Annotated in this window: 104 protein-coding genes, 2 tRNA genes and 20 pseudogenes (2 of these 126 running past the window's edge); 68 read left to right on the top strand and 58 right to left on the bottom strand. The window is 50.3% G+C overall.

Annotated features, from left to right (window positions below):
* The 7 genes and pseudogenes from cheA to otsB form a co-directional block, all read right to left on the bottom strand.
* Positions 1–85: the 5' portion of a chemotaxis protein CheA gene (gene cheA / locus GTU79_RS16620; protein ID WP_214513153.1), read on the bottom strand. 2,072 nt of this gene lie to the left of the window's left edge; only the first 85 of its 2,157 coding nucleotides appear in the window; its start codon is at positions 83–85; its stop codon lies off the left edge, out of view.
* A gap of 205 nt (positions 86–290) precedes the next feature.
* Complete coding sequence (motB, locus tag GTU79_RS16625) at positions 291–1,628, bottom strand: flagellar motor protein MotB (RefSeq protein WP_214513154.1); 1,338 nt, start codon at positions 1,626–1,628, stop codon at positions 291–293.
* Entirely contained in the window at positions 1,625–2,512 is an 888-nt protein-coding gene (gene motA / locus GTU79_RS16630; RefSeq protein WP_214513155.1) for a flagellar motor stator protein MotA, read from the bottom strand. The genes motB and motA overlap by 4 nt, the downstream gene beginning before the upstream one ends.
* Before the next feature lie 129 nt (positions 2,513–2,641).
* Entirely contained in the window at positions 2,642–3,223 is a 582-nt protein-coding gene (gene flhC, locus GTU79_RS16635) for a flagellar transcriptional regulator FlhC (protein WP_132921204.1), read from the bottom strand.
* 10 nt (positions 3,224–3,233) lie between these two features.
* Positions 3,234–3,575, bottom strand: a pseudogene (gene flhD / locus GTU79_RS16640) (flagellar transcriptional regulator FlhD); the annotation flags it as partial.
* Between the two features lie 1,144 nt (positions 3,576–4,719).
* Positions 4,720–6,141: an alpha,alpha-trehalose-phosphate synthase gene (gene otsA / locus GTU79_RS16645; RefSeq protein WP_214513156.1), complete on the bottom strand. Its 1,422-nt coding sequence runs from the start codon at positions 6,139–6,141 to the stop codon at positions 4,720–4,722.
* On the bottom strand, positions 6,138–6,926 hold the full coding sequence (gene otsB, locus GTU79_RS16650) for a trehalose-phosphatase (protein ID WP_132921201.1): 789 nt from the start codon (positions 6,924–6,926) through the stop codon (positions 6,138–6,140). The genes otsA and otsB overlap by 4 nt, the downstream gene beginning before the upstream one ends.
* 1,011 nt (positions 6,927–7,937) lie before the next feature.
* Between otsB and rcsA the strand changes: the two are divergent.
* A pseudogene (gene rcsA, locus GTU79_RS16655) lies at positions 7,938–8,564 on the top strand (transcriptional regulator RcsA).
* Between the two features lie 123 nt (positions 8,565–8,687).
* Here the strand turns inward: rcsA and dsrB are convergent.
* A complete protein-coding gene (dsrB, locus tag GTU79_RS16660) occupies positions 8,688–8,885 on the bottom strand; it encodes a protein DsrB (RefSeq protein WP_132921199.1) in 198 nt (65 codons plus the stop codon).
* A 203-nt stretch (positions 8,886–9,088) separates the two neighbouring features.
* On the opposite strand from dsrB, the gene GTU79_RS16665 reads away from it, so the two are divergent.
* From GTU79_RS16665 to GTU79_RS16680, 4 genes and pseudogenes are all read left to right on the top strand, one after another.
* Complete coding sequence (locus GTU79_RS16665) at positions 9,089–9,322, top strand: DUF2525 domain-containing protein (RefSeq protein WP_132921198.1); 234 nt, start codon at positions 9,089–9,091, stop codon at positions 9,320–9,322.
* Positions 9,323–9,827: 505 nt separating this feature from the next.
* Positions 9,828–10,655 (top strand): mannosyl-3-phosphoglycerate phosphatase-related protein, encoded by an 828-nt coding sequence (locus GTU79_RS16670; RefSeq protein ID WP_214513157.1) that lies wholly within the window; start codon positions 9,828–9,830, stop codon positions 10,653–10,655.
* 45 nt (positions 10,656–10,700) lie between these two features.
* Entirely contained in the window at positions 10,701–11,921 is a 1,221-nt protein-coding gene (locus tag GTU79_RS16675) for a glycosyltransferase family protein (RefSeq protein WP_203521145.1), read from the top strand.
* A 201-nt stretch (positions 11,922–12,122) separates the two neighbouring features.
* Positions 12,123–12,499 (top strand): annotated as a pseudogene (locus GTU79_RS16680) (helix-turn-helix domain-containing protein).
* 910 nt (positions 12,500–13,409) lie between these two features.
* On the opposite strand, the gene copM reads toward GTU79_RS16680, so the two are convergent.
* From copM to GTU79_RS16710, 7 genes and pseudogenes are all read right to left on the bottom strand, one after another.
* Positions 13,410–13,763 carry a CopM family metallochaperone gene (gene copM, locus GTU79_RS16685; protein ID WP_413726959.1) on the bottom strand — a complete coding sequence of 118 codons (354 nt, stop codon included), beginning with the start codon at positions 13,761–13,763 and terminating at the stop codon, positions 13,410–13,412.
* A 178-nt stretch (positions 13,764–13,941) separates the two neighbouring features.
* Positions 13,942–15,003 carry an FAD:protein FMN transferase ApbE gene (gene apbE / locus GTU79_RS16690; protein WP_214513158.1) on the bottom strand — a complete coding sequence of 354 codons (1,062 nt, stop codon included), beginning with the start codon at positions 15,001–15,003 and terminating at the stop codon, positions 13,942–13,944.
* 272 nt (positions 15,004–15,275) lie between these two features.
* Entirely contained in the window at positions 15,276–15,578 is a 303-nt protein-coding gene (locus GTU79_RS16695) for a hypothetical protein (RefSeq protein ID WP_132921192.1), read from the bottom strand.
* Between the two features lie 832 nt (positions 15,579–16,410).
* On the bottom strand, positions 16,411–16,692 hold the full coding sequence (locus tag GTU79_RS16700) for a DUF6515 family protein (protein ID WP_338091410.1): 282 nt from the start codon (positions 16,690–16,692) through the stop codon (positions 16,411–16,413).
* A gap of 747 nt (positions 16,693–17,439) precedes the next feature.
* Positions 17,440–17,679, bottom strand: a complete 240-nt coding sequence (locus GTU79_RS31150; RefSeq protein WP_338091498.1) for a cation transporter dimerization domain-containing protein — start codon at positions 17,677–17,679, stop codon at positions 17,440–17,442.
* Positions 17,631–18,140 (bottom strand): annotated as a pseudogene (locus tag GTU79_RS16705) (cation diffusion facilitator family transporter); the annotation flags it as partial. The gene GTU79_RS31150 and the pseudogene GTU79_RS16705, both read right to left, overlap by 49 nt.
* A gap of 334 nt (positions 18,141–18,474) precedes the next feature.
* Positions 18,475–18,855, bottom strand: a complete 381-nt coding sequence (locus GTU79_RS16710; protein ID WP_203521142.1) for a HumD family translesion DNA polymerase — start codon at positions 18,853–18,855, stop codon at positions 18,475–18,477.
* A gap of 303 nt (positions 18,856–19,158) precedes the next feature.
* On the opposite strand from GTU79_RS16710, the gene GTU79_RS31015 reads away from it, so the two are divergent.
* A complete protein-coding gene (locus GTU79_RS31015) occupies positions 19,159–19,284 on the top strand; it encodes a hypothetical protein (protein ID WP_275956900.1) in 126 nt (41 codons plus the stop codon).
* Between the two features lie 332 nt (positions 19,285–19,616).
* Here GTU79_RS31015 and GTU79_RS16715 read toward each other — a convergent pair.
* Positions 19,617–19,703, bottom strand: a tRNA-Ser gene (locus GTU79_RS16715).
* A 93-nt stretch (positions 19,704–19,796) separates the two neighbouring features.
* Between GTU79_RS16715 and mtfA the strand changes: the two are divergent.
* The 3 genes and pseudogenes from mtfA to GTU79_RS16730 all read left to right on the top strand — a co-directional run bounded on the left by mtfA (position 19,797) and on the right by GTU79_RS16730 (position 22,252).
* A pseudogene (mtfA, locus tag GTU79_RS16720) lies at positions 19,797–20,605 on the top strand (DgsA anti-repressor MtfA).
* A gap of 145 nt (positions 20,606–20,750) precedes the next feature.
* Positions 20,751–20,826: transfer RNA gene (locus GTU79_RS16725), tRNA-Asn, on the top strand.
* Positions 20,827–20,986: 160 nt separating this feature from the next.
* Positions 20,987–22,252 carry a tyrosine-type recombinase/integrase gene (locus tag GTU79_RS16730; RefSeq protein WP_203521139.1) on the top strand — a complete coding sequence of 422 codons (1,266 nt, stop codon included), beginning with the start codon at positions 20,987–20,989 and terminating at the stop codon, positions 22,250–22,252.
* A 214-nt stretch (positions 22,253–22,466) separates the two neighbouring features.
* Here the strand turns inward: GTU79_RS16730 and GTU79_RS30485 are convergent, their stop codons facing one another.
* Positions 22,467–23,024, bottom strand: coding sequence for a LysR family substrate-binding domain-containing protein (locus GTU79_RS30485; RefSeq protein WP_253073667.1), 558 nt, complete (start codon positions 23,022–23,024; stop codon positions 22,467–22,469).
* A 2-nt stretch (positions 23,025–23,026) separates the two neighbouring features.
* Entirely contained in the window at positions 23,027–23,389 is a 363-nt protein-coding gene (locus GTU79_RS30490; RefSeq protein WP_253073318.1) for a LysR family transcriptional regulator, read from the bottom strand.
* 142 nt (positions 23,390–23,531) lie between these two features.
* On the opposite strand from GTU79_RS30490, the gene GTU79_RS16740 reads away from it, so the two are divergent.
* The 25 genes and pseudogenes from GTU79_RS16740 (at position 23,532) to GTU79_RS16865 (ending at position 47,342) form a co-directional block, all read left to right on the top strand.
* A complete protein-coding gene (locus GTU79_RS16740) occupies positions 23,532–24,941 on the top strand; it encodes an MFS transporter (RefSeq protein WP_203521137.1) in 1,410 nt (469 codons plus the stop codon).
* Positions 24,942–25,224: 283 nt separating this feature from the next.
* Entirely contained in the window at positions 25,225–25,941 is a 717-nt protein-coding gene (locus GTU79_RS16745) for a sterol desaturase family protein (protein ID WP_253073319.1), read from the top strand.
* An 86-nt stretch (positions 25,942–26,027) separates the two neighbouring features.
* Positions 26,028–27,347, top strand: coding sequence for a phenylacetate--CoA ligase family protein (locus tag GTU79_RS16750; RefSeq protein ID WP_214513161.1), 1,320 nt, complete (start codon positions 26,028–26,030; stop codon positions 27,345–27,347).
* Positions 27,344–28,777, top strand: a complete 1,434-nt coding sequence (locus tag GTU79_RS16755; RefSeq protein WP_214513162.1) for a prenyltransferase/squalene oxidase repeat-containing protein — start codon at positions 27,344–27,346, stop codon at positions 28,775–28,777. The genes GTU79_RS16750 and GTU79_RS16755 overlap by 4 nt, the downstream gene beginning before the upstream one ends.
* A 758-nt stretch (positions 28,778–29,535) precedes the next feature.
* Positions 29,536–29,829, top strand: coding sequence for an acyl carrier protein (locus GTU79_RS16760; protein ID WP_203521131.1), 294 nt, complete (start codon positions 29,536–29,538; stop codon positions 29,827–29,829).
* Positions 29,822–30,760: an acyl-CoA synthetase family protein gene (locus GTU79_RS16765; protein ID WP_214513163.1), complete on the top strand. Its 939-nt coding sequence runs from the start codon at positions 29,822–29,824 to the stop codon at positions 30,758–30,760. The genes GTU79_RS16760 and GTU79_RS16765 overlap by 8 nt, the downstream gene beginning before the upstream one ends.
* A 101-nt stretch (positions 30,761–30,861) precedes the next feature.
* On the top strand, positions 30,862–31,200 hold the full coding sequence (locus GTU79_RS16770; protein WP_214513164.1) for a hypothetical protein: 339 nt from the start codon (positions 30,862–30,864) through the stop codon (positions 31,198–31,200).
* A gap of 32 nt (positions 31,201–31,232) precedes the next feature.
* Positions 31,233–32,795 carry an AMP-binding protein gene (locus tag GTU79_RS16775; RefSeq protein WP_253073320.1) on the top strand — a complete coding sequence of 521 codons (1,563 nt, stop codon included), beginning with the start codon at positions 31,233–31,235 and terminating at the stop codon, positions 32,793–32,795.
* Between the two features lie 604 nt (positions 32,796–33,399).
* Positions 33,400–34,021, top strand: a pseudogene (locus tag GTU79_RS31455) (SDR family oxidoreductase).
* A 218-nt stretch (positions 34,022–34,239) separates the two neighbouring features.
* Entirely contained in the window at positions 34,240–34,446 is a 207-nt protein-coding gene (locus tag GTU79_RS16795; RefSeq protein ID WP_214513167.1) for a hypothetical protein, read from the top strand.
* Positions 34,447–34,543: 97 nt separating this feature from the next.
* Positions 34,544–35,872, top strand: a complete 1,329-nt coding sequence (locus GTU79_RS16800) for a 3-deoxy-7-phosphoheptulonate synthase (RefSeq protein ID WP_214513168.1) — start codon at positions 34,544–34,546, stop codon at positions 35,870–35,872.
* A 112-nt stretch (positions 35,873–35,984) separates the two neighbouring features.
* On the top strand, positions 35,985–36,506 hold the full coding sequence (locus GTU79_RS16805; protein ID WP_253073668.1) for an SDR family NAD(P)-dependent oxidoreductase: 522 nt from the start codon (positions 35,985–35,987) through the stop codon (positions 36,504–36,506).
* 62 nt (positions 36,507–36,568) lie between these two features.
* A pseudogene (locus tag GTU79_RS30495) lies at positions 36,569–36,664 on the top strand (SDR family oxidoreductase); the annotation flags it as partial.
* Positions 36,665–37,475: 811 nt separating this feature from the next.
* Positions 37,476–38,349 (top strand): annotated as a pseudogene (locus tag GTU79_RS16810) (hypothetical protein).
* A 142-nt stretch (positions 38,350–38,491) separates the two neighbouring features.
* Positions 38,492–38,677, top strand: a complete 186-nt coding sequence (locus tag GTU79_RS16815) for an AlpA family transcriptional regulator (RefSeq protein ID WP_203521122.1) — start codon at positions 38,492–38,494, stop codon at positions 38,675–38,677.
* Positions 38,678–38,921: 244 nt separating this feature from the next.
* On the top strand, positions 38,922–39,506 hold the full coding sequence (locus GTU79_RS16820) for a DUF2857 domain-containing protein (protein ID WP_203521120.1): 585 nt from the start codon (positions 38,922–38,924) through the stop codon (positions 39,504–39,506).
* Positions 39,496–39,705 carry a TraR/DksA family transcriptional regulator gene (locus GTU79_RS16825; protein ID WP_203521119.1) on the top strand — a complete coding sequence of 70 codons (210 nt, stop codon included), beginning with the start codon at positions 39,496–39,498 and terminating at the stop codon, positions 39,703–39,705. Before GTU79_RS16820 ends, GTU79_RS16825 begins: the two co-directional genes overlap by 11 nt.
* A 113-nt stretch (positions 39,706–39,818) precedes the next feature.
* Positions 39,819–40,851: pseudogene (locus GTU79_RS16830) on the top strand (IS630 family transposase).
* 444 nt (positions 40,852–41,295) lie between these two features.
* Positions 41,296–41,516 (top strand): annotated as a pseudogene (locus GTU79_RS16835) (hypothetical protein).
* A 104-nt stretch (positions 41,517–41,620) separates the two neighbouring features.
* Positions 41,621–42,286 (top strand): lytic transglycosylase domain-containing protein, encoded by a 666-nt coding sequence (locus tag GTU79_RS16840; RefSeq protein ID WP_203521116.1) that lies wholly within the window; start codon positions 41,621–41,623, stop codon positions 42,284–42,286.
* Positions 42,283–42,564: a TrbC/VirB2 family protein gene (locus tag GTU79_RS16845; protein WP_136157281.1), complete on the top strand. Its 282-nt coding sequence runs from the start codon at positions 42,283–42,285 to the stop codon at positions 42,562–42,564. The genes GTU79_RS16840 and GTU79_RS16845 overlap by 4 nt, the downstream gene beginning before the upstream one ends.
* A 9-nt stretch (positions 42,565–42,573) precedes the next feature.
* The gene (locus tag GTU79_RS16850) at positions 42,574–45,318 is read left to right on the top strand and encodes a VirB4 family type IV secretion/conjugal transfer ATPase (protein WP_214513169.1); all 2,745 of its coding nucleotides are present in this window, start codon (positions 42,574–42,576) and stop codon (positions 45,316–45,318) included.
* A 23-nt stretch (positions 45,319–45,341) separates the two neighbouring features.
* The gene (locus GTU79_RS16855; RefSeq protein WP_203521114.1) at positions 45,342–46,058 is read left to right on the top strand and encodes a TrbJ/VirB5 family protein; all 717 of its coding nucleotides are present in this window, start codon (positions 45,342–45,344) and stop codon (positions 46,056–46,058) included.
* Positions 46,059–46,068: 10 nt separating this feature from the next.
* Positions 46,069–46,293, top strand: coding sequence for an EexN family lipoprotein (locus tag GTU79_RS16860; RefSeq protein ID WP_203521113.1), 225 nt, complete (start codon positions 46,069–46,071; stop codon positions 46,291–46,293).
* 10 nt (positions 46,294–46,303) lie between these two features.
* A pseudogene (locus tag GTU79_RS16865) lies at positions 46,304–47,342 on the top strand (TrbL/VirB6 family protein).
* Between the two features lie 145 nt (positions 47,343–47,487).
* On the opposite strand, the gene GTU79_RS16870 reads toward GTU79_RS16865, so the two are convergent.
* The 8 genes from GTU79_RS16870 to GTU79_RS16895 all read right to left on the bottom strand — a co-directional run bounded on the left by GTU79_RS16870 (position 47,488) and on the right by GTU79_RS16895 (position 50,919).
* Entirely contained in the window at positions 47,488–47,790 is a 303-nt protein-coding gene (locus GTU79_RS16870) for a hypothetical protein (RefSeq protein ID WP_214513170.1), read from the bottom strand.
* 47 nt (positions 47,791–47,837) lie between these two features.
* Complete coding sequence (locus GTU79_RS31460) at positions 47,838–48,182, bottom strand: hypothetical protein (protein ID WP_214514162.1); 345 nt, start codon at positions 48,180–48,182, stop codon at positions 47,838–47,840.
* Positions 48,167–48,496: a hypothetical protein gene (locus tag GTU79_RS16880; RefSeq protein ID WP_214513171.1), complete on the bottom strand. Its 330-nt coding sequence runs from the start codon at positions 48,494–48,496 to the stop codon at positions 48,167–48,169. Before GTU79_RS16880 ends, GTU79_RS31460 begins: the two co-directional genes overlap by 16 nt.
* A 340-nt stretch (positions 48,497–48,836) precedes the next feature.
* Positions 48,837–49,031, bottom strand: coding sequence for a RipA family octameric membrane protein (locus GTU79_RS31840; protein WP_476749671.1), 195 nt, complete (start codon positions 49,029–49,031; stop codon positions 48,837–48,839).
* A 14-nt stretch (positions 49,032–49,045) separates the two neighbouring features.
* The gene (locus GTU79_RS31845; protein ID WP_476749672.1) at positions 49,046–49,174 is read right to left on the bottom strand and encodes a hypothetical protein; all 129 of its coding nucleotides are present in this window, start codon (positions 49,172–49,174) and stop codon (positions 49,046–49,048) included.
* 535 nt (positions 49,175–49,709) lie between these two features.
* Positions 49,710–50,048, bottom strand: a complete 339-nt coding sequence (locus GTU79_RS16890) for a hypothetical protein (RefSeq protein ID WP_214513173.1) — start codon at positions 50,046–50,048, stop codon at positions 49,710–49,712.
* 4 nt (positions 50,049–50,052) lie between these two features.
* Positions 50,053–50,313: a nucleotidyltransferase-like protein gene (locus GTU79_RS31850; RefSeq protein ID WP_476749673.1), complete on the bottom strand. Its 261-nt coding sequence runs from the start codon at positions 50,311–50,313 to the stop codon at positions 50,053–50,055.
* A gap of 27 nt (positions 50,314–50,340) precedes the next feature.
* Complete coding sequence (locus tag GTU79_RS16895; RefSeq protein ID WP_203521107.1) at positions 50,341–50,919, bottom strand: nucleotidyltransferase domain-containing protein; 579 nt, start codon at positions 50,917–50,919, stop codon at positions 50,341–50,343.
* Positions 50,920–51,531: 612 nt separating this feature from the next.
* Here GTU79_RS16895 and GTU79_RS16900 point away from each other — a divergent pair.
* The 12 genes and pseudogenes from GTU79_RS16900 (at position 51,532) to ccdB (ending at position 60,639) form a co-directional block, all read left to right on the top strand.
* Entirely contained in the window at positions 51,532–51,672 is a 141-nt protein-coding gene (locus GTU79_RS16900) for a hypothetical protein (protein ID WP_203521106.1), read from the top strand.
* Entirely contained in the window at positions 51,665–52,348 is a 684-nt protein-coding gene (locus GTU79_RS16905; RefSeq protein ID WP_203521105.1) for a VirB8 family type IV secretion system protein, read from the top strand. Before GTU79_RS16900 ends, GTU79_RS16905 begins: the two co-directional genes overlap by 8 nt.
* Positions 52,345–53,238, top strand: a complete 894-nt coding sequence (gene virB9, locus GTU79_RS16910; RefSeq protein WP_203521104.1) for a P-type conjugative transfer protein VirB9 — start codon at positions 52,345–52,347, stop codon at positions 53,236–53,238. Before GTU79_RS16905 ends, virB9 begins: the two co-directional genes overlap by 4 nt.
* Positions 53,235–54,479 carry a VirB10/TraB/TrbI family type IV secretion system protein gene (gene virB10 / locus GTU79_RS16915; protein WP_203521103.1) on the top strand — a complete coding sequence of 415 codons (1,245 nt, stop codon included), beginning with the start codon at positions 53,235–53,237 and terminating at the stop codon, positions 54,477–54,479. Before virB9 ends, virB10 begins: the two co-directional genes overlap by 4 nt.
* Positions 54,469–55,497 (top strand): P-type DNA transfer ATPase VirB11, encoded by a 1,029-nt coding sequence (gene virB11, locus GTU79_RS16920; protein ID WP_214513174.1) that lies wholly within the window; start codon positions 54,469–54,471, stop codon positions 55,495–55,497. Before virB10 ends, virB11 begins: the two co-directional genes overlap by 11 nt.
* A gap of 174 nt (positions 55,498–55,671) precedes the next feature.
* Positions 55,672–55,884 (top strand): cag pathogenicity island Cag12 family protein, encoded by a 213-nt coding sequence (locus GTU79_RS30500; protein WP_253073669.1) that lies wholly within the window; start codon positions 55,672–55,674, stop codon positions 55,882–55,884.
* A 77-nt stretch (positions 55,885–55,961) separates the two neighbouring features.
* Positions 55,962–56,260, top strand: a pseudogene (locus tag GTU79_RS16930) (TrbM/KikA/MpfK family conjugal transfer protein); the annotation flags it as partial.
* 21 nt (positions 56,261–56,281) lie between these two features.
* Entirely contained in the window at positions 56,282–56,533 is a 252-nt protein-coding gene (locus tag GTU79_RS16935) for a hypothetical protein (protein WP_214514163.1), read from the top strand.
* 844 nt (positions 56,534–57,377) lie between these two features.
* A pseudogene (locus GTU79_RS16940) lies at positions 57,378–59,243 on the top strand (type IV secretion system DNA-binding domain-containing protein).
* Positions 59,244–59,251: 8 nt separating this feature from the next.
* Positions 59,252–59,997 (top strand): annotated as a pseudogene (mobC, locus tag GTU79_RS16945) (MobC family replication-relaxation protein).
* 115 nt (positions 59,998–60,112) lie between these two features.
* Positions 60,113–60,331, top strand: coding sequence for a type II toxin-antitoxin system antitoxin CcdA (ccdA, locus tag GTU79_RS16950; RefSeq protein ID WP_214513175.1), 219 nt, complete (start codon positions 60,113–60,115; stop codon positions 60,329–60,331).
* Positions 60,332–60,333: 2 nt separating this feature from the next.
* The gene (gene ccdB, locus GTU79_RS16955; protein WP_214513176.1) at positions 60,334–60,639 is read left to right on the top strand and encodes a type II toxin-antitoxin system toxin CcdB; all 306 of its coding nucleotides are present in this window, start codon (positions 60,334–60,336) and stop codon (positions 60,637–60,639) included.
* Positions 60,640–60,769: 130 nt separating this feature from the next.
* Here the strand turns inward: ccdB and GTU79_RS16960 are convergent.
* A pseudogene (locus GTU79_RS16960) lies at positions 60,770–61,713 on the bottom strand (ArdC family protein).
* A gap of 869 nt (positions 61,714–62,582) precedes the next feature.
* Here GTU79_RS16960 and GTU79_RS31465 point away from each other — a divergent pair.
* The 15 genes and pseudogenes from GTU79_RS31465 to GTU79_RS31865 all read left to right on the top strand — a co-directional run bounded on the left by GTU79_RS31465 (position 62,583) and on the right by GTU79_RS31865 (position 75,640).
* Positions 62,583–62,945, top strand: coding sequence for an RES family NAD+ phosphorylase (locus tag GTU79_RS31465; protein ID WP_214513177.1), 363 nt, complete (start codon positions 62,583–62,585; stop codon positions 62,943–62,945).
* Between the two features lie 887 nt (positions 62,946–63,832).
* Positions 63,833–65,011, top strand: a complete 1,179-nt coding sequence (istA, locus tag GTU79_RS16970; protein WP_214513178.1) for an IS21 family transposase — start codon at positions 63,833–63,835, stop codon at positions 65,009–65,011.
* A pseudogene (locus GTU79_RS16975) lies at positions 65,011–65,572 on the top strand (ATP-binding protein); the annotation flags it as partial. The gene istA (GTU79_RS16970) and the pseudogene GTU79_RS16975, both read left to right, overlap by 1 nt.
* Positions 65,573–65,648: 76 nt before the next feature.
* A pseudogene (gene istA / locus GTU79_RS16980) lies at positions 65,649–66,670 on the top strand (IS21 family transposase).
* Positions 66,667–67,454, top strand: a pseudogene (gene istB, locus GTU79_RS16985) (IS21-like element helper ATPase IstB). Before istA (GTU79_RS16980) ends, istB begins: the two co-directional pseudogenes overlap by 4 nt.
* 63 nt (positions 67,455–67,517) lie before the next feature.
* Positions 67,518–67,751, top strand: a pseudogene (locus GTU79_RS16990) (ATP-binding protein); the annotation flags it as partial.
* Between the two features lie 475 nt (positions 67,752–68,226).
* Positions 68,227–69,453, top strand: a complete 1,227-nt coding sequence (locus tag GTU79_RS16995) for an ABC-three component system protein (RefSeq protein ID WP_214513179.1) — start codon at positions 68,227–68,229, stop codon at positions 69,451–69,453.
* Positions 69,450–69,938: a three component ABC system middle component gene (locus GTU79_RS17000; RefSeq protein ID WP_214513180.1), complete on the top strand. Its 489-nt coding sequence runs from the start codon at positions 69,450–69,452 to the stop codon at positions 69,936–69,938. The genes GTU79_RS16995 and GTU79_RS17000 overlap by 4 nt, the downstream gene beginning before the upstream one ends.
* Complete coding sequence (locus GTU79_RS30505) at positions 69,935–70,567, top strand: hypothetical protein (protein ID WP_253073321.1); 633 nt, start codon at positions 69,935–69,937, stop codon at positions 70,565–70,567. The genes GTU79_RS17000 and GTU79_RS30505 overlap by 4 nt, the downstream gene beginning before the upstream one ends.
* A gap of 134 nt (positions 70,568–70,701) precedes the next feature.
* Positions 70,702–71,898, top strand: a complete 1,197-nt coding sequence (locus tag GTU79_RS30510; RefSeq protein ID WP_253073322.1) for a DUF3732 domain-containing protein — start codon at positions 70,702–70,704, stop codon at positions 71,896–71,898.
* A 297-nt stretch (positions 71,899–72,195) separates the two neighbouring features.
* On the top strand, positions 72,196–72,381 hold the full coding sequence (locus GTU79_RS30515; RefSeq protein ID WP_253073323.1) for a hypothetical protein: 186 nt from the start codon (positions 72,196–72,198) through the stop codon (positions 72,379–72,381).
* Positions 72,382–72,448: 67 nt separating this feature from the next.
* Complete coding sequence (locus GTU79_RS30520; RefSeq protein ID WP_253073324.1) at positions 72,449–72,661, top strand: hypothetical protein; 213 nt, start codon at positions 72,449–72,451, stop codon at positions 72,659–72,661.
* A gap of 911 nt (positions 72,662–73,572) precedes the next feature.
* Entirely contained in the window at positions 73,573–73,866 is a 294-nt protein-coding gene (locus tag GTU79_RS31855) for a hypothetical protein (RefSeq protein ID WP_476749674.1), read from the top strand.
* A 240-nt stretch (positions 73,867–74,106) separates the two neighbouring features.
* Positions 74,107–74,475 (top strand): helicase HerA domain-containing protein, encoded by a 369-nt coding sequence (locus GTU79_RS31860; RefSeq protein ID WP_476749675.1) that lies wholly within the window; start codon positions 74,107–74,109, stop codon positions 74,473–74,475.
* Positions 74,476–74,737: 262 nt separating this feature from the next.
* Positions 74,738–75,640, top strand: coding sequence for an ATP-binding protein (locus GTU79_RS31865; RefSeq protein WP_476749676.1), 903 nt, complete (start codon positions 74,738–74,740; stop codon positions 75,638–75,640).
* Positions 75,641–76,304: 664 nt separating this feature from the next.
* On the opposite strand, the gene GTU79_RS17020 is transcribed toward GTU79_RS31865, so the two are convergent.
* Positions 76,305–76,568 (bottom strand): PIN domain-containing protein, encoded by a 264-nt coding sequence (locus tag GTU79_RS17020; protein WP_214513181.1) that lies wholly within the window; start codon positions 76,566–76,568, stop codon positions 76,305–76,307.
* 522 nt (positions 76,569–77,090) lie between these two features.
* Here GTU79_RS17020 and GTU79_RS30525 point away from each other — a divergent pair.
* Together GTU79_RS30525 and GTU79_RS30530 are read left to right on the top strand one after the other, a co-directional pair.
* Entirely contained in the window at positions 77,091–77,762 is a 672-nt protein-coding gene (locus tag GTU79_RS30525) for a DUF4365 domain-containing protein (RefSeq protein WP_253073325.1), read from the top strand.
* A gap of 151 nt (positions 77,763–77,913) precedes the next feature.
* Positions 77,914–79,035 (top strand): tetratricopeptide repeat protein, encoded by a 1,122-nt coding sequence (locus GTU79_RS30530; RefSeq protein ID WP_253073326.1) that lies wholly within the window; start codon positions 77,914–77,916, stop codon positions 79,033–79,035.
* Between the two features lie 1,728 nt (positions 79,036–80,763).
* On the opposite strand, the gene GTU79_RS30535 is transcribed toward GTU79_RS30530, so the two are convergent.
* The 5 genes from GTU79_RS30535 to GTU79_RS17040 form a co-directional block, all read right to left on the bottom strand.
* Entirely contained in the window at positions 80,764–81,180 is a 417-nt protein-coding gene (locus GTU79_RS30535; protein ID WP_253073327.1) for a hypothetical protein, read from the bottom strand.
* A 5-nt stretch (positions 81,181–81,185) separates the two neighbouring features.
* On the bottom strand, positions 81,186–81,419 hold the full coding sequence (locus GTU79_RS30540; protein ID WP_253073328.1) for a hypothetical protein: 234 nt from the start codon (positions 81,417–81,419) through the stop codon (positions 81,186–81,188).
* Positions 81,416–81,754 (bottom strand): DUF262 domain-containing protein, encoded by a 339-nt coding sequence (locus tag GTU79_RS30545; RefSeq protein WP_253073329.1) that lies wholly within the window; start codon positions 81,752–81,754, stop codon positions 81,416–81,418. The genes GTU79_RS30540 and GTU79_RS30545 overlap by 4 nt, the downstream gene beginning before the upstream one ends.
* Positions 81,755–82,277: 523 nt before the next feature.
* The gene (locus GTU79_RS17035) at positions 82,278–82,811 is read right to left on the bottom strand and encodes an RES family NAD+ phosphorylase (RefSeq protein ID WP_203523185.1); all 534 of its coding nucleotides are present in this window, start codon (positions 82,809–82,811) and stop codon (positions 82,278–82,280) included.
* Positions 82,808–83,179 carry an antitoxin Xre/MbcA/ParS toxin-binding domain-containing protein gene (locus GTU79_RS17040; protein WP_203523186.1) on the bottom strand — a complete coding sequence of 124 codons (372 nt, stop codon included), beginning with the start codon at positions 83,177–83,179 and terminating at the stop codon, positions 82,808–82,810. The genes GTU79_RS17035 and GTU79_RS17040 overlap by 4 nt, the downstream gene beginning before the upstream one ends.
* A gap of 439 nt (positions 83,180–83,618) precedes the next feature.
* Here GTU79_RS17040 and GTU79_RS17045 point away from each other — a divergent pair, with 439 nt between their 5' ends.
* Positions 83,619–83,900 (top strand): Arm DNA-binding domain-containing protein, encoded by a 282-nt coding sequence (locus GTU79_RS17045; RefSeq protein WP_203523187.1) that lies wholly within the window; start codon positions 83,619–83,621, stop codon positions 83,898–83,900.
* A gap of 66 nt (positions 83,901–83,966) precedes the next feature.
* Here the strand turns inward: GTU79_RS17045 and GTU79_RS17050 are convergent, their stop codons facing one another.
* Positions 83,967–84,518: a TetR/AcrR family transcriptional regulator gene (locus tag GTU79_RS17050; RefSeq protein ID WP_203523188.1), complete on the bottom strand. Its 552-nt coding sequence runs from the start codon at positions 84,516–84,518 to the stop codon at positions 83,967–83,969.
* Positions 84,519–84,600: 82 nt separating this feature from the next.
* Between GTU79_RS17050 and GTU79_RS17055 the strand changes: the two genes are divergently transcribed.
* Positions 84,601–85,641 (top strand): aldo/keto reductase, encoded by a 1,041-nt coding sequence (locus tag GTU79_RS17055; RefSeq protein WP_203523189.1) that lies wholly within the window; start codon positions 84,601–84,603, stop codon positions 85,639–85,641.
* Between the two features lie 267 nt (positions 85,642–85,908).
* Here GTU79_RS17055 and ada read toward each other — a convergent pair whose 3' ends face one another.
* From ada to GTU79_RS17080, 5 genes are all read right to left on the bottom strand, one after another.
* Entirely contained in the window at positions 85,909–87,000 is a 1,092-nt protein-coding gene (ada, locus tag GTU79_RS17060) for a bifunctional DNA-binding transcriptional regulator/O6-methylguanine-DNA methyltransferase Ada (protein WP_253073330.1), read from the bottom strand.
* Positions 87,001–87,196: 196 nt separating this feature from the next.
* Positions 87,197–87,748 carry a methylated-DNA--[protein]-cysteine S-methyltransferase gene (locus GTU79_RS17065; RefSeq protein ID WP_203523191.1) on the bottom strand — a complete coding sequence of 184 codons (552 nt, stop codon included), beginning with the start codon at positions 87,746–87,748 and terminating at the stop codon, positions 87,197–87,199.
* A gap of 65 nt (positions 87,749–87,813) precedes the next feature.
* On the bottom strand, positions 87,814–88,008 hold the full coding sequence (locus GTU79_RS17070) for an alpha-ketoglutarate-dependent dioxygenase AlkB (RefSeq protein WP_253073331.1): 195 nt from the start codon (positions 88,006–88,008) through the stop codon (positions 87,814–87,816).
* A 90-nt stretch (positions 88,009–88,098) separates the two neighbouring features.
* Positions 88,099–88,824: a 2OG-Fe(II) oxygenase gene (locus GTU79_RS17075; protein WP_253073332.1), complete on the bottom strand. Its 726-nt coding sequence runs from the start codon at positions 88,822–88,824 to the stop codon at positions 88,099–88,101.
* Positions 88,821–89,393, bottom strand: a complete 573-nt coding sequence (locus GTU79_RS17080; RefSeq protein ID WP_203523192.1) for a methylated-DNA--[protein]-cysteine S-methyltransferase — start codon at positions 89,391–89,393, stop codon at positions 88,821–88,823. Before GTU79_RS17080 ends, GTU79_RS17075 begins: the two co-directional genes overlap by 4 nt.
* Positions 89,394–89,669: 276 nt before the next feature.
* Between GTU79_RS17080 and GTU79_RS17085 the strand changes: the two genes are divergently transcribed.
* On the top strand, positions 89,670–90,053 hold the full coding sequence (locus GTU79_RS17085) for an ester cyclase (RefSeq protein WP_203523193.1): 384 nt from the start codon (positions 89,670–89,672) through the stop codon (positions 90,051–90,053).
* Between the two features lie 226 nt (positions 90,054–90,279).
* Here the strand turns inward: GTU79_RS17085 and GTU79_RS31020 are convergent, their stop codons facing one another.
* The 10 genes from GTU79_RS31020 to ssuD form a co-directional block, all read right to left on the bottom strand.
* Complete coding sequence (locus tag GTU79_RS31020; RefSeq protein WP_275956901.1) at positions 90,280–90,411, bottom strand: hypothetical protein; 132 nt, start codon at positions 90,409–90,411, stop codon at positions 90,280–90,282.
* Between the two features lie 47 nt (positions 90,412–90,458).
* A complete protein-coding gene (locus GTU79_RS17090) occupies positions 90,459–91,265 on the bottom strand; it encodes an ABC transporter ATP-binding protein (RefSeq protein WP_203523194.1) in 807 nt (268 codons plus the stop codon).
* Positions 91,266–91,288: 23 nt separating this feature from the next.
* Entirely contained in the window at positions 91,289–92,125 is an 837-nt protein-coding gene (locus GTU79_RS17095) for an ABC transporter permease (protein WP_203523195.1), read from the bottom strand.
* A gap of 8 nt (positions 92,126–92,133) precedes the next feature.
* Positions 92,134–93,084 (bottom strand): aliphatic sulfonate ABC transporter substrate-binding protein, encoded by a 951-nt coding sequence (locus GTU79_RS17100; protein ID WP_214513182.1) that lies wholly within the window; start codon positions 93,082–93,084, stop codon positions 92,134–92,136.
* Positions 93,085–93,326: 242 nt separating this feature from the next.
* Positions 93,327–94,163 (bottom strand): epoxyqueuosine reductase, encoded by an 837-nt coding sequence (locus tag GTU79_RS17105; protein WP_203523197.1) that lies wholly within the window; start codon positions 94,161–94,163, stop codon positions 93,327–93,329.
* A gap of 500 nt (positions 94,164–94,663) precedes the next feature.
* Positions 94,664–95,902 carry an acyl-CoA dehydrogenase family protein gene (locus tag GTU79_RS17110; protein WP_203523198.1) on the bottom strand — a complete coding sequence of 413 codons (1,239 nt, stop codon included), beginning with the start codon at positions 95,900–95,902 and terminating at the stop codon, positions 94,664–94,666.
* Entirely contained in the window at positions 95,899–97,359 is a 1,461-nt protein-coding gene (locus GTU79_RS17115; protein WP_203523199.1) for an MFS transporter, read from the bottom strand. Before GTU79_RS17115 ends, GTU79_RS17110 begins: the two co-directional genes overlap by 4 nt.
* A 270-nt stretch (positions 97,360–97,629) precedes the next feature.
* The gene (locus tag GTU79_RS17120; RefSeq protein WP_253073333.1) at positions 97,630–99,060 is read right to left on the bottom strand and encodes an LLM class flavin-dependent oxidoreductase; all 1,431 of its coding nucleotides are present in this window, start codon (positions 99,058–99,060) and stop codon (positions 97,630–97,632) included.
* A gap of 103 nt (positions 99,061–99,163) precedes the next feature.
* Positions 99,164–100,594 (bottom strand): FAD/NAD(P)-binding protein, encoded by a 1,431-nt coding sequence (locus tag GTU79_RS17125; RefSeq protein WP_203523775.1) that lies wholly within the window; start codon positions 100,592–100,594, stop codon positions 99,164–99,166.
* Complete coding sequence (gene ssuD, locus GTU79_RS17130; protein WP_214513183.1) at positions 100,594–101,766, bottom strand: FMNH2-dependent alkanesulfonate monooxygenase; 1,173 nt, start codon at positions 101,764–101,766, stop codon at positions 100,594–100,596. Before ssuD ends, GTU79_RS17125 begins: the two co-directional genes overlap by 1 nt.
* Positions 101,767–102,077: 311 nt before the next feature.
* On the opposite strand from ssuD, the gene GTU79_RS17135 reads away from it, so the two are divergent.
* Positions 102,078–103,997: a sigma-54-dependent Fis family transcriptional regulator gene (locus GTU79_RS17135; protein WP_203523201.1), complete on the top strand. Its 1,920-nt coding sequence runs from the start codon at positions 102,078–102,080 to the stop codon at positions 103,995–103,997.
* Between the two features lie 213 nt (positions 103,998–104,210).
* On the opposite strand, the gene GTU79_RS17140 is transcribed toward GTU79_RS17135, so the two are convergent.
* From GTU79_RS17140 to nifH, 9 genes and pseudogenes are all read right to left on the bottom strand, one after another.
* Positions 104,211–105,194, bottom strand: coding sequence for a sulfonate ABC transporter substrate-binding protein (locus GTU79_RS17140; protein WP_203523202.1), 984 nt, complete (start codon positions 105,192–105,194; stop codon positions 104,211–104,213).
* Positions 105,195–105,515: 321 nt separating this feature from the next.
* Positions 105,516–106,502, bottom strand: coding sequence for an ABC transporter permease (locus tag GTU79_RS17145; protein ID WP_253073334.1), 987 nt, complete (start codon positions 106,500–106,502; stop codon positions 105,516–105,518).
* Positions 106,495–107,526 carry an ABC transporter permease gene (locus GTU79_RS17150; RefSeq protein ID WP_203523203.1) on the bottom strand — a complete coding sequence of 344 codons (1,032 nt, stop codon included), beginning with the start codon at positions 107,524–107,526 and terminating at the stop codon, positions 106,495–106,497. The genes GTU79_RS17145 and GTU79_RS17150 overlap by 8 nt, the downstream gene beginning before the upstream one ends.
* On the bottom strand, positions 107,523–107,846 hold the full coding sequence (locus tag GTU79_RS30550; protein WP_253073335.1) for a sugar ABC transporter ATP-binding protein: 324 nt from the start codon (positions 107,844–107,846) through the stop codon (positions 107,523–107,525). Before GTU79_RS30550 ends, GTU79_RS17150 begins: the two co-directional genes overlap by 4 nt.
* On the bottom strand, positions 107,830–109,074 hold the full coding sequence (locus GTU79_RS17155) for a sugar ABC transporter ATP-binding protein (protein WP_253073336.1): 1,245 nt from the start codon (positions 109,072–109,074) through the stop codon (positions 107,830–107,832). Before GTU79_RS17155 ends, GTU79_RS30550 begins: the two co-directional genes overlap by 17 nt.
* Complete coding sequence (locus GTU79_RS17160) at positions 109,064–110,089, bottom strand: sugar ABC transporter substrate-binding protein (RefSeq protein WP_214513184.1); 1,026 nt, start codon at positions 110,087–110,089, stop codon at positions 109,064–109,066. The genes GTU79_RS17155 and GTU79_RS17160 overlap by 11 nt, the downstream gene beginning before the upstream one ends.
* A gap of 158 nt (positions 110,090–110,247) precedes the next feature.
* Complete coding sequence (locus GTU79_RS17165) at positions 110,248–111,465, bottom strand: nitrogenase component 1 (RefSeq protein ID WP_214514164.1); 1,218 nt, start codon at positions 111,463–111,465, stop codon at positions 110,248–110,250.
* A 163-nt stretch (positions 111,466–111,628) separates the two neighbouring features.
* Positions 111,629–113,140 (bottom strand): nitrogenase component 1, encoded by a 1,512-nt coding sequence (locus tag GTU79_RS17170; protein ID WP_214513185.1) that lies wholly within the window; start codon positions 113,138–113,140, stop codon positions 111,629–111,631.
* Positions 113,141–113,229: 89 nt separating this feature from the next.
* Positions 113,230–114,079, bottom strand: a pseudogene (nifH, locus tag GTU79_RS17175) (nitrogenase iron protein).
* Between the two features lie 427 nt (positions 114,080–114,506).
* On the opposite strand from nifH, the gene GTU79_RS17180 reads away from it, so the two are divergent.
* On the top strand, positions 114,507–115,343 hold the 5' portion of the coding sequence (locus GTU79_RS17180) for an O-acetylhomoserine aminocarboxypropyltransferase/cysteine synthase family protein (protein WP_203523209.1). It continues 462 nt past the right edge of the window; only the first 837 of its 1,299 coding nucleotides appear in the window; its start codon is at positions 114,507–114,509; its stop codon lies beyond the right edge, outside the window.

A 115,343-nucleotide genomic window follows, 5' to 3' on the forward strand; every position in this document is an offset into this window, starting at 1 on the left:
TCAGCAGGTGCTGCTCCATATCCGCCAGCAGCTCGGCGGCCTCATCAAAAAATGTTTGGTAAAATGCGCTAATATCCATGCTCATGACATTACCCCTGCTGAATCACGTCCCTTAGGCCACAAGGCCGTCGGCGACGCTGTTATATCCTCGTTAGGCAGATGAACCCTGACTCCGTAGAGGGTACCTGACAATCTGTTGACCCGGGCACCTGAAGCGGAGGGCACCGGAGCGCTTTGGCGTTTGGCCGGCGCCGCCGGAAAAGCATTCGGTGCCGGGGGAATGTCCGTGGTTATCCTGGCGCGGGCCGCGGCCCGCGGATTCGCTGCCGGAACCGTCGGCTGGACCTGCGGCGCCGGCGGATTCGCTGCCGGAACCGTCGGCTGGACCTGCGGCGCCGGCGGATTCGCTGCCGGTGCCGGCGGCTGGGCCTGCGGCGCCGGCGGATTCGCTGCCGGTGCCGGCGGCTGGGCCTGCGGCGCCGGCGGATTCGCTGCCGGAACCGACGGCTGGGCCTGCGGCACCGGCGAATTCGCTGCCGGAACCAACGGCTGGGCCTGCGGCGCCGGCGAATTCGCTGCCGGAACCAACGGCTGGGCCTGCGGCGCCGGCGAATTCGCTGCCGGTGCCGATGGCTGGGTCTGCGGCGCCGGTGCATTGGCTGCCGGCGCCGGCGGCGGACCTGCGGTGCCGGTACATTGGCTTGCGTTGCCGGCGACGCGCCTCTGCGGGCATCGGCCGCTTCCTTGAGGGCCGGCTGCGCCGAGAGCTCTTTAGATCCGTTTACCTCTACCGCCGGGTTTTGCACATTTTCATGTTCGATCATCTCTTCCGTTTGCTTATTCAACACCACCAGGCTGATACGGCGATTTATCGCGGCATAAGGCTGTTTCGGCGCAATGCTCATGGTGGAAGACATCCCCACCACCCGCAGAATTTTCCCCTCGGCCAACCCGCCGGAAATCAGTTCACGCCTTGAAGCGTTAGCGCGGTCGGCAGACAATTCCCAGTTGCTGTAACCCCGCTCGCCGTTAGCGTAAGGGGCGGCATCGGTATGGCCGGAAATGCTGATTTTATTAGGAATATCATTAAGAATGGGGGCAATGCCGCGCAATACATCGCGCATATAGGGCTCTACCAATGCGCTGCCGGTTTCAAACATCGGCCGGTTCTGACTGTCCAGAATCTGTATCTGCAATCCCTCTTGCACCATGTTAATCAGCAATTGAGGCCGCAACACCCGCAGGCGCGGATCGGATTCGATAAGTTGATCAAGCCGTTCACGCAGGTGATTGAGCCGCTTCTTTTCCAATTTTTCCATCAGATTATCGAGACTCTTGTGCACATCCCCCTGCTGGCGGGTCGGATCGTCGCCACCGCCCGGAATCGGGCTGCTGTCCGTACTGCTTCGCGGGCCGCCGGTCAAGGCCACATTAAGCGGCGTACGAAAATACTCGGCTATGGTGGTCAATTCCTGCGGACTGGCGATGGACAACAGCCACATCACCAGGAAAAACGCCATCATGGCGGTCATAAAATCGGCGTAGGCAATCTTCCAGGCCCCGCCATGCTGCGCTTGGCCAGGGGACGACCGGCGTTTGCGTATCACCACTACCGGCTGGTTCTTCATGCATCTTCTTCCGCCGCAGCCTTCACCGGCTCTCTGGCATGCCTGACGTGTTCCTCAAGTTCGGTAAACGAAGGACGTTCCGCGGAATAAAGCGTTTTGCGTCCGAACTCCACCGCAATCTGCGGCGCATAGCCATGTATACTGGAGAGCAAGGTAATCTTGATGCATTGCATCATTTTGGTGGTTTCAGCGCGTTTTTGCCGTAATAACGACGCCAGGGGCGAAATAAAACCATAAGACAGCAAAATGCCCAAAAACGTCCCCACCATCGCCTGGGCGATTAACGCACCCAGTTCAATGGCCGAACGATCGGCCGAGGCCAGCGCATGCACCACGCCCAGCACGGCGGCAACGATACCGAACGCCGGTAGCGAATCCCCCATCTGTCCGAGGCTCCCGGCCGGAATCTCGCACTCATGCTCATAGGTCTCGATTTCCTCATCCATCAGCGATTCGATTTCAAAGGCGTTCATATTGCCGCCAATCATCAGCCGCAAATAATCAGTAAGGAAATCAACCAGTAGATTATCCATCAGAATACGCGGATAGCGCTTGAATATTTCACTGTTCTGCGGACTGTCGATATCGAATTCCAACGCCAACATTCCTTGCTGACGCGATTTCGCCATCAATCGGAACAGCAGCGCCATGAGATCCATGTAAAGAGATTTATTGTATTTTGAGCCGCGGAAAAGGAGCGGAAGGGCATGAAACGTTGATTTGATCGCTTTCCCATTGTTACCGACGATAAACGAGCCGATTCCCGAGCCTGCGATAATCAAACATTCGGAAGGTTGATATAGCGCGCCCAAATGACCGCCAACCAAGGCATAACCGCCAAACACCGCGGCAATGACGACTAAGTATCCCAATATCACTAACACGCCTGATCCCCCGGTAAAAAGATGTCGGCTAACACGTAGTCAAATCGGCCGGAACCGAAAGACGTTAACCATGGCGACCTCCTTCCGAGGCGACGCCATGAGTGTTGTCATCCAGGGAAAACGACCCGTTCAGACCGCGCGTATTGCCGGTTCATCCAGCAGCTTGGGGTTAATATCGGCCGTGCTCGGCAAAAGTTTACGTCTTTTTACTGCTCGTGAAGGGGGCTGGCATAAACTGCAGACAAACCCGTATTCTGGTTGGTGGGCATAGGTGATGAAATGGCCATGGCAATGACTGCATGGCGTCAACTGCAGCATTCCGCTATCGACAAATCTTACCAGCGTCCAGGCACGGGTCAGCGCCAGCAGCGGCACTTCACCGTCCGCTTGCGGACATTGTTCCAAATACAGGCGGTAGGCGCCAATGACAGCTTCGACGCCGAGTGACTGACCATTCTGCACCAGAACCTGATAGATATTATAAAACATGGAAGAATGGATATTTTGCTCCCATGTCATGAACCAATCCGTTGAAAACGGTAACATTCCCTTGGGCGGCGGGCTCCCGCGCAGTTCTTTATACAATTTGATTAACCGACCGCGACTCAGCTGCGTCTCGCTTTCCAGCATTTGCAATCTTGCCCCCAGCGTTATCAACTCCATTGCAAGCTGGATATCTTTCGCCTCTTGCACAATACTTTTTCCGACCATCGCTAAGCCCTTTTTTCGGCATTTGACTTTCTTTCGAGGCCAGCCGTTCTTGTAATTGGCTCGATAATAAAATACCGGTATGTATTTGCTGCAATTCGTCCACTCGCGAATCTTGCGTGAGCTGTGTTATGGTTTGATGATCGTTAAAGCGGAACAGGCATAATAACTGATTCGTTTCAGCCAATTTGACCATTTGCGGCAAAGTCAATTGCAGTAATACATCCGCCATTCTTTCATCTATACCCAAACGGAACATAGCTGATGCTTTTTCTTGATTGATTAGTCGTTGCGCTAATAAAAGATACGATAAATTAATATCGTAAACATGCTTGCGTATTTCACTCGTATTCATTTTCCCATCCTCTAGACTATGTTTAAAAACATAACTTGGGTGATAAAATATCGCCCGGTATCCGGGGATCTTTCCCTGGGTGGCTAATGAAAATCAGCGGTACCAGACGATGATTTAATTATCCGGCAAGCCCAACGGCCAATTTTTAAAGCCAAACCGTTAATAGTCTTCCGAATAAGTTTGCCCACAATCGTCCTGGTTCATTAGGGTTTCTTCCTGAAACATATTTACAATTTAGTGAGATTATTCCTAATAGCGCCGCAACTCTAACGCTGAATCCGTCGTTCATACAATCTACCCCCAGGCAAATTTTAGATAAAGTGTGATCTACATCACAGAAAATGAGTTCACTTGATCAGAATTGCTACTGGTCAGACATGATGGGTGATTAAAAATAAGCACACGACCGGTTTAAATGATAATAATTATCATTTACAATGATTTCCTCAGCGCTTTATGCCAAATTGACGCAAAATGACAGAATATCATTCCTTTATTCAAATTCTCGGCCTAAAATATGTTGTTAAAATGAATTCCCAGCAGATATGCTGTTTATGGCTGATTTCTACTTTGAATGCATCAATAACATTCATGAAACATATGCTTACGGGCGACAGGAATTGCCCACTGAGAGTTGTACATTTTTTAACCGAATTACCAAAAAACGTTAAGACTGTTCATATTCAATCATTATGGTGAAATCAATGGTAAATCAGTGTGTGGAGATAGCGGAGGCGTAATGAATACCACGGCAGAAATTAGCTGTGTCACTCTATCATCGGCGTTGATAACCAAAACTTGAGTCAAAAATTGATCAATATTTTAGCAGCGGACAGACAGAAAATTTAATTTAGCTTAATTCTTATACCAAAGACGGAATAAAAGAAGGCCTATCGATTGAAATGCGTCAATAGGAGCAAATCCTTGTCATTACTCAACAACCGGATATGGATTTATTGGCTAAAGCTTCCCGGAAGCCGGTATGAACGGTATTACAGCGCCTGGAAATGAACACGTAGGCTATGCAGTGAGGGGAATCATTTTACCTTGCCACAGGCGCCCGGCGGATACGGCGCATACCGCCGTCCTGTAGCCACAGGACGGACGGCACACGGCGAGAAAGCCTCTTTATATAGAAGACACTTTATGCAGGTTTAGGCAGCGACCCTTCTTTCAGCGGCTGCTGTCCGGGCTCAAGCTGGTGCGGTACGGCTTTCAAATCATTCAGGAAGGATTTACGCCAATGGACGATATCATTCTTGGTAATGACGTCCATCATCGCCTTATAGCGTTCGATTCTTTCCGCCTGCGGCATACGGAGCGCTTTATCAAGGGCGGAGGCGACACCGTCGCGATCGTAAGGGTTGACCAGCAAGGCCGACGTCAATTCGTTGGCCGCGCCGGCGAAGCGGGATAAAATCAATACCCCGGGATCGGCGGGGTTCTGGGAGGCCACATACTCTTTCGCCACCAGATTCATGCCGTCGCGTAAAGGCGTCACCAGTCCGACATCGCAATGCCGAAAAATTTTCATCAGCAGGCTGCGCTCATAATGCTGATTCAGGTAAAACAGGGGGGTCCACTCCAGGGTGGAGAAATGACCGTTAATGCGCCCTGCTTCCATCTCCAGCTCGTGGCGGATATCCTGATAGGCTTGAACGTCGCCCCGGGAAGTCGGCGCAATTTGGAAGTAGCGTATGTTGCCTCGATGCTGAGGATAATTTTCCAGCAGGGTTTCGTAAGCCTGGAATCGCTCCGGCAGGCCCTTCGAGTAGTCAAGCCTGTCGACGCTGATAATCAGCTGCCCGTTGAGCTTATCCCGCAAATGGGCCAGTTTGGGCGGCAGCCGCCCTTCCGCCAGTTCGCGAATACTGTCCGGCTCGACGCCGATGGGATAAACGCGGACAGTAACAAATTTCCCGTATGCGGAAAATTGATCTTCCCCAAGTTCTTCCACGTCGGTCACTAACGATAAATTTTCAATAAATGCCAAACGATCGGTTTCGGCCTGGAAACCAATCAGGTCATATTCGCATAACATTTCGAGTAATTCTTTACGCGGCGGCAGCGCATTGAATATTTCCGAGGTTGGAAAAGGGATGTGCAGGAAAAAGCCGATACGATTGGTCATGCCTAATTTGCGGCACGCGGCGGCAAAGGGTAATAAATGATAATCATGGATCCATAAGATATCATCTTTTTTAACCAAAGGTTTTAAACGTCTTGCCAATTTTTCATTAACATGGCAATAACCATCGTAATCCTCCCGCTGATATTGCACCAGATCGAGACGGTAATGGAAAGCAGGCCAAATCACCGTATTGGAGAAATTCAAATAATACTGATCGTATTCACTCTGCTTGAGACTAAAAGCGGCAAACGAGATATTATCCTGTTGATGATGTTCCAGCGGGAGTTCCTCCTCGCTGATATTCCCATCCCAGCCGAACCACAAACCGCCGGCGTCCTTTAATGAATCCATAATGCCAACAGCAAGTCCGCCCGCACTTTCTTTTTTGCCTTCCATGGCGGCAATGCGATTTGAAACGACCACTAAGCGACTCATAAATCCTCCCCAACCGAGATGATGGTTTTAATAGATTGACTCTCTTGTTGTTTTGCCAATGACAACAGCCATTGATGGACTTGGCCAACATCATCCAAATGATATCGCGCGGTGGTTTCTCCTGGCCCTACCTTGATGGAAACGCCGCCAAGGGCGTTAACCTGCGAAAAACCGGCTTCGTCAGTGAGATCGTCGCCGATAAAAAGCGGTGTTCGGCCGGCAAAAGGCGCTTCGTGCATAAAAGCGTGAATGGCGGCGCCTTTATCAACACCGCGGGGTTTAAGTTCGACCACGCATTTTCCCGGCTGCAAGGCGAGTTCCGGGTAGCGTTGGGTAAAGGTTTCAGCCAGAGCCAGTATCTCATCGGCATAAGCCTCAGCCTGCCGATAGTGCAACGCATATGCCATGCCTTTTCCTTCCACATGGCACCCGGGATAGGCGGCAATGGCCACGTTAAGTTCCGTACCGAGCGTTGCCATTAACGCCGGCGATAATTCGGTCCGATGGATATGCCCCCGTGCATCCCGCCGTTCAGCGCCGTGCACTCCCGCGGCGGGACACTTCAGCGGCGCGCACAGCGCATCCAGCTCTTCCAAGGCGCGGCCGGAGACCAGCGCTACGGCCCCGCCCGTTAAAGAGAGAAGTTCCATCAATGCCTGCTTGATATCGTTGGGAATGGACACCCACTCAGGCCGTTTTTCGATACCGGCGAGCGTGCCGTCCAAATCAAAAAATAGCGCAAATGATTTCAGGGGGATCGGGGGTAATGGTTCACTGTCAGTCATACCTTTTATCCTCGTTTAAAACCGCAAGCGAACAGCGTGCCAAACGCCTCGCGAACAAGCGGACAGCGCTGGTGCACCTCGCTGGATAAGCGCGCAGCGCTATAGGCGCTTCGCAGATTAATTATTGGCGCGCTATCGTTTTATGCAAACAGCCCGACGGAGATAGGTGAAAAGGTAAGCGGGTAACAAAGGAGTACACATGATAAGGGAGTGAATTCTGATAATCGTCATTCTCCTTGAAACAGCGCCGTCATGACGCGAAGCCAGCTTTGAAACCGCTTTCTATCCCGCCTATCCCTCGGACGGCTAAAGACATTAGTTAGTATAGACAATAATGTAGGGTATGTCATAAATCCCCGCCCTTCACCTTTTAAGCCATCCGGATACTTCAATAATTCCGATAAGTCCACACAGTTTGTGCCACTTAGCACAGATGATTTGTATGCTATCCACGCTTTAAAAGGAAAAAGATGTTTAAAATTTTGTCATTTTATTTACATATCTGCGTAATAATTAGCCTATGTGGATGTTTATTGAGCAATGGTAAATGATTATCAATACCGTTTGATATGCATTCTTCATTAATAAATTGATAAATTTAAAAAACATCCTGTCAAAAGCGTTACAAGCGATTTCCGTTGGACAGATATGTAAAGAAAAGCCCATCTAAAAAGATGAATTTTTCTTATGTTTAGTTAGATAATTTTATAATATGATTGCATATAAAATCTGCTTGCCTTTACATGAAAAGCGCACGGCTTGATAATTTTCTCGACCCCCTGCCGTCATGAAGAGGTAGCAAAGGGTAAGTTTCTAAAAGCGCCCACTTCAGACTTAAGTCAAATTTATAGATCTTCTTTTGGGAGACTGATCCCAAAAATGTCGTTGAACTCGCTTATAGATTGTTGATAAAACATTGGCTAACTGTGACGCTTTATGAAATTTTCAGGCCAGAGAGAAGCATTTTATCGTTGATTAAAACAGATAAACGAATTTAAATGAGGGTGCGCTATGCCAACGATCATCATGGATTCATGCAGCTATACCCGCCTCGGTCTAACGGGTTTTCTAACCGATACCGGCGTAAAAAGCGAAATATCAACACGGTAAACGACTTCAGCCAGTTGCAAAGCAAATGTGCTCGTATCAAGCCCGATGTGGTTTTGTTAACGAAGAGTGTTTTATTAACGAGCCTGACGCCACGGAAAGATCAAAGGGTCATCACCCAGCATCCCGACACGCTGTTTTTCATCTTTATGGCCATGACCAATATTCATTTTGAAGATTTTCTTTTGTGCGCAAGAACTTGATTATCACCTCCAAGTCCATCAAACCCGAGACGCTGAACTCGCTGATCCTGGGCTGCAGCAAGAACAAAGCGGCGGACAATTCCCATAAATCCCGCTGGATCTCAACCCGGTCCGTTTAAGTCAAACCGAGTCAAATATGTTGCGGATGTGGATGTCCGGCCACGATACCATCCAGATTTCCGACAGTATGCAAATCAAAGCCAAAACGGTCTCTTCCCATAAAGGCAATATCAAACGGAAAATCAAGACGCATAACAAACAGGTCATCTATCACGTGGTCAGGTTAACCGATACCGTCACCAGCGGCATCTATGTCAATGTACGATAGAGTGCGCCATGACTACCGCTGGCCGATGGGAACTGAAAAAAAACCGGTATCCTGTTTAACATGATACCGGCCCGTTGTCTTTCCACCTCTTTGCCCTGGTGATCAGGGCGCAGGGGAATCCGTTCAGGCATCTCCTGCCAGCTGCTCCACAAAAATGCCATCTGGATGGCTGGTTTCATTGAAAAACCAGATCCCGGTGGGATAATCATCCAACGCCACAAGATACATGGTCCCCTCGCTGAACTCTTCAATGGCCAGGATGGTTCCTTTTCTGCGCGGTCCGCCGTCGGTTTTGACCGACACCCGATCATGTAATTTCATGACTTACCTCATAATATGCCAAGTTAATAGTTTAGTACAAAAGGCCCCGAGCGGTCAGCCGGTGATGGCTTTATACCTGTAAATTCCCGCTTTTTGGCAAAACGGAGATCTCACGCGCAGCGGTCATGCGCCTGCGAGCCTAGGCGCTATACTTAATAAAGGGAACAATAGGCAAAAATGACAGCTAAGATGAGGAAAATACCATGCCTTTCGCGAAAGAGTATAACCAACATTTGCAGCGGGAAATCAGCATTGATGTGGATTCATTGCTTAAAGCGGTAAGAGAGGCCGCCGGCCATGATGTGCATGAGCACCAAAGCAACGATCACGCCCATATGGTGACGGCTGAAGGTAAACGTTATAACAACTATGGCGCATTGGCCGAAGCCTACCATCTGGACATCCGCAACTATACCGTCACGGAAGTTAACCGTTAGCGGTCACCTATGCCCGCTTGCGCCAGGCAACCATGCCCTGGGCAAAAAAATCCCCGGCAAAAAGCTCCGGGGAAACTGCCCGCCGTGCGGGATGATTTTAAAGTTCGTTACACAAGGAAATCAGATTGCTTTTAATAATAATCAGCCAAGAGGGATTGGCAAGTTTGATTACGCCAGCTACTGAATCGTTTAAGGCTACCACTGGAGCGGCAAACGGGAATCAACCTGGCGGAAAGAAAATAAAATACATGTATATCAATGTATAACATTCCCACCATTCTGATTTTTTTCGGTTATCATCCTGAATAATCATACCGCTCAGGCAATTTATAATTAGGATTTTTCCCAATATTGATTAGATAAAATACAGTATTTCCCAAGCGTCAGGCAAGAAACGTGACCGGCCCGGCATAATCTCCCATAGTATAGCGAAGCATCGTATATACTCATGAGTAATAGAGGTGACAGAAAGATTGTCACTATTGACGGACAAGGCGGACTCAAAATGCCCAGCTTACAAGATCCCTTATTAGTCGTGACCGATTTGGATGGTTCGTTGCTTGACCATCATACCTATAGCTGGCAAGCCGCCGAGGGCTGGCTGGAAAAACTCAAGGCCCACCACATCCCGGTGGTTATCTGCTCAAGCAAGACCTCGGCGGAAATAAAAACGCTGCAAACAGGCATGGGCCTGGAAGGCGCGCCTTTTATCGCTGAAAACGGCGCTCTGCTGCATGCCGGCGCCTTAGGACAAGGGCAACAGCCCGACGAACCGGTAACCACCATATTGGGGCAAGATTATGCCGCCATCAGGGAGGCGCTGGAAACGCTGCGCCGATCCCATGGATTTAAATTTTTTGGCTTCGGCGACGTTAATGAACAATTGATTGGAGAATGGACCGGTCTGGCTCCCCACGATGCGCTCCTGGCTCAGCAGCGCCAGGCCTCGGAAGCATTGATCTGGCGCGATAGTGACGAAAGGATGACCGAATTCGTCCAGGAGCTTGAAGCCCGGTCCCTGGCGCTGATTCAAGGCGGACGCTTTTACCATGTGTTGTCAAAAGGCAGCAACAAAGGCGCCGCGGTACGCTGGCTATTGAGTCTGTTTCGCCGGAATGACGGACGCCCATGGCAATCATTGGGTTTGGGAGACGGCCCTAATGACGTCTTGATGCTGCAGGCGGTGGACTATGCGGTTATTATCCGCGGTTACAGCAAAACCCCGCTGGATCTTGGCCCATCACAAAAAAATGTCTACAGAACCGCTGCCTATGGCCCCGAAGGCTGGAGCGAAGGATTGGAACATTTTATCACTTCAGACGGATTGGGGTGATTGACAATAATTCAAAAGAAATTTTTATGATTGGGGAGAATATTTATGAGTGATTTTCATCAAAATGGGATCATTGCAAATTTTCATAATCTATCGGATCGCAACGTCACCGAGTTGGAAACCGAACTGATTGGATTTTCCAAAAAACGCAAAATGGGATTGATACTCCCCTCGCTGTTTTCAGAGCTGGAAGGTCCGGCCTTGGCCAACATTATCGATGAGATCGCAAAAGTACCCTATCTGGAAGAAATAGTTATCGGGCTTGATCGCGCCGACCGCGATCAGTTCCTCTATGCCCGTGATTTTTTTTCCCGGTTGCCTCAGCATCATCGTATCCTGTGGAATGACGGCCCGCGTTTAAAAGCCATTGACGCCGAGCTTGAAAAAGAGGGCCTTTCTCCCACCGAACCGGGAAAAGGCAGGAACGTCTGGTTTTGCACCGGCTACACTCTGGCCTCGGATCGTACCCTGGCGGTGGCATTGCACGATTGCGATATAGTCACCTACGAACGAGGCATGCTGGCCCGTTTGCTTTATCCGGTCGTGCATCCCAAATTCAGCTATGAATTCTGCAAAGGATTCTATGCCCGGGTGGCCAACGGCAAAATGAACGGCAGGGTGGTAAGGCTACTGGTGGGTCCGTTATTGCGTTCCCTGGAGAATGTCTACGGCCAGTCGCCCTATCTCGATTATCTCAATAGTTTTCGTTATCCCTTGTCAGGTGAGTTTGCCATGCGTACCCGGGTTATGCATGACATGAAAATTCCCGGCGACTGGGGATTGGAAATCGGCCTGCTGTCGGAGATCTATCGCAACTATTCACCGAACCATATTTGCCAGGTTGAAATCGCCGATAACTACGACCATAAACACCAGCCCCTGGCGGAAGAGGATGGCTCGGGCGGGTTGAAACGCATGAGCAACGATATTATCCAGTCGCTGTACCGTAAGCTGGCCACCATGGGAGTCAATCTCACCAGCGATTCATTCCGGGTGCTAAAAGCCACCTATTACCGCAATGCTCTCGATATTCTGGAATTCTATCACCATGATGCCATTATGAACGGGCTCAAGTTTGATCAGCACAGCGAGGAAGCGGCGGTGGAATTATTCATGCAATGTATTCTGGATGCGGGACAGGCGTTTATCGAACGGCCCAACGATAAGCCCTTTATTCCCAGTTGGAGCCGGGTGCAATCCGCCTTTCCCGATATTATGCAACGCATCTACGACGCAGTGGAAGAAGACAACAAAGGGGATGTCTGACCCCGGAAGGCACAGGCGCGACATTATAGGGCTGGCGGCTGCGCCGCTGTCGTAAATCACTCCCCTGCCGGGCGGGGGATATTCCCCACGGTGAGTTCGTGATGCCATTGAAAAAGACGATGTTTTAACTTGCTCCTGACGGGATGACCTTTAGAATGAACGTCTCTCTCTTCAGTAGCCGCTATAGCGGAAAGTGCCGATATGCGCGAACTTAAACCCAATGAACCTCTGGCGGCGGCCCTCGCCGGCTGGATAGAGGATCATCTGGACCGCGATATAGCCCTGCCGGAATTGGCGGAACGGTCCGGCTATTCGGTCTGGCATATGCAAAGCGTGTTCCGTGCCACCACCGGTATCGCCGTTGGCCGCTATATACGGGAACGTAAACTGACCGAGGCCGTGCTGCGTTTGCGCAATACCGATCACCGTATAATTGACATAGCGCTGGATTATGGATTTAATTCACAATCTCAATTTACTACCTTGTTCAAAAATATTTTGGCGTGACGCCTCAAATGTGCCGTAATGATCCTTCATTACCCCTTAACTTAACTCCCCGCTTCGTTTCAATGATCTAAAAGTAAATAACTTATGTTATTTACTTTAGTTATATAGTTTTTGACTGATCCTCTTTAGCTTTTACGGCAATCATATTATAAATCAATATAATCAATCAGCTAACCACCATTGTTCAGTTTTGTGTTTTGATCAAGCAAGAAATTATTAAAATTAATGATATAAAACAGCACAAACCTCACGAGGTCCTATAGTAATTCTGAAAATTTGGCGTAGTATACCCTGATATCTCCAATTTCCTGGTGTAACTTAAGCAATTATTCGCCCGCGTTTTTAGCGGGCCTTTTGTGTTGCCTAGATATGATCGGCTACCCAAGGTCAAGAGCGCTTTTATCTGGTGATATTAATGTCTCCGGTGGGCAAACGTTAAATCTTGCAGCCTTCACAATCCTCTTCTTCTGCCGGCGGTTCCGGTATTGCCTGCGCTTTTTCTGGCGTTTTCTTCCGCTACGGCCAATTCGGCATCAATATCAAATTCAAATACGTCGTCATTCATGGCTTCAAGTCTCCTTTTCAACTGTCGGTACAGTATAACGACTTTATGGGTAAAGAGACACAATCATGGCCTTTGGCGGAGCAAGAAAGGCGCCGCGATCGAGGGTCTTGAGTTGAGTGAAAGCGCCGCGTTCAGTACGACGGCGGCCCGTCGGGCCAAAAAAACCCCGCATGGCGGGGTTTGGGCAGCAAAAAAATCAGACTATATTTCAAGCCCCTTTTTGCTCTTTTTATCTGCCCGTTTTTCCTTCAGTGTTTTCTCCGGCTTCTTCTTGGCTGACTTATCCTTACCTCTACTCATAAACGCCTCGCTTATTTGTCAGATTAGGTGGTTAGTCCAAAAGGCTCCCCGATAACACCTGGGTACTCTAGAGTTACCAAACCTGGGGACGAATTGCAAGCCGGCTGTACGTCTCGTCAGTCCGCCGCCTTTGGATGTGCCGCCAGCCAGTCCCGCATGGTCTTGATCTCCCCTTTCTGCGCTTTAATCACATTCTCCGCCAACTGCCGCATATGAGGATCTTTACCGTATTGCAATTCGGTTTGCGCCATTTCAATAGCGCCCTGATGATGAGGAATCATGCCCTGGGCGAAGGCAACGTCCGGATCGCTTGCTTTCACCCCCTCAGCCATCTTAGCGTGCATGTCTTTCATTGAATTCATATAAGACTGGCTGGCGGGACTTAATCCCTGCGCGTTATCCATCTTCATGCCGGCCATGTTATCGTCGGCCACGGCGACCTGCGCCACCAGGGGGAACAAGATAGCCATTAACGATCCGACCATGCTTTTTCTCATGATTTTCTCCTGTTTATTGTCTAATACCGCATGCTCCGAACACCAAGGCGTCCGCTATGGCGGCATCCCGCATCACAACATCCGCTTGATTTCGCCTTAAGAACCATAGCCTAACGCAACGCCGGCCGGGTAACGTCGATCCGGCGACAATTCAACGCTTCTCCGGCTGCGTATCCGTTGCCTGAATAATAAATGGCCTGAATTGCGGCGACATCCAGGTCTCAAATCCCGTCTCGGTTTTAGTGATGAGATACACCGCCAATCCCTGCTGTTCCGCCAGTGCCTTTGCCTTTTCAGTGCCAAGCACCATCAGGCCTGTATCCCAGCCATCGGCCTCCATCGCGGTGGTGGCGATAACGGTCGCGGACACCAATTTATGATCAATGGGCCTCCCGGTGGCGGGATCGATAATATGGGACAACCGTTTACCCTGTAATTCATAGTAATTACGATAACTGCCTGAGGTGCTGATGCCGTGCCCCTGTAAATCCACAACGGCCTGTGCATCCACCTCGCGATCGGTGGGCTTTTGAATGGCCACCCGCCAGGGTTTATCCTGTGGCGACAGCCCCCGGGAAATTACCGCCCCGCCCACCGAGACCAGATAGCGGGTGATGCCCCGGCGTTCCATCACAGCCGCGAGATGATCGGTGGCATATCCCTCACCCAGCGTTGAAAGGTCAACGTACAGGTCCGGCAAATCTTTTTGCAGCCATTGTCCGCTTACCTCTTCGGTCAGACGGAGATGATGCAGCCCCACCCGCGCCCGCGCGCTGTCGATCTGGGCCTGGGTCGGCATCAACACCGGCTGTTTATCCGGCCCGAACCCCCAAAGATTAACCAAGGGACCCACGGTGATATCCATTGCCCCGCCGGTTTTGGCGCCAATGCGCAGCGCGGTGGCTATCAGGTCGGCCATAGCGGCGGAAATCGGCTGCGGCGCGGTACCATTATAGTGATTAAATCGCGACAACACCGAATCCTGTCGGTAAGTAGACAATTCATGATTGTCCTGTTCCAACACCTGGCTTATCTGCTCCTTCAATCCCACCAGCGCGTCCGCCGGCGGCGAAGCCAACGTAACCCGATAAAACGTACCCATGGTTTTCCCTTCCGCCATCCAGGCCTGATTGTCCGCCGAGGGCGGCGAGGGTTTATCGCAGCCGGCCAATAACATCACCGCGCCGGTTATAATCACCGCATACTTGTTCATTGTTCTTCCCTATTGTAAAAATCCACATCAGGCCATGCAGCCAGCACCCTATTATTACCTATTATGGGCTTTGCAAAAATCAGACCGATCCGCCTAAAGGCACAGCGGAGTCGCAGCGAGCGGAACGAAGAAGGGATGCGCGGAGCAAAAGCGGCAGGCTGACGGGGAAATAACGGGGTCACCGGACTTGCCAGGCACGGTGAAGGCAAAGGAGTATGCTTGAGATAAGGACCATCACTAACCCAAGCGTATGCCGCCCCGGGATGATGAGGTTACGACAGGTCGGAGTGAGACCCGCCCTGGGCATAATTAAACATTCGCTGCACGATTTCATCTGCGCCTTTGATAATTTCCGACAGATTCTTGTCGCTGCGGTTGACCGCCTGTGAATAGGCAATTTCATGCGCCTCATCCACCATGCTGATAATACGGCCGCGTGTTTCAGCATCCAGATTACCCAAAATAGTGGTGATCACTACCTGGTAGGCATGGGACGTTACGGTTAACTGCCGTTCGCGGGCCTCCAATACTTTAATGCGTTCGAGCAGTGCTAGATAGTGCGGATCATTATCCATCTCGGCTTCCCCCTGGTAGAGCCGGCGCCGGCACGAGGCAATGTATGCATATGCATCACGCCGGCTAAAAAACTGAGTATACAACAAATGCCCGATACAGAGATCGCGGGGGAGCGAAGCGCGGGTGAGGACTGAATAACTGTCGTGACAGGTCACGACAGTTTATCGGGTGGAACCATCAATTAAGAGTGGTTGCCGCTATTGCTGCTTTTACCGCCTTTTTACCGGCTTCTGACGCCTTTTCCGGGTTGTTTTAAAACCCCGCTGCCGCTGTGCTGACCGCCTTTTTACCCGCTTCAGATGCTTTTGTTTATCGTCCGCAAAATTACCAGAACCTTTACGTTGATCTGCCATGTAAACCTCCAAACGTGAATGTCGAAATCAATAAATTGATATTTCACTAGGTCTTTTGCCAAGACATTGAAGAAGCGTGATGTTATGCCTCTCAACGCTTTTATCCTAGAACATGATTCTTATTATTGCCAAAGTGATTCTCAACCTAATTCTCATTTAAAACGAAAAACCAGCCAATCATCTATTACCTTGCGTCATTTACCTTTATAGATTAATTTATAACGCATTGAAGAATATATATTTTAATACACTCAAGAATCTAATTTTTAACTGCAATATTCAATTAAATAATTTAACCCTTTGATTATAATGATTTATTAACCACTATTGCAAGATAACGGAAATAATCGGCAAAACCCACAATCAGTCAATAACTTATTATTCTTTATTCAATAGTGTATTAAGTATATTGATAATGAATGGCGTTAGCATGGCTTAAAAATGCCTGCGTTGAGCAGGCATTGTGGATAAGGTGGTTTTAAAGACCGGCTGGTCTGGGCACTTCGAGATATTGGCCGTTAATATCGCGACGATAATAATGTCCTTGATTGACATAATATCTTTCGCCATTCATATCCAATACCGTCATATTGCCGGGTCCGGAAACGTAAGCCTGCGGCGCGGGCACTACGGCCGGTGGATTGACTACCACATACTCATTGTTCTGGCGTTGATAATAAACCCCGTCCAACACATAATAGGTCAGACCCGCTGCTAATATGGTCGCCGCCACCCCAGGCAAAACCAAACCTTTCGCCATAGTGAGGCCGGCCACCCATCCAGCCATGAGGGCCGTAATGATACGGATAATGACCGCCGTGCCAGCCGGGCGCGGCAAAACCGGCTACCGGCATAACCAGGCTAAGGGAAAATAAAGAATCAGAACTTTTTCATCATAATTTACCTATTAAGACTCTCACCTATTAATACATGCCGATGCTTTCATAACAGACCTTCTCAGACCATTATGCAAGACCATTTACGCATCTTTTGTCGGGTTTAACGAAATCCTTACCTATACGTAAAAGTGTATTGCAAATCAATACCATCCCTGTGTTTCATCCTCATTGAAAGCGGTAAACACGCGGCATTCCTTTGCCCCGGCTTTATCTGAATTTTAGTCGATAGCGAAGCTTTGCGGATATAAAAGCCTGAACAAAACCATGACTTTTCATTAGCAATTGTGAATGACGGAAGGTTGCCGTTGATATGCTAAGGTTTGGTAAAGTCTTGAAAGGTTGTGTAAACTTATAATATATATGAATATTATTGACATAATAATTAATCATTATGATTTGATGCATTGAAGGCCAGATGTTATTTTGCCATTACCCTCTCGCTCCAGAGCGGGGTAATGTGATGTTGGACACCCACTTTTGTTTTGTGTGGGTGTTTTTGCCTGAAGACCGGGGTGTGGGGTTTCACTTCACCAGATTGTCGAGACGTTCATCGTCAATACCCGCCGGTTCAAGGTGGGCTGAAACTTCCGCCGCCGGGAAAAGTTTTCTCACCGCCGCTTCAGCGGCATCGCCGATTCATGGCCCACGTCGACGGTAAGCTGGCCGTCCACTTCCACATGTAATTCAACAAACACCCGGTCGCCGCCGTTACGGGTTCGGATATCATGGACACCCTGCACCCCTCGCAGCTCAGGGCGGCATCCCGAATGCGCCGCCGGTCCTTCACGTCCAGCTCCTGATCCAAAAGCTGGATAAGCGCGGAGAGCACCATGCCGCGGGCATTCCATAGCATATAGCAGGAAATGCCAAGCGCCCCCGCCGCATCGGAGCGCGCCCAGCCGAACAAGCCGTCCAGAACCAGCGCCGCCAGCACGGCGATATTGACGGCGATATCGGTGACATAATGCGCGCGATCGGCGGCTATGGCGGTGGAACCGGTCCTCTTGACCACAAACGTCTGCATGGTCACCAGTACGCCGGCGCAGAAAGTACTGCCGACTATGACCCAGATACCCAGGCCTTGCTGCGAAAGCGGCTGAGGATGGATCAGGCGTCCCACGGATTCAATACCCAGCACCAGCCCGGCCCCGGCAAGCAGCAGCGCCTGGACAAAGGCCGCCACCGCCTCAGCTTTGCCGTGGCCGTAGCGGTGCCCCTTGTCCGCCGGGCGCTGCGCATAATAAACCCCCGCCAGGGTGACGATGGATGCCATCACGTCAACCAAACCGTCCGCCGCGGAAGTCAGCATGGAAATGGAACCGGTAAGCAGCCATGCCCAGATTTAAATGCCCACGAGCATCAGCGCAACGCTAAGAGATATTAATGAGGCCAGGCGCGTGAGCTTTTTGCTTGGGAGATTAAACAGCATTGGCGAATCCCCAAGTATCAGTTTTAACATTCATATGTTTACCGATTAAATAGCACGCTGCGAAAGCGAATATATTGGATGAAATCCGCTGTTGCTAAAACAGCCAGCGAAGACATGTGAAGGATTTACATGGCCCAACTTCAACAAGGGTGCAATATATTATCAAAATCAATGTCTTTCAGTCTATGTAAATTTATCTGATGCCGGACGCACATCATAAACACGGATTCTCTTCGTCTTTTACCTCCTGCAGATCGTTTATGGCAAAAGTGACCACCCCGAAAATCACCAGCTCTCCCTCCTCCAGATCGATGGTGGTGATTTCGCTGCGTTTTCCCAGGCTTTCCAATGCGGGCAACGGAAACAAACGCAGGCGCCGAATCACATAAGCCCCGTCGATCACCGCAACAACGATACTGCCATGGGCCGCTTTTACCGCCGCATCCACCACCAGGATCGCGCCGTGCAAAATGCCCACCGCCATGCAGCCCTCCTCTACCCGCACCAGATAGGTCGAGGCTGGACGGAGAATACAGGTTTTGTCCAGGCTGATCCTGCTATCAATATAATCCTGTGCCGGAGAAGGGAAGCCCATGGTCAAACACCTTAATACTGATTTTTTATACAGTATAAACACGGTTGCCCAGCCTGTGAAGGGTTCTTTGGCGGTAAAAGTATAGCCGACTGATCCAGCGGATAAAATTATGGCCCGGTGCAGGGCAGGCCGATGCCGCCGAGCGAAGGCTATCATTTATGTACATCCAACCGCACCGTGCCGCAGCGTTTCGCTTAAGCGCGGCACACTTTAAAAAAAACCGGACTATAATTGCTTCATTAATCAAGATATTTAATCAATCCTCTAATCCGTCTAAGGAAGAAATGAGCTTATGAACCGGTTATGGATATCAGCTCCGGCGATTTTATTGCTGATTTCCGGCTGTTCGTCACATTATCGGGGGTGCAATGCCAAGGGGATATAAAAGTCTGGCAGGCCAGCCGCTGGGGCTACCAGCGCATTGATTGAGGACAGATACAATTCGTTTTCGGTAGCTATGCCGCAGGAAAAGGTTGAAAGCGGAACGCTTCAGTCCGCCGATCGCTCCTTTATATTCCCTCCGCCGTTACAACAGAAGGTTATCTGGCTCAACGTGTTTCAGATAAAAATTCACGCTTATCGATTCACGCAAGGATAGATGGATAACTTACACCTGCCCTAGCTTTCGTCCTGTAGCGCGCCTTCGCCGCCGCTTCTGTTTGATATGCTTGTGAAGTGAGATTATGAGTGGGAAAACAAGGACAAACAATCGTTCCGCGGGCTTTTCGTCACAAAAACAAAGGGGATAAGTGCTTGAATAGTGGCGGAGAGAGGATTTGAACCCTCGGAAGGATTGCTCCTTCAACGGTTTTCGAGACCGTCCCGTTCAGCCGCTCCGGCATCTCTCCTTTTTAGCGGTTGCTATCATGCCCTGTTTTGCGGCATTTTAATAGTGTTTAACCGCGCCTGACGATTCAAGTGACGACTTATCGAGCAAGTAGATGATGAAATGGCCTTGGAAAAGCTCTGCCCCCTCGCCGGAGACGCTTGCCTTATGGCAAGAGGCCTTGGCGATCCCGTTATTCTCGCCTTTGTCTGCTGAAGAGCGGCATCGCCTGGTCCTGCTGGCCGACAAATTCTTGGAGCAAAAAAAGCTGGTCCTCCTGCAGGGGTTGGTGCTCAATGATGTTATGGAGGCGCGAATTGCCCTGCTGTTTTCGTTGCCGGTGTTGGGGTTGGGGCTGGACTGGCTGGATGGTTTTCATGAAATACTGATTTATCCATCGCCCTTTGTGGTTAACGATGAGTGGCAAGACGACGCGGGACTGGTGCACCGCGGCGAGATGGTGCATTCCGGCCAAAGTTGGGATCAGGGGCCGATAGTGCTTAATTGGCAGGAAATTCAGGATTCGTTCGATCTTTCCGGCTTCAACCTGATTATCCATGAAACCGCGCATAAGCTGGATGGACGCAATACCGGCGTGGTGAACGGTATGCCGCTGATCCCCCTGCGTGAGGTGGCCCGCTGGGAAAATCTCCTGCGCTCGGCAATGGAGGATTTGCAGGACGAAGTGGATTTGGTGGGAGAAGACGCGGCCAGTATGGATGCTTATGCCGCCAGCGATCCGGCGGAATGTTTTGCCGTGCTGTCGGAGTATTTTTCAGTTCGACAGAATTGTTTCTCGACAGGTTTCCCGAACTTTATCGCTGCTTTGTACAGTTTTACCGCCAGGATCCGTTGGCGCGGCTTAACGCGCAGCGTTCCTCTCCGACAGCCTCTCCCGGCGATTTAGCCGCGCCGGAAAACTAAAACAGCCGTCTAAGCGCCCTAAAACCCCCTTTTACAGCGCCAATGATGAACAATTTGGCTAAGGGTTAGGCAATCACGCTGCAAGTTTTTATTTTGCATTGACACCTTTGGAGGGGCCGGATATGATTCGCCCCGTTCAAACGATTCCTCTGTAGTTCAGTCGGTAGAACGGCGGACTGTTAATCCGTATGTCACTGGTTCGAGTCCAGTCAGAGGAGCCAATTTCTTGTTTTCATACCTCTTTGCGAATCCCTATATAATTTTGATTCAATAAGTTAGTGTGAAAAATCTTCCCGATGCGTTTTCAGTTTTCCCTCTGCATCGGGAAAAATTGGTGGTCAGATTTGGGGTCAGGTTGGTTCGATTATGGAGTGACCCCATATGTCTCTTAACGACACGAAAATCCGCAGCAGTAAACCCCTAGCAAAACCTTTCAAACTGTCCGATGCACACGGGTTGTATTTGTTGATCAATCCCGGTGGTTCCCGTCTCTGGTATCTCAAGTATCGTATTAATGGCAAAGAATCCCGTCTCGGTTTAGGCGCTTATCCGCTGGTATCTCTTGCCGACGCCCGGCTACAGAGTGATGGCATCCGAAAATTGCTGAACCAGAATATCAACCCGGCACAGCAGCGTGTTGCTGACAAAGCCCCCTGTTCGCCTGAAAAATGTTTCAAGACCGTGGCGCTGGGTTGGCATAGAAGCAATAAAGCTTGGTCGGAGAACCACGCCAGCCGACTGCTTGCCAGCATGAACAATCATATTTTCCCGGTGATTGGGCATCTGCCGGTAACGGAACTGAAAACACGACTTTTCACCGCTCTGCTGAAAGGGATTGAGGAAAAGGGACTGCTGGAAGTCGCCTCCCGCACCCGACAGCACCTATGCAGCATCATGCGTTATGCTGTGCAGCAAGGACTGGTGGAAAACAACCCGGCGCTGAATCTGGAAGGCGTGACGGCTCCGCCCGTTAAACACCATTATCCTGCCCTACCCCTAGAACATCTGCCGGAACTGCTGGCGCGCATTGACGGCTACATGGCGGGACGGACGCTTACCCGACTAGCTGTGACGCTCACCTTGCACCTATTTATCCGTTCCAGCGAGCTGCGTTTCGCCCGTTGGCGCGAGATTGATTTCAAAAACGGAATCTGGACGCTCCCTTCCACCCGCGACACCATTGCCGGTGTCCGTTATTCCGGACGTGGCGCGAAAATGCGGACACCACATATCGTGCCGCTGTCCCGGCAGGCTGTTGCTATTCTGAGGCAGATACAGGAAATTTCAGGGCATCTGGAACTGGTATTCCCCGGCGACCATAACTCATATAAACCAATGTGTGAAAACACGGTCAACAAGGCACTACGGCTGATGGGTTACGACACGAAAACTGATGTCTGTGGCCACGGATTCCGAGCAATGGCCTGTAGCGCGTTAATGGAATCAGAGCTTTGGTCACGGGATGCCGTTGAACGCCAGATGAGCCATCAGGAACGCAACAACGTGCGGGCGGCGTATATCCACAAAGCGGAACATCTTGATGCCCGCAAAGCCATGATGCAGTGGTGGTCGGATTATCTGGAGGTATGCCGGGAGAGATATGTCGCGCCGTATATTTATGCCCGACAGTACAAAGTGCAAGAATGACGATTAGCTTGCAAAAAGCAGACTCCTTTCATCAGGAGCTGCTTTTTTTGTTTTATGGGAGGTTTACCTTTGTGTTTATCCGCTGATCCTCTTCCTGACAATTAAACCGGCGTATTAAAGAAGGACTGCGCCATGGGATGGAGTAACTGTCTTGCTAGTCAACTATAATTGTTTTGCAAGTACGCCAAAGGTCTGAATATCTGGACATACGTCGTCATGAGCCTCCGTAGATCACGGCGTTCGCATTCTTAAAAAAGGCGCTCTTAGCGATTTCGATCAAAGAGTCGCGGAGTGGATTCGTTATATTGGTACTCACTAACGCAATGTCGTAAGGAATTGGCGTACCTGGACCAGAAAGCTCTATAAAACGCACGCCGATTGGCCTCATTGAAGTAAGAAGATGAGGAACAATGGCGACGCCCACTCCTCCGGCAACCAAGCCTAGGGCAGTTTGCATAAGCCTGACGCGCTGAGTCACACGTGGCACGAAGTTGGCTTCTTCACAAGCAGCGATAATTCGTTCATAAATCCCAGGCCCGTATCTTCCAGGAAATAGTATCCAGGGCTCATCATGCAAATCGAAAAGAGTTATCGTATCCTGGTTTGCAAGCGGATGAGAATCAGGGACTGCAGCCACCCACCTATCTAAGTGGATGGGTGTAACTTCAACCGTAGCTTCAGGGTTAATAGGCAACACAATAAAACCAATATCAATACGATCTGCTTGCAATGAGATCAATTGATCGGCAGTAGTCGCCTCATGAAGCTCAATCTCTACATCAGGAAACTTTTCTGAAACTCTTTCAAGATGGTAGGAAGGATGCGATTCGCTACACTATCGACAAAATTGATTCGTAGTTCGCCTTGAAGCCCGGAAGCTGCTCGACGTGCGACACGTACAGCTCGTTCGGCTTGAGTAACAGTACGCCGTGCCTCTCGTAGAAACGCCTCACCTCCTTCAGTGATCCTCACGATACGATTGCTCCGCTCGAACAGAAGAATACCGAGGTCATCTTCCATACGCTGGATGGCAGCAGTCAATGGCGGCTGTGCCATATGAAGTCGCTCTGCGGCACGACGAAAGCTTAGTTCTTCTGCCACAGCAATAAATTGCTTAAATTGACGAAGCCCAATCATTTGATATTGTCCCCATATCACGTGTTCAGATAGTTAGTATTGGAACCCTCGGAGCAATGCTGATAGAAATCAAAGCTAGGTTCGGGAACATCTTCCAATAGAAGAAGCTCCTCATCTCCAACTGCCATCTCGGAGCCAAAAGATGCTAGCTCACAATAATCGTCTTCAACAAAAGAAGACGATCCGCCAACCAAACGCTTTGTTACAGCTGATCGCACTTGCGCTCGGTGCGGTAATGGCAATCCTTGATGTTACCGCTGTTAACGTGGCGCTCAATAGCATCGATAATGACCTGAAAATTGGCATGAGTGGTATCATGTGGGTCGCAGACGGATACACGTTCGCTTACGCTGCCTTGCTATTTTTAGGGGCTGCATTTTCAACAAGATATGGCTCAAAGCTCACCTACCTTTGCGGACTCACGATTTTTTTAATCGCCTCCGCCTTCTGCGCTATTGCACCGAATGGGACATTTTTGATTCTAGCCAGACTTTTACAAGGCGTTGGCGCTGCGATCTTCACTCCAAGTGCTCTTAGCTCAATAGCCGACAATTATAGAGATAGAGATGAACGATCAAAAGCAATGAGCCGCTGGATATCGATCGTATCAATTGCAGCAGTATTGGGACCATTACTCAGCGGGATTCTAATCCACATTAACAACTGGCGCCTAATTTTCCTGGTTAATGTGCCCATTGGCATAGTAGCTCTATTTTTAACCTCACACTATGTACAAAAAGGTATTGGCAAGTCGCTGGCGAAAATCAACCCTGCATCGCATGCAATGCTTGCTATATGCCTTGGTTCTATATGCTTTTCGCTAATCGAGGGTGCTCGCCTGGGTTGGACTTCGCTACCGATCGACGCCAGTGCCTTTCTTGCTTTTGCCTCAGCCATTGTACTGTTCAAATTAGAAAGCAGATCATTAGTGCCCATTTTCCCCGTCACGTTGCTTTCCAAGCCAGGCTATGTTCCTGCATTGGCCGCATTCACCGCCTTGAGTCTTACGTTTTATGGTCAGCTATTTGTAGTAAGTATAATGATGCAGAAAGAAATGGCATATTCGCCATTGGATATCGGCATTCGCCTACTTCCCGCGATGGCAATCATCTCGCCAGCTAATCTGGCATCAGGTTATCTCAGCAGGCGCGTAGGGATCAATTTTTCGTGCTCTGTCGGACTCATTATATCAATTGTGGGTGCCCTTTTATTGATTAAGTTGGAACAAGATTCGTCTCCTTGGTTATTCATTGTCGGAATGGTGTTAGCAAACTTGGGGAATGGTCTTACTGCTCCAGCTCTGACTCTAGCTATTATGCATAGAGCAATACCCGACTATTCGGATATTGCATCTGGAATGTTGAATTTCGGACGTCAAATCGGCGTACTACTGGGCATCGCCTTTATGGGCATAATTATAGGGACCATTTCTGAATGGAATAAGTCATATATAACATGCTTCACATTCGTTATTTTGGTTCATCTTATAACCTTCGCTTTGGTCTTATTTATTCCATCAGGAGAAGAACCACAGGCATGGGAAGCCAAATAGTGTATTTTAATTTAAATATTCTCCATGTAGGGATATCAATATAACTAGCAAGTAGCATTTATCTAAATGAATTCAAAATTTTTCGTCATATATTTTAAATTTTCACGCATAGGAATGCGACGTCACAACTCTCTGAAGTTAATTGTTTCATCAACAATTTAAAGAGGAAATTCCTATGGATACCGAATATCTTCATCGTTTTCACTTATAGTTATCTTTATCTTTCTTGGCCCCATGTTGTTGCTGGAAATTATAACCGGGGTATTCTTCGACAAAAAGCGACATGGAGAGATACGCTCGTGGAAGTGTCGACTTCAGCGCTAATTTTGCTATTAGTCTACCCGGGCATTCTATTTGTAACTGCTTACATCATGCATTACCTAGTTCCTCAGTGGCAGGGGCTTTATTGTGGGTGCCACTTTGGGCTGGATTTCTAGCTTATGTAATCGCAGACGATTTCGTACAATACCTTTGGCATTGGTATTGCCATTCATCTCCTCTTCTATTCAATCTACATCGACTCCATCATTCGGCCAAATATATGGGGCTGCGCATGGCCTATCGCGACAATCCATGTTTTCAATTAACCATGCCCAATAATTGGTTTTCTGCCGCATTACTTTATTGCGGCCTGGTCAAATCATATTTTCTTTACGTTACTGTAAAGATGATTGTTGCTGTCGCGGCACACAGCAGCGTGCCATGGGACGATAAGCTTTATAAAATCAAGGCATTGCAACCCATTATGTGGTTCTTAGAACGTTTTATCTCCACACCCGCGACCCATGCAGCGCATCACGGCCTCCACCAAGAGGACGGTATCACGCATTATAACGGAAACTACGCCACTGTTTTCTTTTTCTGGGATGTCCTTTTCGGAACGGCAAAGATCACCCGGAGACGCCCCTCCGAACACGGTGTGGAGAGTGTCGGAAAAGTGAGCTGGCTCCATTTAACGCTATGGCCGATCTTCCGGGATAAAAATCCACGAAGCAGGTAGCAGCACGACTGGCAATTGCTAAATAACGTACCAGGTTAATTTCCTGAATGATGAACCTATGTCTTCAATATACCGAGGGCTCCATAATGCCAAATGTAACCGAAAGAACTCATGAATTATATGCTAGCGCCGAACTTGAGCTAAAAGGTGAAGCGAGCTCACGGCATCCGGCTTCTTTTTACCAACGTAAGGTCAAACTGCTGTGGGAAAGAGCAAAGAATAGCAAGGCTTACGCGCCCATCGGTCCATATTCATGGGATGGCTTTGAAACGCTACCAGTTACTACGCGCCAACAACTCAAGGAACATCCGCTGGACTTCCTTGCAGTGCCGGTGTGTAAAGCGCTCAAATATTATGAGACGACCGGCCCAACCGGACTTCCTACACCCACACCTCGTTTAAGAGAAGATGTGATTTGGAATACCGTTTCCGTAGCCGAGGCAAGGAGCCACATCATTCGGCCTGATGCTCGTGTTTTCATCATTCTTCCCTCGGACATAGTGCACGTTGCCGAGCTTGTCGTTGATGTATGCGCGGACTTGAATATTGCACACGCCAAAGCATACCACTTCACTATAGGCGATGCAGACGGGTACCGGATCGAGGAAGTAGCAAAAAATTTTCTTCCGACAGTTCTCTTTATAGCGCCAGGCGTCTGCAAGCAATTCACACGAATCCTTAAACAGAGAGGAACCTTCCATTCCTTTAGTGAAAGCGTTCGGACGATTATGCTGCTCGGCGAAGTTAATACTTCCGCTTTTCGCGCTCGTCTGGGCAAGTGGTGGGATGCTACCGCCTTCGATGCCAGCTATGGAAGTACTGAGACGGGCACGCTGGCTGCGGCTTGCAAAGAAGGGCATCAACATCTTCTATGCGGGGCGAACTACGTCGAAATTAAAACCGATCGAGGCCTTGAACCTCTTCCCGAATCAGGAGAGGTTGCGGGTCGCTTAGTCGTTACACCACTGAATCTCCACGCCCGTCCACTATTGCGGCTTGATACAGGAGATTTGGTAACCGTATCTGTCGGCTGCCCATGTGGTGCCAGTAGCCCATGGATAGAGGTCCATGGACGAAGCACAGACGCAATCACTATACATGCACAACCAATTACTGTGCGCAGTCTGGAAGAGGTCGTTTATGGTGTTTCTAATGCGACCGGATATCTGATCGAAGCTGTGCAGGATGGAAGCTTTGCTCGTCTTTTAATAGAACGAAATCCGGAGTGGGACCGCGCGGACGAGCCCCGCATTGTTAAAGACATTCAGTCCCACTCGCTTACCCGGTTGGGCATGATCTGGAACGAAATTAAGTTCGTGAATACTCTCCCCACCAACACAAAAAGTGGTGCGTCGCAGAAAAGCTGGAAACGTTCAAACATCAGAGTGATTGAGGTGGCAGCATGATTTTTGAACGAAAGGATCACGACATAGTATCTGCGCCTGCTAACCCCGCGCCTGATTTATGGTGCACTTATGCGGCAGTGCGTACGTTGCGTTGGTTAAACTACGCATTCAACGACGATTTCTTTGAGAGAACGTTAGCTTACATAAATAGCCGGCGTAACAGTGACGGCGGATATGGCTGGAGTCGGGGCATGCAATCTGATGCTTGGGCCACGTTCTATTCAACCCAGGCGATCGTAGATTTAGGAAGCATTATACCAAACTTATCCAGAACGCAAGACTGGCTATGGACTACATGGGACGGTAACGCGTTTGGAATGCTGCCCGGCCAGCGACCTGATATCTGGGCCACGCACTTTTCAGCCCGTACAGCCATTGAAATCTGCAGGGAATTGCCACCTGGAACATCGTCACTCCTACGGTGGCTTGGCTCACTTCAAACATCAACCGGTGGATTGAGTTGGAGCCCAGAACATGCAAATCAAGGTTTAGCGGATGCACGGGCCTGCTTTTATGGCGTGATGGCTTGGAGAGCCATTTCCACCAAAGTAAACGTAGCCCCTCCATGGGATATAACCAAACTAAGCAGTTGGTTGCAGGACAGGCAGCATTCTGAGGGAGGATTTACCTTCAGCGAGCGTGCAAAAATTCCTTGCATGTGGGCCACCTATCGCGCTACTCAAACTCTGGCAGCACTAGGAAAACCATGTGCTGACCCGGATCAGTGTGTCCGTTGGATAATGCGACAACGTGGGAAGAATGGAGCTTTTGTACGCTGGCAGAGTTATCCCATAGAAGACGTATGGGCCTCATTCTGTGCAATCGGGTCCCTTAATGCTTTGGGCAAGAAAGCTGAAATTGAATCTGTCAGACCCAGCGTGAGATACGTTCTTGGCACCATGCAATGCTCCAATGGAGGTTTCACTTATCGGGAGACAGGGAAAGCAGCCGATGTACTCAGTACTTCGGCGAAAATACTTGAGGGCACACCTAATCGAGATGAGGCGCGCCAACTTGTTTCTTGGATAGAGTCCTGTCAACTCCCAAATGAGCCTGGCGTGATGTATATGCCTGGTCGTGGTGCAGAAGTGCGCTGCACACTTTGGGCGTTAGCTGCAGGCGCTTTTATACAAGGTAACTACGAAAGTCCAAGACCAGAATTAAATGAGCTTGTTGATTGGCTGCTGGGGCTTCAAAACCCGGATGGTGGCTTCGGTTACTGGGAGGGACGAGGTTCGGATATGGTATCTACTGCTGCTGCAATCGAAGCCATATCGCTTGCTGGGCATCCAACAGCTCTACCGTCAGTAATAGGGTTTATCGAATCTTGTCACCAGCCCGATACAGCCGGCGAGGATACCTATTCCAATGTCCCGGGTGGCCAGCCTCGCTACGCGCGGGGCTGCAAGCCTATCGGATCCGTCACCTAGTCACTAGCAACGTTGACAAAGATGCTGTGCTTAGACTTATTGAAAAGCACCGTACCCGCGGCGGTGGATACGCCAATATAGGTGCGAGGATGCCGGACCTATTAACCACCTACGAGGCGGTGGCGACGGCGGATCGCTTTGGTTTAAGCGTTGACATACCGTCATTGCGCGCTTTTACCGACAGGATAACTTCATCGAGAGGTACCGCATGGACTCCCTGGCTCCCCTACAGACGACTTATTAGCCGGTTGCCTCGGTGCATTACTGCGTCGGCGCTTATCTGACCGATCACATGACCTTCCGGCCTTATGCCTGTAGGGGAAGTATGCCGACAATCGATATCACAACTCCTGAGTTAACGCCTGCGGTTCGCCGACGAATCGCAGTGCGCCTAACTCGCTGGTTTTTCACAAGACACTATTCGGGAGCACGTCATTATTCGATTCCACACGGCGTCGCCAGAGACGGTCTTTGCAGGCGGATTCCCGATGGACAGACTCACTGGTAAGGCCATCGAAGAAAATGACGTTCATGGAAATCTGTCTCCCATATCCTTTGCAATGGTGCAGTGCTGCATATCAATGCAGAGAGACGACGTATTTCGTACACACATGGCACATGAGCTTCAGCAAGCTCTGGAACTCAAGCAAACAGCGTTCTTGTACGTGCGATTTGAGCCAGTGGACAAAAGAGATGTTTTTACTCATCGGCCGGCGAATTGATATGCGCCAATCAATAGACACATAGAGGGCAAAATTATGAGTGTTCCAATTCCAGCGACCGCCTCGTCTTTGGTTCCCACAGTGCGAAACGTACTGGCAAAACATCTTGGAGGAGACGTACAGAGTATCGCAGCCGATAGTGTTTTTACTGATGTACTCGACAACTACGACAGCCTTTCGGCAAGTGAGTGCATATTCGCCATTGAAGAACGATTCGGTATTGAGGTCGACTTCACAACGGACGATGTTCGGTATTGGTTTGCGACGATCGATCGCATTTCACAATTTGTGGCCGATCGACTTGAAGATATAGAGGTACATCGTGACTAAGCCACTGTCCATTATGGTTAATACAGGCGCTACTCCTGAAGTACGTTTCGAGACCTCGGGACATACCGCCATGCCAATAGCATGGTTTCGTTCTCGTGAACAACTTGATCAGGAAATTCAGGTTATTTTAAGCGGCAGAGTCACCAAATTAAATCGCATTATTAGCTTTGCCCCCACCCGTCATATTTACGGCTATGTATTTGCGCATCACTTACCATCATATATAAATGTGAAGGTAACCGAAGCTTGGCGAAATATGCTGGATGTGCCAAAGCTCAAAGGGAATGAGCACCTATTAATTGTGGCCACCCCAGGCTGCTGGAGAATAATTTGGGAAATGGCTCGTTATACTAGCCCGAAACAATGGATTGTACTTCATAGTGGTGGGCTACTGCCTAAATTATGCCAGCCTTGGATAGAATATCTACTCAAACAAGGAGCACGTGTCATCGAAATTTTAGGGTCTACAGAAACAGGAGCTATCGCAACCCGAGAAGCCAATACCGATTATACAAAGCCATGGCAGCTTGTAAGCGACGTGGAATTAGCGGGAGATTATTCCTCCGGCACTTCTCGGCTTTCAATATCAAGTCCGCGGATTGGAAGACGCTTTGATCTAGTGGTTGCGCCCCATACCTGGACGCTTCCCGATCTTGTTGATGTGATGCCCGACAGAAGACACTTTACTTACGTTGGCCGTGAAAGCCGGTTCGTTAAAGTCGACGGTCGTCGATGCAACCTGGAACTCATAGAGTTACGGATCCGTACTCTTGAGTCTATCGCCGACGTTGCCTGTATTGCCCGTAGGAGCGCGGTTCGTGGGGAACACTACGACATCTACTTGGTAGTCCGCCCCGATTCTTACATAGGAAACGACCTGATCTCTTGTATTAAAATGGTTGCGAAGGGCTACCACTCCCTCATGAGGTGAAACTTGTATCCAAAATCCCAAGAAATAGGCTTGGCAAAGTCCTTTTGGAGAAATGACCACCTACGCAATTTGACATTAGCCAATAGTTCGGAGAATTCAATATGCAAATTAAACATTCAGTTGATCAATTAGGGCACGCGCTAAGAAGGTCAACTTCAGAGATAGATAGGCAATCGCCTAATTATGAAGTAAATTCAGCGAATGCACGGCTTTTCATGCTCGCGCGCAAACGCGCCTGTGCTTTCCTTGATGAGGACATTAATTATAGCGAGCTTTTATTCGAGCCTTCACGACATATAGATCTATTTAAAGATTGCCAATCGGTGATCGATTATGTAGAAACAGCCTGCAAAATATACGGAGCGAGGGCGGCATTCGGTTACCGAAAAGTTGATACGAGCTGTCATCCCCAAGAATTGATGATAAATACACTTGGCTGACTTATAATGAATTTTGGAACTGTATTGTCCGATTGGCTCGCAGACTCAGCAAACTGGATTTGGTTCGCAGCGGGGCCATGGTGGGCTTCCTGGGACCAACTGGGCTTGATTACGTTATTGCTGAATACGCCTGCACTTACATTGGAGCAGCTATAGTTCCCTTACCAGCGAATATACCGAGTGGCGATATCGCTAAAATAGCAGGCAAAGCTGGAATCGAAACAGTTTTTACCTCTGTTTCCTGCATCGATCTCTTGGTCAACGCAACTAGGCAAAACTGGCATATATCAACAATTATCCTTATAGGGGATGCATCAGTCAGGGACATTGAAGATATTCGATCAACCCAGATAAGGGAAACTATTGGTACTCAAGATGGCCCCTTGATAACGGATCTTCGTCAGCTGGAAAATGACAGTACAGCCAATGAGCATAGCTGGCAGCGAAATAGTGCCGCTGAGGACTCGTTGCGTCTTATACTTTATACTTCGGGAAGCACAGGACTGCCGAAAGGCGTCATGTTCACTGAATATGCGCTAAGGGAATACTGGAAAAAAGCGCTGACAGAAAATAGAGGCGGAGACCCCGAGCTCTTACATCCCATGCCCCAAGTTGATGTGGGCGTCAGTTACATGCCTCAAAATCACTTGATGGGTCAGTTAAACGTGATTGAATCGATTGTTCGGGGTGGACGTCTGCACTTTACCACGTTTGGGGATATGTCTTCTCTCCTGGAGGATATTTGTCTCGCTCGCCCAACCACGTTGACACTGGTTCCTAGAGTTGCACAGGCCATTTATCATGCTTATCAATCAGGATTTGCGCAACAACTCCGTGATACTTGCAGAGACCGTACCGAAATTGAAGAAACTTTGCGTTATGGTTTGCTTGGCGACCGCCTTATGTTCATGCGGACGGGCACAGCCCCTACGGGTGAAGAAGTAACATCTTTTCTTCAGAGAGCCTTCGAAGTTCCTGTCTATGACATGTATGGTAGCACTGAAGCTGGATACGTGTCGTTTGAAAACAGGCTTACAAGCAGCGTAGTCACCGATCATCGACTCGTGGACGTGCCTGAACTGGGATATTTGACGAGCGACACCCCCTTTCCCCGAGGCGAACTTAGAATTAAGACGACCTTCGCAACAGCGGGTTACTTGCATGATAAACAGGCTACCCTCGAACTATTCGATGAAGACGAATTCATCCGCACAGGTGATATTTTCGAACAACGCCCCAACGGCGAATTCCTTTGGATAGACCGGTGCAGCAATATAGTGAAGCTGGCTCAGGGAGAATTCGTGAGCCTGTGGCGTCTGGAAAGCCTGTATGTAGATGAAAGCGAGATAGTAGCCCAACTCTATTTGTATGCGGACAGCCGTCAGGATCATATCATAGGAATCGTTGTCCCCTCCGCTGTATTTATGAATGAACATTCTCCAGAGACAGGAGAAATGGCGAACGAAAATATAATACGTGACCGTTTACTTGCGGAATTCCAGCGGATAGCGAAACAAAACAATCTTAAGGCTTATGAAATCCCACGTGATGTATTAATTGAGACTACGCCCTTTTCTAGGAAAATGGCCTGCTGACTGATAGTTCTAAACCAGCTCGCCTACGGCTTAAAGAAAAATATGGACACGCTCTAGCTCAGCTATATGAACGAAATGTCCAAGATAAAAGCCAATTTCAGCAGCTTACCAATTCTAAAACGACAACCCTACCAGATAAAATTATCTACGCGCTGAAGGCTACACTTGGTCATAATGTTGCACTCGAATCAAATATTCGAGCATTTAGGGATTTAGGGGCGATTCTCTAACAGCTGTCGAATTTACTCTGGCATTAAAAGAAGGCACAGGAATTGAGGTGCCGATTTCTCTCATCCTTGATCCATCTATCGATATCTTAGAAGATGTGACCGCCTTCATTCAGAGAGCCTTGGAAATCAAATCTAACGGGCTTGCGACAGATGCAGTAAACACCCTCGTCAAACCTGAACTGGGGCAATTGCGACCTTCCGTATTTTTGGTGAAACGACAGCCGGAGATTTGCTCCGACCGGTTATTAGCAGTTCACCACCAAACATTCTCTTTTAACTGGTGCGACTGGTTTTCTTGGCCGCAATCTTGTTTACGACATTATGTCCAATCTTCCGAGCAATGGTTTTTATATTGCTTAGTGAGAGCAAAACACATGCTACCGCTAAAAAGACTGTTAGATGGCTTCGTTGAGACCGACCCGCGACGAGGCTTTATATCTTCCATGTTGTCGCAACAAAAGCTTATACCTCTTGCTGGCGACCTTACGAAGCCTTACCTAGGGCTCGATGAAACTCTGTGGGGAAAATTATCAGGGCAGGTTGATGCTATCGTACACAACGGCGCTCTAGTCAATCATGTTTTTCATATGCTCAGCTCTATTCTCCAAATGTCGGCGGGACCGTGGAGGTTTCCAGACTAGCTATTACCAAACGCGTTAAGCCGATACACTTTATTTCAACTATTGCAACGGGTTTATCCTCGACAGAAATAAACCCTATTATGAATATGAAGATGCGCTTACTCTTTGCGAATCTTACCCAGAGGATAGAGGAATCTCGGGCTATGCAGCAAGCAAATGGGCAGCCGAAGTTTTACTCGGGCAAATAAGCGCTAATTATAAAGTACCATTAAACATTTTCCGGTGTGGGCTACTTTTACCGCACACACAAGTACAAAGTGATATAAATGATGTCGACACGCTTTTCCGTCTTCTTAAGAGCATTCTCACCGTTAAGGTCGCCCTATTTCATTCAGCGCCGCCGGCAACGAATTAGAAGTTAGTGGCGTCCCTGTTGATGTCGCCTCGAACGCTATTACCGATATTATTTTCAATTCAGGTTCGGAGTTCACGACCTACCACGTTACGAGTAGAAAAGGACAGGGTTTATTCCTCAACCATTTAATTGATCTACTCACGGAACTACATCCTTCAATTCTGCGTGTCGACGACCTGAAGACCTGGATTAGCCAGCTTAAACAGAAATTGGCTCATTTGGATGACATCAAGAAAGCCTCTTCTCTTTATCCTCTTATTAACCATTTGAAGGAAGAGCTATCTGAGTCTGGGGAGGTGGATATGTCTCGTTTCGATATTGCACGGCGCAAATGGTCTAATAGCGCTGGGAAACTCGATTTAGAAGGCCTGGAAATCGATAAATATTACATGAAAATTGTTAAAAGTGTTCAGCCAATAAACTGATTAAGTGAATCATCTCCAGATTCTATTGCTAACTTCAATCGTAAGAGGCAATCACCATGAAAACTAATCAACTTTTATATCTGAACCGCTGCCCGGTATGTGGACCGTTGACTCCTGGCAGCGGGCAACCATAGCACAAGATGTTCAATACGACGATAACGAAGATTTACATCGTGTGCTGGCTCGTTTGCACACGCTTCCACCATTGATTTCTCCTCATGAGATTACGAAACTCCAGGCTGAACTTTCAGAAGCTCAAGAGGGCCGCTCATTCGTGTTGCAAGCGGGCGATTGCGCTGAACGATTTAAAGACTGCACTCCTGAAATTATAGTCAAGCAGGTATGTACACTCATGAGGATGCAAAGCGTATTGGCTCATGACTTGAAGCTCCCCATTGTCTGCATTGGCAGAATTGCAGGACAATATGCAAAGCCACGTAGCGAGCCTTTCGAATCTCGCGATGGCATTACCCTACCCTCATTCCGCGGAGATATTATAAATAGCTTAGAGTTCTCATCTGAGGCACGCCGTTATGACCCGGCTCGCTTATTTGAGGCATACGCTCACTCCGCATTTACGCTTAATATGGTCAGAAATCTATTGGATGAAGGATTGCCCGATATAGATAAACCTGACACTTGGAATCTGGCGGGCATGGAAAACGACTATAACACAAAAGGATACCATCACTTTGCTTCCAGGGCTTTAGATTCAGCGCGACCCGCCTCGGCATTTTCAATTAATAAACACAGAAATTATGGACTCTGCTATACCTCCCATGAGGCGCTGCACTTACATTATGAGCAGGCATTAACACGCGCTATGCCGGATGATAAGTGGACAAATTTGGGAACGCATTTCCCTTGGCTTGGTCTGCGTACCGGGATGCCCGAAGGGGCCCATATGGAGTACCTCCGTGGAATATCCAATCCAATTGCGGTAAAAGTTGGTCCTAATACTACAGCGGCACAGTTGCTATATACAATCGACATTCTCAATCCGTCAAACTCCTCTGGAAAACTTTGTTTAATTACGAGAATGGGCAAAAGCCATATTGCTAGGAAACTTCCGCCATTACTCGATGCAATTAAGCGAGAGGGGCGCCATGTGCTTTGGATGGTTGATCCTATGCATGGCAATACTGAAAACACCGCCTCTGGCTACAAGACGCGACAATTCAATCGGATATGTTCCGAAATCGAGATAGCCATCGATCTTCATCAGACGGCAGGAACACGACTTGGAGGAGTTCACCTTGAAATATCCGGGGAGGACGTTACCGAGTGTCTTGGTGGCGCGATCGGTCTCTGTGAGTCTGATCTTCCCTCGTACTATAGGAGCGCTGTGGATCCGAGGCTCAATGCCTCCCAGGCTGTAGAAATGGCATTCTTTCTAGCTAGCAGAATGCGACAGGAAACCCGATAGAACTCAAAACGTCGATGGAGGGGCCTTAAATGGGTAAAAATTTTCTCGCAGTAACGCGTGCGCAATAGTTACAGGTGCATCAAGCGGCATTGGATATGCCATTGCTAAACGTCTGCATGATGACGGTTTCAAGCTGGCAATCGTATCGCGAAGCGCTGAGCGGATCGAAAAAGCTGCAGGTGAAATCGGCCAAGATGTACTTTGGTCGGCCGTTGATCTCAGCCATAAGGAGAAAGCTTTTGAAGCAATTCAGTCATTGGCGCAGAAAATGGGTAAAATTCGACTTTTGGTCAACAATGTAGGATCAATCCAAAGCGTGAGTGTCGATAGTCCCTTTGCTCAGGCTATCGAGAATTGGGATGCAGTGCTCATAGCCAACCTGACTAGCGCATTCATCGTATCGCTTGCTGCCTTGCCTTATATAGAATCCCCTGGAGGACGCATAATCAATATAAGTTCCATCGCTGGATTGGCTGGAAGTAGCCGACCTGGAGGGCTTGCGTATTCAGCGGCAAAAGCTGGAGTCTTGGGATTTACACGTTGCCTGGCCCGTGAACTTGGTAGTAAAGGAATAACTGTAAACGCGATCGCACCAGGACTAATTGCCAATACCGATCTTTTGGTGGACCTTTAGACCCGAAAAGACAACGCGAGGTAGTAAATGAGACCGTCTTAAGACGAGTTGGAGTTCCTGAAGACATCGCGGGAACAGTAGCATGGCTCGCTTCTGCCGACGCTTCCTTCGTTACAGGTGCAACAATATCTGTCAACGGTGGTTGGCATATCGCCTAGTTTTAAATGCATGGCTTTCAAAAACACAGCATATAGGACGTCAATGGTATGTCATGGTTTCAAATTTATTTATTGGGGCGAGATGTATGATTTTGGTCATTTCATCGTGTAGACAAGCGGTCTTTTATCTTGTCGTGATTTTGATCGTAATTGATGAAATGATATGTGGACTATTTTACCAAACACAGGCTTTGAAAATTTAGGAAAGGCACAACTCAGTTGCGATGATAATACAGACGTTTGTCTGAAGAGCTGCTTAGGAGATGGCATCTATTTTTGGCGTTTTGCTAATTGCCTAGGGTCTTGGCTTTGTGCCCTTTCTTTTAAGAACGTTAGAATGCGCGGTAGCGGCATGGAGAGCGAAATTATCAATTTCTTTTAGATGCCCACTAATCAGGATTGAAACAAAAATTATTCTTCATGAATTCTATAAGAACTGGATAAGAATTTTTGTTCGTAATATTTTCAAGCATCAGAGTAGTTACGTATTTAGCCGAGTTTGAATGGCTCTTTCTGATGAACGGCCAGTCATACGGAAGAGCCATTTTTCTTCTGTACGCTTCTCAGATATAAAATAATTTATGAACACGTCAACTATTGGATAAATTTAAATATCTCATTTCTCAAACCAGACACATATTCATCTATAAGAATACACACCTTCTTTCTGACCACTTTCAGGAAGGAACTCGCATGCCTTTATAAATTTAAGGAATGCGTTTTATAGAACACAATAACCTGTTATGGAAAAGGAGATAGTTCATGCTAAAGACAACAACACCTTAAACATCACAACTAAAAACCTGACTGGATTACTATTAGAGAAGCTGTTAAGGTAGTGAAAAATTAACGACAACAAAAATTAAAAATAGCGAAATTTATCGTCATGCTTTATATGGAAACATTCTCTTATCTATTTATTTCCAGTCTCCTATTATATTACGAAAAGTTCAAACGTCAGGTCATAAAGTGAAACTCAGGCCGACAGAAAGCTCACTAATTAACCGACTATGCCAACTGGACAAAAACTGTTTTCTTTGTGGGAGGAATCTAGTCATTAGTACCCAAGGTCAATACATTTTCCCCGCACAAAGGGTTATGGACACGACATCGGCCGGATACGAATATGTCCAGGCACAACGCTTACTGGCTCGCACTCGGCGCATTCCATCCCCCGTAACTGGAGCAAAAAATACCAATTATGGTATTACTGTCAGTCTCTACGGGGAGATATTTCAGATATTTGAGAAAATCACATGGCGGGAAAGGATAAAACAACAAATCATGCGACTGCCGGAAAATATTGCACCAGATATTGATGAACAAATTTCAGACCAAAGAATAAAAAAGTACGATCACAAAGGATGTTTTCCGCTTCATGACTTACCGCAGGACGCCTGTTTTGTCATCCGTTATGCGGAACTTGAAAAGTTAATCGACATATTGGTTAAAAAAAAACGCTCCCATCCTCCTCAACACGGATATCCACGCCATTATCTCGCCTGTTCTGGCTTGCCTGCAAACATAATGAGACTATCAGCCCATTAATCAGACAGCCTTATAAGCTGCTTTCTATTTTCGAGCAATGGGCATCAGAAGAGGGGATTACCGACCGGCTGAGTGGCGATACACTGAAAACTGCGCTCAAACGCGGCTCCCCCACATTCACTTCAACATCAGCATGATTTTGGCAGTCATACATCTATCTGAAAGTCCGTATTAAGGATTATGAAACCCGTAATACGGGCTCATCCACTTCTCCTCCGACCTCCTCTGTGTTGTCGTGTTATCTCCAGGCATAACCCATTTCTGCCACAGGAGATAACCGTGACATCCCATCAGTTATTACGTCTGAAACAAGTTGAAGACAAAACCGGTCTGAAGCGCTCGCAAATCTATCTGTATATGAAAATCGGCAGTTTCCCGCGCTCAATTAAGATTGGCCCGGCCAGCGTGGCATGGCTCGAATCTGAAATTGATGAATGGATTAACTTGAAATTAACCAACCGCTGAAACCGTTTGAGAGAGAATGATTATGAAAGGTAATCACTGCACGCTTTTGCCTGTCAGCCCGAACCAGAGAATGATTTTTGAATTCAGTTCCGGAATCATCTGTGATCCTAATGACGATGAAATCAGAACATCAATTAAAACCGTGGGTTTGGTTATTTCCTGAAAACATTTCTATGGTTTGGTGGATCTTATTTGATCCCCTGTTGCGCCGACTTCACGGAAAACAGCGGGGGGAGGCGTCATTATGATCCCATCACTGAATTACGCCGTATTAACCGACGCCCTGCATGCCCTTAAGGAAGGCAACATTCGCCACTGCGAAGCGCTGGGTTTCACTTTCGATGAAATGAACGCCCTCAATCAGCTGTCCCTGGATGAACTGTTTATCATCAGCCGGGCATCAGCGCAATTTATGGCTGTCACTGTCCATCATGACGCTTTACACCAAATCCTGGCATTGTCGCGTCAGGAAGTTCAGCGCCAGCAACAGATTAACCGGGCCATGACGTTGGGCGGTTCGATTGCGCTACTGAACCAATATTTTGGCCTCACCTCCAATGAAGTCTGCATCCGTCGCCGGTTGCTGGGGATCATTATCCCTCATGGCCGGACGCCCATACCAGATGAAGAGACCGATGCCGAGATCTGGCGACGATGGCAGAAACGCCATCCGGGAAATATCGCATCGCTCAACGCGCTGGATGTCATGATGCAGGTAACCGAAGAATTGTCCTCACAAGGGAATGGTCCGTCCCTCACTGCCGTCTTGAACCGTATTACGCTTTGCGAAAAAGAAGCGTTGGACAGGAGGACATCGCATGCCGGATGAAATCGATCGCGATCAAGAATTTAATGAACAGCGTCTGGAGGATATGATTGAACAGAACCGTTTCAAATCGACTGCAACGCCATCATTGTATTACTGTCGCCTGTGCGGTAAACCCATTCCCGATAAACGGCGTCAGACTTTGCCGGGCGTGACAACCTGTATTGAATGCCAGACAGCACTTGAACGCCGTCAACGCTGAGAATACGACGCCTAAATAACTGCGCCTAATAGTAGATCACCGAAGGGAACTCAATCCGGTTTGAGCGATCTGATCAATCGCCAAACATCACAAATCACCAACCGGACTGAGTTATGCCGATCATAGCACCCATACCCAGAAATGAACGACGCCAGATGCAAAAAATTGTCCAGAAAACGGCAGATAAGAATCATGCCAGACGCCTTATCGCCATGTTGATGTTGCACCGGGGTGAATCGCTGACTTGCGTTGCTAAAACCCTATGTGCCGCCCGTTCTTCCGTCGGACGCTGGATTAATTGGTTCACGTTATTTGGTATTGAAGGCCTGAAAAGTCTACCACCGGGCCGTCAAAAAAAATGGCCTGTCGACGACATGCTGCGAATGCTCAATTTGCTTGTTCAGCGCTCCCCGCAAGATTTTGGCTATCTGCGCTCACGCTGGAGTACCGAGATGTTAACGATTGAAATTAATAAGTTATTTAACTCTACGTTGCATCCTGGCTCACTTCGCCGTTGGTTGCCAGGAGCCGGCATTGTCTGGCGCAGAGCGGCTCCGACCTTGCATATTCGGGATCCTCACAGGGAAGAAAAGCTGGCTGCAATTGATGAGGCATTGGCAAAGAACAGTGCTGAACATCCCGTGTTTTACGAGGATGAAGTTGATATCGATCTCAACCCAAAAATCGGCGCGGACTGGCAGAAAAAAGGTCAGCAGAAACGCATCCCTACGCCGGGTAAAATGAAAACATTACCTTGCAGGTGCGCTGCATGCTGGAACGGGCAGAGTGGATTACGTGAGTGGAACACGTAAAACTCAGGCTTGTTCATCGATATGCTATGCCAGCTGAGAAGCACGTATCGCAGCGCCAAAACGATCACCCTTATTGTCGATAATTACATCATTCACAAAAGTAAAAGACATTGAAGTGGTTGAAGAAGAATCCAAAATTTATTCTTATTTATCAGCCGATTTACTCGCCATGGGTGAACAAAATAGAGCTCTTATGGTTAGCATTACACGAAACGGTGACCCGCAATCATCACTGTAAAACAATGTGGGAGTTACTAAAAATGTCAGACAATTTATGAAAACCGCATCACCTTTCCCAGGCAACAAACCTGGACTAACAAAAGTGGAGCGGTAATAGGCGCAGTTATTTAGCGTGCGGAGCGATATTCTTATCCGCACGCTTTTTATTATCTGCCTAAATCACTATGCCTGTTTTAATTGATTAAAATACAAATAAATCCGCCAGACTATTTCAGACACCCCTTCACTCAAGTATTAAATCAAATTCAAACACCGTTAATTCCCCACTGTTTTCTTTTATTTTCCCGTTTGATTTTACTGTTACCCGCCTGAATCAGAAAGCGCACCCTGACCACGCCATCATTCGCTGGCAGGCCTTATGGACATTCATTCGCCCGGGCCGGGTATTCGCTCTTTAATAACATGGGTCGGGCTGTCACGTAACCACAATTCAGAGTGCCGCTGAATGTCCTCGCTGACCCGTTGAAACCGGAATGCAGGATCGGGATGTGATCCATTTATTTAATCCACTGCTGTTTATTCATTCAAGGAAAATAAGATGCGAAAACCCGTCTATCTCGCGTATGTCACCCAGGAAAGCCAGCCTGATCCGCAGGGTGAAAAACCACGTACTGGACGAAAGTCGGCGTGGCGTTCGCCCATAACGGCAAACCCGGTCTTAACATTGTGCTGACACCCGGTATTGCCGTCTCCGGCAAGCTGGTCCTCCTTGAGCCCAGAGACGATAACGATACCCCGCAGGAAATGCAGCCCGGCTAACATCCGAACAGGATCACCCCACATCCCTACGTTTTTCTTCCTTCACCCGGCATAGGACTTCAAATAGCTGTACGCATTGCCGGACTGACTTTACCGAGGCCACCATGCTTTCCCCCACCGCCTTTCTGGCGGCGGCCATGCAGTGCGCCGCCAGTGTTCATCCGTCCACGTCGTTCGATGTCGCCCGCGTCGAATCAGGTTTTAACCCTTACGCCATCGCGGAGATTGTGCCGAAGAATGAGCGCCTCCATGGCCGCAAAGGCGTTATTTCTCATCTGCCCACTAACAAGGCGGACGCCGTCGGTATCGTCAGACGATTGGCTACTCAAGGACGCCGCTATTCGGTCGGGCTGATGCAAATCACCAGCACCAATTTTCGCCATTACGGCGTCACCGCCGGTGACCTGCTTGACCCCTGCACCAATCTTTCCGTCTTTGAGCGCATCCTCACCGACTGTTACCGGCGTGGCGGCTCCCTGAAACGCGCGCTCAGTTGCTACTACTCCGGCAATTTCGATACCGGCCAACAGCAGGAACCCGCTTTTAACCAGTCCAGCTATGTGCAGCGTATCGGCTACATCGTCCCGTCGACTCAGGATGATAAACAACGCCATGCCGCCGTAAAAGCGGGGCCGGAGATGCGTTATCCCGCCACCGTCCTGCGCGGTGAGATTACCGACAACTCCACGCCAGTACAGGCATCCCTGCGCTACCCCAACGCCGTTATTCGCGGCGATTTACCCGTCCCTGTTTCCCAAGAGGAGAAATGACCATGCAAAAACGTCAATACTGGCCTGCGGTCGCTTACCTGTTACCCGCCTCCCGCGTACTGGCGGCGGACAGCGGATTTGATAAAGCCAGCGATACGCTGAGCAACACCTCCACCGGCCTGCTGGGGCTGGCCGCCGTCACCATCACGCTGGCCACCATGTGGATTGGCTACAAGGTGCTTTTCGACGGCAAAAGTCTTTCTGACATGCGCAACGTCATTATTGGCGCCATCTTGATTGTCGGCGCTTCGGGCTTCGGGGCGTACTGGGCGGCGTAGGAGGAACCAATGACCACGCTGAACAAGGCGCTGACGCGCCCCGCCGCCATCATGGGCATTCCCCTCGTGCCGTTCGTTATCGTCAGCGGGACCATCGTCCTGCTGTCGGTCTATCTCAGCTATTACCTGGCGTTGCTGCTTATTCCGGCCTGGATGGAAATGAAGTCCAAAGCGCGAACGGATATCCATTATTTCGGTCTGCTCTGGCTGGCGTTTAAAACCCGTGGCCGGTTTGCCACCAACCGGCATTACGGCGCGAACGCCATCCTGGCTAATCGCTATGATGCCGTCGATGTTTCGGAGTTCGCCCATAAGATGAAGCTAAACGAGCGCATCACGCTGGATAAATACATTCCGTATTCCTCTCATATTCACCCCCAGGTGATAAGGAATCGCCATGGCGACCTGGTTGCTACCTGGGAGCTGGCTGGAGCCGTATTTGAATGCGAGGATGAACATCACCTGACCTTTCTGGCAACCCATCTCAACAATGTTATTCGTTCGTATGAAGGGCTGCCGGTCACTTTCTATATTCACCGCATAAGAGAGCAATACCGGGATGCGTTTGAGGCCCATTCGGGTATTCCCTTTTCGGACGAAGTCTCAGAGCGTTATTACCGGCCGATAAAGGATAAGCCGTTCTGGCGGCACCGACTGTTTTTCACCGTCTGTTATGCGCCGTTCTCGCGGCTGGAGAAAAAGGCCATGAAGATGCAGCCTGTCGGGAAAAGGCACGCCGCACTGGATGACGCCCTGAAAGCGATGCTGGAGCATCATGAGGCGCTGACATCCGCCCTGTCCCGCCATATGGCAACGCCATTAGGCGTTTATGAAGAAAACGGGCGGGTGTATTCCTCACAACTGGCGTTTTATCACCGCCTGATGACCGGCAAATGGCAGAAGGTCGCGGTGACCCGCTCACCGTTTTACGACACGCTCAGCACACCGGATGTCTTCTTTAGCACCGATACTGCCGAGTGCCAGACGGTCGGCGGCTCCCGTTTTTTCCGCAGCCTGGAAATCAAAGACTACTCGCCCCAAACCCATACGGGTTTACTGGATGCGCTGTTGTATGCCGAAAGCGAGTATGTACTGACGCAATCCTTCACCTGCATGGCGCGGGATGAAGCGCAGAATCACATCCGGCTGGCGGAAAAGCGACTGAACTCGGCGGATGATGACGCCCTTTCGCAGCGCGAAGAACTGATTGTGTTGCGTGACCTGCTCCAGTCCGGGCATATCTCGTGCGGGAAATACCACTTTTCCCTGCTGGTATCCTCAGACAGCGCCGACCAGGTGGTAAAAGACACCAACGCGCTGACCCAGCCCTTTGCCGACCTCGGCATCATGACGTCCCTGTCCACCCTGTCGTTACCCGCCGCATACCTCGCGCAACTGCCGGGGCGTACACTACGTCCTCGGCTGGTTGCCCTCAGCAGCCAGAACTATGCCGATATGGCGAGCCTGCATAACTTCCATCCTCACAAACGGGACGGCAACCCCTGGGGCGAGGCCATCGCCATCCTGACATCGCCGGGCGGCGGCGGTTATTACCTGAATCTGCACGACAGTCAGGCCGGGCGGGATGATTTCAACGAAAAAACACCGGGCAATACGGCGATTATCGGTAAAACGGGGTCAGGCAAGACTCTGCTGATGACGATGATGCAACAACTGATGCAGAAATACCGGAACCCGGCGACATTTGCCGCTTCGGCCACCCTTAAACGACTGACCACCGTTTTTTTTGACAAAGACCGGGCAGCAGAGATGTCGATACGTCAGATGGGTGGGCGTTACTTTCGCATCCGCACCGGTGTCCCCACCGGCTTTAATCCGTTTTCACTGGCGCCGAACCGGCGAAACATCAGTTTTATTAAACGACTTATACGGATGCTGTGTCGCCGCAACGGCAAGCCGCTCGACCCACGCGACGAAGAGCGTATCAGCACCGCCGTAGATACCATCATGCTGGACTACCCACCGGAATACCGTCGTTACGGGATTACACGGCTACTGGAAGTGCTGCCGGAGTCGCCGACCAAAGACGCCCGGACCAACGGGCTACGCATCCGATTGAAACAATGGGCGCAGGGCGGCGAATTCGGTTGGGTATTTGATAACGAGAAAGACACATTTAACATTAGCGACATTGATAATTTTGGTATTGACGGCACGGAATTCCTGGACGATGACGACATCCGCGGCCCCAGCACCTTTTACCTGCTGTACCGCGTGACCAGCCTGCTGGACGGACGGCGACTGGTGATGTTTATGGACGAGTTTTGGAAGTGGCTGGCCGACGTCGAGTTTTCCCGGTTCTCGCTTAATATGCTCAAGGTTATCCGCAAACTGAACGGCATCTTTGTCCCCGCCACCCAGTCGCCCGATGAAATCGTTAAGCATCCCATCGCCCCGGCGATTATTGAGCAGTGCGGCACACAACTATTCCTCGCCAACCCGAAGGCCAGCCATGCGGATTACGTGGAAAAAATGAAAGTGCCGGAAAGCGTATATGACATCGTGCGCAATCTTGATCCGGGCGAACACTATATGGTGGTACTGAAAACGCCCCTGCGTGCCGGCGAAACTCGACCTTTTGTGTCGATGGCAAAAATGGACCTGTCGGGCGTCGGGAAAATCACCAAATTGCTGAGCGGGAGCGAAGACAACCTGAAAATATTCGACGCCATTTATCAGGACGGCATGACGCCCGAGGAATGGAAAGCGTCATTTCTTGAACAGGCAATATAACATTCAAACCGGAGATAAAATCAATGCGTACCCGATATAGCATCCTGGTGTTATCGTTGTTTATTTCCGCCCCATCGATAAGCGCCGGAATACCGGTTTTCGATGCCGTGCAGAATGCGGAATCCATTACCCAGTGGACTGAAAAACTCAAGCAATGGGAAGAAACCGTGACGCACTATAAAAGCGAGATTAACGCCTATAAGCAGCAATTAGCCACGGCGACGGGCGTACGGGATATTCAGGGCTTCCTCAGCGACGCCAGAAGCCTGAAAACCGATATTGATGCGCTGCGCAAGAATGGCATTTCGCTGAATGACCTGCTCACCAACCAGAACGGTTCATATTCCTCTGAACTTCAGAGCCTATATAATAAATATAAATCTTTCGATGTCTGCAATCAGTCCAGCACGTCACAAAATTACCTGGCAAGCTGCAAACAAATCGTTCTCAATCAGGCGGTGTCCATTGAGAACACCAGCGATGTGGAAAACAGGATCACCAGCACACTCAGCGATATATCAGAGTTATCTGACCGCATAACCAATGCGCAGGACTCGAAAGAGTCACAGGATCTGGCTAACGCCGTGGCGGCCAAAAGCGTACAATTAAATGCGCTGACCAGCCAGTGGGAAATGTCTGTCAAACAGTCAGAGCAGCGTGCGGCCCTCCTGGCTCAGCAGCGGCAAAAAGCCTTCAATGAACAGCAACTCGCTGCGCCCGTTCCTGATTTTAATAACTGAGAGGGTAAAAATGAAAACGTCTTTTTGCATTTTCCCGATTATTTTTGGTGCGTTATCGATGACGGGATGTGATAACCCGAAATCAAAGCAATGGTACAAAGAACATCCGGATGAAATGAACCAGCAATATAAGGTGTGCGAATCGTCCGGCAATGATTCTCAAGATTGCCGAAATGCACGTGAAGCCCGATTCGAACTCCGTCAGGATAATGCCAAAGTTCCCGATCTAAATTAAAGGGGGATCTATGTCAGGTGGTATGTTTGTCGGAATGGACAAGACTGTCACTGACGGTTTAAATGCCGTATTAGCCGGGCAAACTTCTGTGTACGGCAATATGATAAGCGTTATAACCGTCAGTTCGTTCACATTGTTTATCACTTATCGGGGTTATCAGACCCTGGCCGGTAAGCTTCATACTCCAGTAGAAAATGTCGCGTGGGATGTCGGGCGAATGCTGTTAATCATGACATTCGTCCTGAATCTTGGCGGCTGGCTTGATTTAGCTATTTCCGCGATTAACGGCTTAAAAGATGGCGTCAGCGGCGACGATAATGTCTGGGCATTACTGGATACCGTCTGGGAAAAGCACAAACCATTGGGCAGAAACTTTATCAGCAGGATGATTCAACCTATGTGAAACTCAATGGAGGATTTGCAGAGCTCCTGGTCTGGGGTGGCGCGCTCGTCACCCTGCTATTTGGCTCCGCCGTGAACCTTTAGCAGAACTTACAATAGTGTTAATGACGACGACTGCGCCACTCTTCATCTTCTGTCTGCTGTATGGATTCCTGATCCCCATGTTCAACAACTGGTTGAAAATTCTATTTACAGTCATTCTGACGGTGATGTTTTCAGCATTGTCGATAAGGATCGTTATTAATTATCTGAATGGAATATTAGATAAGGCGGTTAATTTCGCGGACAACGCCAACATTATCACGCTCGGCGTCCAGTGCTGTGTTGCCGGTGTTATCTCAGGTGTCATCATCTGGTTTTCAGCGAAAATCGCCAGCGCGTTAGGTGGAGCAGCCGTTCAGGCTGCATTACAGGGCGCCGCCATGAGTGGACTGAGCGGGCTGGTCAGTAAGTCTACTGATGCGGTCAGACCCGGCATGAAGTCCGGAGCAGCAGGTGCCCGGCTGGCGACTAAAGGGAGTGTTATGGCGGCGACAGCCGCAGGCAGACTCATTGCCGTTGGCAGCGGAAAAACCATCTCTGCATGGCAAAAACGCGTCGCCGCCATCAAGAATATGAAACGTTTTAATCAGCAGCGTAACCGCTAACCGCTATCTGGATTAAGCCACCACATAACCCGAAACTTTCCAATAGCAGAGCATGATTAGATCTGACAGGCTGCTAAGAACGTGAAGTGGACATTAGCCACTCAAACACTGGCGCAGCATTGCTGCGACTAGGGACTTTAACTTATTAGACATTGTTTTCAACTTTAACCCGACTTCCTTCATATTCTAATATATTAGACAACAAATCTGGATATTTGTCTTTCAGCTCAAGAAGCTTTCCATAAAACCGATCTTCTCCAGTATTTGGAAACATATAGTTTGGCTCTCTCTTACCTTCATAGTCAAAATCTTTATCGAGGTGGATGATGAAATCGAGATCTGTAATTGCAATATTGCGCTCATATTCTCCAAATATCGGTAACCCACAATTTTGTCTTAGGACCCTCACTGGATTGTATGTTTTGAATAAGTCAAATCCTTCAATCAAGAACTCTGTTTTCTTAACAAGTGGGTCTCTAAAGCAAAATCCATAGATTACACCCTTATGATCACCCTTTTTATTCTAGTGTGATAAGCCAGACCAGACGAGTTAAATTTAAGTTTATAGGTAGCAAAGAATATGGCTGTTTCAACATCAAATGATATATCTAAGCCAGTTGTTTGTGTGGCATAATGCTGCTCCACACGCATGATGTCGTATGAGTATCGACTGTCTAGATAAACATTGGGGTTGTTGGGCTCAAGCTCATGAAGGAATCTCAGGAAACTTCTCTCTTCCTCCTGATTAACATTGAAAGAATATATTCCCTCTTTGTCTATATAATCCAGGGAATATAGAAATTTCCTTCCATCTTTATCTGATCTTACAGGGCTAGAAATCTTCCTCTTATAGGTATATTCCGATGTTTGACCACGAAATGAAACTTTCCTTCATTTATATAGCGCTGCCGCCTTGGATCAGAAAGAATGTTAGCTATATCATCATAATTTCTTGCTGAATACTCCGAAAATTCAGATAGATTAGGGAAGATATTATTACCTTGAATATACTCAACAAAATCATCAACATCAAATAAACCAGATGACTGTTTACTGCCGAACATTTTGTCGCTTACCATCGCCCAAGTTTTACCTGAGAATGGGTCTGCAATGTCCCTAATTGTGTAGCCAGAATCGATAACCTCATTTATCAACCCTTCCGGGACATTTTGGAGCGCAATACTTCAATAAGTCTGCTTTCGAACATCATGATCCCCAAAATTTTCGCTATGTTCGTTTGGAATTTAGTAATTTAATTAGAAGCGCCATCTTCGGAACCTAACTTGTTTTGTTTAATAGGTTCTATTTTTCCATAAGTAACGCTGCGTCGATACATTGTTAGCGGCCTTGAGCCAAAACGGCCTCGGCCATGACCAAAAATCATTGAAATAACTACAAATATAGAAATTATCGAACTGACCGCCACAAACCAATTAATAGAATTAGTTTCACTAACAGGTCGGATAAGACCTTGGTCAAGTAAATACTTCAAACCTAGTAAAACCAAATAAGAACAAAGACAAAACTTACGATTTCATTTATTTTAGAAACAGAGTAGGTTCGTTGATGATGAACTGTTTTATATAAAGGGCCGGTAAAAGCATCTTCAAGTAGATCTACATGAACTTCCCAGTGTCGCTGCCACGATTTGCTACCTAAATTAGTAAAATGCCAAGCTAAAGACAACACAAAACCTATACATATTAAAAATACACTTCAACATGATTAAACTGATCATACTTGGTATAATTTGCAGAAGAAGTCAGAGCAAAATAACCAACAAATGTACTAGCAATGAAAGCCCAAAAGTATGTTGCCCTTTTCCAATACATTTCAATTTCGAAATTTCGAGTAGCCCATGCTTTTCAAAAGCTTTTTCAGCCATTTGGTGGGGTATATCTACCAATTGAGCCATATATTCTTCTTTGCTGAGCTCAGTGAGTTCAGATGGTTTATTTGAATATAAATATTCAATAATCTTCATATGTTTTTACCCTAATATTGTGCTTTAAAGCAAAGAGGAAAATTTGTCCGTTAACAATCCTTTATCAGCGCCTATTTTCATTTTCTGTCACGGGATGCGCACCCAAATCTACTGGAAGATCTTCAAGTACTTCTTTTGAGTAGTATTGAAGAATTATTTCCCTTTGTTAATCTTTCCGTCCAATATCTGCCTATTAGTTTTTGTTTTGGTTTCTCAATGATCTTGAATATCGCTGTTCCATCATGTGGAATGCTTCGCTCGTTCAAACTTAGTCTGGGCTCGCTAGCATAGGAGTACGCGATATTTTAACCTGCCGTTCAGGGTCGATAAGAAAGCCCTCAGAATACGAGGAGCTTTCCATTTCACTCGTACGCATCACGCAGCTAATGTGGAAGAAGGATTGGTTCACTGTGAGCATTACGGGTATAGGCGGTGGTTTTCTCCCGTCTTCGGGTTTTCCAATCTGAATATATAAAACCCACCCAGCTTCCATTTAAATTGGGAAAAGGAACAAGCCAGCCTCTAAATATTTTAAATTTCCATACCCATTTAATGAATGCGGCCACAACTAAAATATCTATACTCACTACCTTTGGAACAAGCCCAAAGAAGTCCTTGACCTTTGATAAATCCAGCCCATTAAAGTAGGCGAGCGAAAACCAAGAGGCGGCTGATATTCCAACTAAAAGATACAGAGAACTTTTAAGTGTCACGTTACTCATTATTTCAATCCAAAGTAGTTCCATGCCGCTTTAGCAAATCCACGGCCATCCTCTCGAGTCCATTTTGATTCGAATGAAATAAGTAAAAGCATTCATTTACTTCTACCCAGCGACCAGAGTCTGGCTCATCACCTTGGAGAGAATTCCAAATATGGAAAAGCATAGCTCGGAGACATTCTGTCCAAGTTGAAAGAGTAAACACACTGTCTGGACAATTGTAGGCTAAGCACTCCATAAAAAGAGGGCAATTCACGAAATGATCCATCTTCTGCCATTGCGTTCTCAATACGCTTTAATAGGCGAGCTCCTTTTTATAGGCATAACCAGTTCGGTTATTCTTAGCTGTTCCGTTTTCTATTTGTTGGGCAGGATAATTAACAATGCTACTGCCATCAGTCTTAAATATTTTTGTTCCGTCTCTAGTTTCGCTTTTCATGTAATACTGATAGCTAAAACATGGCACGACATCAGCATCTATCCGAGCCGAGCTAGAATTTATTTGTATAGCAGTAGAGCCCGTAGAATCAACTTGACCGGGAAATTTTGCTTCCATGGCAGAAATAAGCTCGATTTTAAGCTTTGCCGGAGTCCAAACTCCCTCATAGGGCTCACCAGATGTACGATTCCCCTTCTCAGACTCGTCCCAATACAGGGCCTCTGCACACTCAACCGCTATATCTACATCGCTGTCTGAACGCACATTGGTATTATTGGCATATGAGCCTTTCGCATAAATCTTTAAAGAGCAATTATTGAATGGTTCGTGTGAAGCGATCGCTTGGCGAATCATCCGTTCCGTTCTATCCTGTTTGCTCTGTTCAGTGTCACTCGAAGGACCTGTCCATCCAGACAATTTAGCTTCCAGACTCATTGTTTTTCCTTGAAAACGCTAACAATTTAATAAAAGGTAACTATGCCCGCAAGTCGAAAGTATCCTTACCTTCTTTCGTGATTTTCACTCATTCTAAATTAATGCTGAACCACCTCTATTTCAATAGATTATTTTGAAATCATGAAATTTAGTTCAACAAGCTCCATACAATCCGTACACAGGTGTAAAATTTTTTATAAGTCACTTTAACTGTTAATTTAGCCAGTACTTTATTTAACATTCCTGCGACTAAAACAGCAACATGATAATTAATTTATATATTCGAGAACGTCCGCTTTTGCACAAGCTGTGTGAAAACGTTTTTGGTCGCAGAAACTGCCTAAAACAGAGCTGAAAACCGCACTCATGCGTATAATTAGGATCTACTAAACCAGTTGATCAATTTCAGATTTTGCGTAGACGCGCGCACTTCAGTTTCTGGTCAGGTTTTTCACACAGCCGGGGCACGGTGCCGACTTTCAGATTGGATTTAAGCTCGCAACTAGAAACTTTGTTAACACCAAATCTCTTCCCCGCTCATCACATCCGCATTCGTAGCGCGTCGTGGCGATAACACTGAAACCACTGCATCCGTTAAATAAAGGGCCTGATATGAAACTCAGCATCTTCCTTCTGATGCTGTGCGCGCTCATGGGCTGCACACAGCATAACGTCACCCTTCCGCCGGTATCCGGCGATCCTCAACCGGTGAACACTCCGGCCATCATTCAGGAGTTGACAAAACATGTCTGAAGCAGAAAAAGTCCTTGCGTCATCCCGAACCTTTGAAGCCGTTATTCTGGAAAAGGATGAGCGCGCCAGGAAAGTCGCCTGGTTGATGGCGGCGGTCGGATTCATCCTGGCCGCAATGACCATTGCGGCCCTGATTATCCTGTTGCCGCTGAAAGCCACTGAGATTGAGTTGTGGTCGGTGGATAAACAGACCGGGCGTTATGACTATATGACTCGCATAAAAGAGCGGGATATTTCTTCTGAAGAATCGTTGGCGCATGCCTTAGCAGCAAACTACGTCAAGCTTCGCGAAGGGTATAACTATTTTTCGCTCCAGCGTGATTATGACGATGTGCAGTTATTTAATAGCGACAGCGTGAATAAAGAGTATCTGGACGGGTTTAACAGCGACCAGGCCCCGGATGTCATTTTCAATAAAGCGGAATATGTCGTGTATATCGACATTATTTCGAACGTCCATGCCCCCGCGACATCGCCCGACCATCTGGCAACATTGCGCATCAGACGCACCATACGCCGCATTGCGGATAACTCGGTCAAAACGGATGTCTGGAATATCCGCCTGACGTACCGCTACCTCCCACGCAAACAACTCACCGACAGCCAGCGCGAAGTGAACCCGATGGGTTTCATCGTCACCAGCTACCAGCGCGATAAAGAACTGAGGACTGAATGATGCTGAAAAATAGTCTGGGCCTTACCCTTATCCTGGCGTCATACGTGGCCTGGGGGGCCGCCATGCCGCGTGGAAGTGCCTGGGACAGCCGGATGCAGAACGTCGTTTACAACGGCCAGAACGCCACGGTCGTCAATACCCGACCCGGCTACGTCACCACGCTGCTGTTCGACGATGATGAGGAGGTTATTGATGCGCAGGCGGGCTTTCCCAAAGGCTGGACGGTGACCCGCAGCGATAACCGGGTGGGCGTCAGCCCGAACCCCATTACCCAGCCGGTGACGGATGCCAGCGGCAATAACGTCAGTCAGGTCTTTCTGCCGACCGCGAAAGACTGGAAAACCAATCTCTTTGTCGTGACGTCAAAACGCGATTATAGCCTGGAGCTGAACGTACTGGATAACGACTCGCCCTCGCAGGCTTTCGTTATCCGTTATCACTATCCGGAAGAGGTCCGCCGGCAATCAGATGCTGCCAGCGCGACCCGGTTGAAAATGCTGCGCGAAACGCAGGAAAAGCAGCAGATAGCAACGGCATTCAAACAGGCCACCACACCACGCAACTGGCGCTATACCAAACGGGTGGCGGCAGGCTCGGCATCCATAGCGCCGGACTTCACTTACGATGATGGCCGCTTTACCTATATCGGCTTTTCACCCGTCAAAATCCTTCCCTCTGCGTTTCTGGTCGTTAACGGTCAGGAACAAGCAGTCACGCCCCGAATTGTCGGCCAGGGCAATTACACCGTGATGGTGGTACGGACGTTGTCGCCGCGCCTGGTATTGCGCTACGGCACTGCCGTGGTAGGGATTGAAAACGCGGCATACGGGCAAGCCACGGTCGCCGGTGGCGACACCGTGTCATCCGCCGTCACGCTGGAGGCCAAATGACAGACCAACTTACCCCGGAAGAAGCGCAAAAAACCACGGCAGAACTGGAGTCAGAAGCCCGCGAACGTGCCCGGTTGGCGATGGCGAGCCCGGGGTCGGAACAAAAAACCCCGCCCGGTCAGCCTGAAGTGACCCGCTTTCGAAAATCATCCGGTCGCCGGACGCTGCTGGTCTGCCTGGTTAGCCTGGGCTTACTGATTGCACTGGCGCTCGGCGGCGATCGCTTGCTCTGGGCGCTGAAAAACAAAGACGAAAAGGAAGCCGACACCGCGCCTCCGCCTTCAACCAGCGCTAAACAACATACACGTACCAACCTCGGCATGGATAATAACCCGTTCGGTCTATTCGGACAGAAACAGAACAAGCCGGAAATAGCGGCGGACAAGGGCCAGGCGCAAATCACCGCGCCATCCTCCCCTCCGGCATTGCCCGCGCTGAACAAGGCGTCGGCGCTGGCTGACGGGCTGAGTAACAACACCGGGACCACGCAGCGAGGCAACACGCGAACCACCCGAAGCGAACCGCGCGACAACGCGGGAGCGACCGGCGGTCCGGCAACCTCCTCCCTTACTAATGGCAACAATGACAATCCGGGGGTGGCTAAGGTCACCGGCGTCAGGCGGCTGAACCTCGATCCCGATCTCTATATCCCGGTTGACCGCTATATCCCCTGTTCAATGATGCGGCGGTTTGTCTCCGATGTGGGCGGCGCGATTTCGTGCCTTATCAGCGAGGATGTCTACAGCGCCAGCAACCATGTAAAGCTGATCCCGTCGGGCAGCGTTGCTAGGGGCGTGTACCGTGCCGGGGCGTTGCAACACGGACGCAGCCGGATGTTTGTCATCTGGACGGAGTTACGCACGCCGGAGCCCGGCAGCCTGCAAATTCCACTCACGGATACCGGGGCCACCGGCCCGCTGGGTGAGGCGGGTATATCGGGCTGGATTAATACTCACTTCTGGGAGCGTTTCGGTAATGCCCTGATGCTGAGTACGGTGCAGGATGTAGCCGCAGCGGCGGCGGATTCAGCACCGGGAAAAGATCGCAACACCGACTATACCGAAAACACCCGCGCCGCCGCGTCGGAAATGGCGAAAACGACGCTGGAGAACAGCGTCAACATTCCGCCCACGATGTATCTGAACCAGGGCGATGTTATCAGCATCATGACCGGCACCGATATTGATTTCTCTTCCGTTTATCAACTGCGCATGAAACAGAGAGGGGCGTATGACGACTGAAAACCTGTCTCTTGATTTTATGAAAAATCAGCTTTTCGGTGATTTTCTCCCGCTGGAGGGTCTGACCGACATCGCCATTAACCGTCCCGGCGAGATCCACACCAAAATTCGCGGAAAATGGCAACGGCACGACGCCCCGGTCACGCTGCGCCAGTGCTACGCTTTTGCCAAAGCGCTGGCATCATGGAATGAGGACAACGTGGATGATACGTCGCCCATCCTCTCCGCCACGCTGGGTTCCGGTGAGCGTATCCAGACTATTATTCCCCCGGCCTGTGAGCGTGATACGGTTTCCATCACGCTGCGCAAACCGTCATTCGAACAGAAAACGCATCAGTCATGGATTGATGCCGGTTTTTATAACCGGGTGACGGGTAAGGAGCGGACTGAAAGTAAGGACGATGAACTGGCTCGATATTATACCAGCTGGGATATTCCCCGCTTTATTGAAAAGGCCGTTGAGTATGGCAGGACAATATTTATTGTGGGTGAAACCGGCTCCGGCAAAACCACCTATATGAAAACCCTGCTGCATTATATACCGCAACACCTAAGACTCATCACCATTGAAGACAACCCCGAAATCCGGTTTTACCGCCACGCCAATTATGTTCATCTGTTTTATCCGGCGGATGCCGGGGAGGACGCCATCGTCACACCCGGCAGGCTTATCCGGGCTAATTACCGGATGAACCCGGACCGCATTCTGCTGGCGGAAATTCGTGGACGGGAAGCCTGGGACGCGCTAAAAATCGTCGGTTCCGGTCATGAAGGACTTATCACCTCGATGCACGCGGGCAGCCCGGAAGACTGTATTGAAGGCATTATTGACCGCTGTTTTGAAAACTCTGATTGCCAGAATATTCCGTTTGCGGTACTGCTGCGCAAGGTGCTTAAAAGCGTAGATATTATCGTCAGTATTGATATTCACGGCGATATCCGCCGGATTGGCGATATCTATTACAAATATCTTCACCTGGATAGAATGAAGGAGACCTTCAACGATGCGAACGATTGACCTGTTTTTAACCAGCGCGATGATAGTTATCCTTTCTGGCTGTTCATCCCCACCGGAGCCTGTGCAGCCCGAATGGGATAAACCCGGCGTGGAAATGAATACGACACTTCCCCAATGGTCAGAGAACCGGGTTATTTTGCCATCTTCCACAGTCGAGGGACACTGGTCAATAAAATGGTCTTCAACCCTGATGCGGTTTACCCGCCCGATGTCTGGTATGCCGTTGTACATTCCAATCAGGTTATCGTTAAGGCACCGGATGGTGAACGTTATTTCAGGGCGAAAGACTGGCTACGAAATAACGGTTACTCCGGTGTCATTTCTTTCCAGCCAAAACTGAATAATTGCCTGACCTGCAATACAACCGAAATTAAGTTTTATCGGTAACACTATTTACACCCCAGCTTATCCAGATAACCCCTCCTGTCAATTCAATAGCTCATTTTCAACCAAAGGTCATTAACATGAAATCGATCATGCTACCTGCATTTTTTCTCTGTATTGCTTCCTTATTGTCATCTCCTGTGATGGCCACTGATGCCTGTGAAGTCGTTTTATGTATGTACGGTAAAACGACGGGAAACGGTGGAGGAAAAGAATGCAGCTCTGCCGAGCGGGCTTTCTTTAACATCGTGAAAAGAACAAACACGGTTTTCTGCCCAACCACACCGCTGATGCCCGCGAGGCATTTCTGCTCGACTGTGGAGCAGCCGATCCGGCAATTATCAGCCAGATAATCAATAAATTTGGCCGAGTGCGCGGCCAATTTAGAAGGATGACTAAAATGGCAAAGCCCGGATTTATACAACATCCCTGGTCAAATCAACAGGGAGATTCTATATGCGTTACTAGCGTGATTCAGCGTATTGAAGACGAAGCCATGCGCGGATGCGGTCTTTATTACGAAATTTATCATTACCGCGTAATATGCCAGTTACTTAATCTGCTGAATACCATGAATGCCAATGACAGGCTGTTAATCAAACAAGAAGCAGCCAAACGCGGATTTAATCTGAATAAAACAAGTGTTGAATAAAACTATCAGAATTATCAGGAAACGCTGGCTGAGATCCGCAATAACGAATATTAAGGAGAGAACGGGGATATATTTACAGTAAAGAAACCCAGCCCATCAATACAGACCAAAATATCCGGAATGATTTTAGCAAAGGATGGCGACAGCCACCCAAAGGGCGGGGAAAATTACGCAGTAATTTGGGCGAGTCCGGCGCAGGGCGTGGTGGGGTTAAGGCTTTTTAATTCCTGCGACCAGCAGGAATTAAAAAGTGGCGCGAGGTGAGTAAATTCAATTTCGAAGAAATTGCTAATTTGCGTCGCCCGAACCCACCGGCGAGCGTTCACCCCCAGGGGAACCGAGCTGGCCGGGGGGAGCCGAATAAATTTTGCCGCCCCAGCGAGCAAAAAGACGCGCCCACGCGTCGGTTTATTTGGGGGGCGTAGCCCCGCACACCGTCGCGGCTAAGTCTCCGGCCAAAAGCCGGTAGCGTGGCGCGACCACCCTCTTTGAAGGCGTTTTCCCATTTTTTCGCTTGGCCGGAACGGACAAAAGAAAAAATAGGCGAAAAACGGCGTCTCAAAGAGGGTGGTCGCGCGTAGCGGGCGACGGTGTGCCGCCGTTGACTTTGGGGGTTTTGGCGCGGCGTCCAGCCACGACATTACCCCCATGCGCAAGTTCATAAGGGCGTCCAGCCCGCTTGAACTGGCGCACGCCGTTCGGGCCGGAAAGTGTACTATTCGGCACATGGCCGCAACGCGGTCACCTCTCGCGCCCCATGCTTTCGCCCCGCCTTTTCGCCCAACACCGCGGGGCGAATTGATGGGGCGATGCGCTGGGGTGAGTGGCTGACGAAGGAGGCACGATGATCTTAAATAAGCTGGCCGTTTCACTGTCGCCGATAGTGAATGGCGCGCTGGCCTTCATTGCTTTTATGCAACAGCATCAACTGATGCTGGCGCTATTATCGGGGCTGACCATGCCGTTTTTCGCGTCGATGAAAAGCGATGAGCGGCAAAAAGCCCCGTTCTGGCAAAAGTTGATTATTGCTTTTGCCATGTTGTGTTTCCTTTTCGGTACGATGGCCCCGGTTGTTATCTGGATTTTTCAGTGGCTTTATCAAGGTCGGATAGTCGCCAGCATTCCCGTTCTGGCATGGTCGGTACTGATTGCCTTCACCGTAGCGGGCTTTATTTTCCATATCCTGCTACGTAGGGTATTAACGCCAGAATTGGACAAAATAAAAAAACGGCTCGTCAAAAAGTCAACGCTTGAACGGGAATTACGCACCGATGTGCGCACGGTGAAATCGTTGCTGCCGGAAACGTTGCATTATGATCCGCTGGATTACATCGACTTGAGCAAAGGCATTTTATCGGGATGGACCGGGAGAAACAACCGATGTATCTCCCGTTAAAAGACTGGCAAAGGCAACACGCTGATATTATCGGCACAACCGGTGCCGGTAAGGGGTGGCTACAGGGATATTACTTTATCAAAGTATCCTGGTCGGTGAAGGCATCTTCATCATGGACCCCAAAGATGATGAATGGGCACCGCACCTTTACCGGAAAGCCTGTGAGGATGCAGGCAAACCCTTTGCCTTAATCGACCTGCGAAAACAGCAATACCAGTTAAACCTGATTGAAGATATTACCCCGATGAGCTGGAAGAACTTTTGTTGCCGGCTTCAGTCTGGCGGAGAAAGGCCAGGAATCTGACTTTACCGCATTGACGACAGAAAGGCGGCACGTATAGCCGCGCAATTCATCAGCCATCACCCATCTTCGACTATCCGCGATATTTATAACGGCGATTATGTTCAGGGTATTGCAGAGGACATCAAAGCTTTTTCGGCAAGATTGAAGAACTGGCCTTATTGAATGCCATCAACGCGCCGACGGGATTTTCGCTGAATAAAATATTTGATGAGGGTGGCTGCTGTTATGTCATCGGCTCCCTGCGAAACAGCGAGCTTATTACCGCACAACGACTGCTGCTGGTTCGCCTGTATCAGTTAGCGGAAAGGCGCGACCGGGTCAAAGATACACCCAGCCCCATTGCCATTTTTCTCGACGAGCTGAAATACCATCTATCAAAACCTGCGCTGGAGGGATTAGGCGCAGCACGGGATAAAGGCGTACACATCATCATGGCGCACCAGTCCGTTGCCGATCTAAAAGACTGCCCGGCAGATTTAAAGGGTGAAGCCGTTGTCGGCGCAGTTGTTGAGAATGCCAAGTTCAAACTGGTTTATCGTGTCATGGACCCGGATACGGCTGAATGGGTGGCCAGGATGTCAGGCACTATATTAGTGGATGATGAAGTCCGCAAGGCGAAAACCAATACCCTGCTGACAGAAACCATCGACAATGAACGCACAATCAGACAAGCGGAGCGTTTCTTTATTGACAGCAATATGATCCTGAACCTGCCTGATTTTGTCAGCTTTATATTCACCACCAGAAAACTTCCATCCGCATCGTTGATTTCGCCGATAAAGGTAAAAAAGCGCGAACTAGAGATCTTTTTTGTTTCACCTGAAATTGCCGCCTCAGCGGCATCGATAAAAGACTCGCTGGATTTCAGCGAGGAAGAAAAAACACCCGTACCCACAACATCAACGCCGAATGTTATGGCAACCCGTCCCGATCTTTTCTTCACGGATGAAGACAATAAAGCCACAAAGCCGACGCCTGACGAAGAAAAAACTGTCCCTTCTCTATTTTAGGAGGCTAAATGCTTATCGCCACGCATAGCGAGCGCACCACACGCAATAGCGAGAAAATAAAAGACTGCTGAATTTCCTGAAAGAAGAAACCTACAGCGATTTTAAAACGCTGATGCTGCTTTTCGGCTTCAAGGATCACAAATCGCTGTATACGCTGCTGTCAAAAGTCGAGGGCATGGGGTTAATACAAAAGCATGTGCTGGAATCACGGACGATGAAAATTTCATTATGGGGAATAACCAGTGACGGGCTGGCCGTCGTGTTAACACCTGACGATGACCTTTTCCCGGCGCGGTTTGAGCCATCAAAAGTTACCGGCTGGACGCTGGAACATCATCTTGATAATCAGGTGGTCCGGATCATCCTTGAGAAAAAAGGCGCTACCGGATGGATAAACGGTGATCGTACGACCTTCCTCAACCGCTATCAGGTCAGTCACCGTCCGGACGGGCTGATCACCCTCCCCGGTGGAACCGTCATCGCCATTGAGACTGAGCGCCGTCTGAAAACCAAAGCTCGTTACCAATCGATCATCGCCAGCCATCTACTGGCGCGCACCAATAAATACTGGATGTACGTTTTTTATATCGTACCCGACCAACAGAAAAAACGCGCCATTGAACTGTTGTTCGACAGTATAAAATACGTCATCGTTAACCATCAGCACATCCCGCTTGAAGCACGCCACCGTCATGTTTTCCGTGTCTACACGCTCGACGAACTGCACCAACTGGACCTGCATCACTACGCTTAAGCCAGTGTTTTTTGTGCCGGTAGGTTTACCCATACGAAAAGCCTGCCGCGTGGTTGATTGATGAGTAATCACTTAAGGTATATACTCACACTATGTACAGAAGAGGAGCACGCCCATGAAACACAGAGTCAGCGTTACCGTGGACAAAGACAATTATCAGGTTCTGAATGCTGCCGGCGTCAATATTTCTGGTCTGGTGAATGAAGTCATCGGCAGGGAAGCCCGTCGCATAAAGGCTGAAGAATGGAAGAAAGAGAACCACGAAGGGATGGAGGAAGTCGCCAGATTTATCGCACAGAATGGCTCTTTCGCCGATGAAAACAGGAACTGGTGACCATGCAATTTACTGTTTATCAGTATAAGCGGGCAAGCCATTACAAAATGTTTGTCGATGTGCAAAGTGATATTGTCGATACGCCAGGGCGGCGAATGGTCATCCCGCTGATAGCATCGCATCACCTGTCTGAAAAAGTGAATAAAACCTTGTTCCCCCTGATCCGCATCGACGGCGAAAATTACCGTCTGATGACAACTGAATTATCAAGCGTTTCCGTTGAGGTCATTGGTGAAATTATCGCCGATGTAAGCCATTGTGCCAATGAAATCAAAAATGCTATCAATCTCATGTTCTGGGGTGTTTAAACGCCCTTAAAAGGCTTTCACTAAAAGAGCGGTATATCTCCTGTCACCAGACAATACAGTAAGTACCGATAATCCAGAATGTGAATGTATGATTAAAGCCGCATTCCTTTGCGGCGTCCTCTATTTCCGTTCAAACCTTCTCCATCAAATAACGATGCGCTTTTGATGCCGCGCTGGCGGCTTTGAAAATATAGCGTTTGTCGTTTTTCAACGCCTTCAGCCATGAAGCGATGTAGCTTTCATGCTGAACCTCTCCAACAATCCCCAAATCAGCCATCAGGAACGCACTTCCCAACTCAGCAATAATTTCTTCAAAAGCGTAAGCCTCACTGCCAAACTTCCCTTTCATTTCTCGGTTTAATCGCGACTTGCCGCCGCTCCAGTGAATCAGTTCATGTAAACCAGTAGCATAAAATCGGCAGCCTCGGGAAAAAGGTGTCGTTCCGGTAAATAAATCTCGTCAGTAGACGGTCTGAAAAAGGCGTTTTGTCCTTTCTCGATGATGTTTGCGCCACTGCTCCGGAACAGGTTTTCAGCCTGTGGCAGCGCATCGAACGTCTGTACTGAATTGCCCGGCTCAGTCGCCAGGGGCAGGCCGTCAATCTGTTCAACATTAAACACGGTGAACGTTTTCAGCATCGGGATATACTCGATCCCGCCTTCGTCGTTTTCCTTTTCCAGCGTGGTATAGAAAATTGCTGTCGTTCCGCGCTCTCCCTTACGAACCTGTCCCCCTGCCGCCTTCGACTGTTTGTAGGTCATCCAGCGGTAATCATTGAATCCCTGTTTTGAAGCACTACACCACAACAACATAATATTCATACCGCTGTAGGCAATATTGGTAGCGTAATTAGTAGGTAACCCGGACATGCCTGGCACACGCTGCCACGGACACGCCCACGGCTTAACCCCGACTTCCAGTGCCGTAATTATGCTGTCGGTGACGGTCTGATAAATATCGGTTCTGGTTTTTGAACATTTCGTTTTTGAGGAGCCTGACTGCTCCGGCGGGGATACGCGGGTCGCCGTTGCGTTGTTAGAGGCGCTGGTCTGGGTATGCAGGGAAATAAACATGGTTTTTTCTCCGTCAGTGGTGTGATTTTCGTCTTCGTATCGCCTGACGGTTCGCTTTCCCGACATCGTTCCGGCCAGCAAGGGCGTAGCATGCGTGCCATTTACCCTTGCGGGACGGGTTGTGTTGGGAAATGATTAACCGGAGACCGATACGGGAACGGAAAGCACGCGGGAGAAAAAAGTACTCCTACATGACCAGACGTAGTCCTCCCTGACCGCAGCGGTGAAATGGGGGTTGGGGTAGATGACACCTCCATCGAAGATACTAATGTGGAGATTACCGGAGCTACGCAAACTTTATGTATTCCAAGGTATGCTGCGGTATACTCACTAAATGAATATTCCGATTACTTTTATTAACTCAGCTAGGATTTATATGGACGACGAAAAGTTTATCTGCCATAAGTGCGTTAGAGAAAAGTATGTCAGCCTGATTATCAAACAAAAGGGTGACGCGAAGCATAAATGTAGTTACTGTAGAAAGAAAATAAAAATATCGAACTGCTCGAAATAACAAATATGATGAATCGTGTTTTCACTCAACATTATGACTCATGGGAAGACACTGATAATTATTATACTTCACGGGCAGGAGAATCGGCTCAGAATATAATTCAGGATCAGCTCGGGGTTAATGAAAAGTCGCGATAGATATTCACGAACTGCTTAAAGAAACGTATAACGATTATTTTGATGATTTTAATTCTGCGTATAGAGATGATTATGTTTATAGAATAAGAAATTATATTTCCAATTCTCATGAACTAAACAATGCCTGGGATGAAATGAAAGAATCCCTTCAGGGTGAAGCACGTTTTTAACAGACAAGTAAAACTCTTCTTAGATAATCTTTTTCAGATATTGAAACATTGCGAACAGATATAAGCCAACCCGCTATAACGACAATCGACAGCGATAGTATTCTTTACAGGGCAAGGTCGTTCGAGAATTATGATAGCGTTGAGGAAGCACTTAAGCATCCTGAACTTCATTTTGGGCCGCCACCGCATCTCTTGGCACGTTCTGGCCGGATGAACGCGCATGGTATACCTGTATTCTATGGCGCCACCTCACCGGATATAGCCGTTTCAGAAATAAGGCCGGCTGTAGGGAATTTCGTCATTGTCACCCCATTCAGACCGCGCAGGCCTCTGCGGATACTGGATATAACAGCCCTCGATGCGCTCAGCTATATCAAAGGAAGTCTTTTGATACAAAACTTGTTGATATGAATGAGAAAACTTCATTTCTCAAAACGTTATCTCGAAAATTGACGCTTCCAGTATCTGGAAAAACCCGGACAGTGAATACTTGATTACTCAGGCCGTTGCCGAATACCTGGCTATCTCTGAGAAATATAACCTTGATGGTATTAGTTTTGAATCTACCCAAGTGAGAATAGAAGAAAAAATAAAAATATAGCCCATAATGTAGTGCTTTTAGTAAGTCTTCACACGTAAAGGATGCTGATACCAATAGTAACTATATCGTGGATTTATATGAAAATATTGAAGAAGATGAATATATCTTTCATCCGACGATTAGAAAAATAGAAGGCGAAAGTAAAACTCATTATAATAGCCATTTTTGACTGACACCCAGGATGAAACTCTTGAAATAATCCCGGACAAAATAATATTTTATAAAATTAAAGGTGTTATCTTCCAGACAGAGGAAACCGAAGTCACTTTGGGTGAAACCATTATCCAGGACAAGCCAAAACATAAGGAATATGATGGCAAGTATTCTGCCGGTTAGAATCTCATTCGTTCGATTCTTTATGATCTTTACCACATAAGATACTTTATTCTTCGATGTAGACCCAACTAAAGGGCGCACAAAATAAAAATCAGTCGTTCTGGTAAGCCATCCTATGAAGTGACTTATCTCGCTTCATTCCCTCAAAGGTTCGGCAGATCCAACGACGCCAGCTTCTTCGCTTCACGCCAACCTCCGCCCAGGATCGGGCTTCATCCGTGATGTAATACTGGACGCAGTAAAATAGGCGTAGCGTCTTCTGTCGGCATCGCTGATATAAGGTCGTAATTCATCGGAAAAGTTGTCCACTCCACCCAACATGGTCTTTCTTTAAGGTTCCGACACCGAAAGAGGAAGCGCCATGTTAAGCAGAGAGGACCACCTAATGATAAAACAAATGCGCATTCATGGCGCTTATATTATCGACATTGCCCGTCAGATTGGCTGCTCAGAACGCACGGTCAGGCGGCACCTGTCCGAGCCTGAACGTCCTCGCCGGACGTCTTCACGACGGCGTATGAGCAAACTTGAACCTTACATGGCTTTTATCGATATGCGCCTGAGTGAACATGTCTGGAACGCGCAAGTGATTTTCCAGGAAATCAAGGCGCAAGGCTATGGTGGCGGGACCACCGTGCTGCGGGAATATATCCAGCCCAAACGCCGACTCCGGCATGGTCGTGAAACCGTCCGCTTCGAAACGCAGCCCGGTTATCAGTTGCGGCACGACTGGGGTGAAGTGGAAGCAGAAGGGGCGGGCCTGCCATGTAAAATCAACTTCGCCGTCAATACGCTGGGCTACTCGCGCCGCTTTCATGTCTTCGCCGCGCCCTGCCAGGATGCGGAGCACACTTACGAATCGCTGGTGCAGGCGTTCGGTTACTTCGGCGGCTGCGTGAAAACCGTGCTGGTTGATAACCAGAAGGCGGCGGTGCTCAAACACGATAATACCGGCGAGGTTATCTTCAACGCCGGCTTCCAGTCGCTGGCGAAGCACTACGGCTTTATCCCCCGCGCCTGCCGGCCTCACCGGCCCAGGACCAAAGGGAAAGTGGAGCGCATGGTGGGTTATGTGAAACACAACTTCTTCGTTCACTATCGCCGGTTCGACAGTTTTGCGCACGTCAATCAGCTCCTGACCCAGTGGCTGGCGCAAGAGGCCGATCAACGCGACCTGCGCCAGTTCCATCAGACACCGGCAGAACGGTTCGAGGCGGAAAAAACCGCCCTGCAACCGTTGCCCGCCGGTCCGTTCGATACGAGTTATCACGATATCCGCCAAGCGGCCTGGGATGGCTACATCGACGTGCGGGGCAACCGCTACAGCCTGCCCGAAGCCTGGTGCGGGCGCCAGGTTACGGTACGCATTACCCTGGACGACGAGTTACGCGTCTACGGCAATGACGAGCTTATCGCCCGCCATCCGTTGTCACCGGCCACCGCCGGATGGCAGACGGTGCCGGAACATCACCAGGCGCTGTGGCAGCGGACCTGCCAGGTAGAGCAACGACCGCTGGATGCCTATGAGGGACTACAGTGATGAACGAACTGGAAAACCTACTGACCCGGCTGAAAATGGACCATCTGAGCGGCGCGGTGGAAAACCTGCTGGAGCAGGCCACGAAAGAAGAACTGAACTACCGGGAGTTCTTGATCCGCGCCTTGTCACAGGAATGGAACGGGCGCCGTAGCCGGGGCCTGGAATCACGGCTCAAGCAGGCCCGGTTACCCTGGATAAAAACGCTGGAGCAGTTCGACTTCACCTTCCAGCCGGGAATAGATCGCAAAGTGATCCGCGAGTTGGCGGGACTGGCGTTCGTGGAGCGCAATGAAAATGTTATCTTGCTGGGTCCGCCGGGGTGGGAAAACCCATCTGGCGGTGGCCCTGGGCGTCAAAGCAGCGGATGGCGGTCACCGGGTGCTGTTCACGCCGCTGGATAAACTGATGGCAACGCTGCTCAAGGCCAAACAAGAAAACCGCCTGGAGAGGCAGATCCAACTGTTAAGCTATAGCCGGGTGTTGATCCTGGATGAAATCGGCTATCTGCCGATGACGCGGGAAGAGGCGAGCCTGTTCTTCCGGCTACTGAATTGTCGCTACCGATGTAATTATGACCCACCTACCAATGTAAATCTGACCCACCTGGGGTAACAATGGCAGCTTTAAGAAGCTGCCCATGCTGACATTGGAGTTACGAGTGGAGATCGCAGTTCTTTTACGTCAGGGCATGTCTATACGCGGCATTGCTCGCCAGCTTTCCTGTTCCCGGCAGACCGTCCGCCGCTATATCCGTATGCAGGAGTCCCCGGCCAAGGCCAGCTACAAGGCCAGGGCGCCGAGGCCCGGCAAGCTTGACCCGTATAAGCCTTATATTCTTGAACGTGTGTACGCCGCCAGACCGCATTGGATACCTGGCAGCGTCATGCTCAGTGAGATACAACTTCGGGGATATTCCGGTGGCTACAGCATGCTTACCGCCTTTTTGCTCAACCTCAAGCAACAACCGGCTGACCCGGTGGTCCGTTTTGAGACCCAGCCCGGCGAACAGATGCAGGTTGATTTCACCGTGATAAGACAAGGCCGTCACCCGTTGTTGGCTTTTGTCGCCACCCTTGGCTGGAGCAGGGCAACCTTTGTACGTTTCTACGCCTGCCAGGATACCGCCGCTTGGTGTGATGGCATCGAGCAGGCGCTGTGCGCCTTTGGCGGTACACCGCAGCACCTTCTTTTTGATAACGCGAAGACCATTATCCTTGAACGCGATGTCTATGGCGTTGGCCGCCATCGGTGGAACCCGCCGCTACTGGCGCTCGCGGAGAAGTACGGTTTTACGCCCCGCGTGTGCCGGCCTTATCGCGCGAAGACCAAGGGTAAAGTTGAGCGATTCAACCACTATTTGAAGACCAGTTTTGTCGTTCCCCTGGCGACCACGTTTAAGCAGGCCGGTTTAGTCCTTGACGTGGATTCTGCCAACAGCCGTATCGGGCCATGGCTTACCACCGTCGCCAACGCCCGCAAGCATGGCACCACCGGCATTCCCCCCGAGCAGCGGCTACAGCAGGAGATTGACGTGCTGCTCCCGTTGCCGCGCGAAGGCACAGAGGTACCGTTATCGGTTGATAACCACCGGGTTTTGCCCGTGAGAGTTTTCAACATCCGCTGTCGGTCTATCAGTCGCTGCTGGAGGTGAGGTCATGAGCCTTCAGCATCAGCGGATCAGCGAACTGTGCGAGTACTTTAAGCTTGACCGCATCGCCGCCGAGTGGCCTGGATTGGCACAGAAGACGCTGGATGATACCGGAACGTTCGGCGATTTTCTGGAGCAGTTGCTTCGCCTGGAGAATGACAGCCGCAACGAGCGGCGGCGCCAGACGCTGCTGCGCCTGTCGGGTTTGCCTGCGGTCAAGACGCTGGAGCAGTTTGACTTCAAGTTTGCCAGCGGCGCACCACGGGCACAGCTGCAGGAACTGGCTGGATTGGCGTTTATCGAAAGACAGGAGAACATCGTATTACTCGGGCCTTCCGGCGTTGGCAAGAGCCATTTGGCCTGCGCGTTGGCACATAAAGTCGCGATGGCCGGACTCAGCGTACGCTTCATTACGGCGGCGGATATGATGTTGCAACTGGTCGCCGCTCACCGTCAGGGCGATTTAAAAGGCTATTTAGGCCGGTGTGTCACCAAGCCCCGATTCTTGGTGACCGACGAGGGGGTTTATCTGCCGTTCGATAAAAAAGAAGCAATTTTTTTCTCCCGGTGGTGGCCCGCCGTTATGAAACAGGCAGCGTGATATTGACGAGTAACCTGCCGTTTACGCAGTGGTCTGGGACGTTTGGCGATGATGAGACGCTGACAGCGGCGATGTTGGATCGACTGCTGCACCATGCGCATATCGTCCAAATAACCGGCCAAAGCTATCGATTAAAAGACAAGCTCAAAAGTGGTCAGCTAAGGAAACCAACGCTGGCTGAACCACAACGATAATTCGTGGGGGGGTGGGTAACTTTTACTTTGGCATGGTGGGTCACAATTCAATCGGTATTGACACTGAATCGGCGTTATGAAAAAGCGAGCATCATACTGACCTCGAATAAAAGCTTCGTGGACTGGGGAGAAGTGTTCGGCGATAACGTGCTGGCATCGGCGATCCTGGACCGCTTACTGCACCACTCAACCACGGTCAATATAAAGGGGCAAAGTTACCGGCTGAAAGATAAACGCAAGGCAGGAATGTTATCGGCAAAGAGTGCGTCAGATGACGCGATAATGAGCGGACGTTAAAACGATAAACAGTGGACAACGGAAACGTTGAAAAGGGCCACCACTTCACGATGTTGACATCTTCAGCTCGCCGCTTCGGCGAACATTGCCTAAGACAGCGAGATACTATGCCCATGTCCAGTTGCCGGGCGCGCAGTTCCAGGAAGGGCACGCTGGCCATCAGCTTCGACAGCCTTGATAACGGCTAGGGTCTGGTGCTTGGTAAACGCGCCTTTCGCATAGTAATCTCCTCGTTGGCATCGTCATTATGCTGAAAGATCGCTCGATGTGAATAGCACGATTATGCGGGATAGTGACAGTGAAGATTCAGCATTTTTTTTTCTATTAACCCGGGCTACTCGATGGTATTGTTTTGAGAAAATACAGATGATGCTGAGATGTACCGCCGAACGTTGCATTGCAGTAACTGGCTCGCTGTTTACGTGAGTCATTTTAGCCGTTCAGTTGAAAGCTCAATCGAAGCAAGGACTAGAGCATGACAGGGGCTTCTACCGATCAATACGCTGCTAGTGAACAAAGCTTAGGATATATTTTTCAGCCCCGCTTTGCGCTACTTAAACTTTTGCAGTGGCCAGAAGACACGTCTGTTTTAATCGAAAAGGACGATGATCTCGACTTCGTCGATTCAGATGGCGTCAAAACGCTGGCATCGCTTAAGCACAAGGGGGACGGCGATACTCTAACAGACCTATCCACCGATTTTTGGAGGTCGGTTCGAATATGGCTGGATCGCTATAATCGCGATGGCCGAAGCGAAGCTAATCTTCACTTCTTTCTGTTTACTACCGGAACTGTTTCAAGCACGTCTTTCCTGCGACACTTCTTATTAGTCGAACCGCCGACAGAAGACGATGAGTCGGTGTCATTGCCACAGCTTGCTAACATCGCTCTGGCTAAGACCAGATCGAAACTTATCACTCCAATTGCCGATGAGTTCAACAAACTCAGTGATGATCAGAAAGAAGATTTTCTATCGCGGATAGTCATTTTTGATGGCGTACCTCGCATCGAGGATGTTCCTGCAATTATCAAAGACCAGCACATGCGCATCATCCGGCGCGATAATCGTGAAGCTATATTCGAACGGCTTGAAGGTTGGTGGAATAATACGATTGTCGATCTGCTGACCGGGAAGCGTACAGAAGCGATTTTTGGATACGAGCTTTCTGACAAGCTGGCTGCATTTTCTGAAGAGTACAAATCAGACAATCTTCCGATTACGTTCAGAGGAAAAAGACCTGCTGGAGACATCGACGCGCTGAACGACTCTCGGCTCTTTGTTGTTCAACTCCGAGAAATCGGCATTTCTTCCAATCGCATCCGTAACGCCATTCTCGACTACTATCGGGCGTTTGAGCAGCGCTCTTCGTGGGCTCGTGAAAATCTCTTAGTTACCGGAGAAATGGAAGATTATGAAGACCGACTCGTTGATGAATGGAGCCGCTATCGAGACGTCGTGTTTGAGGAGCTCGAAGAGAATTCAGCAGACGAAGTACTTATCGCTGCTGGGAAAGCACTGTACCAATGGGCCGACCTTGAGAGTGGTAACATTAGCTCGCTTCGCATTCGGGAACGAGTGACTGAACCCTATGTGGTGCGGGGAGGATTTCATATCCTTGCAAACAGCGGACCACTGCCCAGAATTTTCTGGCATCCTCGATTCCTCAATAGAATTGGCCAATTGTTAGGAGCCCTGAAATGAAGCGATGGGATCAGCGCCCATTCGAAATAAGAAATCTTTTCAATCCTGCATTCTGTGGGATTGTGCTGTTTAGGGCATTGCAAGGCTACGAAGAGGCAAACTCAGGCGGAATGCCATTTTCTCTAGCACTTCTAGTTTTACCATTATGTCTGCAAAAAGACTCTCGCCAAGTGATTGCAGAAAACCCTCGTCGTTACTTATTAAAAATCATCGAAAATAATCCCCAATTGCTCGTCGGATTCGCCGAGCGCGCCAGTAATATGCTTCCTTTTACGCTTGAAGCTTTCGGGGTGCTTATGGAGAGGGGATGTTTTGTCGTAACGCAAGATGGCCGATTGAAAACCCTACCTAATAAAGTTCGCAAATCGGTTAAGGGAACAGACGAATCTATCTCGTGCCAGCGCGTTGCGCACTCTGTAGGAAAAGAATTTGCCCGTATTGCAGACCGCGTTACGGTGTACACAACCTTTGGAGTACGCCCATGAAAATTAAGTCAATTCATGTCTACAGCCACGATGGCCAGCGTCGAGACCTAAAGTTCAAGGTCGATGGTTTAAATGTCATAACTGGTCGATCATCCACTGGTAAATCAGCACTCTCAGAGATCATCGAATACTGTATGGGTCGTTCGACCTTTAATGTGCCTGAAGGTATTATTCGCGACAAAGTCTCATGGTTCGCCGTTATTTATCAATATCCTCATGAGCAGGTACTAATCGCGAAGCCAACACCAAGGGCAGGCGCCACAAGCTGTGGCACGGTTATGTTGCGAAGGGGAAGCGAACTAGCAGCCCCGGCTTTTGAAGATTTATTGATCAACACCGATGACGACTCGGTGGTGGCATTGCTATCCCGATTGCTAGGCATCCCTGATAATCATACAGATGTGGCGATAGAGCACAGTAGGGAAAGCTATGACGCAAACATCAAACACACTTTTACTACCTATTTCAAAAGCAGGGTATCGTTGCCAATAAGGATCAACTCTTCTATCGGCAAAATGAAGCATTTCAGCCACAGGCTATTCGCGACACACTACCGATTCTTCTGGGCATTTCCTCTAATGACCGCTACGAACTTGAGCACAAGCTACGTTCAGCGCAACGAGATCTGAAAATCAACTCAAAGCTTCTTGAACAGGCACGTGATGCAATCGATACATCCCAACTAAAAGGTGCCGGACTTTTATCTGAAGCCAAAGCCGTAGGTATCCTAGCCCAAGTAAATGACAAAGTCGGGACAGAAGAAGTGATTAATGTTTTGCATTCTGCATTGCAATGGAAACCAGCATCTATCCCCGAGGACGATGGACACAGAATATCCATTCTTGAAAATGAAATTACCCGGTTACGACAAGAAAGGCGTGAGCTTCAGGCTCGGGTTGATTCAGCTCGCTTATATGCCAAGCAATCCGGTAATTTCGAAAGCGAGGTGTTTGAACAGCAAGACCGATTGACTTCGATCAGGGCACTGCCAAAAAATCCTGAAACAGGCGAATGGCAATGGCCGTTCTGTGAAGCAAATTTGGCCATGGAATCTCCTATCGCAAAAGCGCTCTTGAACGAACTTACGACACTTGATGCTGAAATGAGTATCGTGGCTGGTCAGCGCCCAAAAATGGAAGCGTATCTAACTGAGTTGGATGCAGAGGTTAGGACCATTGTATACACGATTAAGAGCAAGGAAATTGAACTTGCTGCAGCAATCGCGGCGAATGAAGTTATTGAGCAATTGGGTACGCGCAATAATGCAGCTGCAAGGGGAGTTGGTCGCATCAGTTTGTTTCTGGAAGATCTCATACCTAATACGGAGCTAGCAGCACGTGAAGCAGAGAATCGTCGTCTGAAGCTTAAGGTCGAAGAACTACAGAGGAAAGTGGGTACCGACGACAGCCATGAGCGACTCAAATCAATCCTGAATAACATTTCGTCACAGATAACGCGCTTCATCTTGGCTTTTGATGCAGAATTTCGAGAGCTCCCCGCACGATTTGATCTCAACCAAATGACTATTATTTTTGATCGCCCGGATCGCCCGGTACCAATGGGCCGCACCGGTGGCGGTGAGAATCACCTCGCGTATCACCTGTCCGCGTTGTTAGCTCTGCATCTTTTTGCCTCGAAAAATAATTGTCCTATCCCCCATTTTCTCCTTATAGATCAGCCGACTCAGGTTTATTTCCCCTCAGAAAAGGTCTATCAGGAAGCAGATGGCTCTGTACAGAAAACAGAAGCGGATGCTGACCTGGCGGCGGTTCGCCGTTTGTTTGAATTATTGCTGAAATTCACGCGAGAAGAAGTCCCTGGCTTTCAGCTTATTGTGACAGAGCATGCAAACCTTCGCGACCCATGGTTCCAAGACGCTTTGGTTGAGCTTCCTTGGACTAAACCGCCTGCTCTAGTACCTGAAAACTGGCCTTTGCAATCGGAATTATCGAGGCAATGAAAAGAAAAATTGGCAAAAACTACCCGTAGCCAGCTTGATGAATAGAGGGTGAAATTCGGCAGAATGCCTCACAAGAAGGCTGAACTAGATCATGAGCTGATCAATAAGGAAGTACGGGTCAAAGAAGTTATGAAAAAAAACGGCGATCTCGTGTGCGACATATTTTATACTGAAGAAAAATTGACATCAATGCTAAAAATTTTTTTACTGATGAATTATAAATATTTAATTTTTCGAGATAATTTGTGTGCCTTCCATCTATTTAGCTAAATCTTACCTTAAAAGGATGTATCCAAATTGAGTCAATACTTAAAGCTTGGGGATGACCAGTTTCCGGTTCAGCTAGATGCACACAACGAAGTTGGTGCATTTAAAGTCGTTGGGCATTGTATATGGGCAAAAACAGAAGATAAAATTACTCCTGATTTTCTGCGTTCAAGAATAGAACCTTGGTTAACTGCACTTTTCAGTCTGAACACCTAAATTTACTTATTGGCTCAGGTCTTAGCGCGGCTATCCAGGAGTCAGCAACAGGCATCCCCCTCAAGGTATGGGATGGATTAATGATCTCAAAGTTTGTAAGGCTGAGATAGATAGCTATGTAGCTAAAACAGCGAGTGCTTCGGGAAGGGAAAATGGCAACATTGAAGACCAAATTCGTTCAATTAATGAATTGATTAAAGGGTTAGAGATTTTAACAGTACAAAATATACCACTTCCCCGCCTCCTCCAGGTTGTGCTCCATATCGCAATTTCAAAATGAGTTAGCTGAACTAAAAACGAATTATCAAGATGCCTTAAATTATTTTCAGATTCGGTTAGTAATGGAGAGAAAGTAATTCGTGATGCAACTCACGTATCAAAACTGAAACCTTTAACTATTTAGTAAATTTTTGATGAGTTTTTCAAGTCGAACTGCAACTCGAGATCGATTGCATATATTTACGACAAATTACGACAGAATAATAGAAACTGGTGCTGAAATCGCGGGACTTCGACTAATTGACCGATTCGTTGGCAGTATAGCACCAATTTTTAGATCCTCGCGTTTAGAGGTGGATTATCATTACAATCCACCAGGAATACGAGGTGAGCCAAGATATCTAGAAGGTGTAGCACGTTTTACTAAATTACATGGTTCATTGGACTGGTATGCAAATGAAGGGCAATTAGGCGCTTTGGATTACCTTTTGGAGCCAGTTCGGTAGAGCCATTTTACAAGTGGAAGATTCCGGAACCGTTAATTATCATCGATTAATGATTTATCCAAATTCAGTCAAAGACCGTGAAACATCAGAATATCCTTATGTTGAGCTTTTAGGGATTTAGCATCAGCAACATGTCGTCCCAATAGCACTCTCGTAACTTATGGTTATAGTTTTGGCGATGAACATATAAACCGAGTTATTATTGACATGTTAACAATACCCTCAACGCATATAGTGATAATTGCCTATGGTGATCCACTCGGTAGAATTATGAGTTTTATAAAAGATAGCGGTAGAAAAGCCCAAATATCTTTATTGCTTGGTGATCACTTTGGAAATCTTAAAATTTAGTAGACTATTATCTTCCTAAGGCTGCAATAGATAGAACATCAATTCGAATGGCGGAGTTATTGAAGTCAAGAGGATTATATCGAGCAGAAATTAAAAATAACAGTGGGGATGCCGAATGAGTTCACTTCCTATTGAACAAGGCGAGCAGCTAAGGGTAGGTACCATAGATTTTGTTTCGCCCAATGAGATTAGGGCATTATTAGATATCGACTCGCCTGATGCAGTTGCTTTGAATGCAGGAACACCTAGAAATTTCCCGAGGGTAAATAGCTATGTATTAGTCTCATGTGATAATGGTTACTTGGTTGGGCAAATAGAGTGGCTTGCAGTAGAGCATTCTCCTTATCCTAAACAAAGAGATATTCAAGATTTTGGTCTAGTGGATCTACCATTTCCTCGAAAAAATTAGCTTAAATCCGGTCGGAAATCTTAAACGTTTTCCCAAAACGGGGTTGATTATTTTAAATTTCAACGCGGTTCTGAATCATTCCCTTCAATTGGCGCTGCCATTTTACTACCTACGGATTTACAACTCAGATCTATTGTTGAGTCCGGCAGTAATCGTAGAGTTATCATTGGTCAAAGTCCGCTTGCAAATTATGCAAATGTCGCAGTCGATCCTGACAGATTATTTGGTCGTCATATTGCTGTGCTTGGGAATACTGGTAGTGGAAAATCTTGTTCAGTTGCAGGCCTTATTCAGTGGTCGTTGGAAGCTGCAATGGACGCACAAATAAAACCAAATGCCAGATTTATTGTATTAGACCCCAATGGAGAGTATTCGCGGGCTTTAGGGCCGACCACAAAATTTAAAGGCAGAGTTTTTAAGGTTGAAGCAGGAGAAGGTGAAAACCAATTACAGGTACCATCATGGTTCTGGAATAGTTCGGAATGGGCATCATTCACACAAGCAAGTCCCAAGGCGCAACTTCCATTATTAAAGCGCTCCTTAAGAGCTATGAGAAATGAAGAATTTGATTTACATACGAATTTAGATTTAGAAGTTAAAAGTATTTAGGAACGATTCTTGTTTCTTTAAAAGCTGATAAATCTAAAGGAGCCGCAGCACTTAATGATTTTCCTGGAGCAAAAATCTGCTGGCTAAAATTGATTCTTGGCGTCAAAGTCTTGAAGAATATCAAGAAAAATTATTTTCTCAACATTCAGCGTTAGATAAGTTAATTGTCGATATTCAAGATTTTTGTGGGCAAAGAACAGAAAAATATCCCGATTACAATACTAAAGTTAGCGTAGTAGATAATCTAATTCATAGGATATTATTGTCATTCCAGAGCTTCGGTGGTGATGAGGGCAAACTTCTCCCTAAAAGTGAGGATATCCCGGTTCCTTTTGACGGAGGTAATTTAGTCTCCTATTTAGAGGCGTTAGCTCAAGAAAATGGCAGTGAGCAGTATGTCGAATATTTGGTGGCTCGAATACGCACAATGCTCGCGGATACAAGAATGAAACCTATAACCAATGACGCAGAGCAACGAGTTGACTTAGCAAATTGGTTAGAAACGCACATTGGGACAGATGGTGCTGGCGATGATGATAGCTGTGTTTCAATCATTGATCTTTCTTTAGTACCAACCGAAATCACTCATCTTGTTACTGCTGTTATTTCAAGGATTATATTTGAATCATTACAACGCTATAGACGACTATATAATAAATCTTTACCTACGGTGCTTGTCGCCGAAGAAGCGCATACATTTATTAAACGGTATCGTGATGATTCTGAAAATCAGGATGTCGCTGCTGTTTGCTGCCAAGTCTTTGAGAAAATTGCACGAGAAGGAAGAAAATTTGGTCTTGGTATGGTGATTTCTTCACAGCGTCCCTCAGAGTTGTCACCTACAGTTTTATCTCAATGTAATACTTTTCTTCTTCATCGAATTAGTAACGACAGAGATCAGGAACAAGTACATAAAATGGTGCCTGATAATTTGCTAGGATTACTCCGTGAGCTGCCTTCATTACCATCCCAGCATGCAATACTGATGGGCTGGGCATCTGAACTTCCTGTTCTGGTTAAAATGAAAAATTTGACGAAAGAGCAGCAACCACATTCTGATGACCCAGACTTCTGGGACGTTTGGACAAGAAAGGATACCGATGGAAAAATAGTTGAAAGAACTGTTGACTGGAAGGCAATTGTGAAGGAATGGCAACAAAATTGAGCTGTAACAGAAAACAAAAATGGGGTCGTATACTGGAAGCGCGAAAATTCGGCTAATCACATTCACTTTACGAGCCGCGACTTCGTGATATAAAATAGTAAACACAAAAAGTTATTTAGGGTTTGTATGCTTAGCGTATGTTTTCGCCCCGTTGGTCCTCAAACCTTAAAGTAGACTTGGCTGCGTGGGACGTCGCCTCAAAAACGCCATAATATGCCCGTGATTCCGGCGCACGTCGAAACCCTATAACCTGAACACCTGAGAGTGTATTTTAAAGAGCAGCTTGCATTTCATCGTACGCAATAGGCTAACATGGTCCCTGGAGCCTGTTGAACCTAGCAAATGTGGATACCCATTCCAGCATTATAGTTAATCCATTGATATCAGAGGGCTTTGATGAATCAAAGATTAAAATAAAACTGTCCCCTTGTTGTCTGGTTTTTATTCTCTTAAAGATTTTTGGGCTAAATATCGATTGTATCCATACCAGTTCATTTAAAACAGTCTCAAATATAATTTTAAAGCCCGGTTTCAAATCGGGCTACAACCCATATAGTAATAATCATCCGATGGTTATTTAGCCCAACGATGATTATTTATAAATGTTATCTTTTATAAGCTGGTTCCAACGGCTGATATTTACCATTATCCTCTGCAAATTTCTTTAAGTGCCTATTACATCCCGCATCCCAGCTATAAACTTCGATTTGCCAGCCTTTTTTAATGCTCGTTCAAGCTGTATAATGAAACCTTTGCCGTCTTGATATCCATTCCCATCTCCAGTCAGTAACACCATAGTCCCAGGCTTCTCACTATCTACAATCCGGCTTAGCATCGCAAAATGTATAGCTTGATCTACAGCAACTTCCTTCCCATCAATCGCACCACGCTGCTGTAAGTCTAGCTCGACTCCAGCTTTCTTAACCATATCCCAAAGAGCATCATTTTGGGGTGGCAGGGAACCCCTGCGAAACAATATTCAACAGTACGTCCAGCAACCACAAACTCAATTAAATTAGCAAAATGAATCCTGAACGCATCTTCATGCCCAAGCTCAATCTGACTACAAACTTTTTTCCTACCAGCCAAATGTTTGAGTTATCCCAAAAACATTAACACTCATAATGCTCCCACCCTTGAGTTTTAAATAGTGTAAAAATGTAAAGCCTCGTTTTCCATTATGTTCGTGGAACTTAATGTGTACAAGAGCCGCCTGGTCTCATCGGACTACCTCGTTGAAATCCTTATAGATGCCCTCACCGCCGCATTTCTGCCGGTACACCAGCGTGCCAGTCTAATTCATCTGAATATACTTTTAGTTGCCGAAAAAAATTTTTGTGTGATTTGAATTCAGCACAAACAATGTACTGTCAGTAAAGGACACGGATAAAACCGGCTGGTAAACTAGTGTTAACTCTCTGATGTTTATGACCCCGGCGGGATACGAACGATGAACATGGATTACCTCGACGATTTACCCAAACGTAACCGCAATCATGTCTATGATGCGCAGGCGAAGACAGCATTTGAAGCATTTATCCAGTCATCCGGGGCCGTTATCAGACAGTGGTCAGATGAAAATGATTACGGTACCGATTACCAGCTTGAGATCGTGAGTGACGGAAAGGCAACAAATGTGCGGCTGCAGGCCCAATTAAAGGGAACAGCTGCGGATTTGAATGCTGACGGATCCGTCAGCATTTCAGTAAAACGGGCGAACCTGAATTATCTGCTTATGCATCCGGGATCGTTTTACGTCTGCTTCCATATCCCGTCCCAAAGCCTAAAACTTTGCTCTGCGCAGAGCGTCTTCGATAAATACCAGAAAGAGAGTAGCGACTGGCAGACGCAGGAGACAATCACCGTCAACTTCGCCGATCCTTTTACAGACGACCGCCTGTTGAAGCTGGCATCACTTACACGGCTCAGCGCGCTTGTAGCAAGGAATAGACGTGTTTCCCATATGGATCTGGCCGAAGATGATAACGTTGAGCATGCCAGAAAACTTCGCCCAATTTTGAAGTTGCAGAAGACACGGACATTGCGTCTAAACAACTCGTTGACCTTTACAGCAGGAATCAGACTGAGTTGCTTAGCGCTTCATATGACCAGTTTAAAATAGCATTAGGGAAGATCATCCGGCGATGATGTTCTGTTATTTCGCTGAGATTGACCTAGCAAACGCCAATAAGCAATTCAAGCGCTCACTGGTTGAAGTAGGTATAAGCAAAATGAAGTTAGCCCTTATATCCAAGATACAGGATCCTGTGGGGATGCATTACTCCATCGGCAATGCCCACGCTGCGCTGGATCGCTTTTCTGAAGCGCTTATGGAATACAAAGCAGCGCTAGAGCTCGCCAAACCCGAGAGCAATGCTGAATTGATGGCCATGATTTACAAAAATATGGGTGGGAGCCATGCGGCACTTGAAGATGAAGATCTCGCAGTTGACTGTTATCACCAAGCCCTTTCCTATAATCCCCGTCTAGCGGAAGCACATTATGCACTCGGCCTCTACTACCATCATGCAGGGCAGTTTGAACAGGCTTTAGAGCATCTCGATAAGACAGTATTTTCTAGTGATACCCAGGGACAAGTCATCGATTTATTGGGCTGGAGGATTTCGGCGCTTTTTAACCTTGGCGAAGGCAGGTCTGCTTTTCGTGAAATCACCTCACTTTTAGGTCACGCTGATAAAGCCCGCTGGATATGGCCGTGGTGTATGAAAATGGTAGCATCCTTTGGGCGAGAATCCACTACAAATGCCAAACTGAGCTTGCCGTTCTGGGATACACATTTGCAGCAGTACCTTAACAGCTCCACCGGTAAGCGGGAACTGCTACTGGCAAAGCTTTATTTGCACAATCGCGATATTGACATTGATTCGACCTATACGCAGTTCAGAGCTGAATTCATATCATACATCAACGAGGTTGAACCAGAGGCCGCAGCCCTATTGTGGGATGATCTCGGGCATTGGGCAGAAGATGAAAATGAAGGGGACGATGCCGTGCAGAGCTTTAGAAAAGCCTATGATATTCAGAAAGACGATTATGGTCTTTGCCTCGCCAACTCTCTTAACAATCTAGGCCGACATGAAGAAAGCATTACGGTGATGCTGGAATATACGAAAACAAGTCCGAAAGACCCCAGAGGTTGGTATCAGTTAGCAGCTGCTTATGATCTACTGGGTCAATTAAAGGAGAGCATTAATCCCTACCAGCGATGCCTATCCCTTAACCCTGAACACGAGCTCGCATGGTTTAATCTTGGCGGTGCTTATTTCAACATTGGAAACCTTCCGGAAGCACGCCGGATCTGGAAACAGGCTGTTAAAAGTTCCCCAAACACGAACTGGCCCAGAAACTACACACCGATATTCCATTTATATTAAGGGATGAACGAAACTGACAACAACGCGGCAGCAGTTTTGGACGCTCGCAGTGGTAGATGCTGCCTTCCTTATTCATCAGTTCATGAATTTGGTGGTCATTCTGGTGGTCTTGACAGAAAGAGAATTCAGGTTTAGCCTATTTATTAGCCAGTTACTGGCAAAGGCGATCCCAGTCAGAGGAGCCAATTTCTTGTTTTCATGCCTCTTTACGAATCCCTACGTGATTCAGATTCAATAAGTTAGCGTGAAAAATCTTCCCGATGCATTTTCAGTTTTCCCTCTGCATCGGGAAAAATTGGTGGTCAGATTTGGGGTCAGGTTGGTTCGATGACGGAGTGACCTCCAAATATCTCTCGCTTGCGTAAAAATCATAGCTTTAAAAGCTTCTAATACACAATTTTAATTGTCCAACTTGCACGGTCTGTATCCATTTATTAATCCCCAAGGATCCCGTCTCGGTTTTGGTGTTCATTCACACAGGTTTACTTGCCGATATCCGGAAGCAACGCCATGGTACCGTTAATGGCATCAAAAATTAGATGTGGGCTTTTCAAACGTCTCGGTTCCTGCACATGTGTTGTAATCAAGTCTCAGCAAACTCCGATTAAATGACAAAAGGCGACACGGTGAATTTTTGTCAGTATAGTATCGAGTAAAAATTCAAACTGGGAAAAATTATCAACGTATCACAAATAGCGAGAATTGAAATTAATAATTAGAATATTTTAATTCAACCAGTTTTTAATTTAAGCGTTACCTGTTAAAGAACATAAAATTCGTTCTCCATGTTTTTTAAAATAAGAAAAAGTATATATGTTCAACATTTTTAATAATGAACCAAAATGAATATTAATCATTATTATTTAATATAGAAACTTAAATAACTTCACAATTTGTGGCATGAATTTAAAATAAACAGATAATGCTAAGCACTATCTGTTTTCAATTTTCAAATTTTAGTGAGGCACAATTTATTTGAACCTTGAAAACAAGGTTGCAAAGTTTTCTATTGCAACCTCATTAACTTGTGTACCAACCCTTTCAAAATATTTCTTTCCATAATGAAATGGCTGATCTTGCCCTACCACCTCAAAAACAAAAATGTCTTATCAAAATATCTCACACATTCATATGATTATTTACATATGATTTTAAGGGTTCGGATATATCTGAGTTTTTGATTTTATCTGTAATCATATGAAATAATTGATCGGTGTTTTGTTGAGGAACAAAGCCTCATGATCAACGCCGGTAACATAAAACCATCAAAGGACATCGGAGTAACTTTAAACATATCTTGAATTCTAATTGCCGTTGACTCTTTATCACATATACCTACAATTACATAGCCTTTATGACCTTTTGTATATTAGCAATAGCTGAACAGGTCTCAAAATTTTCTTGAACGACTCATCATCAAATCGAGGATGAGATGATAATTTGAGAAAACCTTGCTTGAAATCATAAGCTGATTGCTCTGTTTTTGAATTGGTTAGAAGATTCTGAAGCCTTGTTACCCAATGCACTTTCGCAGGGTCAGGATTTATATCATCATCAAAATACTGTTGAATCATCCCCACAACTGAATTTACAGCCGCCCTCGATTCTCAGCGCCCCATCGTCCGCCTTCCTGAATAGAAATATGCTTACCTTTATTGGTAAGCGCCGAGATAGCACCTGCTCTATCTACTAGCATTTTACCTTTTCTGACGATAAGGTCATGAAAGGCTAAAAATACAGTTTGAAAATAACGGGGAACAGGATTGCCTGCATTTCCATCTGGATAAATAAGATCAGAAAAAGTTGTCCCGGCCTGTGCAAAAGAAGCATCAATGTATCATGTGTACGTTGATAGTCTAAATCTACGAGATCTGGATTGCGCCTTCGTATAGATTGATCCATCTCTTCAAACCTTTCGAAATTCGCGCCGCGCAACGGATAAGTAGCCCCGTAATAATCCTCAAATAATTCAGTCCTAGACGATACAGGCGTTTCTGATAACATATAAGCAACCAGATCAGCTACAAGTTCTTCGTCTCGACTTTGTCGAAGGTGATCTTTGTCAAAATGCCGTGTTTGACCCAAAAACATCATCTGCTTGATGCCATAAGATAGATCTCTATTGGTGATACTGATTGATTTCATATCGTTTAATAATAGTATGGTACTATGAGATGTATCACCACGAACTCTTGAAGAGATGATGCGGACACAGTCTGCAAACGAATTAATAGCTCCTGCAGCGCGTAGTTCCTGACGAGAAAGTTGACGCCCACCTGAGTTAATCCGTCTAAAACTTCATCAACAGCTTTACCTTCAGAAAATTCATAAATAGAAAGTGGTACTGGGTACGCAGAAATAGCCAGACGGTCTTCGCGTTTCATAATTGGTTCTTTTGGACCAAGATATCTCTGTCTAGTAAGTCCTTTGTGGTAGCAAATGTATTGAGGTCAAAATATGTATTTCTGACAGAAAAGTCATTGCTAATAAATGATGTGATTGCATCCATCCTTTGCATTCCATCAATTATTTCCACTAAATTATCTTGGCTTCCTTTCTGATCTGCCAGAAGTATAATTGGCACAGGAAAACCATTAATAATAGAATCAATGAAGCTCTGTTTTTCCTCAATAGTCCAAATCAGTTTTCTTTGGTACCTCCTATTAACAATATACTTTTTATTAACATAGTTTATAAAAATCCTTTCAACTTTGTTCACCGCGAACTGTCAGCTCTTGTTGCGCTGCGGCCATGCTTAACCCCACCCATGCCAATGAAACGTTACAGTTATCACCTTACTTTGGCTTTATTATCCTAAATTTGAACCTTAAATAATCTCATGTCAAAAGGAAACCACTTCCCCCTCATAGATGTCCGAGCGATCCATCGATTAGCGTCATCGTTGACTAAAACCCCAAATTAGCTTCGCTCATTATTGGGAATTGCCGGCTCGTTGAAGCTGCCATTTTGTCCTGACCCGGCGGATTTTCGGGCAGATTCCACCGGTTTTTGCCACTCCAAGTAAGAAAGGGGACTCTGATTATAAAATGCTACTCTGCACGCCTCGCTTTTGGACTGCCCCTAGGATTAGATACAACCCTCAGTTAGTGATGTCGGTTCTTGACCCGAACCCCGAATTAGCGCCGCCTTTCTTAGATATTACGACTTTTTTTGACCTTTCATTTTGCTCTGATGCAACGATTTTTCAGGCTTTTACCCCTGCGACATCGCTATGCAGTGCGCTACATAAGAGTGTTTGGCAGGATACTTTTCAGATTACCGGATGGATCGTATACGCACAGTTGTGAGTCTGTCAGTTGGGAACTTCGATAAATCACCAAATTGGTTCCGCCTGGCCGGGCTTGGGAAGGAAAAAGTATGCCATCCAGACCAGCTGCGACCACGTCGTCGGCCATATACCAACTGGGAGGTTCGACACCGTTGCCAAACCGTTCTGTGCGCCAGTCGACGGCAAAGTCGGCCCACAGGTCGCCCCAGTGCTTAGGGTCGAATCCTGCACTCAAATCGGCTACCCGCAGATCTTTGGCGAAAAAAGTACAAATTGTGCCAGGCTGCAGCCAGGGATTATCCTGTTTGTATTCGGCCAATGCCGTGACCTCGTCAGCCGACAGGTATAGCGCTTCCTGCCGAGGACGATTGAAGCGTCCACCCTGCCTCGCTGCACCCATGCCGGAAAGGGGCGTAGAGGCAAAGGCCGGTACAATAATCCGATAGAACGCCGGGAACCGCCCGCCGTCAAGAATAACGTCAATCATCCAGCTGCACCGCCGGCGAGAGACTCCAGGTAGGCGATAACGTCATCGGCCCGACCATCTCTGAGCAGAGCATCAGCGGTTTTGTAGCCGAACGCGCGCAGGGGTTCGTTGCGGATAAGGAAAACGGCTTGCTGCGCATCGCCCGTCATCTCAGTGGCCACGGCCAGAACCCGCACCAGATCCACCAGATACTGCTGCAATTGCTGTGCTTGAGGCCGTGAGGAAGGTGTGTTGCGATGCACATGCGCACGCTCAGCCAGTTCCTGAATTCGGAAGCCAAAAAAATCCCCTACCCTGGCGGGTGAGAGGTAGGCGGTGTTGGGCTCGCGAAACTGAACGCTCAACGGGTTCGGAAGTGATGCGCTCATAGCCACTCCTTTCAATGCAATCAACGTGCACTTATTATGCACTAATATTGCAAATATTCCAGTGCCACTGTAGAAACAACTCACAAACGCGCAGTTTACGCTTATCACTTGGATGGTAAATGATGACAATTGAAACATACTTGGATGCGATATAAATCACAATTTTGTATCGTTTCCATTTTGGGTCACAATTTGGGTCAAATACATATATATTCAATTTAAAATATATATATTTCAATCATATAAATCTGACTTCGAGTCCAGTCAGAGGAACCAATTTCTGTTCTGTGGATGCCTGCTGAAATCCATGGAAGCTTCAAAATCAATAGATTAGATTCTAATACGGTGACACTCAGTTCCGTATTGTTCTATTGACTGCCACATCATTTGGGGGGCTTTATTGGGGGCCTTGACCGGTTCGATTTTCACAAAGTCCCAAATGTCACTCACCCATACCACCCTCCGTTATGCCAAGCTCCGATCAACGGTCTATACGTTGAGTGATACTCAGGGCCTCTACCTCCTCGTCAAACCCAATGGTTCAAAACTCTGGCATCTTAAATATCGCTACGCGGGCAAAAAAAAGAAACTGGCATTTGGAGCCTACCCTGCAGTTTCGTTGGTTCAGGCCCGGCAACAGCTTGACAGTGCCAGTAGGCTACTCAGTCAAGATACCGATCATTTTAAATTTAACCCTGACTCTAGCACCAAAATTCGCTGAATCACGCCACGGCAGGAGGTAGCACCCATCCTTGGCGCTGCGGCGACGCCCAGTGTTTATTTCTCGTTACTGTTCTGCGCCCATGGCGCGGAAGGTGAGTGTGAGGACTCTATTCGCCTGTGCTTCGCCATCATCGGTGGGTGGAATGCGCCATAGGCAAGACAGAAGGACCAATATGTCAGCCGCGTTGTTTCCTGGCAAAATCTCGCCAGAGGCTTCGCAAGCTAACATCAGCTTTTGAACTGCGTCAAGCATCGGCAGGTAGGCGTCCTGGGAATCTTTGTCTGAAAGCGTCGCGTGAAGCGACGCCGCGATCGCATGTTTAACCCTCCCTAGTTTAGCGAGCCGGTCGCACCACAGACGAAACGCCATGAGTGGTCTATGTTTGGCCAGCAACGCCGGTGCGAGTTGGACTTGAGCGTCAATCTCGTTTTTATACACACCCAGTACCAGGGCTTCCCGGCTCGAGAAGTGGCGATAAAGCGTGCCCGGGCCAACGCCTGCCATCTTGGCGATGGAGTTCATAGAGACCTCTGGATCGGTAGTCAGCATGTCCCGCGCCACTTCAAGAATGCGATCACGATTGACACGCGCGTCAGAACGTAGTTTTTCGTTCACCTTTAACTTTCCTCTTGACTAAACGGAGACATCTCCGCTAAAAACGGAGAGCACTCTCATTTTCAACGAAAGGCACACAATCATGCAATACAAAAAACTCGGCAATTCTGGTTTGGACGTATCCCCCATCTGCATCGGCTGTATGGGTTTCGGCCACCCGGCACAGGGGCATCCAGCATGGTCCCTCTGCGAAGACGCAAGCCGCGTCCTGATACGGCATGCTGTCGAAGCAGGCATCAATTTTTTCGACACTGCCAATATGTATTCGGCAGGATCAAGCGAGGAGTTCCTGGGCAGGGCCCTAAAGGATTTCGCTAACCGTGACGCGATGGTCATCGCCACCAAGCTGTCCGCGCCCACGCGTAATGGTCCCAATGCTCTCGGCTTGTCACGTAAGGCGATCATGACTGAGGTGGATCACAGCCTGCGCCGGCTAGGGACAGATTACATAGATTTGTATCAAATTCATCGTCGCGACCAACTGACGCCTTGGGAAGAAACACTTGAGGCGCTGCATGACTTGGTGAAGATGGGCAAGGTGCGGTACATCGGGGCCTCTTCGATGATGGGCTGGGAGTTCAGTAAGGCGCTGCATTTGCAGGAAAAAAACGGTTGGGCGCGTTTCATCTCCATGCAGGACAATTACAACTTGCTCGCTCGGGAGGAAGAGCGAGAAATGCTGCCGCTTTGCGCTGATCAAGGCGTGCAAACCATGGTCTACAGCCCGCTTGCGCGCGGCCGTCTTGCCCGCCCATGGGGCCAAACCACCGAGCGGTCAAAAACCGAACCGGCGGGCGCCGAGCAAAACTCGATCACAGCGGCAAGCGATCAGAAAATCGTAGAAGTAGTCGGCGCTATCGCGGCGGAACGCGGAGTAAACCAGGCACAGATAGCGCTTGCATGGCTCCGCCGCAATCGCGTAGTCGCCGCACCGATTGTAGGGGCGCTCCAAACCAAGCATATTGATGACGCGATAGCGGCGCTCTCCATCACTTTGACTGAAGATGAGGCGAAGAGGCTGGAAAATCCTTACACCCCTCGTGTGGACCACCAAGGAATCTCTGTACCGGCCCAATTGCGCCGTGCTGCGGAAGCGGCCACAGGGTTTAGCGCTGACGCTTGAATTTACAAAGACGTTGCACTTCGCCATCAGCTTGTGGCGTCATTCAAATACCGGGCTATATGATTAATCAGCTGTCGGTGCCGGATGATTTAGCGTCACCGCCAGGGGAACGACAAAGCTGGTCTTCAGGTAGTGGATGAACCGCTCAAGTTCGCGTGCCGTACCCGCGGCAACACGGTGTAACCTTCGATGTCCAGTTGCGCGGAAATGCCAACCCAATCCAATCGTTCAATATTCGTGTAGCGTGCGGTCATTTGAAGATTCTCTTCAGCTCTTGGCTTCGCGGCGCAGCAGTTTGCGCTTGCGATCCACGCCCCAGCGATAGCCGGCAAGATCGCCATTGCGCCGAACGACGCGGTGGCAGGGAATAGCCACGGCCAGGTGGTTCGCGCCGCAGGCCTGCGCGACGGCGCGCACCGCTTTGGGCGACCCGATGCGCTCGGCAATCTCCGTGTAGCTCACGGTTGTGCCCGGGGGGATATCACGCAGTGCCAGCCAAACACGCTCCTGGAAGGCCGTGCCCTGCACATCCAGCGGAAGATTCAGGCCGATTTCCGGCGCTTCGATGAAGCCTACAACCTGGGCCACCAATTGCTCGAACTCACCGTCACAACCAATGAGCTGCGCCTTGGGAAACTGGTCCTGTAGACCGCGTAGGAGAGCATCCGGGTCATCGTCCAACAGAATGGCGCAAATACCGATCTGACTCTGCGCGACCAGAATGGCGCCCAGTGAACATTGCCCCACCGCGAAACGGATGACCGCTCCTACACCGCCCGCCCGGTAGTCCCGGGCGCGCATGCCCAATAGTTGATCGGATGTTTCATAGAAGCGGCTGTTGGAATTGAAGCCGGCATCATAGATGGCGCTCGTGATAGAGGCTTTTGGGACGCTCAACTCCTCGCGCAGTTTGCGGGCGCGGTAGGCCGAGCAATAGGCCTTGGGCGTCAGGCCCGTTTCAGCTTTGAACAAACGATGAAAATGAAACGGACTCAACTCGACCTCGGCGGCCAGGACGTCGAGTTGGGGCGGCGTCTCCGACGTTTCGATTAGCCGGCAGGCGCGCGCTACCCGCGCGGCGCGCTCGGACGCGGCACTGGTCTGGTCGCCGTGCGCGCGGCGGCTCGATCGATAGCCCGCCGCTTCAGCCGCCTCGACCGAATCGAAGAACTCCACATTCTTGCGCTTCGGTAGCCGCGCCGTGGAACTGGGATGGCAGTACACGCCAGTGGTACGCACGGCATAAATGAAGTGTCCGTCGGCGGCTGCATCCCGCGTTCGGACTGCTTCCCAGCGAGCATCGTCCGTGTCGTAAGGAGTCGTCGTTTTCAGGGCGGTAGTCCGGAATTCGTTAATCACTGCGCCAGTATAGGCGGGATTTCATTCGAAAGACCTCTGTTTCTGGCGAATGAATTTCATCGGCTGGATAGTCGCCACAAATACCAGGCAACCACTGTGCGCCAAGGGCGCCAAGCCTCGTCCAGACTGGATAAAAACTTGATGGCCCGCCGGTACGCACGTTGCGATAGGTCTGCGGCAATGGTTCCCGTCAAGGTCAAAATCCCGGCAGCATGGTGGTATGCGGCTCTTCGGACTCAGGCGCCATTGCCCGCTCATGTTCGAGCAGCCAGCGCTTGCGATGTAAGCCCCATGCATAGCCCTTGAGATCGCCATTACCGGCGATAACTCGATGGCACGGTACGATGATGGCAATGGGGTTGGCGCCATTGGCCGCCCCCACGTCGATGGCGGCCCGCGGGTCGTCAAAGCCCAGTCCCTTGGCCAGCCTGCCGTAGGTTGTGGTTGTCGCCGTCGGGATACGACGCAATGCGGCCCAGACCCGACGTTGCAACTCTGTACCATTGGTCTTTGTCCTCAGCACGTCCAGTGCCTCCAGTTCCCCCGCGAAATAGCGATCAAGAGCCCAGACTATCTCGGTGGGTGCCGGAATCTCCATCAACTCAACGTCGCCATAGTGTTCACGCAAGCCGCGATGCAGGCGAGCCTTGTAGTCTTCGAAATCGAGTGCGCGCACGATTTGCTGCGCATCAATGACGAGCAGCATCGACCCCAACGGCGACGCCACATGACTCAGTAACATTTTCATGATGTATTCCTTATTGGATGAATCGAAAGTAAAAAACTCCGTTGTTTACGGTCGAATTCCGAAAATCATCCCGCCTTGCGAAACGTGAAATTGATGCGTTGGCTTCCTAGCAACGAATGATCTTTGTCCTTAAGCGGCATCACGCCATGATAGCGCAGCCGATCGACGCCGCCCCACACCATTACGTCACCGTGCGACAAAGACACTTTGATTGTTGGGTCGAAGCGCTCATGACCACCAAAAATAAACCTGGCGCTCATGCCCAGTGAAACCCAAACGATGGGTGCCGCGTAATCTGTTCGTTCTTGTCCTGGTGTAACGAGAGACGCGTCCCTGTTTCCTTGTTCGTCTCACTTGGCATCGTGGAAGATAAGGCCCACGGTGTGGCGCTTGCCGCTGCAAATGCGGCTTACGCCGTGCCGCATGGCCACCCTGCGCACGCCTCGCAAACCCATGGCAGGCCGTTGATTGACCGCAAATACCACCGCGTCACCTTGGCGCAGCGCGACCACATCAGCTCGTTGGCCCTTGGTTGAAAGCTCCGTCATGACGAACTCGCCACCGGCGAAATCCCTGTCGGGCTCCGACAACAGAATAGCCACCTGCAACGGAAAGGCATGCTCACCGTAGAGATCCTGGTGAAGACAGTTGGAGTCGCCTTCACCGTATTCGAGGATCAGCGGTGTGGGCCTGGTTTGTCCAGCTTTGTGGCATCGCTGCAGAAATGCGTCCAGCTCATCCGGGTACTGCGTGTCGATGCCCAATTGTAGATTCCAGCGATTGGCAATCGGCGAAAGCCGCGGATACAACACATGGCGAAGCCGGTCGAGCAGCGGTGGCAACGGGTACGAGAAGTACTGGTATTCGCCGCGCCCGAACCCGTGGCGATCCATAACGATTCGTGCGCGGTAACCCTCATCCTGGGCATAGCGCGAAGCAAGTACATCGCACTGCTTCGCTGTCAGCAATCCGGGCAGTATGGCATTTCCGTGGGTATCGAGCGAACGCTCCATACCCGCCCAGTCGTATGTCGCCGCGGGCTGCATGGCGCTGCTTTGACTCGCCGCGGCCTTCATACAGCTGACTCCTCGGCCGATTCTTCGGCCAACAGCGCACGTTTGCGCTCAATACCCCAGCGATAGCCGGAGATTGAACCATCGCTGCGTACTACGCGATGGCAGGGAATGGCGATGGCCAATACATTGGCTGCGTACGCGCCCGCTACGGCCCGAACGGCTTCCGGCGCGCCGAGATTTCGCGCCACCTCGCTGTAGCTGCGCGTCTGCCCTGTGGGTATACTGCACAGTACCCGCCAAACCTTCTGCTCGAACGCGGTCCCGCCGATGTCGAGGTTGATCACGCCCTCGGTCACGTCCTGGTCGATAAAGGCGACGATCTGATTGACTTCGTGCTGAAGCAACGGTTGTTCAGCTTGCAGTTCGATTGTCGGGAACGCCTCGCCGAGTTGGTCACGTAGCGCTTGCGGATCTTCGCCAAGAAAGATCGAGCAAATACCGCGATGGCTCCGGCCAATGAGAACGCTGCCCAGCACCGTCTGACCGGCGGCGAAGCGAATAGGACCTTCCACCGGGCTGCCTGGAGCACGGAAATTGTATTTGAATGTCGAAAAGGAACGAGTTTTCATGGCGCGTCACTCACTTTGTTAAAGAGAGCGATCAGTTTAGAATTCCACGCCTTCTTTGAAACTCCGCTCCTTGCGGTTAAATTTTTTATTGTAAAGATGCCACTTACCCGTCGGTAAATAATCGGGTATTTCTGACTAAAGAGTAGTCAGTAACGTTGACAGGTCCCCAGTCCTAATGGGGTTCCTACCTATACTGCATAGCGCGCATTAACATTTGTGCAGCCTCCATCCACGAATTAAACTTTATATTAAGAACCGTTTTGGGGAAAAACGAACATGACTTTGCACACGTTTTATCACGCCTATATAGACTGCCTAAATAAGCAGGATTGGGGTGCGCTTTCGCAATACGTCGCCGAGGATGTCCATCACAATGGCCGACCGCTAAAGTTAGCGGGTTATCGTGCGATGCTGGTAAAAGACTTCCAGGACATCCCTGATCTTCACTTTGTCATCGATCACTTAATATGCGAGCCGCCTTTTATTGCCGCGAGGCTGGCGTTTAACTGCTCGCCCAAAGGCGATTTTTTAGGGTTGAATATCGATGGCCGGCGCGTTTCATTCGCGGAAAATGTATTCTATGAGGTGAGGAGCTACCGGATCGTTGAAGTCTGGTCAATTATCGATAAGCACGCGATCGAACTGCAAATCATGACCTGAGTGACTATTGCAGTATTTTTCCAGCGTTTATATGACTCACAAAATCAGTATTTATGCGACAGGCAAGACGTTATGATTCCCATAGAGGTTTAGCCAGATATCCCGCGCGGGAATAAGCACCCTCAAAGCCGCCAAACTTCGCCACGCAATTTTGAACTGCGAACTCCACCTGTTTTGCAGCCGTGGCATCGCACACCATAAATTGCCGAGCCTGAATCTGGATGGCTTAAAGACCGGATTGCTCTCCCACCTCGGCGTCCACGCGGACCCGGAGCACGCCGGCACATAACCGCCCGGTACAATCCCGGACACCGTCAGTCTCAGTCAAACGCCCGTGCAATCCCGAGCGTATGCGCATACACCGCTCCCCCTTCAGGATTACCGCAATGGCATAACCCTCATCCCTTAAAGGCTCTCCGGCGCACTATCCTGGCTGAAGAACTCGCGGTAGATACTCTGGCGCAGCGCCGTGAAATGTGCGCCGGCGCGGTCTCTGGGCCGCGGTAAATCCACTGAAACAATGCGCTTGATGGTCCCCGGCCGCGGCGACATGATGACAATGCGGTCGGCCAGGAAAAGGGCTTCGTCGATATCGTGGGTCACCAGGATCATGGTGGTGCGCTGCGTCTGCCAGATCCGCAACAGCTCCTGCTGCATGCGGATCCTGGTTAGCGCGTCCAGCGCGCCGAACGGCTCGTCCAGCAACAGCAGTTGCGGACGGCTCGCCAGCGCGCGGGCGATGGCCACCCGCTGCGCCATCCCCCCCGAGAGCTGATGGGGATAGCTTTGCTCGAAGCCCGGCAGTCCGACGAGGTCAATATAGTGCGCAACCAGCGCGCTGCGTTCATTCGCGGGCAGATCGCGGATGCCGAACTCCACATTCTTCGCCACCGTTAGCCAAGGCAGCAGCCGATGCTCCTGGAACACCAGTCCGCGGTCTCGCCCCGGTCCGGCAATGGGGTTCTCCCCCAGCGTCACTCTACCGCGGTATCCGCGCTCCAGTCCGGCAATGATGCGCAGCAAGGTGGTCTTGCCGCATCCGCTGCCCCCCACCACGCAGGTGAACTCTCCCGGCGTAATGTGCAGGTTGATGTCATCCAATGCCAGCAATTCTCCCTCGTCCGGACCGAACGCCCCAAACTTCTTGGTCACCCCCCGGATTTCCAGGGGCAGGCTCTGGATGTCAAACGCACCGTTACCTACATTGCCCATGCTATTCTCCACGCCGATGCTCATCACCGGGTTTTGTAACTCAGCAGCCTGCGCCCGGCCATTTCCAGCAGGAAATCCGATATTTTCCCCAGTATGGCAAACAGAATCACGCTGGCCAGAATCACCGACGCGCGTCCGGTCATCTGCCCGTCGATCATCAAAAAGCCAAGTCCGCGGCTGGCACCCATCATTTCGGCCGCCACCACAAACATCCATGCCAGCCCCAACCCGCTGCGCAGCCCGACGATGTATTCCGGCAGCACCGCCGGCAAAATCACCCGCCGGATCATCTGCAACCCGCTCAGCCGGTAAATTTTGCCGACCTCCAACAGCTTCGGGTCCACCTGGCTCATTCCGCTGGAAAGATTCAGATAGACCGGAAAAAATGCGCCCAGGGAGATAAGCCCGATCTTCGATGATTCATCGATGCCGAGCCACAGCAAAAACAGCGGCACCCACGCCATGGAGGGGATGTTGCGTAACGATTGCAGCAACGGATCCAGCAACCGGCGGGCCGGCGCGACGTATCCTGTAAGCCCCCCCAGCAGCGTGCCCACCGCCGCCCCCAGCAGAAAGCCGGTGATAATGCGCCATAGCGTAATCGCCGTATGCCGCCACAGATCCCCGCTCAGGCCCAGGTCCAAAATAGTTTGCCCAACCACCGTAGGCGCCGGCAAGGTATTCGGCGGCAGCACGCCCGCACGGGCCAGCGCCTCCCACAGCACCAGTCCGGCGGCCGGGACAATCAGGCCGACGAATTGATTACCGCGGGGCTGTTTTTTCCGGCGGACCGGATGCGTTGTCTGTTCGCGTAATGCCGGAAGCCGCGTCACGGCCTGGTTTTGCTCTACGGTACTCATAGGGTTTCCTATTTGGCTGCGATGACTTGATGAACATACTGCGGATCGATAAGATCGTTAACCGTGGCATTCACATCGGTTGAACCGCTGATAACGCCGCTCTTCTTCAGTACGTCTCCGCTGGCGGCAATCACTTTCTTTTGCTCATCCCCCAGCGTCGAACTGCCCAGGTCTGTCCGTTCCAGCACTTTAGCGGCAATCGCATCGCTGATTTTCGCGTCCCGCACGAACAGCGCGCGAAACTCCGCCGGATTTTGTATCGCCCATAACCGCGCCTTCTCATAGGCCGCCAATACCCGGGCGACATAGGCCGGATACTCCTTGGCAAACGCCTCGCGCACGTTCAGCACGCCATAGCTGTTGAGCGCCACGTCGCGATGGAACAGCCTGGATCCATTCTCCACTTCCGCTTGCGCCATCAGCGGATCGAGTCCCGCCCATGCGTCCACGTCGCCGCGTTCCAGTGCGTTCTTGCCATCGGGGTGCTGCAACGGCACCAGTTCGATATCCTTTTCCGTCAGGCCGACCTGGTCGAGGGAGCGCAGCAGGAACACATAAGGATCGGTACCGCGCGTGACGGCCACTTTTTTGCCCTTCAAGTCTTCCACCTTGGTAATCGGGCTGTCCTTGCGCACCACCAGCGCCGTCCACTCCGGGCGCGAATAGACATAAATGGTTTTGATGGGGTTGCCGTTTGATTTCCCAATAAAGGCCGCCACGCCGGCGGTGGATCCGAAATCAACGCTCTTGCTGTTCAGCAGTTCCAGACTTTTGTTGCTTCCCTGGCTCAGTGTCCACTCCACGGAAATACCGTCTTTAGCGAGTGAGTCCTCCAGGAAATGCTTGTCTTTCAGCACCAAGCTCACCGGGTTGTAATAGGCGTAATCCAGCTTGATAACTTGCGGCTTTGTTTCGGCTTCCTTTTTGCAAGCGGTAAGCGAACTCAAACCCATAGTCATAAGAATCGCTACCATAACGGCTCGTGAACGTACCTTCACTGTGTTCTCCCTTAAATCGTCAATGAAAATACCCGTCATACTTCACGTTGCAGATAGGGGGGCTTTCCTGCAACTCGCCAAATTGAGGGGATAAATTCGAGTGTATGGTCATATCTCGTTTTCAACGCACGTTAACCGGGCTCAACGAGAGCTGCATTCCATTTTTAACGCCTGTTATCAGAGTCGTTGGATATCTGGAAGAATCAGTATTTCCGGTCGCCCCCTGAGCCATGCTCGCGCATATGAACCAAATGCTTGTAATCCGGGTGGGACGGATCTTTTTCGATCGCCGCCCGCTCTTTCTGATACAGGCGAATGCTCAGGCTGCCATAAAGCTTGCGGTCTTCTCCCACCGGGCACACCTTGGCGCACACGCCGCAAGGCCAACGATTCTCCGACTGCAATACCTGGTGAAACTGCGTGCATTTAATAGCGTCCAGCTCGCAAATCCGCGAGCCCGGCCGCTCGCTCATTGCCTGCGCAGGACAAAGCTGGGAGCAGACCGTGCAGCCTTTCTTGCACAGCTCGCCTTCCACCAGCGCATCGCCTTTCACTTCCACCGAGGTCAGCACCGAGACATAACGGGCCCGCGGCCCGTACTTCGGATTCAGCAGATTGTGGCTATAACCAATGGTGCCCAGGCCCGCATATTTACCCGCGTAGACCTGGCTAAAGCAGGCCGGCATCTTTTTCAATAAAATATCCAGGCTGCCATAGCCATCGCGCGGCATAAAAATGGAGGCGTGGCCCAGATTATTCAGGTATACGGCCAGCCGGTAGCCCATCTGGTCCAGCAGGGTGTTCGTCGTGTCGTACAATACTGTATGGTTGATGGATGGCGTGCTTTCCACAATCGGCAGCAGCATGGGAACACCCAGCACGATAACGGTTTGGGTTTTGCTCCAGATAGCTTGCGGCCAATACTGCGGTTGCAGTTCATTCGCCTCGCTCCAGCGTGAGACCGGTGCAAACCCCACCAGCTCCGCGCCAAGCTTTTTGGCTTCGCGTATAATCTTTCTTTTCAAACCCACTTCGTCCATACCCGGAAATACCCCTTTGTTTTTTTACCTCTATTACCGGCCACAAACGGGCGTACTATTCCCCAGAAATTTATTCTGACAAATTTATCCATCGTTAAACGCTGCGGTAATAACTATCGGCCCAAAAACCGCCATTGCTTGAATAATTAGTACTGCCTAATTTATAAAGCGATAGCGATTATGGGCAACGATTTTTTTAGGCTATGCTTTGCCGGAAAATACCTTATACTGCCTACCCATGCACCGTCATGGGGAAAATCGCCAAGAAATGAATAACGCCCGTAAATTAAAATGCAGTGAAACACTATTATGTGGAAATAATGACTTATCGGTGATACATAATGTATTTTTTTGCTACTACGGTGTTAGAAAAATATATCCTTAGCGAAAAATAAAATAAGTTTTCCTTCCGGCGGTACGGCGATGGGGATATTGCGCTACTCATCTCCCCGGCCCGACGCACCTTCTGGCATTTGGTCGTCCTGGAGTGATGCCGGCGGCTAAGCCGGTACGGGTTTATCCGGTCCGTTGCCGATTTGCCAGATAAAGGTCGGCTCATGCCCGTTAATCAGATAGTCCCCCACGATACGCGCTTTATAGATCACCGGATTATGGGATGACAGGGTGCGCGCATTGCGCCAATGCCTGTCCAGCGCCTTTGCCGCCCGCGTATCCGACGCACCCAGCGCGTTAAACAGCTCGCCGGCGGCACGCTGCACCCACTGCGTGGCGATAACCTGGGCCTTGTCGGCATCGACTTCCGCCAGGATATTGGCCTGGCGCTCTTGCTGCCCGTCGCCGCTGAAATGAGCCTCATAAGCCTGCTGCAAGGAGTCGGCGGCGCGCAATACGGTGGCCTCCACCGCAAAGGCCCAGGCGCCTATTTGCCCGACCACCTGCTGAATCTGCGCATCATCGCGGGCAAAATCCGCGTTGCCGTGGCTGTAGATGCGCCGGCGGCTGCGTACGCCCTGCGCCACATCGCGCTGTACGGCCCGGCCGATACCCGCCAGCGTCGCCAGCAGCACATGTTGATAAAACGCGGTTTGGTAGCGAAAGCGGTCGGCAAAATCATAAACATGTTCCGGCGCCACCTGCGCATGATGAAAACGGGTGGTGCCGCTGCCGGTGGTACGCTGGCCGAAGCCATCCCAATCATCTTCCCGCAGCACCCCCGCCTGGTGGGTGCCCACCAGGGCAATCACACTGCCTCCGGTGTCCGAACGCTGCGCGAATACGTCAATCCAGTCGGCAAACAGCGCGCCGGTGCTGTAGAACTTCTCCCCGTCCAGCCGCCAGCCTTGTTCAGACGGCGTGACCTTGGTCTTCACTTCACCGAGTTTTACCTCGCCGATCTCCGTCCAGCCGCTGCCGACGATATCTCCGTCGATAAAACGGCGAAACCACTGTTCGCGTTCAGGGGAATCAGGTGCGTTCAGCCGGTCTTCCACAAAGGCTATATGCGCCCGCAATGCCTGCGGCAGATTGGAATCCGCCTCCGCCAGCTCAATCAATAACTGAAACAGCTGTGGCAGTGAGGCCCCGTAACCGCCCTGTTCTTTAGGGATGCGCAGCGTGCCGAACCCCGCCTCCTTCAGCCAGCGAATCGGTTCCGTGGGCAACGAACGCGTGCTTTCGCGGTCGATAGCGCCCGCGGCGATTTTGCTGAAGATCGGTCTGAACCGCGCGGCAAGCTGTGCGTAATCCGTTCCCTTGGAAATCAAATGCTTATCTGTCATGGTGCCTCCGTAACCTCGTCGTGGTCGTCAATGTCCTGACGGGTGGGCTCATGGCGCACCGCCAGCAGGAAAATAATCGGCAAAATGGCGCACAGGGACACAACCCAGAACATATCGGTGCCGAGACCGGCCTTGAGGATGGGCAGGATAAACAGCGCCAACGCGCTGCCGATACCGGAAAGCGAGCGGCTAAAACCGACGCCGGTGGCGCGTATTGAGGTGGGATAAGAGAGCGCCGGATAGATCATCAGCTGCGCGCCGGGGCCGAAGCCTTCGGCAAACAGCCATAGCCCGAGCATCAATATCGCAAAAACGATGCCGACCGTTGCCTGCGGATGACCAATCAGGGCCAATGCAATCAGCGCGATGAACTGCAGGGCAAAACCGGCGATCGCCACATGGCGCGACGGGTATTTCCAGGCCAAACGCATACCGAGCAGACCGCCGGTAAAGGCAAACAGCGCGTTGAGTCCCAGGGACGCCGAAATGGTTTCGAATACCCCGGCCCCAAGGAACTGCGCCAGGATAGACGGCAGGAAGAAGGCAATCGCGGTGTATTCAAAAGAAATGCAGACATTCATCACTCCGGCAACGATGGTCCGTTCACGATAGGGCTTTTCAAACAGTATCCGAAAGCTGACCCTGGCCGGTTTTATCGCCTTGTGCGCCGGCGTTTCCACCGCCACCTCATGGGCCTGAATACCATAAGAATCCCGCAGGATGCGTACCGCGCCCGTCAAGTCGCCCTGATTGGCGGCCCACAGCGGTGATTCATTCATAAACTTGCGGCGCACGGCGATAATCAACAGCGCCGGCACCGCGCCAAACAATAACGACGCGCGCCATAGCCAATCGATATGCTCTTTCGGCAGCAGGAAATAGAAGCCGAAAATGATAAAAAAGCACACCGATGAGGCGGCGTACCACATTGGGCACCAGGCGGCAAGCCGGGCCGCTTTATTGCCCTTGCCGGCGAATTTCGAAAATTCGGCCATGTAGGCCATGGCCACCGGCAAATCAATGCCGACACCGATCCCCATCAGGAAACGCGCGCCGATTAATACCCAGACGTTCGGCGCCAGTCCCGCGGCAATGGCCGAGACTACGAAAAACAGCATATCGGCCATGAAAATCGAATAGCGGCCATACCGGTCGGTAAGCCAACCGCCCACCAGATTGCCGATGATGGTGCCGATCATAATGGATGAGGTGACCAGCCCGGTCAGGGCCGGCGTCAGGCTGAAATCCCTCACCACATCATCTATACCGTAAGAAAGGGTGGTAAGATCGTAGGCATCGAGAAATACCCCGCCCAGCGCCAGAAATACAATCATACGCGCATAGCTGCTATTATCGCTGCGGGTATTAATCAGCCGTGCCACATCGCTGACCGAGCCTACCGGCGACGATGGAAACGCCGCTTCGGGGGAAAGATCATCTATATTTATCGCACTCATAATATCCTCACTATATTGCTAATAGACACCCGTTATAAAAAAATATTTTTATTAAAACAAATGATGAAAAAACATTATTAAATACGCAAACTACATTTGGGTAAAAATAAAAGCCGTCACGTATTTTAAAAACGACGGTAATATTACCGCCGCCGTATTTATTTACGGCTGCAGTTGGGTGATATAATTAACTTCCAGGCGAAACAGTCCTAACCCGTATCATATTCGGTATATGGAATTCTGATACCGCTACGGGCCGGCGGTAGTATTTCAACCATGGCGTCCGTCCCCCAGCCTGTCGGCAGCGAGGCCATCCGCGGCCGCTACGGGACCGGTGTGACGATAGCCCGCCGCCGGATGAGGGGCATACAGGCGTGGACCCTGCCGGAACAGTTTTTCCCGCAGCGTGCCGGCGGCGTAGTCGCGCTTGTAGACCCCGCGCTTTTGCAGTTCCGGGATCAGATGCTCCACCACATCGCTAAAGCTCTCGTGCGTCACGGCATAGGCCAGATTAAAACCGTCGACATCGGTTTCTTCGACCCAGGACTGCAATTCGTCCGCCACCGTCTGCCCGCTGCCCACCAGCAGGGGGCCGAACCCCCCGATGCCCACCCAGTCCGCCAGCCCCTGTACCGTCCATTGCCGGTGCGGATCGGCGGTGGAGAAGGTTTCCACCGCGGACTGAATGGCATTGGTATGCAGGTGTTTTAGCACTTGCTCTGGTTGATATTGGCCAAAATCAATGCCGGTCCAGCCGGAAATCAGCGCCAGAGCGCCCTCATAACTGACATAGGATTTATACTCATTCCACTTCGCCTGCGCCTGCCGGTCGGTTTGGTCAACGATGGCGGTCTGTAGATTGAAAATCAGGATGCCCCGGGGATCGCGGCCGGCTTCGGCGGCGCGGCGGCGAATATCCGCCACGGTTTTTTTCAGTAATACTTTAGAGGGAGCGGCGACAAACACGCATTCGGCGTGTTCGGCGGCAAACTGTTTACCCCGGCTGGACGCACCCGCTTGATACAGCACCGGCGTGCGCTGCGGCGAAGGCTCGCACAGGTGGATTCCCGGCACCTGGAAGAACGTTCCCTGGTGGTTGATGGGATGGATTTTGGCCGGATCGCTGAAGATGCGCCGCTCGCGGTCGCGCAGCACGGCGCCCTCTTCCCAACTCCCCTCCAGCAGCTTATAAATTACCTGCAGATATTCGTCGGCATAGTCATAGCGGGCATCATGGTCGGTTTGCGCCCGCTGGCCGATATTGCGCGCGCCGCTCTCCAAATATGACGTCACGATATTCCAGCCGATGCGTCCCTTGGTCAAATGATCCAGCGTCGACAGCCGACGCGCAAATGGATAAGGATGCTCGAACGAGAGCGAAGCCGTCAGGCCGAAGCCCAGGTGTTCGGTGACCAGCGCCATGGGCGTGATCAATGCCAGCGGATCGTTGACCGGCACCTGAGTGGCCTGGCGTATAGCCGCATCGCCGTTGCCGTTCAGCACGTCATAGACGCCCAGCACATCGGCGATAAACAGGCCGTCGAATTTTCCCCGCTCCAGCAGGCGCGCCAAATCGACCCAATACTCAAGGTCTTTGTATTGCCAGGAGCGGTCGCGGGGGTGGGCCCATAAACCCGGCGACTGGTGGCCGACGCAGTTCATATCAAACGCGTTCAGGCGAATTTCTCGTTGCGATGGCATACTATTATATTCTCCAGGGTTGCAATCCCCTCGTCCAGGCAGGGCCGGCGGGGTCATAATTATCGGATAGCCAAAAAGCAGGCCCGGGTTTTAACTGCCAAAACTAACGCCGACAAAGGGGACATCGCCCGTCGAGGGCGGGTGAGGTCAACAGGGCAAGCAGCTGGGTGGCAAGGGCCTGGGCATGTTCCGCCACCTGCGGCAAGCCGATCAGTTCGCCAAAACGACCACGCGCCGCCGGCCCCGCCACCAGCAGGCGCGGGTCGGCCAGGCCGTCGCTGCCGATGGCCTGGCTGTCTGCGTTCACCCACAGCCCCAGCCCCAAGGGATCCGCAACAATAAGGCCCTGTCCGGCCAGCGCGCGCAGCAGCGGAAGGCTATTGATCAGCGACCCGTGGGCCGGCCCGGTGGAAATGATGACCTTCTGGGCCACCACGCGCTCGGCGCCGCCCTGCCGAAGGGCCAGTTGCAAGGTAAGATCTTTTTCGCCGCCAGCAATTTTGTCCAGCCGGGCGGCCAGCACGCGCAACGTGCCGTTATCACGCCGTTGCCGCAGCAAGGCGCTGACCTGCGGCGCGATGCGATACCGATGGACATCCCAATAGGGGCGCAGATGGCGTAAGAACCGCCGCTGTTCCACCGGCGGCAATCGCTGCCAGAGCGTCTGCCCGTTGGCGCGCACGTCGTCGATGACCTTTTGCCAGGGGACCCCGGCATCAGCGGCGGCAACGACGGTCCGACGTATCCGGCGCAGCCAGCGGCGCACGGTTTCAGGGGCGGCAAGGGGCGGCTCAACCGGCCAGGACGGATAGTCGCCGGTAACATTTGGACGCGGCAGCAGGCCGCGGCGCGAAAAGGCGGTAATTTGGCCGCGATGTCCGCGCAATTGCAGCGAGGCCGCCACATCGGCCATGGTCAATCCAGTGCCGATAATCACCAGCTCATCCCGGGTTCCTATCGCCGCCAGCGCATTGTCCTGCCAGGGATTGGCGATCAATGCCGGATGTTGTCCCACCTCCTTTGAAATCTGCGATGGCAGCGCCGGCGGCGGGTGACTTATGGCCAGTACCGTGGCGTCGGCATGGATCCGCACGCCGCCGGCGGTGGTGACAATCGCTCCCCCAGGCACTGGTTGCAGGCTTATGGCCCGATCGCGCAGGTGATGCAGGTTAAGGCGGCTGGCGGCGGCGGTTTCGCTAAAGCGCTCGGCGATGTAACGGCCAAACGCGCCGCGCTGCGGATACAGGCTGCCATCACGCCACAGTGCCTCGGGATCCCGCGGCAGCTCATCACCGGCGCGGCACCATCGGTCAAAATCCCCCTCTTCGGCGGCGGAAAGCTGCATTTTATCCGCCGGCACATTGATGCGATGGGCCGGATCACGGGTGGAATATGCCACGCCGCAGCCCAACATAGCGCGCGGTTCGATAACAGTGACATCCCCGGCCAGCCGTCCCTGGCGTCCCAGATGGATAGCCAGCGCGGTGCCGGTAAAACCGCCGCCGATAATAACGATATGCGGATGGACGGCCATCATGAACCCTTGCCGGTCTTGCCGGGACGTTTGTCCCCACCGATGGTTTCGCCGAAGGGGCCGGTGTTGACGCCGCGCACGTCATGAAGCGCGTGCGGTGCCAGGGGCAGCAGCGGCATGACCAGTTCGGCGAAACGATGCGCCTCTTCCAAAGGGGGATCCCCTGACAGTACGAAATTTTTAACCCCCGGCGCCTGGTACTCACGGATGCGTTCGGCCCCCTGCTGCGGACTGCCCACCAGCGCGGTGCCCGCCCCGCCGCGCACCAGGCCGACGCCAGCCCAGAGATTGGGACCTATGCGCAGGTCGTCGCGCGATCCGCCGTGCAAAGCGCTCATGCGCCGCTGACCGGTGGAGTCCATGCGGGCGAAAATTTTCTGCGCGCCGGCAATGGTGTCATCGTCCAGATGGCTGATAAGCCGGTCGGCGGCGGCCCAGGCCTCCTGCTCCGTTTCCCGCACGATAACATGCAGCCGGATGCCATAGTTCAAGGTGCGCCCCCGCTGTTCGGCTCGCCGTCGCACCTCGGCCAGCTTTTCCGCTACCTGCCCGACCGGTTCGCCCCAGGTCAGGTAGGTATCAATCTGTCCGGCCGCCACCTCAATCGCCTCGGGGGAGGAGCCGCCGAAAAACAGCGCCGGACCGTCGGGCTGAACCGGCGGGAATAAAAAATCAGCGCCTTCGACATGAATATGTTTACCGTTGAAATCCACCTTTTCGCCCTTCAGCAGACGCTGGTAAACCGTCAGGAATTCATGGGTCACCTCGTAACGCTCGGCGTGGCTCAGGAAGATCCCGTCGCCTTTGTTTTCCACCGGATCGCCGCCGGTCACCACGTTAATCAGCAATCGCCCCTCGGAGAGACGATCGAGCGTCGCCGTCATCCGTGCCGCGAGGCTTGGCGGTTGCAGGCCCGGACGCACCGCCACCAGATAACGCAGGCGGCGGGTAATGGGCGCCAGGGCGGCGGCGATAAGCCATGAATCCTCGCAGCTTTTGCCGGTGGGGATCAGTACGCCGTAATAACCCAGGTTGTCCGCCGCCAGCGCCACCTGCTGGAGATAAGCTAAATCCACCGGCCTACCGCCCTCGGTGGTGCCCAGGTAGCGTCCGTCGCCATGGGTGGGCAAAAACCAGAATACGTTTATTTCATCGCTGCTTGGCTGGCTCATTATGCAATCCCTATATAACTATATTCGTAATTTATCGAAAGCCGATTAGCCTTTGGTTATAAAAGAGATAGCACAAGGCATGCCAACGTTGGGATGTGTTTTTTTTGATATATATCAACCTTTTGAGGTGATGGCTTTCACCCCCCGCTGCTGCCTATGCAACACGACGGGGTCGAAGATTGCTGCATTGGCAGCAGCGGGCTCGGGGAAATGCCTCGCCCCGCCGGGTGCCTTGAGATAAGCTTTTTCGGCCAGCAACCATGTAGTGGCGAATTGATTTCCTGTTCAGCCAAATGACCTGGAGCCGTCTTATGCCGCATCCGCAACCCGCGTTTTCTCCCGCCGCCCCCGACCTTATCGACCCGGCGTCGCAAGCGCTGCAAAGCGTGCTTGATCGCCTCGCGCCGACGGAGGCAACCGTGCTTATCGTCGGCGAAACCGGGACCGGTAAAGAGGTGGTGGCTCGTTACCTGCATCACCATAGCCTGCGTAGCCATCGGCCTTTTCTGGCGGTCAACTGCGGCGCGCTGACCGAAAGCCTGGCGGAGTCGGAATTGTTCGGCCATGAAAAAGGGGCGTTCACCGGCGCGGTGAGCGGCCATCAGGGATGGTTCGAGGCGGCCGGGGGCGGTACATTGCTGTTGGATGAAATCGGTGAGTTGAGCCTGCCCTTGCAGGTTAAACTGCTGCGCGTACTGCAAGAGCGCGAGATAACCCGCGTCGGTTCACGCAAACCCATTAAAATCGATGTGCGGGTCATCGCCGCCACGCATGTGGACCTGGCCAATGCCATTCGTGAACGGCAGTTTCGCGAAGATTTGTACTATCGGCTGAATGTCGCGGCCGTAACCCTGCCGCCGCTGCGCCGGCGTCCGGAGGATATCCCGGTGCTGGCCGGTCATTTCCTGCGGCTGTATGCCCGGCGTTTGGGCCGTCCCGAACCTCGGCTGGCGCCGGAAACTCTGCAAATGCTGCTGGCCCATCCCTGGCCGGGCAACGTGCGCGAACTGGAAAACACCCTGCATAACGCGGTGCTGCTCAGCAAGGGCGCGCTTATCATGCCGCAACAGCTGAGGCTCAATGAGCACATCAGCCACAACAACATAGATAGCGGCCACGATCGCGATTTGGAACAGTTCATTCGCCGGCAGCTGCGTAAAGAACCGGCCCGGCTGTTCGATCGCCTGGTGACGACGCTGGTGAAAAGCGCCCTGGAGCTTAACGGTGGCAACCAAATCCAGACCGCCGCCCTGCTGGGTATCAGCCGTAACTCACTGCGCACCCATCTGGCGCATATCGGTCTGGTCAAACCACGGCGCAAAGAAACATCGCTAGCCGTCCGGGGCGTTACTACCGCCGCCCCGCCCCCCGACCGGGAGATTCGCATCGGTTACCAGAAGTACGGCAACCTTGGGATCCTGAAGGCGCGCCAGAGCCTTGAACAGCTTTTCGCGGCCCAGGACGTCAACGTGCTCTGGAGCGAATTCCCCGCGGGACCACAATTATTGCATGCCCTGGCCAGCGATGAAATTGACTTCGGCACCACCGGAGAAGTCCCGCCGATCTTTGCCCAGGCACAGGGTTCATCGCTGGTCTATATCGCCTATGAACCCCCGGCGCCCCAGAGCGTGGCGATGGTGGTGCCCGCTGACAGCCCTATCCGCGGCGGCACGGATTTGAAAGGAAAACGTATTGCGGTAAATAAAGGTTCAAATGTCCATTACCTGTTGATTCAAATACTGGAAGAGCATGGGCTGTCAATGGACGATGTGCGCATTGTCTATGCCCCGCCTAAATATCCGCTTACCCAAACTGATGTTACGTCGGTGGACGCCTGGATGATGTGGGATCCGTTATTAAGCGATGCCCAGGGTTCAGGAAATATGCGGGTGGTTGCCGACGGCACGCATCTGGTGCTTAATCAGCAATTCTATTTGGCACGCCGGCAATTTGCGGAACAATCTGGTGATATCGTGCAGCAGATAATCCAATTATTGCAGCAAACCGGCCGGTATATTGCCGCGTCGCCGGGAGAAGCGGCGCAGTATTTATCCATTGAGCTGGGACTGCCCCCCGCCTCCCTGGAAGTCGCGCTGTCGCGCTGCAGCCACGAAACGCGCGCCATTGATGCCCGCGTTATCCGCGAGCAGCAAAAAATCGCCGACAGGTTCTACGCGCTGGGCCTGATCCCCAAGGCTATATTCGTTCGCAATGCGGTATGGCTGCCTTGACCCTCCCCAATAGATAACATTCGGGACAGATCCCCAAAGCGATTTTCGTTCGCACCGCGGTAGGGCTGCCCTGACAATCCCTAACGGATAACATCCGGGACAGGTCGTCGACGCCCCCGGCGTATGGCAAAAAAGCCCTGTAACGCGGCGACGTGGACCCATAGCCGGGACTCGATTAAAATCCCGCTCCCGTTTATAGGTTCCTTCCCCCGCTTATTGGCCGGCGTGAGTATTTTTATCCTGCGACCAGCGCGCCTGGTTGACGTCGATTTTCGTTGGGATCAGGCCGATGCCGGTAAAGGTATCCGCCAGCGTCTGCTGCTGGCGGAATACATCGTCAGTCATGCGTTCGGTGCCAAAAGGCATCCGCGCCAGCGCCCGCAGCCATATCGGCTGCGGCAGACCGGTACTTTTGGACAGGGTTTGCGCCACCTCGTCATGATGATCGTTGGCCCAGGTACTCAATTGGGCCAACTGCTCAACGACCAGTTTGGCGATGTCGGGATGGTCTTCGGCAAACCGCCGGCTGGCGAGATAGAATGTGTAGTGTGGCACTATGCCCTCGGCATCCTGGAGCCGGCGCGCGCCGGCGTTGGTTTCAACCTCGGCGTAAAACGGGTCCCAAATCACCCAGGCATCAACGCTGCCGCGTTGGAATGCCGCCCGCGCATCGCTGGGCGTCAGGTAAACCGGCGTAATATCGCTATAGGCCAAGCCGGCCTTTTTCAGCGCTTCGACCAGCAAATAATTCACATCGGAGCCTTTATTCAGCGCCACCCGCTTGCCTTTAAGATCCGCCACGCTCCGCACCGCTGAATCTTTCGGCAGCAGGATCGCTTCGGTTTTCGGATTGGGAATATTGTGCGCCAGATAAATCAAATCGGCCTTGGCCGCCTGGGCGAAAGCCGGCGGGGCATCGCCGGTGGCGGCCAGATCGATACTGCCGACGTTTAGGCCCTCGAGCATTTGCGGACCGGCGGTAAACTCGGTCCAATGGGTGGCGATACCTTGCTTTTTAAGCGCTTCGTCCAGCGTACCGCGGGCTTTAAGCAACGCGAGAATATTGGCTTTTTGGAAACCGATATTCAGCTGCTTGAGGGGTTGCCCCTCGGCCAGCGCCTGACTAAACAGGCCCATGGCAAGCAAAGCGATCGTCAAGCGCAGGGCGCGTCGCGCCAAAGAATATCCATAGGTCATAAAACCTTCCTGTTATTATGTGTTGTGATGTCAGATGAATCAGCCCCAACAATATAGGCAGGGTAAAATCCTGTGAAATAAAAATAACCCTAGTCTTAGCAATAAATATTCTTATGGCGGGACACACCCTCGTACAGGTCATGCTAAAAGCAACTATACAAAGCAGAAATAGACATTTGTAGTTAAATAAAATAGATATATCCATATTATCTATTTAAAGAAGAAGCAATTAATTGTCTATCATCTTTATTCACGATTAACTATGAATGAATTAAATATAAGCTGAAAAGCGAGGTTTTTTATCCTCTCCTACGGGTACATTTATAGCTGGCTGCGGCCGCGCAGCGCGCCTACCGCCAGCACGATAAAGATTAATACTCCCGTCGCCACCTGCTGCCAGTAAAAGCTCCAGCCAATCAGCAGCAGGCCGTTGGCGACAAAACTCAGCAGCCCCACCCCCAGCAGCGTGCCGGGAACATTTGGCCGGCGCGAGGCGGAGAAGGTAGCCCCGATAAAAGCGGCGCCGATAGCGTTAAGCAAATAAGCGTTACCCGAGAGCGGCACCCAGGCCTTGACATTCGAGGCGAGCATCAGCCCTACCACCCCGGCTATCAGCGAACTGAGCACAAAGGCCGCAGCCGTCAGCCGTGGCACCGGCAGGCCCGAATAGCGCGCCACGCTGGCCTGCGCGCCCAGCACGCTGAAGGCGCGGCCGTAACCTGTGCGCTGCAATAGCTGATGCAGCGCCACCGCCAACAGCAGCACATACCACAACGGCAAGGCAATCCCCAGCAGTGTCCCGTGGCCGATGGCGGAAAAGGACGGCGGCAACGCCTGGCTGAGCAGATAGATGGGTTGGCCGCCGTTCGAGGAGAGTTGCTGCACGCTTTGCCCGATAAACAGCGTGCCCAGGGTGGCGAGAAAAGGCTCGACGCCGAGCACCACCACCAAAAACGCATTGAACAACCCGACGCCGAGTGCCGCCAGCAGCGCCGCGGTGACGGCCAGCGTCAGCCCTGTCTTATGCAAAATCAGCGTCACCAGCACCAGACAGGCAAAATCGATTGCGGTGCCTATGGAGAGATCTACCGCCCCCAGCACCGCGACGACGGTGATCGCAAGGGAAGCGATGGCCAGCGGCGCGACATTGTTCAGCAGCACGCTTTCAACGTTGGATAAGGTGGCGAAGCCCGGCGCGTAGAGGGTGAAAAACAGCAGCAGCGCCAAGAAGGTCGCCGCCATCACCACCCGCAGCAAATTACCGTAGCCGTTTTTTGCCGGCGTCGCCGGCGCGGTTATCTCAAACACTGACTTTTCTCCTCTGCTGACGGCGGCGAAGCTGTGCGGTAAGTGAGACCACCAGCAAGATCAGCACACCCTCCACGCCGTTAATCCAATAACTTGAGATATTGATAAGCTGAAAGCCGTTGGCGATAAGCGTAAGAAACAGTCCGCTTATCAACGTGCCGCCGATGGTGGGCACCAGCCGCCGCGAGAACACCACGCCGAGCAGCGCGGCGGCAATGACCATCAGCAAATTGTCGTTGGAACCCGGCGAGCTGCCGCTCAGCACCGCCACCGAGGCCAGGGCGGCAATACCGGCGCAAAGACCGCACAGCACATAGCTCAGGGCGACATAGCGAAAGACAGCCACTCCCGCCGCCCGCGCGGCCAACGGATACCCTCCCACCGCCTGCAGTCGCAGGCCGAAACGGGTGAAATGCGCCAGGACAATAAACAGCAGCGCCGCCAGCGCGAAGGCCCAGGAAAGCCAGGGAATCGCCAACGGCCCCGCTGAAATAAGCAGGTCCAGCAGTGCGCCGGTCGCCGGCACCGGGGCATTCTGCGTGATGACCATCTCCAGGCCGATGGCGATATTCATGGTGGTCAGCGTGGCAAGCAGCGGTAAAATACGCAGCCAAACCACCGCCGCGGCGTTGAGCAGTCCAAGGGCTACCCCGGTCAGCAGCGTACCAAGCATCGCCAGGCCCGAAACATACCCCTGCCTGAGCAAGACGGCATACACGGCGGCGCACAGGCCCAGATTGGCCGCGATGGAAAGATCGATGCCGCCGGTCAGCGAATGGGCACCGCCGCCTATCAATACCAGCGTCAGGCCAATGGCCAGGATGCCGATGACCGCCGTTTGCTGCAACACGTTGCCCAGGTTGCCCAAGGTCAGGAACAGCGGCGAAAGTACGGCGAACACGGCCAATACCGCCACGATAATCAGTATGGCCCCGCCCGGCATCCAATAGCGGCCGGCTTGGGCGGCGAGTGATGGACGCACCGTATAACCGGCGCCGCGCACGTTCGGCGATAGATCTGTCATGACATAGCCACTCCGGCGGGCAACACCGCCTCGGCCGGCGTTTGCTGATTAACGGCGCCGGTGGCCCAGGCGAGGATTTCCTGGTGATCGGTTTGGCGGGCATCGAGGGTTTTTACCAACTGGCCGCGCGCCAGCACCAGGATGCGATGGGTTATCGTCTGCAGCTCCAGCAGGTCGGTGGAAAAGATGATAACCAGCGCCCCGCGGGCCGCCAGCCGATCCAACTCTTGGTAAATCTCCGCTTTGGCGGCAACGTCAACCCCCACCGTCGGTTCATCCAATAAATAGAGCGCCGCGCCGGTGTTAAGCCATTTGGCCAATACCACTTTTGCTGGTTACCCCCGACAGCTGACGCACCGGCGCCTCGATGCCCGGCGTTCGAATCTGCAGTGCGCTGACGTTTTCCTTAACCAGCGCGCGTTCACGTCCCCTATGGATCACGCCGTGTCGCGCCAGCGCACCTAGGATGGTCAATGCGATGTTCTCGCGGACGCTGAGATCAAGGGCAATGCCGTTGATACGGCGATCTTCCGGTACAAAGGCGATCCCCTGGGCTACCGCGTCACGGGGCGAGCGCGGTAAAAAAGCGCGGCCGTTCAGCTTTACGCTGCCGGATAGACCGTTTTCAAGGCCGAACAGCGCGCGCAGCAGCGCTTTACCGCCGGAACCGAGCAGGCCGGTGATACCAAGGATCTCGCCGCGCCGCGCGCTGAAAGAGACCTGCTGAAAACGGTCCGGCGCCGACAGGCCTTGTACCCGCAGCAGCGTCTCGCCCTCAGGTTGCGTCTCGCGCCGCAGCCGGTTTTTTTGCTCCTGCCCTACCATCGCGGTAATCAGCTGCTGCACGCGGATCTGGCTCACCGGGTGCCGGGCCACATCGCGGCCATCGCGCAACACGGTGACCTGTTGGCAGAGTTCAATAATTTCATTGAGATAATGGGAAACATACAGGATCGCCAGTCCGCGCAAGCGCAGCGCCTGAACGGCGGCAAACAACGAGGCCGCCTCATGGCTCGCCAGCGCCGCGGTAGGCTCGTCGAACACCAGAATGCGGGGTGAACGGCGCAAAACGCGGGTAATCTGTACCACCTGCTGCTCCGCCACGCTGAGTTCGGCAATCAGGCGGTCCGGATCCAGCATCATGCCGAAATGCGTGAAAATGGCCTGCTGCGCCTCGCGACGCATTCTGCGGCGATGCAGCAGCGGCAGGCCGGCGAGCCGGGGTTCTTCACCCAATAACAGCGACTCCGCCACGGTGAGCGTCGGCGCCAGCAGGCGATCCTGGTGGACAATTTCAATGCCCAGCGCCTGAGCCGCCCGCGGAGAGCCGATAGAGACCCTTTCCCCCGCCACGCTTACCTCGCCGCTGTCCGCCGGGTAAATACCGCCGAGAATATTAATCAGCGTCGATTTGCCCGCGCCATTATGGCCGATAAGGCCATGGATGCTGCCGGCCTGCAGCGACAGCGAGACGCCGCGCAGCGCCGGGACGCCGTTGAAGGCTTTGCTGATATTGTTCAGCGTCAGCAGCGGCGGATTATTTTCCATCGCTCTGGCCCAAGGTTTTTTGCACCTCGGCCGCATTCTCTTTGGTTACCAGAATGGCCGGTACATAGGTGGCAGGCGGCAGCGACCGATCGCCCGCAAGATAGCGAGCAACGCTCTGAACGGCGGTTTTGCCGATCAAGTAGGGCTGCTGGGCAATAACCGCCGCGGCGCTGGATTTGGGATCTTTCACCAGCGAAACCACATCCGGGCTGCCGTCCACCGCATAGGTTTTGATCTCGGTGCGGCCGGCAGCGTCAACCGCCTGAGTCGCGCCGATTTGCGGAACATCCCACCCGGCCCAAATCGCCTGTACGGATCCTTTCGGGTATTTATTTAATAATTGGCCGATCTGGCCATAGGCATCCTGTACGGTATTGGGAATGACATCCCGTAACTCAGGCTGAATAATGTTGATTTTAGGATACCATTTCAGCACCGCCCGTAACTGGTCATAACGCATGGCAACCACCGGCACGCCATAAAAACCGTTAAATACCAGGATATTCCCTTCACCGTGTAAATCATTGACCAGCTTTAGCGCCAGCTGCTCGCCAATATAAAAATTATCCGAGGTCGTCACGTTAATACTTGACGGGCTGGCGGTATCAACGGTAAATAACGGAATATTGGCGGCGCGAATTCTTTTAAGCCAAGGCTCCAGCACCGACGCGGTGCCCAGCGTCTCAATGATGGCATCCGGCTTCTGCGCGATTAGCGTCTGAATCTGAGCGATTTGCTGCGCGTCCTTGCGGCCGCCGTCCAGCGCAATGGGCGTGCCGCCCAAACGTTTTACTTCATCTATTTGCCCTTGGTAGGCTTTCAGATCCCAGTAATGTTCGGTGCCGGCGACGGTAATGCCGATATGTTTACCTTTCAATGACGGGACATCATTATTTTGCTGCTCCGCCAGCGAGGGCAACGCAAACAATATGGCTATAGCGGCCAGCGGGCCCGCCAGTATCCGGCGGCATTTATTTCCTTCTTCATCCTTTGGCTTGTTTTTATCTATTATCATTTTTATTGTGCCCCTGATTATCCTGTGTGGAATTTTCAAATAACATTATGGGTGTTAACGCGTTAAAGCTTTCCACCAACGCATTGACCGGATAAATAGAAATAGCCAGCAGGTTGAATGAATTTCAAAAAAATATAACCCCGTTTTATTAGGGGTGGCTAAGCGCTCTTGCTAATAGCTGTGGTAAAGATTTTTTCCAATAAGGTCAACGCCCCTCGATAACCGATATAGCTCTTATTCAGGACAACTTCATAGGAGGCCGGAAATCCCACCTCCACGATATATCCCTGCAATTCCTTTGCCGTATCGCGCTCCCAGGTGGTACCGAAAAGAATCGGCGGCTTATGTCCAAAATCCACAGAGTGCAACGTCTTCCCCACCAGGTAGCCGTCTTCGATAAAGGCCACATCCGAACGTACATCGTCGGCCAGGTGTTCATACTCAGAGGCGATTTGCGCCCGGTATTTTTCCGGTACATTATCCGTAATGATTTGTTTGCCCGGAATCAGCCCCAGCTGATTGACCAGGAATTTATTGAGCGCCAGATTATAGGCGCTATCACCGACGACGGCATAGGATGCCGGCAGCCCCCACCAGTATTCGGCATAAAAATCGGTAAAGGACTCCAGATAATAATAATATTGCTCATCTTCATGCCGTATAAATTCTTCTGATTGTTGCTTATCAATGCCCGCGAATTCCACCACCTGGCGCAGGAATTCCGCCGACTGGCCGGCGCCGATGGGTAAAATCGGGATATGCAGATAAGGCTGTTGATATTTTTTCTTCAAGTGTATCGCCGTCTGCAGTCCCAACCAAGGCGAAACCACCAGGTTAAACTGGGCGTTTGGGATGGTTTTCCATTCTTCCACACCGGCGGACCCGTTGCCAAAAAGAATATTTACCCTGAATCCGGCCCCCTGCAAAATACGCTTTAGTTCTTGTAAATCCCCGCGCCAAAACGTATTTTGGAAAGGCAGCTCCGCCCAAACGTTGATAAGTCCCTTGATTTTTTTATCTTTATTTACGGCATATTTATCAACGTATTGATCAATAATGGCCTCCGTAACGATTTCATGCCCGATGAAATTGTTACCCTTAAAGCCTCCGGTTTCAGCATACACAATCGGTACGCCTTGATCCTGGAATTTGCTCACCACTGAAGCGACATCATCGCCGACGATTTCACCTATGCAGCCGTTCAGCACCACAAACAAATCCCCTTCCATCATCTTCAGGGTGGCTTTGATAAGATTATCCAGGCGTTCGGCCCCGCCGAAAATGACCTCGTTCTCCCGTAAATTGGTGCTAGGGGCAACGGCGCCGCCGGCATAGCCGCCGCCCTGGAACCCGTTGTAAAACTCAGGGCCATGTATTGTTTATCCACGCATCCCGGGCCGCAATGGGCAATGGGAATAGCACCCGGAATCGCCTCTACCGAATGCATGGCGCCGAGCGCACAGCCATAACGCACCTGACTGATTGAATTTGTCTGCTCGCATATAATATCCACCATCACTACATTCCTCTAATCGTCAATTAATTCCGGATGCCGCGCCAAGATATAGGGTCTTTTGGTCCAACCACCATTTTTATAAGGCAGCTTGACATGTTTTTAATATCGTCATGAAACTTCTTATGCGCCAGAATATCCAGAATGGATTCACCCAGATTAATGATCCCTTGATAGCCGATGGCGATATGCTCGTCCCCCAGCGGAGCCGCCGGAATACCCAAACGCGAGGCCAAAGGCGCCAGTCCGTTATGACGAATCAACAGAAAATCCGGTTTGACCTGTTGCAGAAAACCATAGAGCTGGTACTGCTGGCGGTTGCTGACCTGGAAATGTTTTACATCGCCATAATTTTTGGTCAAATGTCCCAGGGAATCTTCCCTGACATCTCCGCTGTCATAGACCGGATCATGATGAAATACCAACGAACCATCCACCTGGACGCCCAGTTCCCGCAAGACCTGAATCAGCGCGTGTGAATAAGCGGAACCGGTCGCCACGTATCCCTTGATACCCTTGAGTTTTTCCTTTAGTTCCGCTATGCGTGGGGCGACGCGCGCATGCTCGGATGCAATGTATTTTTCCGCCAGCGCTTCTCTGTGCGTGACCTTGCCGATTTCCCTAAGCCAGGCATCCGTACCGACAAAACCATACGGCATAGGCGCTTTGATTTCCGGTACGCCGAAATGCTGTTCCAGCGCCGCGGCCATATAGGAAGACAGCGTATAGCAAAAACCCACCGTGGCGGCGGCTGACGACAATTGCGCTAAATCGTCAACCGAAGCTAAATCAATGACATAATTGACGCGCAGATTGAGGTTGGCCAGCATCGGCGTAAAAACATCCGACCCCCAGAGGTTAATGACATTGATCAAATCCTCCTGCTTTTGCGGATTACGCTTGACGATCTGGCGCAAGATGCCATGCTGCACCGCATCAAACCCGGTACTCCAATGCTTGGAACGGAAACCTTCGCACGCCAGCGGTATCACCGGAATGCTGTATTGCTCTTCCTTTTCTTTGGCAACGCTTTCCATATCCTCGCCGATAATGCCGGTGGCGCAGGAAGAGGAAAGAAACACCGCTTTGGGCTGATAGCGCGCCACCGCGTCATCTATGGACTGCCGCAGTTTATCCGATGCGCCGAAGACCAAATCATTTTCCAGCAAGTTGGTGGTGATACAGTGGATGTTCTCAACCGGGTGCCCGCGCATGGCCAGTCCGTTGCGGTAGATTGAATTATAGGGAACCTGACCCGCCCCGCAGCCGATAGGCGCATGCTGAATGAGCACCGCATCGCGCACATGTCCCGCCTGGCATTCAACCATCTGCTCACTGCACACCGAACCCTGGGTAAACGGCCCTTCTAATTCGCATAATTGACAGCCGCCCTTCCCCGGACCGCCGCCACAGCCCCTCGCCTCGAAATTGGATTGTTTATGCAGCTCACTGGCGGTGCCCGACCAGGCAATAATTGTTCCCAACCGCTGCTCGCGATTTTCAACTTCCGCAATGTCTAAATTAATCTTCTTGGGCATACCGAGTCCTCTCTTAAATTCTCTGTTTATAAGCTATATAAGCGAACGGTCCTTGGTCGCGCCAGCCGGCCACGGTAGGATTACCAGCGCTAATCTTCCGCCAGGGCGGCGATGAGCCCAAATTCTTTGAAAATTTCTTCCAAACGCTCTTGCGTCATTGGCGTTGGAATAGAGAATCTCGTATTGGCTTCTATTTTTTTCGCCAATCCTCTATATTCATTGGCCTGTGCGGCGTCCGGCCGATATTCGATAACCGTTTTACGATTAATTTCAGCCCGTTGCACAATATTGTCGCGCGGCACAAAATAAATAAGATTAGTATTTAGCTCTTCAGCAAAAGCCTTGAGCAATTCAATTTCACCATCTACCTGGCGGCTATTACAAATGATACCGCCTAACCTCACATCGCCTTTTTCGCATATTTTTCGATACCTTTGGCAATGTTATTAGCCGCATAAAGCGACATCATTTCCCCGCTGGCGACAATGTAAATTTCCTTGGCCTTTCCCTCGCGAATGGGCATGGCGAATCCACCGCAAACCACATCGCCCAAAACATCGTAAAGACATAGTCCAAATCCTCCGTGTATGCCCCCAGTCGTTCCAAAAGCCCAATGGAGGTGATGATGCCGCGCCCGGCACATCCGACGCCCGGCTCCGGGCCGCCGGATTCCACGCACCGCGTACCTTGGAAGCCCTTTTTCAGAATGCGCTCCAATTCCACGACTCCGCCGCCGATTTCGCGCAAGGTATCCAATACGGTCTTCTGCGCCTGCCCCCCCAGCAAAAGCCGGGTTGAATCAGCCTTTGGATCGCAGCCAACGACCAAAACCTGCTTGCCGAGTTCAGCGAGGCCCGCGGTCAGGTTTTGCGTGGTCGTCGATTTTCCGATACCGCCTTTGCCGTAAATCGCAATCTGTCTTAAGGTATGTTCCGCCATAAATGAATTCCCCTGTTATCACATTTATCACGAGCGTTAGGCAGCAAATAACCGCGTCCACGGGAGCAGTGCTCACGATAACAATCCCCTGTGCCATAAGAGAGTTTTGAGTCTAAGGATTTCTCATAGCCAAACAAACTAATCAATCCGCATATTCATATGTAAAGTTACCCATGGGACTCTTTGCAATCCTTAAATATGTTCTTTGTGGAAAATTGATATAAACATGCATTAAGAAAATTGCGGAAAAATATTAATTTGATATCAATTTGATTTAATCACTAGAATAAATATATCTTCAGAAATTTATTTAGAAAAAAAAGCATAGTACGAAATTAACAATCAATATCCTTTTTAGTCAGTTAACAAATTATCCCACCTATGTTTTTCTGAAGTCCTGACTCTTCTACCTGATTGCGACTATATTATGACATCCTTAAAATTTGAAACCTTGCAGCTTCACGCCGGCCAAGAACCCGATCCCACGACCGGGGCGCGGGCGGTGCCAATCTACCAGACCACCTCCTATGCTTTCGAGAACGCCCAGCAGGGCGCGGACCGGTTTGCATTGCGGGAATTCGGCAATATCTATACCCGGATTCAAAATCCCACCACAGACGTATTTGAAAAGCGCATTGCCGCCTTGGAGGGAGGCGTTGCCGCGCTGGCGGTGGCGTCCGGCCAGGCCGCGCAATTCATCGCGTTAAACAATATCCTCCAGGCCGGCGATAATTTTGTCACCTCCCCCAACTTGTACGGCGGCACATGGGCGCAATTTCACCTATCATTCAAACGCCTAGGGGTGGAGGCCCGCTTTGCCAAGGATGATAGCGTCGACAGCTTTGAAAGCTTGATTGATGCAAACACCAAAGCCCTTTACCTCGAAACCATCGGCAATCCACGCCTGGGTTTTCCTGATTTCGACCATTTCGCCGAGCTGGCGCAAAAACATAACTTGCCTTTGGTGGTGGATAACACCTTCGCCGCCGGCGGATATCTGTTTCGTCCCCTTGAACACGGCGCACATGTGGTGGTGGAATCCGCCACCAAATGGATCGGGGGTCACGGCAATAGCATCGGTGGCGTCATCGTCGATGGCGGCAATTATCCCTGGGGCAACGGCAAATTTCCGCAATTCTCAACGCCATCAGAAGCGTATCACGGCCTGGTTTATAACGACGTCTTTGGCCCGGGCAGTGAATTGGGCAACATACAGTTTATTATCCGCGCCAGGGTGGAAGGCCTGCGTGATTTCGGCCCCACG

The sequence above is a fragment of the Sodalis ligni genome, from assembly GCF_016865525.2.
GTDB classification, from domain to species: Bacteria; Pseudomonadota; Gammaproteobacteria; order Enterobacterales; family Enterobacteriaceae; genus Acerihabitans; species Acerihabitans ligni.

What these genes read in the sequence shown, in the direction of transcription:
- motB (WP_214513154.1), bottom strand. Translation starts at nt 1,628, where the DNA reads ATGAAGAACCAGCCGGTAGTGGTGATACGCAAACGCCGGTCGTCCCCT.
- flhC (WP_132921204.1), bottom strand. Translation starts at nt 3,223, where the DNA reads ATGGTCGGAAAAAGTATTGTGCAAGAGGCGAAAGATATCCAGCTTGCA.
- otsA (WP_214513156.1), bottom strand. Translation starts at nt 6,141, where the DNA reads ATGAGTCGCTTAGTGGTCGTTTCAAATCGCATTGCCGCCATGGAAGGC.
- otsB (WP_132921201.1), bottom strand. Translation starts at nt 6,926, where the DNA reads ATGACTGACAGTGAACCATTACCCCCGATCCCCCTGAAATCATTTGCG.
- dsrB (WP_132921199.1), bottom strand. Translation starts at nt 8,885, where the DNA reads ATGAAATTACATGATCGGGTGTCGGTCAAAACCGACGGCGGACCGCGC.
- GTU79_RS16665 (WP_132921198.1), top strand. Translation starts at nt 9,089, where the DNA reads ATGCCTTTCGCGAAAGAGTATAACCAACATTTGCAGCGGGAAATCAGC.
- GTU79_RS16670 (WP_214513157.1), top strand. Translation starts at nt 9,828, where the DNA reads ATGCCCAGCTTACAAGATCCCTTATTAGTCGTGACCGATTTGGATGGT.
- GTU79_RS16675 (WP_203521145.1), top strand. Translation starts at nt 10,701, where the DNA reads ATGAGTGATTTTCATCAAAATGGGATCATTGCAAATTTTCATAATCTA.
- copM (WP_413726959.1), bottom strand. Translation starts at nt 13,763, where the DNA reads ATGGCTATCTTGTTCCCCCTGGTGGCGCAGGTCGCCGTGGCCGACGAT.
- apbE (WP_214513158.1), bottom strand. Translation starts at nt 15,003, where the DNA reads ATGAACAAGTATGCGGTGATTATAACCGGCGCGGTGATGTTATTGGCC.
- GTU79_RS16695 (WP_132921192.1), bottom strand. Translation starts at nt 15,578, where the DNA reads ATGGATAATGATCCGCACTATCTAGCACTGCTCGAACGCATTAAAGTA.
- GTU79_RS16700 (WP_338091410.1), bottom strand. Translation starts at nt 16,692, where the DNA reads ATGGCGAAAGGTTTGGTTTTGCCTGGGGTGGCGGCGACCATATTAGCA.
- GTU79_RS31150 (WP_338091498.1), bottom strand. Translation starts at nt 17,679, where the DNA reads ATGGAATGCCCGCGGCATGGTGCTCTCCGCGCTTATCCAGCTTTTGGA.
- GTU79_RS16710 (WP_203521142.1), bottom strand. Translation starts at nt 18,855, where the DNA reads ATGGGCTTCCCTTCTCCGGCACAGGATTATATTGATAGCAGGATCAGC.
- GTU79_RS31015 (WP_275956900.1), top strand. Translation starts at nt 19,159, where the DNA reads ATGGATATCAGCTCCGGCGATTTTATTGCTGATTTCCGGCTGTTCGTC.
- GTU79_RS16730 (WP_203521139.1), top strand. Translation starts at nt 20,987, where the DNA reads ATGTCTCTTAACGACACGAAAATCCGCAGCAGTAAACCCCTAGCAAAA.
- GTU79_RS30490 (WP_253073318.1), bottom strand. Translation starts at nt 23,389, where the DNA reads ATGATTGGGCTTCGTCAATTTAAGCAATTTATTGCTGTGGCAGAAGAA.
- GTU79_RS16740 (WP_203521137.1), top strand. Translation starts at nt 23,532, where the DNA reads ATGCTAGCTCACAATAATCGTCTTCAACAAAAGAAGACGATCCGCCAA.
- GTU79_RS16745 (WP_253073319.1), top strand. Translation starts at nt 25,225, where the DNA reads ATGGAGAGATACGCTCGTGGAAGTGTCGACTTCAGCGCTAATTTTGCT.
- GTU79_RS16750 (WP_214513161.1), top strand. Translation starts at nt 26,028, where the DNA reads ATGCCAAATGTAACCGAAAGAACTCATGAATTATATGCTAGCGCCGAA.
- GTU79_RS16755 (WP_214513162.1), top strand. Translation starts at nt 27,344, where the DNA reads ATGATTTTTGAACGAAAGGATCACGACATAGTATCTGCGCCTGCTAAC.
- GTU79_RS16760 (WP_203521131.1), top strand. Translation starts at nt 29,536, where the DNA reads ATGAGTGTTCCAATTCCAGCGACCGCCTCGTCTTTGGTTCCCACAGTG.
- GTU79_RS16770 (WP_214513164.1), top strand. Translation starts at nt 30,862, where the DNA reads ATGCAAATTAAACATTCAGTTGATCAATTAGGGCACGCGCTAAGAAGG.
- GTU79_RS16800 (WP_214513168.1), top strand. Translation starts at nt 34,544, where the DNA reads ATGTGGACCGTTGACTCCTGGCAGCGGGCAACCATAGCACAAGATGTT.
- GTU79_RS16820 (WP_203521120.1), top strand. Translation starts at nt 38,922, where the DNA reads ATGATCCCATCACTGAATTACGCCGTATTAACCGACGCCCTGCATGCC.
- GTU79_RS16825 (WP_203521119.1), top strand. Translation starts at nt 39,496, where the DNA reads ATGCCGGATGAAATCGATCGCGATCAAGAATTTAATGAACAGCGTCTG.
- GTU79_RS16840 (WP_203521116.1), top strand. Translation starts at nt 41,621, where the DNA reads ATGCTTTCCCCCACCGCCTTTCTGGCGGCGGCCATGCAGTGCGCCGCC.
- GTU79_RS16845 (WP_136157281.1), top strand. Translation starts at nt 42,283, where the DNA reads ATGACCATGCAAAAACGTCAATACTGGCCTGCGGTCGCTTACCTGTTA.
- GTU79_RS16850 (WP_214513169.1), top strand. Translation starts at nt 42,574, where the DNA reads ATGACCACGCTGAACAAGGCGCTGACGCGCCCCGCCGCCATCATGGGC.
- GTU79_RS16855 (WP_203521114.1), top strand. Translation starts at nt 45,342, where the DNA reads ATGCGTACCCGATATAGCATCCTGGTGTTATCGTTGTTTATTTCCGCC.
- GTU79_RS16860 (WP_203521113.1), top strand. Translation starts at nt 46,069, where the DNA reads ATGAAAACGTCTTTTTGCATTTTCCCGATTATTTTTGGTGCGTTATCG.
- GTU79_RS31845 (WP_476749672.1), bottom strand. Translation starts at nt 49,174, where the DNA reads ATGTATTGGAAAAGGGCAACATACTTTTGGGCTTTCATTGCTAGTACA.
- GTU79_RS16890 (WP_214513173.1), bottom strand. Translation starts at nt 50,048, where the DNA reads ATGAGTAACGTGACACTTAAAAGTTCTCTGTATCTTTTAGTTGGAATA.
- GTU79_RS31850 (WP_476749673.1), bottom strand. Translation starts at nt 50,313, where the DNA reads ATGGATCATTTCGTGAATTGCCCTCTTTTTATGGAGTGCTTAGCCTAC.
- GTU79_RS16895 (WP_203521107.1), bottom strand. Translation starts at nt 50,919, where the DNA reads ATGAGTCTGGAAGCTAAATTGTCTGGATGGACAGGTCCTTCGAGTGAC.
- GTU79_RS16900 (WP_203521106.1), top strand. Translation starts at nt 51,532, where the DNA reads ATGAAACTCAGCATCTTCCTTCTGATGCTGTGCGCGCTCATGGGCTGC.
- GTU79_RS16905 (WP_203521105.1), top strand. Translation starts at nt 51,665, where the DNA reads ATGTCTGAAGCAGAAAAAGTCCTTGCGTCATCCCGAACCTTTGAAGCC.
- virB9 (WP_203521104.1), top strand. Translation starts at nt 52,345, where the DNA reads ATGATGCTGAAAAATAGTCTGGGCCTTACCCTTATCCTGGCGTCATAC.
- virB10 (WP_203521103.1), top strand. Translation starts at nt 53,235, where the DNA reads ATGACAGACCAACTTACCCCGGAAGAAGCGCAAAAAACCACGGCAGAA.
- virB11 (WP_214513174.1), top strand. Translation starts at nt 54,469, where the DNA reads ATGACGACTGAAAACCTGTCTCTTGATTTTATGAAAAATCAGCTTTTC.
- GTU79_RS30500 (WP_253073669.1), top strand. Translation starts at nt 55,672, where the DNA reads ATGGTCTTCAACCCTGATGCGGTTTACCCGCCCGATGTCTGGTATGCC.
- GTU79_RS16935 (WP_214514163.1), top strand. Translation starts at nt 56,282, where the DNA reads ATGGCAAAGCCCGGATTTATACAACATCCCTGGTCAAATCAACAGGGA.
- ccdA (WP_214513175.1), top strand. Translation starts at nt 60,113, where the DNA reads ATGAAACACAGAGTCAGCGTTACCGTGGACAAAGACAATTATCAGGTT.
- ccdB (WP_214513176.1), top strand. Translation starts at nt 60,334, where the DNA reads ATGCAATTTACTGTTTATCAGTATAAGCGGGCAAGCCATTACAAAATG.
- istA (WP_214513178.1), top strand. Translation starts at nt 63,833, where the DNA reads ATGTTAAGCAGAGAGGACCACCTAATGATAAAACAAATGCGCATTCAT.
- GTU79_RS16995 (WP_214513179.1), top strand. Translation starts at nt 68,227, where the DNA reads ATGACAGGGGCTTCTACCGATCAATACGCTGCTAGTGAACAAAGCTTA.
- GTU79_RS17000 (WP_214513180.1), top strand. Translation starts at nt 69,450, where the DNA reads ATGAAGCGATGGGATCAGCGCCCATTCGAAATAAGAAATCTTTTCAAT.
- GTU79_RS30505 (WP_253073321.1), top strand. Translation starts at nt 69,935, where the DNA reads ATGAAAATTAAGTCAATTCATGTCTACAGCCACGATGGCCAGCGTCGA.
- GTU79_RS30520 (WP_253073324.1), top strand. Translation starts at nt 72,449, where the DNA reads ATGGGATGGATTAATGATCTCAAAGTTTGTAAGGCTGAGATAGATAGC.
- GTU79_RS31855 (WP_476749674.1), top strand. Translation starts at nt 73,573, where the DNA reads ATGAGTTCACTTCCTATTGAACAAGGCGAGCAGCTAAGGGTAGGTACC.
- GTU79_RS17020 (WP_214513181.1), bottom strand. Translation starts at nt 76,568, where the DNA reads ATGGTTAAGAAAGCTGGAGTCGAGCTAGACTTACAGCAGCGTGGTGCG.
- GTU79_RS30525 (WP_253073325.1), top strand. Translation starts at nt 77,091, where the DNA reads ATGAACATGGATTACCTCGACGATTTACCCAAACGTAACCGCAATCAT.
- GTU79_RS30530 (WP_253073326.1), top strand. Translation starts at nt 77,914, where the DNA reads ATGCATTACTCCATCGGCAATGCCCACGCTGCGCTGGATCGCTTTTCT.
- GTU79_RS30535 (WP_253073327.1), bottom strand. Translation starts at nt 81,180, where the DNA reads ATGAAATCAATCAGTATCACCAATAGAGATCTATCTTATGGCATCAAG.
- GTU79_RS30540 (WP_253073328.1), bottom strand. Translation starts at nt 81,419, where the DNA reads ATGAAACGCGAAGACCGTCTGGCTATTTCTGCGTACCCAGTACCACTT.
- GTU79_RS17035 (WP_203523185.1), bottom strand. Translation starts at nt 82,811, where the DNA reads ATGATTGACGTTATTCTTGACGGCGGGCGGTTCCCGGCGTTCTATCGG.
- GTU79_RS17040 (WP_203523186.1), bottom strand. Translation starts at nt 83,179, where the DNA reads ATGAGCGCATCACTTCCGAACCCGTTGAGCGTTCAGTTTCGCGAGCCC.
- GTU79_RS17045 (WP_203523187.1), top strand. Translation starts at nt 83,619, where the DNA reads ATGTCACTCACCCATACCACCCTCCGTTATGCCAAGCTCCGATCAACG.
- GTU79_RS17055 (WP_203523189.1), top strand. Translation starts at nt 84,601, where the DNA reads ATGCAATACAAAAAACTCGGCAATTCTGGTTTGGACGTATCCCCCATC.
- GTU79_RS17065 (WP_203523191.1), bottom strand. Translation starts at nt 87,748, where the DNA reads ATGAAAATGTTACTGAGTCATGTGGCGTCGCCGTTGGGGTCGATGCTG.
- GTU79_RS17070 (WP_253073331.1), bottom strand. Translation starts at nt 88,008, where the DNA reads ATGAGCGCCAGGTTTATTTTTGGTGGTCATGAGCGCTTCGACCCAACA.
- GTU79_RS17075 (WP_253073332.1), bottom strand. Translation starts at nt 88,824, where the DNA reads ATGAAGGCCGCGGCGAGTCAAAGCAGCGCCATGCAGCCCGCGGCGACA.
- GTU79_RS17080 (WP_203523192.1), bottom strand. Translation starts at nt 89,393, where the DNA reads ATGAAAACTCGTTCCTTTTCGACATTCAAATACAATTTCCGTGCTCCA.
- GTU79_RS17085 (WP_203523193.1), top strand. Translation starts at nt 89,670, where the DNA reads ATGACTTTGCACACGTTTTATCACGCCTATATAGACTGCCTAAATAAG.
- GTU79_RS31020 (WP_275956901.1), bottom strand. Translation starts at nt 90,411, where the DNA reads ATGCGCATACGCTCGGGATTGCACGGGCGTTTGACTGAGACTGACGGT.
- GTU79_RS17090 (WP_203523194.1), bottom strand. Translation starts at nt 91,265, where the DNA reads ATGGGCAATGTAGGTAACGGTGCGTTTGACATCCAGAGCCTGCCCCTG.
- GTU79_RS17095 (WP_203523195.1), bottom strand. Translation starts at nt 92,125, where the DNA reads ATGAGTACCGTAGAGCAAAACCAGGCCGTGACGCGGCTTCCGGCATTA.
- GTU79_RS17100 (WP_214513182.1), bottom strand. Translation starts at nt 93,084, where the DNA reads ATGACTATGGGTTTGAGTTCGCTTACCGCTTGCAAAAAGGAAGCCGAA.
- GTU79_RS17105 (WP_203523197.1), bottom strand. Translation starts at nt 94,163, where the DNA reads ATGGACGAAGTGGGTTTGAAAAGAAAGATTATACGCGAAGCCAAAAAG.
- GTU79_RS17110 (WP_203523198.1), bottom strand. Translation starts at nt 95,902, where the DNA reads ATGACAGATAAGCATTTGATTTCCAAGGGAACGGATTACGCACAGCTT.
- GTU79_RS17115 (WP_203523199.1), bottom strand. Translation starts at nt 97,359, where the DNA reads ATGAGTGCGATAAATATAGATGATCTTTCCCCCGAAGCGGCGTTTCCA.
- GTU79_RS17120 (WP_253073333.1), bottom strand. Translation starts at nt 99,060, where the DNA reads ATGCCATCGCAACGAGAAATTCGCCTGAACGCGTTTGATATGAACTGC.
- GTU79_RS17125 (WP_203523775.1), bottom strand. Translation starts at nt 100,594, where the DNA reads ATGGCCGTCCATCCGCATATCGTTATTATCGGCGGCGGTTTTACCGGC.
- ssuD (WP_214513183.1), bottom strand. Translation starts at nt 101,766, where the DNA reads ATGAGCCAGCCAAGCAGCGATGAAATAAACGTATTCTGGTTTTTGCCC.
- GTU79_RS17135 (WP_203523201.1), top strand. Translation starts at nt 102,078, where the DNA reads ATGCCGCATCCGCAACCCGCGTTTTCTCCCGCCGCCCCCGACCTTATC.
- GTU79_RS17140 (WP_203523202.1), bottom strand. Translation starts at nt 105,194, where the DNA reads ATGACCTATGGATATTCTTTGGCGCGACGCGCCCTGCGCTTGACGATC.
- GTU79_RS17150 (WP_203523203.1), bottom strand. Translation starts at nt 107,526, where the DNA reads ATGACAGATCTATCGCCGAACGTGCGCGGCGCCGGTTATACGGTGCGT.
- GTU79_RS17155 (WP_253073336.1), bottom strand. Translation starts at nt 109,074, where the DNA reads ATGGAAAATAATCCGCCGCTGCTGACGCTGAACAATATCAGCAAAGCC.
- GTU79_RS17160 (WP_214513184.1), bottom strand. Translation starts at nt 110,089, where the DNA reads ATGATAATAGATAAAAACAAGCCAAAGGATGAAGAAGGAAATAAATGC.
- GTU79_RS17170 (WP_214513185.1), bottom strand. Translation starts at nt 113,140, where the DNA reads ATGCCCAAGAAGATTAATTTAGACATTGCGGAAGTTGAAAATCGCGAG.